General features: G+C 73.1%; 106 protein-coding genes and 1 pseudogene (1 of these 107 only partly in view). 60 read left to right on the top strand and 47 right to left on the bottom strand.

Features of this window, described 5'->3' with window-relative positions; translation table 11 throughout:
• The 4 genes from pth to cysN all read left to right on the top strand — a co-directional run.
• Window positions 1–429, top strand: partial view of an aminoacyl-tRNA hydrolase gene (gene pth, locus GA0070214_RS07310; protein ID WP_091260628.1) — the 3' portion only. The gene continues 162 nt to the left of window position 1, outside the view; the window shows 429 of its 591 coding nt (coding positions 163–591); its start codon lies beyond the left edge, outside the window; its stop codon occupies window positions 427–429.
• Between the two features lie 94 nt (window positions 430–523).
• Complete coding sequence (locus GA0070214_RS07305) at window positions 524–1354, top strand: inositol monophosphatase family protein (RefSeq protein WP_091260626.1); 831 nt, start codon at window positions 524–526, stop codon at window positions 1352–1354.
• An 80-nt stretch (window positions 1355–1434) separates the two neighbouring features.
• Window positions 1435–2346 carry a sulfate adenylyltransferase subunit CysD gene (gene cysD, locus GA0070214_RS07300; protein WP_091260623.1) on the top strand — a complete coding sequence of 304 codons (912 nt, stop codon included), beginning with the start codon at window positions 1435–1437 and terminating at the stop codon, window positions 2344–2346.
• Window positions 2346–3650 (top strand): sulfate adenylyltransferase subunit CysN, encoded by a 1305-nt coding sequence (cysN, locus tag GA0070214_RS07295; RefSeq protein WP_091260621.1) that lies wholly within the window; start codon window positions 2346–2348, stop codon window positions 3648–3650. The genes cysD and cysN overlap by 1 nt, the downstream gene beginning before the upstream one ends.
• 58 nt (window positions 3651–3708) lie before the next feature.
• On the opposite strand, the gene galK is transcribed toward cysN, so the two are convergent.
• Window positions 3709–4866: a galactokinase gene (galK, locus tag GA0070214_RS07290; RefSeq protein WP_091260620.1), complete on the bottom strand. Its 1158-nt coding sequence runs from the start codon at window positions 4864–4866 to the stop codon at window positions 3709–3711.
• Window positions 4863–5792, bottom strand: coding sequence for a UDP-glucose 4-epimerase GalE (gene galE / locus GA0070214_RS07285; protein WP_244167614.1), 930 nt, complete (start codon window positions 5790–5792; stop codon window positions 4863–4865). The genes galK and galE overlap by 4 nt, the downstream gene beginning before the upstream one ends.
• 229 nt (window positions 5793–6021) lie before the next feature.
• Between galE and GA0070214_RS07280 the strand changes: the two genes are divergently transcribed.
• The 5 genes from GA0070214_RS07280 to GA0070214_RS07260 are packed head-to-tail and all read left to right on the top strand — an operon-like array spanning window position 6022 to window position 10075.
• Window positions 6022–7047 carry a hemolysin family protein gene (locus GA0070214_RS07280; protein ID WP_091260618.1) on the top strand — a complete coding sequence of 342 codons (1026 nt, stop codon included), beginning with the start codon at window positions 6022–6024 and terminating at the stop codon, window positions 7045–7047.
• Window positions 7048–7080: 33 nt separating this feature from the next.
• Window positions 7081–8106, top strand: a complete 1026-nt coding sequence (gene trpS / locus GA0070214_RS07275; protein ID WP_091260616.1) for a tryptophan--tRNA ligase — start codon at window positions 7081–7083, stop codon at window positions 8104–8106.
• A gap of 47 nt (window positions 8107–8153) precedes the next feature.
• Window positions 8154–8711: a 2'-5' RNA ligase family protein gene (locus GA0070214_RS07270; RefSeq protein ID WP_091260613.1), complete on the top strand. Its 558-nt coding sequence runs from the start codon at window positions 8154–8156 to the stop codon at window positions 8709–8711.
• A gap of 57 nt (window positions 8712–8768) precedes the next feature.
• Entirely contained in the window at window positions 8769–9704 is a 936-nt protein-coding gene (locus GA0070214_RS07265; protein WP_091260611.1) for a YihY/virulence factor BrkB family protein, read from the top strand.
• On the top strand, window positions 9701–10075 hold the full coding sequence (locus GA0070214_RS07260; RefSeq protein WP_091260609.1) for a GntR family transcriptional regulator: 375 nt from the start codon (window positions 9701–9703) through the stop codon (window positions 10073–10075). The genes GA0070214_RS07265 and GA0070214_RS07260 overlap by 4 nt, the downstream gene beginning before the upstream one ends.
• Window positions 10076–10155: 80 nt before the next feature.
• Here the strand turns inward: GA0070214_RS07260 and GA0070214_RS07255 are convergent, their stop codons facing one another.
• Together GA0070214_RS07255 and GA0070214_RS07250 are read right to left on the bottom strand one after the other, a co-directional pair.
• Window positions 10156–13077: a hypothetical protein gene (locus GA0070214_RS07255; RefSeq protein ID WP_091260607.1), complete on the bottom strand. Its 2922-nt coding sequence runs from the start codon at window positions 13075–13077 to the stop codon at window positions 10156–10158.
• Between the two features lie 84 nt (window positions 13078–13161).
• A complete protein-coding gene (locus tag GA0070214_RS07250; RefSeq protein WP_091260605.1) occupies window positions 13162–13605 on the bottom strand; it encodes a hypothetical protein in 444 nt (147 codons plus the stop codon).
• 193 nt (window positions 13606–13798) lie between these two features.
• On the opposite strand from GA0070214_RS07250, the gene GA0070214_RS07245 reads away from it, so the two are divergent.
• Together GA0070214_RS07245 and GA0070214_RS07240 are read left to right on the top strand one after the other, a co-directional pair.
• Window positions 13799–14452 carry a hypothetical protein gene (locus GA0070214_RS07245; RefSeq protein ID WP_139141767.1) on the top strand — a complete coding sequence of 218 codons (654 nt, stop codon included), beginning with the start codon at window positions 13799–13801 and terminating at the stop codon, window positions 14450–14452.
• Window positions 14453–14510: 58 nt separating this feature from the next.
• Window positions 14511–14948 carry a hypothetical protein gene (locus tag GA0070214_RS07240; protein WP_091260600.1) on the top strand — a complete coding sequence of 146 codons (438 nt, stop codon included), beginning with the start codon at window positions 14511–14513 and terminating at the stop codon, window positions 14946–14948.
• 4 nt (window positions 14949–14952) lie between these two features.
• Here GA0070214_RS07240 and GA0070214_RS07235 read toward each other — a convergent pair whose 3' ends face one another.
• The 3 genes from GA0070214_RS07235 to GA0070214_RS07225 form a co-directional block, all read right to left on the bottom strand.
• Window positions 14953–15315 (bottom strand): VOC family protein, encoded by a 363-nt coding sequence (locus GA0070214_RS07235; protein WP_091261435.1) that lies wholly within the window; start codon window positions 15313–15315, stop codon window positions 14953–14955.
• Between the two features lie 165 nt (window positions 15316–15480).
• A complete protein-coding gene (locus GA0070214_RS07230; protein ID WP_091260597.1) occupies window positions 15481–17115 on the bottom strand; it encodes a glycoside hydrolase family 13 protein in 1635 nt (544 codons plus the stop codon).
• Between the two features lie 138 nt (window positions 17116–17253).
• Complete coding sequence (locus tag GA0070214_RS07225; RefSeq protein WP_208602673.1) at window positions 17254–18330, bottom strand: LacI family DNA-binding transcriptional regulator; 1077 nt, start codon at window positions 18328–18330, stop codon at window positions 17254–17256.
• Between the two features lie 198 nt (window positions 18331–18528).
• On the opposite strand from GA0070214_RS07225, the gene GA0070214_RS07220 reads away from it, so the two are divergent.
• The 4 genes from GA0070214_RS07220 to GA0070214_RS07205 all read left to right on the top strand — a co-directional run bounded on the left by GA0070214_RS07220 (window position 18529) and on the right by GA0070214_RS07205 (window position 24271).
• Window positions 18529–19779 carry a sugar ABC transporter substrate-binding protein gene (locus GA0070214_RS07220; protein WP_091260529.1) on the top strand — a complete coding sequence of 417 codons (1251 nt, stop codon included), beginning with the start codon at window positions 18529–18531 and terminating at the stop codon, window positions 19777–19779.
• The gene (locus GA0070214_RS07215) at window positions 19779–21422 is read left to right on the top strand and encodes an ABC transporter permease subunit (RefSeq protein ID WP_091260528.1); all 1644 of its coding nucleotides are present in this window, start codon (window positions 19779–19781) and stop codon (window positions 21420–21422) included. The genes GA0070214_RS07220 and GA0070214_RS07215 overlap by 1 nt, the downstream gene beginning before the upstream one ends.
• Complete coding sequence (locus GA0070214_RS07210) at window positions 21419–22318, top strand: sugar ABC transporter permease (RefSeq protein WP_091260526.1); 900 nt, start codon at window positions 21419–21421, stop codon at window positions 22316–22318. Before GA0070214_RS07215 ends, GA0070214_RS07210 begins: the two co-directional genes overlap by 4 nt.
• A 141-nt stretch (window positions 22319–22459) precedes the next feature.
• On the top strand, window positions 22460–24271 hold the full coding sequence (locus GA0070214_RS07205; RefSeq protein WP_091260524.1) for a glycoside hydrolase family 13 protein: 1812 nt from the start codon (window positions 22460–22462) through the stop codon (window positions 24269–24271).
• A gap of 93 nt (window positions 24272–24364) precedes the next feature.
• Here GA0070214_RS07205 and GA0070214_RS07200 read toward each other — a convergent pair whose 3' ends face one another.
• Entirely contained in the window at window positions 24365–24967 is a 603-nt protein-coding gene (locus GA0070214_RS07200; protein ID WP_208602672.1) for a TetR/AcrR family transcriptional regulator, read from the bottom strand.
• Window positions 24968–25065: 98 nt separating this feature from the next.
• On the opposite strand from GA0070214_RS07200, the gene GA0070214_RS07195 reads away from it, so the two are divergent.
• The 9 genes from GA0070214_RS07195 to GA0070214_RS07155 all read left to right on the top strand — a co-directional run bounded on the left by GA0070214_RS07195 (window position 25066) and on the right by GA0070214_RS07155 (window position 35142).
• Window positions 25066–26073: a hypothetical protein gene (locus tag GA0070214_RS07195; RefSeq protein WP_091260520.1), complete on the top strand. Its 1008-nt coding sequence runs from the start codon at window positions 25066–25068 to the stop codon at window positions 26071–26073.
• A 57-nt stretch (window positions 26074–26130) separates the two neighbouring features.
• Entirely contained in the window at window positions 26131–26472 is a 342-nt protein-coding gene (locus GA0070214_RS07190) for a hypothetical protein (protein ID WP_091261434.1), read from the top strand.
• A 277-nt stretch (window positions 26473–26749) separates the two neighbouring features.
• Window positions 26750–27820 carry a BMP family lipoprotein gene (locus GA0070214_RS07185; RefSeq protein WP_091260518.1) on the top strand — a complete coding sequence of 357 codons (1071 nt, stop codon included), beginning with the start codon at window positions 26750–26752 and terminating at the stop codon, window positions 27818–27820.
• Between the two features lie 123 nt (window positions 27821–27943).
• The gene (locus GA0070214_RS07180; protein WP_341845059.1) at window positions 27944–29584 is read left to right on the top strand and encodes an ABC transporter ATP-binding protein; all 1641 of its coding nucleotides are present in this window, start codon (window positions 27944–27946) and stop codon (window positions 29582–29584) included.
• Window positions 29581–30933: an ABC transporter permease gene (locus GA0070214_RS07175; protein WP_091260516.1), complete on the top strand. Its 1353-nt coding sequence runs from the start codon at window positions 29581–29583 to the stop codon at window positions 30931–30933. The genes GA0070214_RS07180 and GA0070214_RS07175 overlap by 4 nt, the downstream gene beginning before the upstream one ends.
• Before the next feature lie 2 nt (window positions 30934–30935).
• Window positions 30936–32216: an ABC transporter permease gene (locus GA0070214_RS07170; RefSeq protein WP_091260514.1), complete on the top strand. Its 1281-nt coding sequence runs from the start codon at window positions 30936–30938 to the stop codon at window positions 32214–32216.
• A gap of 92 nt (window positions 32217–32308) precedes the next feature.
• Window positions 32309–33028 carry a cytidine deaminase gene (locus GA0070214_RS07165; protein ID WP_208602671.1) on the top strand — a complete coding sequence of 240 codons (720 nt, stop codon included), beginning with the start codon at window positions 32309–32311 and terminating at the stop codon, window positions 33026–33028.
• Between the two features lie 51 nt (window positions 33029–33079).
• On the top strand, window positions 33080–34360 hold the full coding sequence (locus tag GA0070214_RS07160) for a thymidine phosphorylase (RefSeq protein ID WP_091260510.1): 1281 nt from the start codon (window positions 33080–33082) through the stop codon (window positions 34358–34360).
• Between the two features lie 101 nt (window positions 34361–34461).
• Entirely contained in the window at window positions 34462–35142 is a 681-nt protein-coding gene (locus tag GA0070214_RS07155) for a DUF4272 domain-containing protein (RefSeq protein ID WP_091260508.1), read from the top strand.
• A gap of 10 nt (window positions 35143–35152) precedes the next feature.
• Here GA0070214_RS07155 and GA0070214_RS07150 read toward each other — a convergent pair whose 3' ends face one another.
• Both GA0070214_RS07150 and GA0070214_RS07145 read right to left on the bottom strand, forming a co-directional pair.
• Window positions 35153–36010, bottom strand: a complete 858-nt coding sequence (locus GA0070214_RS07150) for a putative RNA methyltransferase (RefSeq protein WP_091260506.1) — start codon at window positions 36008–36010, stop codon at window positions 35153–35155.
• A 1-nt stretch (window position 36011) separates the two neighbouring features.
• Window positions 36012–36488: a MarR family winged helix-turn-helix transcriptional regulator gene (locus GA0070214_RS07145; RefSeq protein ID WP_091260504.1), complete on the bottom strand. Its 477-nt coding sequence runs from the start codon at window positions 36486–36488 to the stop codon at window positions 36012–36014.
• Window positions 36489–36545: 57 nt separating this feature from the next.
• Between GA0070214_RS07145 and yczE the strand changes: the two genes are divergently transcribed.
• Genes yczE through GA0070214_RS07125 form a run of 4 tightly spaced genes read left to right on the top strand, consistent with a single transcriptional unit; the run spans window position 36546 to window position 39270 of the window.
• On the top strand, window positions 36546–37175 hold the full coding sequence (gene yczE, locus GA0070214_RS07140; RefSeq protein WP_091260502.1) for a membrane protein YczE: 630 nt from the start codon (window positions 36546–36548) through the stop codon (window positions 37173–37175).
• Window positions 37163–37735 (top strand): NADPH-dependent FMN reductase, encoded by a 573-nt coding sequence (locus tag GA0070214_RS07135; protein ID WP_091260500.1) that lies wholly within the window; start codon window positions 37163–37165, stop codon window positions 37733–37735. Before yczE ends, GA0070214_RS07135 begins: the two co-directional genes overlap by 13 nt.
• A complete protein-coding gene (locus tag GA0070214_RS07130; RefSeq protein WP_091260498.1) occupies window positions 37732–38145 on the top strand; it encodes a PPOX class F420-dependent oxidoreductase in 414 nt (137 codons plus the stop codon). Before GA0070214_RS07135 ends, GA0070214_RS07130 begins: the two co-directional genes overlap by 4 nt.
• A gap of 51 nt (window positions 38146–38196) precedes the next feature.
• On the top strand, window positions 38197–39270 hold the full coding sequence (locus GA0070214_RS07125; protein ID WP_091260496.1) for an adenosine deaminase: 1074 nt from the start codon (window positions 38197–38199) through the stop codon (window positions 39268–39270).
• On the opposite strand, the gene GA0070214_RS07120 is transcribed toward GA0070214_RS07125, so the two are convergent.
• Complete coding sequence (locus GA0070214_RS07120) at window positions 39271–39726, bottom strand: ATP-binding protein (RefSeq protein ID WP_244167588.1); 456 nt, start codon at window positions 39724–39726, stop codon at window positions 39271–39273.
• Between the two features lie 342 nt (window positions 39727–40068).
• On the opposite strand from GA0070214_RS07120, the gene GA0070214_RS07115 reads away from it, so the two are divergent.
• The 4 genes from GA0070214_RS07115 (at window position 40069) to GA0070214_RS07100 (ending at window position 45151) form a co-directional block, all read left to right on the top strand.
• The gene (locus GA0070214_RS07115; RefSeq protein WP_091260492.1) at window positions 40069–43677 is read left to right on the top strand and encodes a sensor histidine kinase; all 3609 of its coding nucleotides are present in this window, start codon (window positions 40069–40071) and stop codon (window positions 43675–43677) included.
• Window positions 43674–44078, top strand: a complete 405-nt coding sequence (locus GA0070214_RS07110; RefSeq protein ID WP_013283992.1) for a roadblock/LC7 domain-containing protein — start codon at window positions 43674–43676, stop codon at window positions 44076–44078. Before GA0070214_RS07115 ends, GA0070214_RS07110 begins: the two co-directional genes overlap by 4 nt.
• A 100-nt stretch (window positions 44079–44178) precedes the next feature.
• Window positions 44179–44556 carry a DUF742 domain-containing protein gene (locus GA0070214_RS07105; RefSeq protein WP_091261430.1) on the top strand — a complete coding sequence of 126 codons (378 nt, stop codon included), beginning with the start codon at window positions 44179–44181 and terminating at the stop codon, window positions 44554–44556.
• Window position 44557: 1 nt separating this feature from the next.
• Entirely contained in the window at window positions 44558–45151 is a 594-nt protein-coding gene (locus GA0070214_RS07100; RefSeq protein WP_091260490.1) for a GTP-binding protein, read from the top strand.
• Window positions 45152–45270: 119 nt separating this feature from the next.
• Here the strand turns inward: GA0070214_RS07100 and GA0070214_RS07095 are convergent, their stop codons facing one another.
• From GA0070214_RS07095 to GA0070214_RS07085, 3 genes are all read right to left on the bottom strand, one after another.
• A complete protein-coding gene (locus GA0070214_RS07095; protein WP_091260488.1) occupies window positions 45271–46494 on the bottom strand; it encodes an ABC transporter substrate-binding protein in 1224 nt (407 codons plus the stop codon).
• 135 nt (window positions 46495–46629) lie between these two features.
• Window positions 46630–49014: a transposase gene (locus GA0070214_RS07090; protein ID WP_091260486.1), complete on the bottom strand. Its 2385-nt coding sequence runs from the start codon at window positions 49012–49014 to the stop codon at window positions 46630–46632.
• Window positions 49015–49056: 42 nt separating this feature from the next.
• Window positions 49057–50007, bottom strand: coding sequence for a DNA primase (locus GA0070214_RS07085; RefSeq protein ID WP_091260483.1), 951 nt, complete (start codon window positions 50005–50007; stop codon window positions 49057–49059).
• Window positions 50008–50154: 147 nt separating this feature from the next.
• Here GA0070214_RS07085 and GA0070214_RS07080 point away from each other — a divergent pair, with 147 nt between their 5' ends.
• Complete coding sequence (locus GA0070214_RS07080; protein WP_091260478.1) at window positions 50155–50496, top strand: PadR family transcriptional regulator; 342 nt, start codon at window positions 50155–50157, stop codon at window positions 50494–50496.
• A 7-nt stretch (window positions 50497–50503) separates the two neighbouring features.
• Here the strand turns inward: GA0070214_RS07080 and GA0070214_RS07075 are convergent, their stop codons facing one another.
• The 10 genes and pseudogenes from GA0070214_RS07075 to deoC all read right to left on the bottom strand — a co-directional run bounded on the left by GA0070214_RS07075 (window position 50504) and on the right by deoC (window position 61687).
• On the bottom strand, window positions 50504–51193 hold the full coding sequence (locus tag GA0070214_RS07075) for a permease prefix domain 1-containing protein (protein WP_091260477.1): 690 nt from the start codon (window positions 51191–51193) through the stop codon (window positions 50504–50506).
• 56 nt (window positions 51194–51249) lie between these two features.
• Window positions 51250–53064, bottom strand: a pseudogene (gene cydC, locus GA0070214_RS07070) (thiol reductant ABC exporter subunit CydC); the annotation flags it as partial.
• The gene (cydD, locus tag GA0070214_RS07065) at window positions 52989–54665 is read right to left on the bottom strand and encodes a thiol reductant ABC exporter subunit CydD (protein WP_091260473.1); all 1677 of its coding nucleotides are present in this window, start codon (window positions 54663–54665) and stop codon (window positions 52989–52991) included. The pseudogene cydC and the gene cydD, both read right to left, overlap by 76 nt.
• On the bottom strand, window positions 54662–55669 hold the full coding sequence (locus GA0070214_RS07060) for a cytochrome d ubiquinol oxidase subunit II (RefSeq protein WP_091260470.1): 1008 nt from the start codon (window positions 55667–55669) through the stop codon (window positions 54662–54664). Before GA0070214_RS07060 ends, cydD begins: the two co-directional genes overlap by 4 nt.
• Window positions 55670–55680: 11 nt before the next feature.
• Window positions 55681–56928, bottom strand: a complete 1248-nt coding sequence (locus tag GA0070214_RS07055) for a cytochrome ubiquinol oxidase subunit I (protein ID WP_091260467.1) — start codon at window positions 56926–56928, stop codon at window positions 55681–55683.
• A gap of 100 nt (window positions 56929–57028) precedes the next feature.
• The gene (locus GA0070214_RS07050) at window positions 57029–57934 is read right to left on the bottom strand and encodes a M56 family metallopeptidase (protein WP_091260465.1); all 906 of its coding nucleotides are present in this window, start codon (window positions 57932–57934) and stop codon (window positions 57029–57031) included.
• A gap of 10 nt (window positions 57935–57944) precedes the next feature.
• Complete coding sequence (locus GA0070214_RS07045; RefSeq protein WP_091260462.1) at window positions 57945–58373, bottom strand: BlaI/MecI/CopY family transcriptional regulator; 429 nt, start codon at window positions 58371–58373, stop codon at window positions 57945–57947.
• A gap of 101 nt (window positions 58374–58474) precedes the next feature.
• A complete protein-coding gene (locus GA0070214_RS07040) occupies window positions 58475–59299 on the bottom strand; it encodes an aldehyde dehydrogenase family protein (protein ID WP_091260459.1) in 825 nt (274 codons plus the stop codon).
• Window positions 59292–60722 carry an aldehyde dehydrogenase family protein gene (locus GA0070214_RS07035; RefSeq protein ID WP_091260456.1) on the bottom strand — a complete coding sequence of 477 codons (1431 nt, stop codon included), beginning with the start codon at window positions 60720–60722 and terminating at the stop codon, window positions 59292–59294. Before GA0070214_RS07035 ends, GA0070214_RS07040 begins: the two co-directional genes overlap by 8 nt.
• Before the next feature lie 5 nt (window positions 60723–60727).
• A complete protein-coding gene (gene deoC, locus GA0070214_RS07030; protein ID WP_091260454.1) occupies window positions 60728–61687 on the bottom strand; it encodes a deoxyribose-phosphate aldolase in 960 nt (319 codons plus the stop codon).
• Window positions 61688–61814: 127 nt separating this feature from the next.
• Between deoC and upp the strand changes: the two genes are divergently transcribed.
• Window positions 61815–62447, top strand: a complete 633-nt coding sequence (gene upp, locus GA0070214_RS07025) for a uracil phosphoribosyltransferase (RefSeq protein WP_091260452.1) — start codon at window positions 61815–61817, stop codon at window positions 62445–62447.
• Between the two features lie 96 nt (window positions 62448–62543).
• Window positions 62544–63221 carry a GOLPH3/VPS74 family protein gene (locus GA0070214_RS07020; protein ID WP_091260450.1) on the top strand — a complete coding sequence of 226 codons (678 nt, stop codon included), beginning with the start codon at window positions 62544–62546 and terminating at the stop codon, window positions 63219–63221.
• Between the two features lie 100 nt (window positions 63222–63321).
• On the opposite strand, the gene GA0070214_RS07015 is transcribed toward GA0070214_RS07020, so the two are convergent.
• Both GA0070214_RS07015 and GA0070214_RS07010 read right to left on the bottom strand, forming a co-directional pair.
• Window positions 63322–64986, bottom strand: coding sequence for a phospho-sugar mutase (locus GA0070214_RS07015; RefSeq protein ID WP_091260446.1), 1665 nt, complete (start codon window positions 64984–64986; stop codon window positions 63322–63324).
• 49 nt (window positions 64987–65035) lie between these two features.
• Complete coding sequence (locus GA0070214_RS07010) at window positions 65036–67081, bottom strand: serine/threonine-protein kinase (RefSeq protein WP_091260443.1); 2046 nt, start codon at window positions 67079–67081, stop codon at window positions 65036–65038.
• Between the two features lie 204 nt (window positions 67082–67285).
• Between GA0070214_RS07010 and GA0070214_RS07005 the strand changes: the two genes are divergently transcribed.
• Both GA0070214_RS07005 and GA0070214_RS07000 read left to right on the top strand, forming a co-directional pair.
• Window positions 67286–68869 (top strand): acyl-CoA mutase large subunit family protein, encoded by a 1584-nt coding sequence (locus tag GA0070214_RS07005; RefSeq protein WP_091260441.1) that lies wholly within the window; start codon window positions 67286–67288, stop codon window positions 68867–68869.
• Between the two features lie 638 nt (window positions 68870–69507).
• Window positions 69508–70767, top strand: a complete 1260-nt coding sequence (locus tag GA0070214_RS07000; RefSeq protein WP_091260439.1) for an amidohydrolase — start codon at window positions 69508–69510, stop codon at window positions 70765–70767.
• Here GA0070214_RS07000 and GA0070214_RS06995 read toward each other — a convergent pair.
• Window positions 70724–71698, bottom strand: a complete 975-nt coding sequence (locus GA0070214_RS06995) for a DUF4349 domain-containing protein (protein ID WP_208602670.1) — start codon at window positions 71696–71698, stop codon at window positions 70724–70726. The two genes, GA0070214_RS07000 and GA0070214_RS06995, sit on opposite strands and share 44 nt — an antisense overlap.
• A 122-nt stretch (window positions 71699–71820) precedes the next feature.
• Here GA0070214_RS06995 and GA0070214_RS06990 point away from each other — a divergent pair, with 122 nt between their 5' ends.
• Genes GA0070214_RS06990 through GA0070214_RS06975 form a run of 4 tightly spaced genes read left to right on the top strand, consistent with a single transcriptional unit; the run spans window position 71821 to window position 75190 of the window.
• Window positions 71821–72450, top strand: a complete 630-nt coding sequence (locus GA0070214_RS06990) for an MBL fold metallo-hydrolase (RefSeq protein ID WP_091260436.1) — start codon at window positions 71821–71823, stop codon at window positions 72448–72450.
• Between the two features lie 6 nt (window positions 72451–72456).
• Window positions 72457–73398: a hypothetical protein gene (locus GA0070214_RS06985; RefSeq protein ID WP_091260433.1), complete on the top strand. Its 942-nt coding sequence runs from the start codon at window positions 72457–72459 to the stop codon at window positions 73396–73398.
• Window positions 73399–73441: 43 nt separating this feature from the next.
• Window positions 73442–74185, top strand: a complete 744-nt coding sequence (locus GA0070214_RS06980) for an SCO6745 family protein (RefSeq protein ID WP_091260431.1) — start codon at window positions 73442–73444, stop codon at window positions 74183–74185.
• Between the two features lie 42 nt (window positions 74186–74227).
• Entirely contained in the window at window positions 74228–75190 is a 963-nt protein-coding gene (locus GA0070214_RS06975) for a GNAT family N-acetyltransferase (protein ID WP_091260429.1), read from the top strand.
• Between the two features lie 72 nt (window positions 75191–75262).
• Here GA0070214_RS06975 and GA0070214_RS06970 read toward each other — a convergent pair whose 3' ends face one another.
• Window positions 75263–75718, bottom strand: a complete 456-nt coding sequence (locus GA0070214_RS06970) for a gamma-glutamylcyclotransferase (RefSeq protein ID WP_091260426.1) — start codon at window positions 75716–75718, stop codon at window positions 75263–75265.
• 106 nt (window positions 75719–75824) lie between these two features.
• Between GA0070214_RS06970 and GA0070214_RS06965 the strand changes: the two genes are divergently transcribed.
• Window positions 75825–77228, top strand: a complete 1404-nt coding sequence (locus tag GA0070214_RS06965) for an NAD(P)H-quinone dehydrogenase (protein ID WP_091260425.1) — start codon at window positions 75825–75827, stop codon at window positions 77226–77228.
• Here GA0070214_RS06965 and GA0070214_RS06960 read toward each other — a convergent pair.
• A complete protein-coding gene (locus GA0070214_RS06960; protein ID WP_091260423.1) occupies window positions 77206–77889 on the bottom strand; it encodes a DUF998 domain-containing protein in 684 nt (227 codons plus the stop codon). The two genes, GA0070214_RS06965 and GA0070214_RS06960, sit on opposite strands and share 23 nt — an antisense overlap.
• 104 nt (window positions 77890–77993) lie before the next feature.
• A complete protein-coding gene (locus tag GA0070214_RS06955) occupies window positions 77994–79253 on the bottom strand; it encodes an MFS transporter (RefSeq protein WP_091260422.1) in 1260 nt (419 codons plus the stop codon).
• A gap of 107 nt (window positions 79254–79360) precedes the next feature.
• Between GA0070214_RS06955 and GA0070214_RS06950 the strand changes: the two genes are divergently transcribed.
• The gene (locus tag GA0070214_RS06950) at window positions 79361–79951 is read left to right on the top strand and encodes a CGNR zinc finger domain-containing protein (RefSeq protein WP_244167587.1); all 591 of its coding nucleotides are present in this window, start codon (window positions 79361–79363) and stop codon (window positions 79949–79951) included.
• Window positions 79952–79960: 9 nt separating this feature from the next.
• Here GA0070214_RS06950 and GA0070214_RS06945 read toward each other — a convergent pair whose 3' ends face one another.
• Window positions 79961–80593, bottom strand: a complete 633-nt coding sequence (locus GA0070214_RS06945; RefSeq protein WP_091261425.1) for a DedA family protein — start codon at window positions 80591–80593, stop codon at window positions 79961–79963.
• 508 nt (window positions 80594–81101) lie between these two features.
• Here GA0070214_RS06945 and thrS point away from each other — a divergent pair.
• Window positions 81102–82334 (top strand): threonine--tRNA ligase, encoded by a 1233-nt coding sequence (thrS, locus tag GA0070214_RS06940; RefSeq protein ID WP_341845066.1) that lies wholly within the window; start codon window positions 81102–81104, stop codon window positions 82332–82334.
• A gap of 46 nt (window positions 82335–82380) precedes the next feature.
• Here thrS and GA0070214_RS06935 read toward each other — a convergent pair whose 3' ends face one another.
• From GA0070214_RS06935 to GA0070214_RS06920, 4 genes are all read right to left on the bottom strand, one after another.
• Window positions 82381–84498: an ABC transporter ATP-binding protein gene (locus GA0070214_RS06935; protein WP_091260415.1), complete on the bottom strand. Its 2118-nt coding sequence runs from the start codon at window positions 84496–84498 to the stop codon at window positions 82381–82383.
• Window positions 84499–84574: 76 nt separating this feature from the next.
• Window positions 84575–86308 carry an ABC transporter ATP-binding protein gene (locus tag GA0070214_RS06930; protein WP_091260413.1) on the bottom strand — a complete coding sequence of 578 codons (1734 nt, stop codon included), beginning with the start codon at window positions 86306–86308 and terminating at the stop codon, window positions 84575–84577.
• Complete coding sequence (locus GA0070214_RS06925; RefSeq protein WP_091261423.1) at window positions 86302–86823, bottom strand: MarR family winged helix-turn-helix transcriptional regulator; 522 nt, start codon at window positions 86821–86823, stop codon at window positions 86302–86304. The genes GA0070214_RS06930 and GA0070214_RS06925 overlap by 7 nt, the downstream gene beginning before the upstream one ends.
• Window positions 86824–86878: 55 nt before the next feature.
• Window positions 86879–87319: a DoxX family protein gene (locus tag GA0070214_RS06920; RefSeq protein ID WP_091260411.1), complete on the bottom strand. Its 441-nt coding sequence runs from the start codon at window positions 87317–87319 to the stop codon at window positions 86879–86881.
• Between the two features lie 85 nt (window positions 87320–87404).
• Here GA0070214_RS06920 and GA0070214_RS06915 point away from each other — a divergent pair, with 85 nt between their 5' ends.
• Window positions 87405–87953 carry a TetR/AcrR family transcriptional regulator gene (locus GA0070214_RS06915; protein WP_091261421.1) on the top strand — a complete coding sequence of 183 codons (549 nt, stop codon included), beginning with the start codon at window positions 87405–87407 and terminating at the stop codon, window positions 87951–87953.
• A 45-nt stretch (window positions 87954–87998) separates the two neighbouring features.
• On the opposite strand, the gene GA0070214_RS06910 is transcribed toward GA0070214_RS06915, so the two are convergent.
• Together GA0070214_RS06910 and GA0070214_RS06905 are read right to left on the bottom strand one after the other, a co-directional pair.
• Window positions 87999–89438: a GuaB1 family IMP dehydrogenase-related protein gene (locus GA0070214_RS06910; protein ID WP_091260409.1), complete on the bottom strand. Its 1440-nt coding sequence runs from the start codon at window positions 89436–89438 to the stop codon at window positions 87999–88001.
• 61 nt (window positions 89439–89499) lie between these two features.
• Entirely contained in the window at window positions 89500–90108 is a 609-nt protein-coding gene (locus GA0070214_RS06905) for a LysE/ArgO family amino acid transporter (RefSeq protein ID WP_091260407.1), read from the bottom strand.
• 68 nt (window positions 90109–90176) lie between these two features.
• Between GA0070214_RS06905 and GA0070214_RS06900 the strand changes: the two genes are divergently transcribed.
• Window positions 90177–91067, top strand: a complete 891-nt coding sequence (locus GA0070214_RS06900; protein ID WP_091260405.1) for a LysR family transcriptional regulator ArgP — start codon at window positions 90177–90179, stop codon at window positions 91065–91067.
• A 25-nt stretch (window positions 91068–91092) separates the two neighbouring features.
• On the opposite strand, the gene GA0070214_RS06895 is transcribed toward GA0070214_RS06900, so the two are convergent.
• Window positions 91093–92844: an acetyl/propionyl/methylcrotonyl-CoA carboxylase subunit alpha gene (locus tag GA0070214_RS06895; protein ID WP_091260403.1), complete on the bottom strand. Its 1752-nt coding sequence runs from the start codon at window positions 92842–92844 to the stop codon at window positions 91093–91095.
• Window positions 92845–92975: 131 nt separating this feature from the next.
• Between GA0070214_RS06895 and GA0070214_RS06890 the strand changes: the two genes are divergently transcribed.
• The 5 genes from GA0070214_RS06890 to GA0070214_RS32290 all read left to right on the top strand — a co-directional run bounded on the left by GA0070214_RS06890 (window position 92976) and on the right by GA0070214_RS32290 (window position 96731).
• Complete coding sequence (locus tag GA0070214_RS06890) at window positions 92976–93575, top strand: PadR family transcriptional regulator (RefSeq protein WP_091260400.1); 600 nt, start codon at window positions 92976–92978, stop codon at window positions 93573–93575.
• Between the two features lie 121 nt (window positions 93576–93696).
• Window positions 93697–94656, top strand: a complete 960-nt coding sequence (locus GA0070214_RS06885) for an ATP-binding cassette domain-containing protein (RefSeq protein WP_091260399.1) — start codon at window positions 93697–93699, stop codon at window positions 94654–94656.
• 17 nt (window positions 94657–94673) lie between these two features.
• A complete protein-coding gene (locus tag GA0070214_RS06880) occupies window positions 94674–95429 on the top strand; it encodes an ABC transporter permease (RefSeq protein WP_091260395.1) in 756 nt (251 codons plus the stop codon).
• A gap of 63 nt (window positions 95430–95492) precedes the next feature.
• Window positions 95493–95975: an MFS transporter gene (locus tag GA0070214_RS32295; RefSeq protein WP_244167585.1), complete on the top strand. Its 483-nt coding sequence runs from the start codon at window positions 95493–95495 to the stop codon at window positions 95973–95975.
• A 201-nt stretch (window positions 95976–96176) separates the two neighbouring features.
• On the top strand, window positions 96177–96731 hold the full coding sequence (locus tag GA0070214_RS32290) for an MFS transporter (RefSeq protein ID WP_341845065.1): 555 nt from the start codon (window positions 96177–96179) through the stop codon (window positions 96729–96731).
• Between the two features lie 107 nt (window positions 96732–96838).
• On the opposite strand, the gene GA0070214_RS06870 is transcribed toward GA0070214_RS32290, so the two are convergent.
• The 3 genes from GA0070214_RS06870 to GA0070214_RS06860 are packed head-to-tail and all read right to left on the bottom strand — an operon-like array spanning window position 96839 to window position 99257.
• The gene (locus tag GA0070214_RS06870; protein ID WP_091260393.1) at window positions 96839–97492 is read right to left on the bottom strand and encodes an O-methyltransferase; all 654 of its coding nucleotides are present in this window, start codon (window positions 97490–97492) and stop codon (window positions 96839–96841) included.
• A gap of 9 nt (window positions 97493–97501) precedes the next feature.
• Window positions 97502–98152 carry a Maf family protein gene (locus tag GA0070214_RS06865; protein WP_091260391.1) on the bottom strand — a complete coding sequence of 217 codons (651 nt, stop codon included), beginning with the start codon at window positions 98150–98152 and terminating at the stop codon, window positions 97502–97504.
• A 10-nt stretch (window positions 98153–98162) separates the two neighbouring features.
• The gene (locus tag GA0070214_RS06860) at window positions 98163–99257 is read right to left on the bottom strand and encodes a S8 family serine peptidase (protein WP_377462976.1); all 1095 of its coding nucleotides are present in this window, start codon (window positions 99255–99257) and stop codon (window positions 98163–98165) included.
• 951 nt (window positions 99258–100208) lie between these two features.
• Between GA0070214_RS06860 and GA0070214_RS32895 the strand changes: the two genes are divergently transcribed.
• A complete protein-coding gene (locus tag GA0070214_RS32895; protein WP_167364207.1) occupies window positions 100209–100385 on the top strand; it encodes a hypothetical protein in 177 nt (58 codons plus the stop codon).
• A gap of 292 nt (window positions 100386–100677) precedes the next feature.
• Here GA0070214_RS32895 and GA0070214_RS06850 read toward each other — a convergent pair whose 3' ends face one another.
• Together GA0070214_RS06850 and GA0070214_RS06845 are read right to left on the bottom strand one after the other, a co-directional pair.
• Window positions 100678–101130, bottom strand: a complete 453-nt coding sequence (locus GA0070214_RS06850) for a hypothetical protein (protein ID WP_091260385.1) — start codon at window positions 101128–101130, stop codon at window positions 100678–100680.
• Window positions 101131–101231: 101 nt separating this feature from the next.
• On the bottom strand, window positions 101232–101444 hold the full coding sequence (locus GA0070214_RS06845; RefSeq protein ID WP_091260383.1) for an acyl-CoA carboxylase subunit epsilon: 213 nt from the start codon (window positions 101442–101444) through the stop codon (window positions 101232–101234).
• A 91-nt stretch (window positions 101445–101535) separates the two neighbouring features.
• On the opposite strand from GA0070214_RS06845, the gene GA0070214_RS06840 reads away from it, so the two are divergent.
• The gene (locus GA0070214_RS06840; protein WP_091260380.1) at window positions 101536–103515 is read left to right on the top strand and encodes a serine/threonine-protein kinase; all 1980 of its coding nucleotides are present in this window, start codon (window positions 101536–101538) and stop codon (window positions 103513–103515) included.
• 89 nt (window positions 103516–103604) lie between these two features.
• Window positions 103605–103835, top strand: a complete 231-nt coding sequence (locus tag GA0070214_RS06835; protein ID WP_091260378.1) for a hypothetical protein — start codon at window positions 103605–103607, stop codon at window positions 103833–103835.
• Between the two features lie 93 nt (window positions 103836–103928).
• Here the strand turns inward: GA0070214_RS06835 and GA0070214_RS06830 are convergent, their stop codons facing one another.
• The 3 genes from GA0070214_RS06830 to GA0070214_RS32275 form a co-directional block, all read right to left on the bottom strand.
• Entirely contained in the window at window positions 103929–104681 is a 753-nt protein-coding gene (locus GA0070214_RS06830; protein WP_091260376.1) for a GH25 family lysozyme, read from the bottom strand.
• A gap of 126 nt (window positions 104682–104807) precedes the next feature.
• Window positions 104808–105062, bottom strand: coding sequence for a Uma2 family endonuclease (locus GA0070214_RS32280; RefSeq protein WP_377462974.1), 255 nt, complete (start codon window positions 105060–105062; stop codon window positions 104808–104810).
• A gap of 3 nt (window positions 105063–105065) precedes the next feature.
• Window positions 105066–105224 carry a hypothetical protein gene (locus GA0070214_RS32275; RefSeq protein ID WP_244167582.1) on the bottom strand — a complete coding sequence of 53 codons (159 nt, stop codon included), beginning with the start codon at window positions 105222–105224 and terminating at the stop codon, window positions 105066–105068.
• Window positions 105225–105324: 100 nt separating this feature from the next.
• Here GA0070214_RS32275 and GA0070214_RS06820 point away from each other — a divergent pair, with 100 nt between their 5' ends.
• From GA0070214_RS06820 to GA0070214_RS06805, 4 genes are all read left to right on the top strand, one after another.
• Window positions 105325–106068, top strand: coding sequence for a M50 family metallopeptidase (locus GA0070214_RS06820; protein ID WP_091260374.1), 744 nt, complete (start codon window positions 105325–105327; stop codon window positions 106066–106068).
• A gap of 101 nt (window positions 106069–106169) precedes the next feature.
• Window positions 106170–107153 carry a ketopantoate reductase family protein gene (locus GA0070214_RS06815; RefSeq protein ID WP_091261420.1) on the top strand — a complete coding sequence of 328 codons (984 nt, stop codon included), beginning with the start codon at window positions 106170–106172 and terminating at the stop codon, window positions 107151–107153.
• Between the two features lie 63 nt (window positions 107154–107216).
• Window positions 107217–107717: a SigE family RNA polymerase sigma factor gene (locus GA0070214_RS06810; RefSeq protein WP_091260371.1), complete on the top strand. Its 501-nt coding sequence runs from the start codon at window positions 107217–107219 to the stop codon at window positions 107715–107717.
• Window positions 107710–108594: a hypothetical protein gene (locus tag GA0070214_RS06805; RefSeq protein ID WP_091260369.1), complete on the top strand. Its 885-nt coding sequence runs from the start codon at window positions 107710–107712 to the stop codon at window positions 108592–108594. Before GA0070214_RS06810 ends, GA0070214_RS06805 begins: the two co-directional genes overlap by 8 nt.
• A gap of 49 nt (window positions 108595–108643) precedes the next feature.
• Here GA0070214_RS06805 and GA0070214_RS06800 read toward each other — a convergent pair whose 3' ends face one another.
• On the bottom strand, window positions 108644–110227 hold the full coding sequence (locus tag GA0070214_RS06800) for an acyl-CoA carboxylase subunit beta (RefSeq protein WP_091260364.1): 1584 nt from the start codon (window positions 110225–110227) through the stop codon (window positions 108644–108646).
• 96 nt (window positions 110228–110323) lie between these two features.
• On the opposite strand from GA0070214_RS06800, the gene GA0070214_RS06795 reads away from it, so the two are divergent.
• A complete protein-coding gene (locus tag GA0070214_RS06795; RefSeq protein ID WP_091260362.1) occupies window positions 110324–111199 on the top strand; it encodes a biotin--[acetyl-CoA-carboxylase] ligase in 876 nt (291 codons plus the stop codon).
• Window positions 111200–111277: 78 nt separating this feature from the next.
• Complete coding sequence (locus tag GA0070214_RS06790; protein ID WP_091260360.1) at window positions 111278–111850, top strand: PH domain-containing protein; 573 nt, start codon at window positions 111278–111280, stop codon at window positions 111848–111850.
• The last annotated feature ends 41 nt before the right edge of the window (window positions 111851–111891 follow it).

Below are 111891 nucleotides of genomic sequence, written 5' to 3'. Positions count from 1 at the left end.
GAGGGGCGGCTGGGTTTCGGTGGCCCGAAGCTGGTGCTGTTGAAGCCGCTGACCTACATGAACCTCTCGGGCGGCCCGGTGGTCGCGCTGGCCCAGTTCCACAAGATCCCGCCGGAGCGGGTGATCGCGGTGCACGACGAGCTGGACATCCCGTACGGCCAGCTGCGGGTGAAGTGCGGTGGTGGCGAGGGCGGCCACAACGGCCTGCGCTCGATGTCGAAGTCGCTGGGCACCAAGGACTACGTGCGGGTGCGGTTCGGCATCGGCCGGCCGCCGGGCCGGCAGGACCCGGCCGACTACGTGCTGTCGGACTTCTCCTCGACCGAGCGCAAGGAGCTGGAATTCCTGGTGGACCGGGCCGCGGACGTGGTGGAGTCGGTGGTCACCAAGGGTGTGGAGCCGACGCAGAACCTCTACCACGGGGCCTGAGGCGCCGGGCGGGGCATCCCGGGCGGGTCGGGCGGTGCCGGTAGTCTGCGCCTTCTGACGTGTGCGAAGGCGGGCGACGGGAGCGGGAAACACCATGGGCAGTCCTCCGATGATCGACGGCGCGTTCGCCCGGTGGCTGGCGGCGCGGGCCGGGCAGGCGCTGATGGGCCTGCGCGCGGAGCTGGGCTTCGCCGACGTGGGGGCGCTGAAGTCGGCCGGGGACAAGGTCTCGCACGATCTGATCCGCACCGAGCTGGCGAAGTGGCGGCCGGCGGACGCGGTGCTGTCGGAGGAGGACGAGGGTTCCCGGCTGGCCTGGACGGCCGAGGTGAGCAGCGACGCGGTGTCCCGGCTCAACGCGGACCGGGTGTGGATCATCGACCCGCTGGACGGCACCCGGGAGTTCGCCGAGGAGGGCCGCTCGGACTGGGCGGTGCACGTGGCGCTCTGGTCGCGCAGCGCGCCGTCGCCGCACGGTCTGGTCGCGGGCGCGGTGGGGCTGCCGGCGCAGCACCGGGTCCTGGGCACGGACTACCCGCCGGCGTATCCGCCGATGACCCTGGAGGCGGCCACGGCGGGCGGCAGGACCATCCGGTTGGCGGCCAGCCGTAGCCGTCCGCCGGTTTTCCTGACCGATCTGGCAGAGGACATCGGCGCCCATCTGGTTCCGATGGGCTCGGCGGGCGCGAAGATCGCCGCTGTGGTCACCGGCGAGGTCGACGCGTACATCCACGCGGGCGGTCAGTACGAGTGGGACTCGGCCGCTCCGGTCGCTGTGGCGACGGCCACCGGACTGCACGCTTCCCGGATCGACGGATCTGCGCTGAAATACAACGAGGCCGACCCACGCCTGCCCGACCTGCTGGTCTGCCGCAAGGATCTCGCCAGCCGGTTGCTTGCAGCGCTGCAGAGGCATTCCGGGTAGCCTGAGCGTTCTTCTTCACGAGTCCGACCGGAAAGGTCTGGAATCCCGATGTGCGGATCCGAGCGAATCGAGTTCGTGTCATGACGGCCCCCGCCGCGTACCAGGTGTCGCATCTGGACGCGCTCGAGGCGGAGAGCATCTTCGTGATGCGCGAGGTCGTCGCCGAGATGGAGCGGCCCGTGCTGCTGTTCTCCGGCGGCAAGGACTCGATCGTGATGCTCCGGTTGGCCCAGAAGGCGTTCGCCCCGGCCAACATTCCCTTCCCGGTGATGCACGTCGACACCGGGCACAACTTCCCCGAGGTTCTCGAATACCGGGACCAGCGCGTCGCCGAGCTGGGTCTCCAGCTCATCGTGGCCAGCGTGCCGGAGGCCCTCAGCAAGGGGCTGGTGCGCGAGTCGGCCGACGGCATGCGCAACCGGATCCAGACCCCGGTGCTGCTCGACGCGGTGGAGAAGCACCGCTTCGACGCGCTGTTCGGCGGCGCCCGCCGGGACGAGGAGAAGGCCCGGGCCAAGGAGCGGGTGTTCAGTTTCCGCGACGAGTTCGGCCAGTGGGACCCGAAGAACCAGCGCCCGGAGCTGTGGGCGCTCTACAACGGGCGGCACCACCCGGGCGAGTCGATCCGGGTGTTCCCGCTGTCCAACTGGACCGAGCTGGACGTCTGGCACTACATCGCCCGGGAGCGGATCCCGCTGCCGTCGATCTACTACGCGCACCAGCGCGAGGTGATCGAGCGCGACGGCATGCTCTACGCGGTCAACGAGTTCTTCCGCGCCCGCGCCGGTGAGCAGCCGTTCAAGGCCCAGGTGCGGTACCGGACCGTGGGTGACGCCTCCTGCACCGCGGCGGTCCGTTCGGACGCCGACACGGTGGAGAAGGTGATCGAGGAGGTGGCCGCCACCCGGATCACCGAGCGCGGCGCGACCCGCGGCGACGACCGGGTCAGCGAGGCCGCCATGGAGGACCGCAAGCGGGAGGGCTACTTCTGATGAGCGTCGAGACTGTTGCGCCGGCCGAGGCCGACGCGTCGGCCCGGCCGATGGACCTGCTGCGGTTCGCCACCGCGGGCAGCGTGGACGACGGCAAGTCGACCCTGATCGGCCGGCTGCTGTACGACACGAAGTCGCTCTTCACCGACCAGCTGGCCGCCGTCGAGGCGGTCAGCGCGGCCCGGGGCGACGAGTACACCAACCTGGCGCTGCTCACCGACGGCCTGCGCGCCGAGCGGGAGCAGGGCATCACCATCGACGTGGCGTACCGCTACTTCGCCACGCCGCGGCGGAAGTTCATCATCGCCGACACCCCGGGGCACATCCAGTACACCCGGAACATGGTCACCGGCGCCTCCACGGCTGACCTGGCGCTGATCCTGGTGGACGCGCGCAAGGGCCTGGTGGAGCAGTCCCGCCGGCACGCGTTCCTGTGCTCGCTGCTGCGGGTGCCGCACCTGGTCCTCTGCGTCAACAAGATGGACCTGGTCGACTGGTCGCAGGAGGTGTTCGAGCAGATCGCCGACGAGTTCACCGCGTTCGCCGCGAAGCTCGACGTGCCGGACCTGACCGTGGTGCCGATCTCCGCGCTGCAGGGCGACAACATCGTCACCCGCTCGGAGAACATGCCCTGGTACGAGGGCCCGTCGCTGCTGCACCACCTGGAGCGGGTGCACATCGCCTCGGACCGCAACCTGGTCGACGTCCGCTTCCCGGTGCAGTACGTGATCCGGCCGCAGTCCACCACCGTCACCGACTACCGCGGGTACGCGGGCCAGGTGGCCTCGGGTGTGCTCAAGGCCGGCGACGAGGTGATGGTGCTGCCCTCGGGCTTCACCAGCCGGATCGCCGCCGTGGAGACCGCCGACGGCCCGGTGGAGGAGGCGTTCCCGCCCATGTCGGTGACGGTCCGGCTGACCGACGAGATCGACATCTCGCGCGGCGACCTGATCTGCCGGCCGAACAACGCCCCGACCGTCGCGCAGGACATCGAGGCGATGATCTGCTGGATGGACGAGACCCGCCCGCTGCAGGTCGGCGGCAAGTACGCCATCAAGCACACCACCCGTTCGGCGCGGGCGATCGTGCGCGGCCTGCACTACCGGCTGGACATCAACTCGCTGCACCGCGACGAGACGGCCGGCGAGCTGAAGCTCAACGAGATCGGCCGGGTGCGGCTGCGGACGACCGTGCCGCTGCTGGCCGACGAGTACCGGCGCAACCGCACCACGGGCGGGTTCGTCATCATCGACGAGGCCACCAACCGCACCGTGGGCGCCGGCATGATCGTCGAGGCCGGCTGACGCGGATCGCACGTGGGAAGGCCCCCGGTCGGTGGACCGGGGGCCTTGCCGTTTCTCGTCAGTCGAGGCGGGTCGCGCCGGGGGACGGGAGGACCGTGAGGGTGCCGGGCGCGGCGAAGCCACGGTCGGCGTACGCGGCCGTCACGGCGGCCGCCACGGCGTCGGCGGCGTCCGCGTCGACCAGCGCGAGCACGCAGCCGCCGAAGCCGCCGCCGGTCATCCGCGCCCCGTACGCCCCGGCGGCCAGGGCCGCCTCGACCGCGGTGTCGATCTCCGGCACGGTGATCTCGAAGTCGTCCCGCATCGAGACGTGCGAGGCGGTCAGCAGCGGGCCGATGTCGCGGATCCGGCCGGCGCGCAGCAGCCCGACCGTGTCGAGCACCCGCTGGTCCTCGGTGACCACGTGCCGGACCCGGCGGCGGGTCTCGTCGTCGTCGAGGCGGGCCAGCGCGGCGTCCAGGTCGGCGGCGGCGACGTCGCGCAGCGCGGCCACCCCGAGCGTCTTGGCGGCCCGCTCGCAGGACTTGCGGCGGGCGGCGTACTCGCCGTCGGCGTGCCGGTGCGGCGCCCGGCTGTCGACCACCAGCACGGCCAGCCCGGCGGCGTCCAGGTCGAACGGGATCTGCTCGACCTCCTCGGTGCGGCAGTCGAGGAAGAGGGCGTGCCCGGACCGGCCGCGGATCACCGCGGACTGGTCCATGATGCCGGTGGGCGCGCCCACGTAGTCGTTCTCGGCGCGCTGGGCCAGCCGCGGCCAGCGGTCGGCGGGCAGGTCCAGCCCGCCCAGCTCGACCAGGGCGGCGAGCACCGCCGCCTCGATGGCCGCCGACGAGGAGAGCCCGGAGCCGACCGGCACGTCGGAGGCGATGGCCAGCCGGGCGCCCGGGACGTCGTGGCCGGCGGCCCGGAGCGCCCAGACCACCCCGGCCACGTAGGCGGCCCAGCCGTCGACGCCGCCGGGCTCGTCGGCCTCGGCCGGCCCGAACTCCACGGGCTCGTCGTCCAGCTCCGACCAGACGGACCAGCGCCCGTCGCCGGCGGCCGCCGCGGCGACCACGGTACGCAGCGGCAGGGCGAAGGGCAGCACGAAGCCGTCGTTGTAGTCGGTGTGCTCGCCGATCAGGTTGACCCGGCCGGGAGCCGCCCAGCGGCCGGCCGGCTCGGTGCCGTACCGCTGCCGGAAGCCGGCGGTGGCGCGGGCCGCGACGTCGCTCATCGCTGTTCCAGGATGTGCGTGCGGTAGAACTCCCAGGCGTCGCCCACCATGTCGTGGAGGGTGGGCTTCTGCGGCACCCAGCCCAGCTCGGCGCGGGCCAGGGCGGAGGAGGCGACCAGCTCGGCCGGGTCGCCCTCGCGGCGCGGGGCCATCTCGACCGGCACCGGGTGCCCGGTGACCTCGCGGACCACCTCGATGACCTGGCGGTTGGTGAAGCCGTTGCCGTTGCCCAGGTTGTAGATGCGGTGCCGGCCCGCGGTTGCGGCCTCGAGGGCCAGCAGGTGCGCACGGGCCAGGTCCTCGACGTGGATGTAGTCGCGGACGCAGGTGCCGTCGACGGTGGGGTAGTCGTCGCCGAAGAGCTGGAACTTGTCGCGCCGGCCGGCGGCCACCTCCAGGGCGAGCGGGATGAGGTGGGTCTCGGGGTCGTGCCGTTCGCCGATGCTCCGCCCGTCGCGCCGGTAGGCCCCGGCCACGTTGAAGTAGCGCAGCGAGACGGCGGCCAGGTCGTGCGCGACCGCCTCGGAGGTGAGCGCCATGTCGACGGCGAGCTTGGTCGCGCCGTAGGTGTTGGTGGGGGCCTTGACGGCGGTCTCCGGGATGGGCAGCTCGGTGGGGTTGCCGTAGACGGCGGCGGTGGAGGAGAAGACCAGCCGGGGCACCCGGGCGGCGCGGACCGCGTCGATGAGGGCGAGCGAGCCGACGGTGTTGGTCTGCCAGTAGAGCTCCGGCTTGACCATCGACTCGCCGGCGGCGATCAGGGCGGCGAAGTGGAGCACGCCGTCGAAGCCGGCGTCGGGGGTGAGCACCCGGGCAGCCTCGTGGATCGGCAGGTCGACGTGGGTCGCCTCGGGGGCGAGCGCTTCCCGGTGGCCGGTGCGCAGGTCGTCCAGGACGGTCACCTCGTGACCGTGGTCGAGCAGCATCCGGGTCACCACGCTGCCGATGTAACCGGCGCCGCCGGTGACGAGCAGTTTCACGTCGCTCCTCCTGCCTGGGCCGCGTGCGGCGGCGGCCGTCCGTGATCACCCTACGGCCGCGGGCTGTGTCGCGGCTGCGAGTGGGGCCGCCTCCTATTCCACCACAATCCTTCATGATTGAACAGATCCGAACATCGCCCGGAGCGTCCGGCGCCTGCTGTCTACCATCCTTGTCATGCGGGAGGGAGGTGGTCCCGGGCCCCGGCGACGTCCGCCGGGGCGGCCCAGACGCGAACCGGGACCCGTGGCCCGGACCGTGGCCCGGCTCGTGGTGCGGGCCGCCGACGGCGCCACCCGCCTGGTCACCGACCTGCTCGGGGCCAGCCCGACCGCCGGCCGGGCGCAGATCAGCGAGGCCGAGCTGCGCGACCTGGTCGCCGCCAGCACGGTGCTCGACCCGGACGAGCGGCGGATCATCGACGAGGTGCTGGTGGCCGGCGCGCGGCTGATCCGCGAGGTCATGATGCCGCGCACCGAGGTGGTCTTCCTCGCCACCGGGCTCACCCTGCCCGAGGCCGAGCGGCTGGTCCGGGCCGAGCCGCACACCCGCTACCCGGTGGTCGACGGCACCCACGACGACGTGGTCGGCTTCGTCCACCTGCGGGACGTGCTGCTGCGTCCCGAGCGGGACCCGCGCGCCACGGTCGGCGAGCTGGCCCGCGAGGTGAAACGGCTGCCCGGCAGCAAACGGGTGCTGGCCGCGCTCACCGAGATGCGCCGCGAGGGCCACCACCTGGCCGTGGTGGTCGACGAGTACGGCGGCACCGCCGGCATCGTCACCTGCGAGGACCTGGTGGAGGAGCTGGTCGGGGAGATCCACGACGAGGACGCCGCCCCGGCCGACCCGGCCCTCGTCGGGCTGCCCGCCGTGGTCGACGGCCGGCTCAACCTGGCCGACTTCGCCGAGCGCACCGGGGTGCCGCTGCCCGCCGGGCCGTACGAGACGGTCGGCGGGTTCGTGATGGCCGCCCTCGGCCGGCTGCCGGTCACCGGCGACGAGGTGCCGGTGGCCGTCGACCCCGACGACGCCGGCGGGCCCGCCCCGGACGACCCGCCGGGCGGCTGGCTGCTGCGGGTGGTGGCCCTCGACGGGCGGCGGGTGTCCCGCCTCGCCGTGTCCACAGCCCGCCTGCCCGAGCCGCGGCGCGAGGTCACGGCCCCGCTCCCGCCCGTGCCCACCCGACCCACCGGCCCGTCATGACGGCCGCCGGGGCTTGCTGACAGAATTGCCGGCATGTCCGACGTACCCGCCCGCCCGCGCGTCTTCTCCGGCATCCAGCCGACGGCCGACTCGTTCCACCTCGGCAACTACCTGGGCGCGGTACGGCACTGGGTGGCCCTTCAGGACAGCCACGACGCGTTCTACTGCGTGGTCGACCTGCACGCCATCACCGCCGGGCACGACCCGAAGGTGCTCAAGCAGCGCAGCCGGATCGCCGCCGCGCAGCTCTTCGCGGTCGGTCTCGACCCGGAGCGCAGCACCCTCTTCGTCCAGTCGCAGGTGCCCGAGCACCCGCAGCTCGCCTGGGTGCTCGGCTGCATCACCGGCTTCGGCGAGGCCAGCCGGATGACCCAGTTCAAGGACAAGTCGCAGAAGCAGGGCAGCGAGCGGGCCAGCGTCGGCCTGTTCACCTACCCGATCCTCCAGGCCGCCGACATCCTGCTCTACCAGGCCCACGCCGTGCCGGTCGGCGAGGACCAGCGGCAGCACCTGGAGCTCTCCCGCGACCTGGCCCAGCGGTTCAACTCGCTGTTCGGCCCGACCTTCACGGTGCCCGCCCCGCACATCGTCAAGGACACCGCGAAGATCACCGACCTGCAGGACCCGACGGCCAAGATGTCGAAGTCGTCCTCCTCGCCGGCCGGCATCATCGACCTGCTGGAGGAGCCGGCCCGCTCGGCCAAGAAGATCCGCTCGGCGGTCACCGACACCGGCCGGGAGATCGTCTTCGACGCCGAGGGCAAGCCCGGCATCTCCAACCTGCTGACCATCTACTCGGCGCTCTCCGGCCGCGGCATCGACGACCTGGTCGCCGCGTACGACGGCAAGGGCTACGGCGACCTGAAGAAGGACCTCGCCGAGGTGGTCCGGGAGTTCGTCACCCCGATCCAGGAGCGCACCCGCGCCTACCTGGACGACCCGGCGCAGCTCGACAAGCTGCTCGCGCAGGGCGCGGAGAAGGCCCGTGCGGTCGCCGCCCCGACGCTGCGCACCGTGTACGAGCGGATCGGCTTCTTCCCGCCGGTCCGGTTCGAGTAGCGGCCCGGGCACGGCGGGAACGGGTGTCGCAGTCGGTGGCCGGAGGGATGGCGCGCAGCGTGGATGGCAGGGACGGGGCGCCGGACGCCGGTGACACGATCCAGATCGGGATCGCGGTCGACATCCCGGAGCCGTGGGGCGGCATGCTCACCCGCCGGCGGATCGAGGCCGGTGACCCGCTGGCCGTCCCGGCGCACGTGACCCTGCTCGGGCCCACCGAGATCCCGGTGCGCGCGCTGCCGGCCGTCGAGGAGCACCTGGCCCGGGTGGCCGCCACCCACCTGCCGTTCACGCTGCACCTGCGGGGCACCGGCACGTTCCGGCCGGTCACCCAGGTGGTCTTCGTGGCGGTGGCCGCCGGGATCAGCGAGTGCGAACTGCTCGCGGCCGCCATCAACGCGGCCCCCGAGCTGCACCGCGAGGCGCGCTTCCCGTACCACCCGCACGTCACGGTGGCCCAGGACGTGCCGCCCGAGGTGCTCGACAAGGCGTACGAGGACCTGGCCGACTTCTCCGCCCTCTTCGAGGTGGAGGCGTTCACGCTCTTCTCGCACAGCGGGGCCACCCGGTGGCAGCCCCGCCGCGACTTCCGCCTCGGCGGCTGACCTGGGCGCGCGGCCGGCCTGCCGACACCGGGCCGGGAGATCGGCGAGGATGGCGCTGTGAACGTCATCGGCCGGATCGAGACGGCGCTCGGTCGCCGCATCGACGCGGCCCGGGCCCGCTCGTCGGCCTTCGACCACGTGTGGCGGGCCGGGACGCTCTACGCCGACCTGCTCGGCGGCCGGCTGGCCGCCGCCATCGCCTACTACGGCTTCTTCGCCGTGTTCGCGCTGGCCCTGGTGGCGTACTGGATCTTCGGCACGATCCTGCAGGACAACCGCGAGGTGAGCCGGGCGGCGGCCGACTTCCTGGAGGGGAACCTGCCGTTCCTCGACCCCCAGCAGATCGCCGAGAGTAGCAACACCGTCGGCGTGATCGGCCTGGTCATCCTGGTCTTCACGGGGATCGGCTGGGTCGAGGCGATCCGCTCCTCGCAGCGGCTCATGTACGGCTTCAACCAGCAGCCCGGCAACCTGGTGGTGCGCCGCCTGGTCGACCTGGGGGTGCTGGTCGCGGTCTTCGTGCTGCTCGGTGTCTCGGTGGCCGCCGTCGACGCGCTGGAGTCGCTGCTGCGGTTCCTGCTGCGCAGCACCGGCTCGGTCGGGCTGACCACGGTCAGCGCGGTGCTCAGCGTGCTGGTCAACGCGGTGCTGGCCACCGCGCTGCTGGTGGCGGTGCCCAGGTTGCGGATGAGCCGCCGCCGGCTGCGCCCCGCCGTGCTGGCGGTGGCCGTCGGCATCACGCTGCTCAACACCGTGGGGCGCTACTACGTGGTGCGCACCGAGCGGAACCCGGCGTACACGGTGGTCGCCACGGCGGTGGGGCTGCTGCTCTACCTCTACCTGCTCAACCAGATGGTGCTCTTCGGCGCCGCGCTGGCCGCCACCAGCCGCTACGGGCGGGTGGTGGACCTGGCCGAGGGCGGCGCCGCGCGGGAGGTGGACGTGGAGATCGACGAGGAGACCGACCCGGGTACGCCGGGAGGGGCGGGATGAGCACCCGGATCCGGATCGAGCCGGACTCGGCGGTGCCTCCCTACGAGCAGGTACGCGGGCAGCTCGCCGCGATGATCGGTGACGGCCGGCTGCCGGTCGGCACCCGGCTGCCCGCGGTCCGGCAGCTCGCCGCCGACCTGGGCCTGGCCGTGAACACGGTGGCGCGGGCGTACCGGGAACTGGAGTCCGCCGGGCTGGTGGAGACCCGCGGCCGGCACGGCACCCTGGTGGCCCCCGGGCGCGACGACGCCACCGACCGCCTGCACCGGGCCGCCACGGCGTACGCCGCCGAGGCGCTCCGGCTGGGCGTCCCGCCGGACCGCGCCCTCGCCCTGGTCCGTGCGGCTCTGGACGCCACCCGGCGTGACTGACCGGGTGCTGTCGCGAACGGGCCCCTCGCCAACCCTTCCGGGGTGACGAGGGGCCCGTCGCCCGGCGCTAAGGCCTCGGCCTAGTAGGGATCTTTGCAGTTGTGTCCGTTGCGGTCGTAGATCGGCACGAACGCCATGGCGTCCCAGGCGATGTCGACCGTCCCGTCGGATTCCGAGTTGCCCATGTTGTTCAGCAGCACCTGCGAGCCGCGGCCGAGGTTGTACGCCCCCAGGTAGACCCACTTGTCGTGGCCGTTGATCCCCGGCAGGCCCGTGCCCTGGTCCAGCGTGCAGGTGTACTCGCTGCCGTCATTGCCGCCGCGGATCACGTACTCGGCGTCCTCGTGCTCGCCGCCGTGGCTCGGCAGGTGGACGACGACGTCGAACCGCATCCGTTCCCCGGGTTGCAGGTCCAGGTTGGGCGTCCAGGCGCCGACCAGGTGGTGCTTCGGGTTCGGATCCCCGTTGACCGGCGGATAGACGTGACTGAACCACATGTGCCCCTGGTAGCCCGCGCCCAGCTGGTGCAGATCGATGTCGGCGTAGAGGGCGTTCGTGCTGCCCGCCGGGAAGCCGGCCCGGAGGACGAACTTGCCGTCGTTCGGATCGCTGGCGCAGCCCATCGCGTACTGCGACGAGTCGATCGTGGTGTAGACGACGCTGGTCCTGCGGGTGGCGTCCTTGTCCGGGTCGGAGTTTCCGGTGAAGACCGAGCAGTCCCGGTCGTAGACCCGTTGCACCCCCGGCTCGGCCGACGACGAGCCGTAGGTCACCTTCTCCTTGGCGCACTCACCGCCGGGGCAGTTGGCGAAGGTCACGTTGCCGTGCCACCAGCAGGCCTCGCTGTCGGCCGGGCACGGGTTCCCGGTGTTCGGGGTGCAGCTGTTGATGCTCGGCGAGCAGAAGGTGTAGACGCCCGGCAGTGACAGCACCTTGGTGAAGCGGCTCTCGTAGTCCGGAGAGTTGGGGCCGTACGTCGGCTGGGCGTACGCCTCGGTGGCGATCGGAAAGCCTCTCAGCTGCGGCGTCTCGATCCACCCCATGATCCGCTCCGGGTAGGGCCATTCGTTCGGCGTCTCCGCGTCCGCGTACGTGTCCCGGAGGAACCCGGGCCGAGCGGGATCGTACGAGGGGTTGGCCGGGTTGTTCAGCCAGCCGATGCCCCACCGACCGTTGTTGCTTCCGGCCTCGCTGCTCGGGTGGTAGCCGCTGTTGTACGCCCAGACGGCCAGGAACCAGTTCTCGATCCAGGCCGGGTCGTTGTTGTTGAGGGTGCTCCGACCCTGCGGCTCGTTGTAGATCTGGTTCCACTTCTCGATCAGGATGTTGAGCCCCGCGGCGACGTTCGCCGCGTAGTCGACCGCGATCGCGACCTGCTGGTTGCGGGTGTAGACCGTCTCGCCGACGCTCATCCCCGTGGTCACCTGGCCGACGCCGTAGCCGCAGTCCGCGCTCGGGTAGTTGATGACGTCGATGCTGCCCCGCGCGTTGCCGTAGTAGTCGGCGATCAGCGGGTTGCCCAGGTCGCCGGGGACCGCGTGCCAGGAGGCCTGCGAGAGGTTGGTCTCCTGGGCCAGGATGCCCAGCATGATCTGGGCCGGCACCTCGCCGCCGCCGGCCACCGCCCGGCGCGGGAAGAGCCCCTGCGGGCTGTACGAGGGCAGGCCGGACTTCAGGTAGTTGGCGGGCCGGGACGTGGTCAGGGTGCCGTGCACCGCGCGGTCCACCGCCCACTCCACCATGTCGGCGCTCGGCTGTTGCGCCTGCACCTTCGGGTCGTTCCGGCGTACGGCGCACTTCGGGTTCGCGATGTTCGGGTCGACCGCCAATGTGCCCACCGTCGGTGCGGGCGCGGCCCGGGTCGGCAGCGCGTCCAGCCGGGGAGCCTTCCGCTCCGTGTCGAAGGTGGCGGTGGACCGGCGGCCGCTGGCGGTCGCCTGCACCGACACCCGGACCCGGCCGGCGTCGGCCCGGTCCGCGGGTGACAGCGGTTCGCGTACCGCCTTCTCGCCCTGCGCGGTGCTGATCTGCTGGGCGAGAAGATGGCCCTGCGCGGAGACGGCCCGGATCCGGTGGTCCGAGCGGATGACGGACAGTTCCGGCCAGGCCCGGGCGAGGGTCGGTGCGGTGCCGACCAGCGCGTTGTGCCCGCCCACCTGGCCCATCAGCTGGAGGTGACCCTTCTGGCCGACGGCCACGGTGCGCAGCCGCCCGGCCTGGTATCGCTGTGCCACCGCCCCCTCGCCGGCGATGGCGACGAGGTCCACCCCGCTGCGTGCGGTGCCGCGGAGGGCGGAGACCGGGCCGGCCGGCCGGGCCACCTCGGTCAGCGCCCCGGTGGACCCGACCTTCACGAGCCGGCCCCGGGCGATGCCGTAGTCACCGTCGGCCGCCGGCGCCGGCGTGGTGAACTGGGCCGCGATCCGGCGGGTCCGGGTGACCCGGTGGGCGGCCGCGTCCACGGTGAGCAGGTCCGTGCGCTGCATGTCCTCGCCGACCGCCCGGGTGAGAAGCGCCCGGTCATCCGGTCCGCAGGCGGGATTGAAGTACGCCAGTTGCAGGCCGGTCGCCACCGTGGTCGCCTTGCCGGTGTCGATGTCCACCACCGCGGCGAGGCCGCCGGCCCGGACCAGCGTGGGCTTGTTGGCCGCCATCTTCGGGGCGAAGACCGCCACCGCGTACCGTCCGGAGCCGGTGACGCAGACCTCACCCATCCACGGACCCATGTCGAGCGCCGAGGCGGACAGGGTGGCCAGCGTGGACCAGGCGAAGGCGTTCCGTTCCCGGGCCACGTAGAGATGGAACCCGTTGCTGTCGCCCGCCCCGGTGACCAGCACGTCCGAGGAGGCGCGCCAGCCCTTGCCCAGACCACCGTCCGGATCCCGGATCGCGGAGGGGTCCGTGGGCGCGGGCGCCGCCGGTCGACCGCTCGGCGCCGCGGTCGCCGGTGCCGTGCTGACGGCTCCGGCGAATGCGACCAGTGCGGCTGCCGCCGCGCACACTCTTCTACTGACTCGTTTCAATGTTCCCCCGTTCGAATGAGGCGCCGATCGACGCCGAAAGGATCTGCACGACGAGATGGGCGCTCAACGCCAGGAGGTGCAGGTGTCGGGGTCGAGGCCGTCCGACCGCACCGACGCGCACAATTGCAGGGAATACTCCCAGCTGAACATTGTGGTGACGTAATGTCCTGGGCCACTTGCCGTCACCGACGCGGCCGTCTGGAGGAGACCGCCGTAGGTGGGCTGCCAGTCCAGCCGGACGGTGGCGGTGTCCGCGGCCCATTCGCTGGTGTAGTCGCCCCACATCGCTCCGCAGGCCGGCGAGTAGAAGAGGTCGCCGTGCTTCATCTTGCCGTCCGGGTCGTTGCCGTCCACCCGGTCGAAGCTGGAGATCGCGTACGCGCCGGTCATGCAGCCGTTGGCGGACGCCAGTTTCCCGTTGCACCCGGTCCGCGTGCATCCTGCGGCCGACGCCGGCCCCGCGGGTGACAGCGCCGCGACAAGGCTCGCGCAGATCAGCGCGGCCATTGCGGCTGCTCTCCAATTCTTCAATTGTGCCTCCCCGTGTTCGTTGCGCTTGTTGCTGCGGGCAACAGCCTCCCAGAGGTGGCCATCGATATTCAATATTGACCACCGTTGTGTTTCTGGGTAGCCTCCGAGGCGGTCTGCGGCGGTTTTGCGACGCCGTTGCCGTTTGAGCTGTGACACGGGGGAGCACGATGTGAAGGCGAACGACAGCGGCGCGGATCCGGTGTCCCCGACCGGCGGGACGGTGTCGAGACGACCTCTCGTGCTCACCGTGACCGCCGTGGTGGTGCTGGTGGCGGCCGCGATCGTGGCCCTCGTTGCGCTGCGCGACAGGGGCGCCGCCCCGGCCCGCCCCACGGCGCCGCGGGGCGCCGCCGGTGAGCCGGGGGAGCGCGGCGGCGTCGCCACCACCGTCAGCCCGTCCGGGCCGGTGAAGGTGCTCGCCGGAACCACGCCCGGCCAGGTCACCGACGCCTGGGTCAAGCGGTGGCCGGGCCCGGTGGACGTGGACGGCTCGCTGCACACGGTCCGGGCGACGCTGCCCGGCACGCGGGACCAGCTGTCGGCGTCCGTGGGCCAGCCCGCGAAGGACCGTCGGGACGAGGTGACCCGCGTCTTCTGCCTCGTCAAGCATCGTGGCACCGTCCAGCCACCGCTGGTGCGCACGCTGGTCGACGGCTGCCTCGGCCCGGTCCTCCGGGCTGAGGAGCGCACGGCGGTGCTGGCGTGGCTGAACAGCGCCGATCTCTCCGTCCCGCATCAGCAGGTCCGGCGGTTCCCCCGCTTCGAGCTGCTCGCCGACCACACCGCCGACACGTCGTTCTCGTTCATCCTCAACGCTCGTTAGCGGCGTGGCTCAGGCGATTTCCGCCCACGTCGTCGCCGCGACCGACCATGATGGGCCGGTGGGCGCACTCGTGACACTGGACCTGCCGGACGACTCGCCGATGCTCGGCCTGCCGTGGATCATCACGTTCGGCCCGCTCGGCGACGACGACGAGTGGGAGCCGGTGGTCTGTGGCCCGTACGAGCGGCCGCACGCGCTCGCCCTGGCCGAGGCGGTGGTGGCCGAGGAGCAGCTCATGGCGGTGGTGGAGCCGCTGCTGCCGGCGCTGACGCCCGAGGAGATCCGCAGCGAGATCGCCGCCGCGCAGATCGCCGCCGAGGACGAGGCGGCCCAGGTCGACCAGGCGGACCTCTACGGCGACTTCGAGGACGTCATCGACGAGGAGCTGGAGCTGGCCGCCGAGCGGGAGCCCGAGCCGGCGAATCCGCCCAGCCGCGACGAGGTCCGCGCCGGTCTCGCCCGGATCGCCCAGCTGCTCACCAGCCGGGGGGCCTGAGGGGTCAGCTCGGCGGGCCGTCGAGCACGCAGAACTCGTTGTCCTCCGGGTCGGCGAGCACCACGAAGCCCTCCGTGCCGGTCTGCCCGACGTCGACGCGCCGGGCGCCCAGCCCGATGAGCCGGTCGACCTCGGCCGCGGGATCCCCGTCCGAGACCAGGTCCGGGTGGAGCCGGTTCTTGCCCCGCTTCGGGGTGCCGCTGGCCTGCAACCAGACGGTGGGACCGGGGCGGCCCGGCGGTGGATAGAGCTTCGCGTTGCCGTCACCGCCCTGCCGGACCGTGTAGCCGAGGGCGGCCGACCAGAAGGCGGCCATCCGGTCGACGTCGCTGACATCGAGCGTGTACTGCGCCAGGTGAGTGGTCATCACCCGGTGGTACCCCACGGTCCCGGATGGACACCGACCCCTCGGGAACGGATGAGTCCCCGAGGGGCCGGTGCCACCTCACCCCCCACCACAAGGGGTCGGTAGCCCAGCCGCCCGTCGGCGCGGGGCACAACGGACGACCAGGTCAATGGCGGGTTACCCGGCTCAGCGCCGTTCGAACCACGCAGCCGCGTCGACCGGCAGGACGTGCCCGTCGCCCCGCTCGGTGAGGCCGGCGCTGGCGACGACCGCCCGGCCGTACCCGGCGATCGTCACCTCCGCGCCACTGAGGTTGACCACGCAGGTCAGCTCGGCGTCCCCGGCGGAGCGGCGGAACGCCAGCACCCCGGGCTCGGTCTCCAGCCAGGTGACGCCGCCGGTGCCGGCCAGCGCCGGGTGCCCGTGCCGGATCCGCAGCGCGGACCGGTAGAGCTCCAGCGTCGAGCCGGTCACCCCGGCCTGGGCGGCCACCGAGAGGGCGCGCCAGGTCGCGGGGGCCGGCAGCCAGCTCAGCTCGCTGCCCTCCGGGCCGAAGCCGTACGGGGCCAGCTCGCCGCTCCACGGGATCGGCACCCGGCAGCCGTCCCGGCTCTCGCCGGTGCGCAGGAACGCGGGGTCCTGCCGCAGCTCGTCGGGGAGGTCCAGCACCTCGGGCAGGCCCAGCTCCTCGCCCTGGTAGACGTAGGCGCAGCCGGGCAGGGCGAACATCAGGAGGGCGGCGGCCCGGGCGCGGCGCAGGCCGGCCTCGCCGTCGCCGTACCGGGTGACGTGCCGCTGCCGGTCGTGGTTGGAGAGCACCCAGGTGGTCGGCGCGCCCACGATGGTCGACTCGGCGAGGGCCGTGTCGATCACCTTGCGGAACGAGTCGGCCGACCAGGTGGCGTCGAGGAAGTCGAAGCTGAACGCCTGGTGCAGCTCGTCCGGGCCGATGTAGCGGGCCAGCCGCTGCGGGGTCTCCGCCCACGCCTCGGCAACCGCCATCCGGCCGCCCGGGTAGCTGTCCAGGATCGGCCGCCAGGCGCGGTAGATGTCGTGCACCTCGTCCTGGTCGAAGTAGGGCAGCCGGCCCTTGCCCAGCAGTTCGGACTGGCGCCGGCCGGTGGTCATCGAGTTGAAGCCGACGTCCGGCAGTCCCTCGGCCTTGATCATCCCGTGCGCCACGTCGATGCGGAAGCCGTCCACGCCGCGGTCGAGCCAGAACCGCAGGATGTCCTCGAACTCGGCGCGCACCTCCGGGTGGCGCCAGTTGAGGTCGGGCTGGGCCGGGTCGAACAGGTGCAGGTACCACTGCCCGTCGGCGACGCGGGTCCACGCGGGGCCGCCGAAGATGCTCTCCCAGTCGTTCGGCGGCTGCTCGCCCCGCTCGCCCCGGCCCTCGGCGAAGAGGTAGCGCTCCCGCTCGGGGGAGCCGGGGCCGGCCGCCAGCGCCGCGGTGAACCACGGGTGAGCGCTGGAGGTGTGGTTGGGCACCAGGTCCACGATGATCCGCAGGCCCAGGTCGTGCGCGTCGGTGATCATCGCGTCGAAGTCGGTCAGGTTGCCGAAGAGCGGGTCCACGTCCCGGTAGTCGGCCACGTCGTAGCCGGCGTCAACCTGCGGCGAGGTGTAGAAGGGGGTCAGCCAGAGGGCGTCCACCCCGAGGTCGCGCAGGTACGGCAGGCGCTGCCGGATGCCCTGGAGGTCCCCGACACCGTCACCGTTGGCGTCCGCGAAGCTGCGGACGTAGACCTGGTAGACGACCGCTGACCGCCACCAGTCGTCGTCGGCGGTCAGCGGCGTGGGGTGGGGGGCGGAGGTCATCGGTGTGGATCCCCGTTCTCTGGCGCGGGACGGCGGCGCCCCGCGCGGTATGGGTGGTGGCGCAGGGCGTCCCAGCAGAATGCCGCCCCTGCGCTGCAAGAGTCAAGCATTCCTTGCGCAAGAACTGACGGCAAGGGGTCAGGCGGGGACCGCCACGGTGGGGTCGACGGAGGAGGGGCGCTGCCGCGTCGAGCCGCCGGCCGGGCGGGCCACCGCGGTCGAGCCCCGCACCACCAGCTCCGGGCGGAACAGGTACTCGGAGTTCGGCGCGGCGTGCCCGTTGATCTCGTCGACCAGGGCGCGGACGGCGGCCACCGCCATGGCGGCGACCGGCTGGCGCATCGTGGTCAGCGGCGGGTCGGTGAAGGCCATCAGCGGGGAGTCGTCGTAGCCGACCACCGAGACGTCGCCGGGGACGGAGCGACCGCGCTGCCGGGCGGCCCGGATCGCGCCCAGTGCCATGAGGTCGGAGCCGCAGACCAGGCCGGTGACGCCGCGCTCGATGAGCCGGCCCGCGGCGGCCTCGCCGCCCTCGACGCCGAACAGGGAGAGCTCGGCCAGCTCGCCGACCTCGGCCTCGGTGGCGCCGACCAGCTTGGACATCGCGGCGCGGAAGCCGGCAACCCGGCGCTGCACGGGCACGAACCGGTCCGGGCCGGTGATCAGGCCGATCCGCCGGTGGCCGAGCGCGACCAGGTGCGCGATCGCCAGCTCGGTGGCCTCCCGGTCGTCGCACGACACGAAGGGTGCCGCGATCCCGGGCGCGTACCCGTTGATCATGACGATGGGCAGCGGGCGGGCGATCAGCGCGCGGTACCGGTCGTGGTTGGCGGCCGTGTCGGCGTGCAGGCCGGAGACGAAGACGATCCCGGAGACCTGCCGGTCGAGCAGCATCTCCACGTACTCGTCCTCGGTGACGCCGCCGGGGGTCTGCGTGCAGAGCACCGGGGTGAACCCGCTCTGCGCCAGCGTCGACTCGATGACCTGGGCGAAGGCCGGGAAGATGGGATTGTCCAGCTCGGGCACGACGAGGCCGACCAGCCCGGCGCTGCGCTTGCGCAGCCGGGCGGGGCGCTCGTAGCCGAGCACGTCGAGGGCGGTGAGGACGGCCTGCCGGGTCTCCGGGGCCACTCCGGGGCGGTCGTTGAGCACCCGCGACACCGTGGCCTCGCTGACTTCGGCCTGTTGGGCGATGTCGGACAGTCGAGCGCGCATGGCGGCACTGTAGCTCACGGGCAAGTTCTTGCGTACGCTCCTGCAAGCCCTTCCATTCTCTGCAACCTCTTGCTAACGTCCCCGCAACATGCGAGAGCAGCGGCGCAGCATCCGCGCGCCGGTCAGCAAGAAATTTCCGAGCTTCCCACTGGCGAGCCGCCCTTCCCCCGGCGGACCGCCATGACGACAGGAGTACCGATGCGCATCCGTACCGCGGGTGTGGTCGCTGTCCTCGGCCTGGCGCTCGCCGCGTCCGGCTGCGGCGGCAGTGACAGCGACAAGCCGGCCGCCAAGGAGTCCGCCAAGGCCGCCGGCGGCAAGCTGGTCATCTGGGCCGACGACAAGCGGACCGCGGCCCTGAAGCCGTTCGCCGAGGAGTTCGGCAAGGAGAACGGTGTGACCGTCGAGGTCCAGGCCGTCTCCAAGGACCTGCAGACCAACTTCGTCACCGCCTCGCAGCAGGGCAGCGGCCCGGACGTCGTGGTCGGCGCGCACGACTGGATCGGCAACATGGTCCAGAACGGCGCCATCGACCCGGTGCAGCTGGGCGCTGAGCAGAAGAGCGGGTTCAACGAGACCGCTATCAAGGCCGTCACGTTCAACGGCCAGCTCTACGGCGTCCCCTACGCCACCGAGAACATCGCGCTGATCCGCAACACCGAGCTGGCCCCCGAGGCGCCGAAGACCATCGAGGACCTGGTCGCCGCCGGCAAGAAGCTCAAGGCCGAGAAGAAGGCCAGCGAGATCCTGTGCCTCCAGTCCGGCCAGAACGGCGACGCCTACCACGTCTACCCGCTGTACACCTCCGGCGGCGGCTACCTGTTCGGCACCACGGCCAACGGCGACTACGACCCGAAGGACCTGGGCGTGGGCAAGCCGGAGTCGATCGCGGCCTTCCAGAAGATCGCGAAGCTCGGTGAGAAGGGCGACGGCGCGCTGAAGCGCTCGATCACCGGCGAGAACTCCATCGCCACCTTCACCGGCAAGAAGTGCGCCTTCCTGGTCTCCGGCCCGTGGGCCATCGCGGACGCCAAGAAGGCCAACATCAAGTACGACATCTCCCCGGTCCCCGGCTTCGCCGGTGGCAAGGAGGCCCAGCCGTTCGTGGGCGTCCAGGCGTTCTACGTCGCCGCCAAGGGCAAGAACAAGGCCCTGGCCCAGGAGTTCGTCACCAACTACGTGACCAAGCCCGAGCTGGCCGTCGCGCTCTACAAGGCCGAGCCGCGCCCGCCGGCGCTGACCGCCGCCTTCGACCAGGTCAAGGGCGAGGACCCGGACCTGGCCAAGTTCTCCGAGGCCGGCAAGAACGGCCAGGTGCTCCCGGCGATCCCGGCCATGGCCGCGATCTGGGACCCGTTCGGCAAGGCGGAGGCCGCCATCATCGGCGGCGCCGACCCGGCCAAGACGATCACCGCCGCGGGCAAGACCATCGCGGGTCAGATCAAGTAATGAGCACGTCGCTGTCCGGCCCGGGGTCTGCTGAGCAGGCCCCGGGCCGGGAGCCCGTTCGCCGCGGGCTCCCGCGCACGTCCCGTACCGCGCGGAACCACGCGCCGATCACCGCGACCGGCCTCGTCGGCAAGGTGGTCCTGCTCGGCCTGGTGGCCGGGATCGCGATCTGGGCGGCGTTCCCGCTCGTCGAGGCCGAGCACTGGATCGGGCTGGGCATCCTCGCCGCCACCACGGCCGGCCTGTTCTACCTCTACCTGAGCCGCCGGCACATCCCGGCCAAGTACCTGGTCCCCGGCACGCTCTTCCTGATCGCCTTCCAGATCTTCCCGGTGCTCTACACGGCGAGCACCGCGTTCACGAACTTCGGCGACGGCCACCGCGGCAGCAAGGACGACGCGATCGTCGCCATCCAGACCTCCTCGGTGAAGCAGGTCCCCGGCTCCACCGAGTACTCCCTCTCCATCGCCACGAAGGGCGACCCGGCCACCGGTGCGCTGGTGTTCCTACTCAGCGACCCGAAGACCAGGGAGGTCTTCGCGGGTGACGCGGGCGGGCTGCGCAAACTCGACGCCGGTCAGGTGGAGGCCAGCAGCCTCACCGGCAAGATCACGGCCGCCGAGGGCTACACCATCCTGAACATCGGCCAGGCCAGTGGCCGGAGCAAGGAGATCACCGACCTTGTCGTGCCGACCTCCGGCGGCGCGATCCGCTCCAACGGTCTCACCCGCGCCTACGAGGGAACGGCGGTCCGGGCGTACGACGCGGGCTGCGACTGCGTCAAGGACAGCGAGACCGGCAAGACCTGGACCGCGGACCCGGGGGTCGGCTCCTTCGTCGCCGCCGACGGCGACCGGCTCGCCCAGGGCTGGAAGGTCAACGTCGGGTTCGAGAACTTCAGCCGGGTGCTGACCGACCCCAACATCTCCCGCCCGTTCTTCGGCACGCTGCTGTGGAACTTCGCGTTCGCGATCGGCTCGACCGGGCTCACCTTCCTGCTCGGCATGGGCATCGCGCTCGCCCTGCACTCGCCCCGGATGCGCGGCACCAACCTCTACCGGGTGCTGCTGATCCTGCCGTACGCCATGCCGTCGTTCGCCATGCTGCTGGTCTGGCGGGACATGTTCAACACCGACTTCGGCCTGCTCAACAACCTGTTCGGCCTCGACGTCGACTGGTTCGGCGGTAGCTGGAGTGCCCGGGCCGCGGTGCTGCTGGTGCAGCTCTGGCTGGGCTACCCGTACATGTTCCTGGTGACCACCGGTGCGCTCCAGGCGATTCCGCGCGAGCTGACCGAGGCCACCTCCGTCGACGGCGCGTCGCCCTGGCAGTCGTTCCGGGCGGTCACCCTGCCGCTGCTGCTGGTCGCGCTGTCGCCGCTGCTCATCGCGTCGTTCGCGTACAACTTCAACAACGTCAACGCGATCCTGTTCACCACCGAGGGTGGGCCGTTCCCGGCGGACAACCCGACCAACGGCGCCACCGACCTGCTCATCACCTACACCTACCGGCTGGCCTTCGGTGCCCAGGGTGCCGAGTACGGTCTGGCCACCACGGTGTCGATCTTCATTTTCGCGATCGTGGCCGTCGTCGCGGCGATCAGCTTCTCGCGTACCCGGAAGCAGGAGGAGGTCTACTCGTGACCACCTATGCGGACGCTCCGGTCACCAACCGCAACGCGACGGGGAGGTCCAGGGGCCGCTGGTTCGCCCAGGTGGGCTGGCGGCACCTCGTCGGGGTGCTGGCGGTGGCGTTCAGCCTCTTCCCCATCCTGTTCGTGATCTCCGCGGCGCTCAACCCGCTCGGCACGCTCTCGTCGACCGAACTGCTGCCCACCGGCGCGTCCTTCGAGAACTTCACCAACCTGTTCCAGGACACGCCGTTCGCGCACTGGTTCCTCAACTCGCTGCTGCTCGCCGGCGTGGCCAGCTTCGCGTCGATCTTCCTGTCCGCGCTGGCGGCGTACGCGTTCTCCCGGATGCGGTTCACCGGCCGGCGGGTCGGCCTGCTCGCCCTGCTGCTGATCCAGATGTTCCCGCAGTTCCTGGCCATCGTGGCGATCTTCCTGATCTTCACGACGGTCACCGACCTGTGGCCGGCGATCGGCTTCAACACCCCGTGGGGCCTGTTCCTGCTCTACATGGGCGCCGCGCTCGGTGCGAACACCTGGCTGATGAAGGGCTTCTTCGACACCCTGCCGAAGGAGCTGGACGAGTCGGCGACCATGGACGGCGCCTCGCACGCCCAGGTGTTCTTCCGGATCATGCTGCCCCTGGTGGCGCCGATCCTGGCGGTGACCGGGCTGCTCGCCTTCATCGGAACGATCAACGAGTTCATCATCGCGAACGTGTTCCTCACCGAGCCGAACTCGAAGACCCTCGCGGTCGGCATGTTCGGCCTGGTGGCGGGGGAGCGCAACAACAACTTCGGGATGTTCGCGGCGGGCACCCTCCTCACCGCCATCCCGACGGTGCTGGTGTTCCAACTGCTCCAGCGCTACATCGTCTCCGGCCTCACGGCCGGGGCCGTCAAAGGCTGAGCCTCCTCGGCTCACGCTGCGGCAAGGGCGTCGTGTCGGCGTACACCGGAGCGGTTTCCGGGCGGACCGCCGCGGTCGGGTGACCGGCCGCGGCGGGTGCCCGCCCCACTCCCCGTCCTCGACGACGCGAAAGGCATGCCCATGTCGCTCCAGCCGCACCACGACGGATCCGCCACCTACGTGCCCGAGCAGGAGCCCGCGCTCGGCCAGACCGTCCCGGTCCTCGTCCGGGTGCCGGCCGGCGCCGGCGTCGATCAGGTGCACGTCCGGACCACCGGCGACGGTGAGCCCCACTTCGCCGAGGCGGTCGTCGACCGCACCGAGGGCGGTGACGTGTGGTGGCGGGCGGACGTCGAGGTCCGTAACCCGGTCAGCAACTACCGCTTCCTGCTCGACGGCGCGGCGGGCGCCCGCTGGCTGAACGCGGCCGGCCTGGTCGACCACGACGTGCCGGACCACGGCGACTTCAGGCTGGTCAGCTACGCGCCGCCGCCGGCCTGGGCCCGGGACGCGGTGATCTACCAGATCTTCCCGGACCGCTTCGCGCGCTCGGCCGCGGCGGCCGGCCGGACGGCGCCGGACTGGGCGATCCCGTGCGACTGGGACACCCCGGTGATCGGGCGCGGCCCGGAGACGCCCCGCCAGTTCTACGGCGGCGACCTGGACGGTGTCACCGAGCGGCTGGACCACCTGGACCGGCTCGGGGTGAACACCGTGTACCTCACGCCGATCTTCCCGGCCCGCTCCAACCACCGGTACGACGCGGCCAGCTTCGACACCGTCGACCCGCTGCTCGGCGGGAACGCCGCGCTGGCCCGGCTGGCGGACGCGGTGCACGCCCGGGGCTGGCGGCTGCTCGGCGACATCACGAGCAACCACACCGGCGACGCCCACCACTGGTTCACGGCCGCCGTCTCCGACGTGCACGCGCCCGAGCGGGAGCTGTACTACTTCGACCTGGCGGGGTCGGACTACGAGTCGTGGAACGGGGTCAAGTCGCTGCCGAAGCTCAACTGGGGCAGCGCCGAGCTGCGCCGCCGCTTCGCCACCGCCGAGGACTCGCTGCTGCGCCGCTGGCTGCGCCCGCCGTACGCGCTCGACGGCTGGCGGGTGGACGTGGCGAACATGACCGGCCGGCGGGGCGCGGACGCGTACACCCACGAGGTGGCCCGGCTGCTGCGCGAGGTGGTCGCCGACACCCGGGCCGACGCGCTGCTGCTCGCCGAACACGGCCACGACCACACCGGTGACCTGGACCGGGACGGCTGGCACGGCACCATGAACTACGTCGGCTTCACCGACCCGGTCTGGTCCTGGCTGCGCCGGGGCGAGGGCACCGTGCCGAACTTCCTCGGCACCCCCGGCGGGGTGCGGCGGCGGGACGCGGGCGCGGTGCTGGCCACCATGAACACCTACCGGTCGCTGATCTCCTGGCGGTCGTACGCGCACTCGTGGCAGCTGCTCGGCTCGCACGACTCGGCCCGGATCCGGACCGTGGTCGGCGACGCGGACCGGCAGGAGGTGGCCGCCGGCCTGCTCGCCACCATGCCGGGCACCCCGGTGGTCTTCGCGGGCGACGAGCTGGGCCTGACCGGCGACAACGGGGAGGGCTCGCGTACCCCGATGCCGTGGCACCGGCCGGAGCGCTGGGACGCGCGCACGTTCGCGGCGTACCGGTCGCTGCTGGCGCTGCGCCGTGGCGAGCCGGCACTGCGGCACGGCGGCCTGCGCTGGGTGCACGCCGACGCGGACACGCTGGTCTTCCTCCGCGAGGCGCCGACCGGCGCGGTGCTGGTGCTGGCCCGTCGCGCGCCCGGCGCCCCGGTCCGCCTGACCGGCCTGCCGGCCGGGGAAAATGTCTACGGCAACGCCCCAGCCCTCCGCCCGGACGCGGACGGCGCGGTCACCCTCCCCGGAGACGGCCCGACCTTCCAGGTCTGGCGCCTCACCTGACTTGAACCCCCACCCCTGCGATCGGGCAGTTAGGGCCCGTGTTCTGGGGCTTTTCGCCCTCTTGTCAGGGCGGGAACTGCAAGATCGCGGGGGTCAGGGGCGGGGGGTGGCCCGGACCAGGGCGCGGACGCCCGCGAGGTAGGTGGCGCGGTCCGGGGAGCCGGTCAGGAGGCGCTGGGTGAAGTAGCCGGGGATCAGGCCGAACAGCGCGGCGCCGACGGCCTCCGGGTCGGCGTCCGCGGGCAGTTCGCCGGCGTCGCGGGCGCGTCCGGCGGCGGCCACGAAGTGGCCCCGCAGCCGGGTGTACGTGGCCGCGACGAACTCGGCGAGTACCGGGTCCCGCTGCGCCTCGCTCCACACCTGAAGGGCCAGCGGCAGCACGCCGTCCGGGCCGAGCTGGGTGTCGACGAAGGTCAGCGCCCGCTCCAGCACCCCGGTCAGGGGCAGCGGCGGGTCGGCCGTGGACAGGTCGGCGAAGGTCGCGTCGGCCGTGCCGATCACCGCCTGGGCGATGGCGGTGATCAGGTCGTTCTTGCTCGGGAAGTAGCGGTAGACCGCGCCGACCGAGAGCCCGGCTTCCTTGATCACGTCCTGCATCGAGGTGTTGTGGAAGCCGTCGCGCACGAAGCAGCGCCGGGCCGCGTCGAGGATCTGCTGGCGGCGGGCCGCGAGGTGTTCGTCCGATACGCGTGGCACGACCCACAGTGTAAAGCGAACGTTCGTTCTTGACGCCGGACCGTGCGGCAGCGCACCCTCATCTCAAGAGAACGAACGTTCGTTTTAAGGAGGCGGCGATGTCCGCTCACCCGTCCCGGATCCGCTCGCCCTGGCTGCTCGCCGCGCTCGTCGCCAGCCTGGCCGTGGTGGTGCAGGCGTTGCTCGTACCCCTCTTCGTGGCACCGGCCACCCACCTGGCGCCGCGCGACCTGCCTGTCGCCGTCGCCGGTCCGGCGCCCGCCACCGCCGAGCTGGCGGCCCGGCTCGCCGCCGCCCGCCCGGGCGGCTTCACCGTGACCACGCTGCCGGACGCGGCGGCGGCCGACCGGGCGCTGCGCGACCGGGAGGCGTACGCCGCCTTCGTGGTCGGCCCGGACGGCATCGCCCTGCACACCGCCCCGGCCGCGAGCCCGACCGTGGCCGCACTGCTCACCGAGGCCGCCGCGCAGCTCTCCGCCGGCCACCCGGTGCCGGTGGTGCAGGTCGTGCCGACCGACCCGGACGACCCGCGCGGGGCCGGCTTCGCCGCCGGGTTCCTGCCGTTGGCGCTCACCGGCATGCTGGCCGGGGCGCTGCTCACCGTGCTGGTGGCCCGGCGCGGGGCACGGCTGCTCGGCCTGCTCGGCTTCGCCGTCCTGGCCGGCCTCGTCGGTGCCGCGGTGCTGCACGGCTGGCTCGGGGTCCTCGACGGTGACCTGTGGCGCGAGGCGGCCGCGATCGGGCTGTTCGCGCTGGCCGCGGCCGGGACCGTGGCCGGCCTCGGCGCGCTGCTCGGCGCTCCCGGGATCGGGCTCGGCGCGCTGCTCGTCTTCCTGGTCGGCAACCCGCTCTCCGCGGTGGCCGCCGCACCCGAGCTGCTGCCGCAGCCCTGGGGCACGGTCGGTCAGTACCTGCCGGTCGGGGCGGGCGGCACGCTGCTGCGGTCGGCCGCGTTCTTCGACGGGGCGGGCGCCGGGCGGTCGGTTGCCGTGCTGGCCGGCTACGCCCTCGTCGGTCTCGCCCTGGTCCTCGTCGGCCGCCGTTCCGTGCGGGCCGGCGCGGGCGACGCGGCGCCGGAGCGGCGGCCCGCCGAGGTCACGGTATGACGGCACCTCGGCGGGCCGGCTACTACAAGTCGTCGTTGATGGGGGAGGATGGCCGGCGTGGAAGCTCTTCGACTGATCCTTCTCTACGTCCATCTGATCGGCTTCGCGATGCTGCTCGGCGGTGCGATCGCCCAGTACGTCAGCGGCCGGCTGCGGATCAACGCGGCCATGCTCTGGGGCTCGGTGATCGGGCTGCTGACCGGAATCGGTCTGTCCGCCCCACTGCGGGACGGCGACGAGCCGGCACCGGCCAAGCTTGTTACCAAGTTGGTGCTCGCGCTGCTGATCTTTGTCATGGTCTTCTTCTCCCGTAAGCGGGAGTCCGTGAACCGCGGGCACTTCCTGGCGATCATCGGGTTGACGCTGGTCAACGCGGCGGTGGCGGTCTTCTGGCGTTAGCTCTCCGGCGCAACGGGAAGACCTCGGGAAACGGACGTTCGCGACACCTCTCCGGAGGGCCGTCGGCACGAAAGGTGATGTGCCCCACGCGCGGGTTACGTAGGGGTAACGACCGTTCAACAGTCGTGCACGATTGTCGGCCGGTGGGTGGGCGCGGGCGTACGCTCCCGTCCGTAACGTGGGACGCCGGCGGCACACCGCAGGCCGGCGCAAGGGCTGCCACCGCGCACGACGCGGTGTGCAATGGGAAGGAGACGTCTTGCGCTCTGTGCGTGGGATGCGGATCGCCTCCGCCATCGTGGCGGGTGGCCTCGTGCTGGGCGCCGCCGCGTGTGGTGAGGCTCCCGAGGACGACAACAACGCCGGCGGCAACGGCGGCAAGAAGTTCAGCGCCTGCATGGTGACCGACGTCGGCGGCATCGATGACAAGTCCTTCAACACCTCGGCCTGGAAGGGCCTTCAGGAGGCGAAGAAGGAGAACGACAACATCGACATCAAGAACGTCCAGTCGAAGGCCGAGGCGGACTACGAGGTCAACCTGACCGGGTTCGTCAACCAGAAGTGCGACTTCATCCTGGCCGTCGGTGGCCTGATGTCGGACGCCACCAAGAAGATCGCCACCGCGAACCCGAACCAGCAGTTCGGCATCGTGGACGCGAACCCGGGCGTCGACAACATCTACCCGATGCAGTTCGACACCGCGCAGGCCGCCTTCCAGGCCGGTTACCTGGCCGCCGGGATGAGCAAGTCCGGCAAGGTCGGCACCTACGGTGGTCTGCCGATCCCGCCGGTCACCATCTTCATGGACGGCTTCGCCGACGGCGTGGCCCAGTACAACAAGGCCAAGGGCAAGAACGTCCAGGTCATCGGCTGGGACAAGGCCACCCAGAAGGGCTCCTTCACCAACGACTTCGTCAAGCAGGACGAGGGCAAGAAGGTCTCCGACGCGCTGGTCGCCCAGGGCGCGGACATCATCATGCCGGTCGCCGGTGGCGCCGGCCTCGGCACCACCGCCGCGGCCCAGGCCTCGAACGGCAAGTACTCGGTCGTCTGGGTGGACGTCGACGGCTGCGAGAGCACCCCGAACTGCCCGGCGCTGGTCACCACGGTCGTCAAGAACATCCCGGACGCCGTCAAGGACGCCGTGCTGAAGGCCGCCAACGGCGAGAAGCTCCAGGCCAAGCCCGGCTTCGTCGGCACCCTGGCCAACAACGGCGTCTCGATCGCCCCGTACCACGACTTCGACAGCAAGGTCCCGGCGGACCTGAAGGCCGAGGTCGACAAGATCAAGGCGGACATCGCCGCCGGCACCATCACGGTCACCTCGAAGGCCCAGCCGACCAAGTGACCGCTCCGCCGGCCGCCGCGATGAGATCATCGGCAGCGGGGGCCGGCGGGCACCAGGTTTGACGATCCGGCCGCCTCGGCGTACGTGGGGAAGACCCGCGCGACGCCGGGGCGGCCGATCACCTTGCCCCCCCCACTGACCCCCACCCTGCGCGGTGGGCGGCGCGGCAGCCGCTACGCTGCACCATCGCTCGCACTCCAGGAGGTTGCGCTGAGACTCGAACTGCGCGGCATCACCAAGCGGTTCGGTGATCTGGTCGCCAACGACCACATCGACCTGACGGTGGAGCCTGGAGAGATCCACGCCCTGCTCGGCGAGAACGGCGCCGGCAAGTCGACCCTCATGAACGTCCTCTACGGGCTCTACCAGCCCGACGAGGGCGAGATCCTGGTCGACGGCAAGCCGCTGAAGCTGAAGGGCCCGTCGGACGCGATCGGTGCCGGGATCGGCATGGTCCACCAGCACTTCATGCTGGTGCCGGTCTTCACCGTGGCCGAGAACGTGATGCTCGGCGCGGAACAGACCAGGGGCAGCTTCACCGGCTTCCTCGACCGCCGGCGGGCCCGCCGCGAGGTCGCCGAGGTCTCCGAGCGGTACAACCTCCGGGTCGACCCGGACGCGGTGGTCGAGGACCTGCCGGTCGGCATCCAGCAGCGGGTGGAGATCGTCAAGGCCCTCACCCGCGACGTCGACCTGCTCATCCTCGACGAGCCGACCGCCGTGCTGACCCCGCAGGAGACCGAGGAACTGCTCACGGTCATGCGGTCGCTCAAGGAGGCCGGCAAGTCGATCGTTTTCATCACCCACAAGCTGGGTGAGGTCAAGGCCATCGCCGACCGGATCACGGTGATCCGGCGCGGGAAGACGGTCGGCACGGCCGAGCCGAGCGCGAGCCGCGACGAGCTGGCCGCGCTCATGGTGGGCCGCAGCGTCCGGCTGACCGTGGACAAGAAGCCGGCCCAGCCGGGCAAGCCGATCCTCGAGGTCGCCGGCCTGGTCGTCGACGACGACCGGCAGGTACGCGCGGTCGACGGCGTGGACCTGACCGTGCGCGCCGGTGAGGTGCTGGGCATCGCGGGCGTGCAGGGGAACGGGCAGACCGAACTGATCGAGGCGATCATGGGCCTGCGCCCGGTGCTCGCCGGTTCGATCACCCTGGACGGCCAGGCCGTGCACGGCTGGTCGACCAAGAAGGTGCTCCGCGCCGGCGTCGGGTACGTCCCCGAGGACCGCAGCGTCGACGGCCTGGTCAAGGAGTTCTCCGTCGCGGAGAACCTGGTGCTGGACATCTACGACCAGCCGCCCTTCGGCAAGGGCCTCTCGCTGAAGCCGGACGCCATCGCGAAGTCGGCGAAGGAGCGGATCGAGCAGTTCGACGTCCGCACCTCCTCGGCCGACGCGGCGGTCGGCACCCTCTCCGGCGGCAACCAGCAGAAGGTGATCGTGGCACGGGAGCTGTCCCGGCCGCTGAAGCTCTTCATCGCCGCCCAGCCCACCCGCGGCGTGGACGTCGGCTCGATCGAGTTCATCCACAGCCGGGTGATCCGCGAGCGGGACATCGGCACCGCCGTCATGGTGGTCTCCAGCGAACTGGACGAGGTGATCGGCCTGGCCGACCGGGTCGCGGTGATGTACCGCGGCCGGATCATCGGCATCGTCGGCCCGGACACCCCGCGCGAGGAGATCGGCCTGCTGATGGCCGGCATCACGCCGGACACCGCCACCACGACCGCTGACGGCCCTGGCAACGAGGACGAGGCATGACCAACCCGAACCCGGTGTCGGGCTCCCCGGACAAGGAGCCGGCGACCGAGGCGCAGGAGGCGCGGAGCGAGGCTCGGGCGACACCGCCCGCGCCCGCCGGCGACACCGAGCGCGCGGTGCCGGCCACCGCGCCGAAGCAGCCCGAGGAGCCCCGCCCCACGCTGGGCCGGCTCTTCCTGCACAACCTCTGGGCGGCCAACACCGTCACCGTGACCGTGCTCGCGGTGCTGCTCGCCATGCTGGTCGGCGCGGTGCTGATCATCGTCTCGGACCCGGAGGTGCTGGCCACCTACGGCTACATCACCGCCCGCCCGGCGGACGCGCTCAACGCCAGCTGGTCGGTGGTCAGCGAGGCGTACGCGAACCTGTTCAAGGGCGCCGTCTTCGACCCGGACGCGGTCGGCTTCACCGCCGCGATGGGCCCGATCTCGGAGACGCTCACCTACACCGCGCCGCTGGTCTTCACCGGTCTGGCGGTCGCGCTCGCCTTCCGCGGCGGCCTGTTCAACATCGGCGCCCAGGGCCAGGCGACCATCGGCGTCGTCCTGGCCGCCGTCGCCGGCTTCGCGCTGCCGCTGCCGCCCGGGGTGCACCTGCTCGTCGCGCTGATCGCCGGCGCGCTCGGCGGTGCGCTCTGGGGCTTCATCCCGGGCATCCTCAAGGCTCGTACCGGCGCCCACGAGGTGATCAACACGATCATGCTCAACTACGTGGCGGTCTACTTCCTGTCCTGGATCATCATCCAGAGCGGGGTGCAGAACCCGAACCGGTCGGACGCGATCAGCAAGCCGGTCGAGTCCTCCGCCCAGCTGCCCCGGCTGCTCGGCGCCGACCTGCGGGTGCACGCCGGCATCCTGGTCGCGGTGCTGGCCACCTGGTTCATCGCCTGGCTGCTGAACCGCTCGACGCTCGGCTTCGAGCTGCGGGCGGTCGGCGAGAACCCGGACGCCGCCCGGACCGCCGGCATCAGCGTGACCAAGACGTACGTGCTGGTCATGGTGATCTCGGGCCTGCTGGCCGGCCTCGGCGGGTCGAACATGGTGCTCGGCTCGACCGCGAACGCGCTGACCCCGCTGGTGATCGCGCAGATCGGCTTCGACGGCATCCTGGTCGCCCTGCTCGGCCGGGTGAAGCCGTGGGGCGTGCTGCTGGCCGCGCTGCTGTTCGGCGCGCTGCAGGCCGGCGGCAACCGGATGCAGTCCTACTCCGGGATCTCGCTCGAGCTGGTCACCGTGCTCCAGGCGCTCATCGTCATCTTCATCGCCGCGCCGGCCCTGGTGAAGGCGATCTTCCAGCTCCGGGCGGCCCGCGCGGCCCGGCTCCAGACGAGCCTCGCGAAGGGCTGGTGAGCATGTCCACCACCGCTGTCCCCGAGGTCGCCGTGACCGCGGTCGACGAGGGCTTCTGGACGCGCGTCCGCAAGACCGGAGCCGTCCTGCTGGGCCTGGGCGTGCTCGCCACGGTGCTGTTCGGGGCGCTCGCCACCGGTCAGCAGGCCCGCTTCACGCTCAGCGAGACCGAGGGCGGAGCCGCCCTGGAGATCAACGGCACGGTCGGCGCGATCCTCTTCGGGATCATCGCCGCCGCGGCCGGTGCCGCCCTGCTCGCCGGGGTGCCGAAGCGCTGGTTCACGCTGGTGCTCGGCGTCGGGCTGGTCGCCTTCGTGCTCAGCTTCCTGTGCTGGCAGGTCTCCGCGGCCCCCGAGGGCCGCAACTTCATGCCGCTGGTCAACGTGGTCCGGGGCACGTTCATCCTGGCCCTGCCGCTGATCTTCGGCGCGCTGGCCGGCGTGCTCTGCGAGCGCTCCGGCGTGGTGAACGTGGCGATCGAGGGCCAGTTGCTGATGGGCGCCTTCTCCGGGGCGCTGTTCGGCAGCATCTCCGGCAGCGTCTGGGTGGGCCTGGTCGCCGCGGCGATCGGCGGCGCGCTGATCTCGCTGCTGCTGGCCGTCTTCGCCATCCGCTACCTGGTCGACCAGGTCGTCATGGGCATCGTGCTCAACCTGCTGGCGGTCGGCGTCACCGGCTTCCTCTACGAGCGGCTCATGCAGACCGACGCGACGAAGTACAACAGCGCGCCGCGGTTCAGCAACTGGGAGATCCCGCTGCTCAAGGACATCCCGCTGCTCGGTCCGGCGCTGTTCCGGGGCAACATCTTCCTCTACGTCGGCCTGCTGCTGGTGCTGGTCATCCACATCGCGCTGTTCCGGACCCGGTGGGGCCTGCGGACCCGGTCGGTGGGCGAGCACCCGACGGCCGCCGACACCCTCGGCGTGAAGGTGCTGCGGCTGCGCTACCGCAACGTGATCATGGCTGGGCTGGTGGCCGGCGTCGGTGGCGCCTCGTACACCCTGGCGCTCTACTCGTTCACCAAGAACATGATCGGCGGCAAGGGCTTCATCGCCCTGGCCGCGCTGATCTTCGGCCGGTGGAGCCCGACGGGCGCCCTGCTCGCCGCGCTCTTCTTCGGGTTCGCCGACCAGCTCGCCACCTACCTGGGCGCGATCGGCAGCAGCATCCCGAGCCAGTTCCTGGCCATGCTGCCCTACCTGGCGACGATCCTGGCGGTGGCGGGGCTGGTCGGCAAGGTCCGGGCGCCGGCCGCCGACGGCAAGCCGTACATCAAGGGCTGACCGCCCGCGACGCAGCGTGCCCGGCGGGGGAGACCCGCCGGGCACCGTCGTCTCCGGCCGCCACCGCGACCGATCAGCGTGAATTGGGCAGAATGGGAGTCGTGATGGAGATCGACTGGGAGCGGCTGCGGGCCGCCGCCACCGAGGTCATGCGGCACGCGTACGTGCCCTACTCGAAGTTTCCCGTCGGGGCGGCCGCGCTGGTCGACGACGGCCGGGTGGTGGTCGGCTGCAACGTGGAGAACGCCGCGTACGGCGTGGTGCTCTGCGCCGAGTGCGGCGTGGTCTCCTCGCTGCACGCCACCGGCGGCGGCCGGATCGTGGCGCTGTCCTGCGTCGACGCCACCGGCGAGCCGCTGATGCCGTGTGGCCGATGCCGGCAGCTGCTGTGGGAGAACGGCGGCCCGGAGTGCCTCATCGAGGCGAAGGGTGGCACCCTGCGGATGGCCGAGCTGCTGCCGCACGCGTTCGGCGTGGAGGACCTGGAGGCGGTGACCGGCGAGACGCCGGTGCCGGTGGTCCCGGAGCGGCTGGCCGCCTGGCGGGGGCGCGGCACGGTCTTCGTGCACCCCGACCTCTCGGCCGGGCAGCAGGTCTGGACGGCCTACTGGGAGCGGTCGGCCGGGGACAGCGAGGGCGCCGAGACCGGCGTGCTGGAGGAGGGTCCGACCTGGGAGGACCCGGCGGAGGCGATCACCTGGGGGCTGGCCCGGACGCCGCGCGTCGTCGTGGTCGACGCGTCGGGCACCATCTTCTGGGCCGGCGAGGGCGAGCCGCCTCTGGAGATTCCGATCCGCTGGTCCGGTGCCTGAGTCCCGCGACGCCCGCGGCCCGGTTTCCCGAGAACGAGGAAAGATCATCTGATGAGTGCATTCACGGCGGTTGACGTCATCCGGGCCAAGCGGGACGGGGGCGTGCTGAGCGACGGCCAGATCGACTGGGTGGTCGACGCGTACACCAAGGGGCTGGTGGCCGACGAGCAGATGTCGGCGCTGGCCATGGCGATCCTGCTGCGCGGCATGACCGCGCCGGAGATCGCCCGGTGGACCGCCGCGATGATCGCCAGCGGCGAGCGGCTGGACCTGTCGCCGGTGGACCGGCCGACCGTGGACAAGCACTCCACCGGCGGCGTCGGCGACAAGATCACTCTGCCGCTGACCCCGCTGGTCGCGGCGTGCGGCGCGGCCGTGCCGCAGCTCAGCGGCCGGGGCCTCGGCCACACCGGCGGCACCCTGGACAAGCTGGAGTCGATCCCCGGCTGGCGGGCCGCGCTGAGCAACGACGAGTTCATCGCCCAGCTGCGCGACGTGGGCGCGGTGATCTGCGCGGCCGGCGAGGGGCTGGCCCCGGCCGACCGCAAGCTGTACGCGCTGCGCGACGTCACCGGCACCGTCGAGGCCATCCCGCTGATCGCCAGCTCGATCATGAGCAAGAAGATCGCCGAGGGGACCGGCGCCCTGGTGCTCGACGTGAAGGTCGGCTCCGGCGCCTTCATGAAGAACGTCGACGACGCCCGCGAGCTGGCCCGGACCATGGTGGAGCTGGGCGGGGCGCACGGGGTACACACGGTCGCCCTGCTCACCGACATGTCCACCCCGCTCGGCCTGGCCATCGGCAACGCGGTCGAGGTGACCGAGTCGGTCGAGGTGCTGGCCGGTGGCGGCCCGGCCGACGTGGTCGAGCTGACCCTGGCGCTGGCCCGGGAGATGCTGGCCGCGGCCGGCCTGCCCGACGCCGACCCCGAGGCGGCGCTGCGCGACGGGCGGGCCATGGACGCCTGGCGCGCGATGATCCGGGCGCAGGGCGGCGACCCGGACGCCCCGATGGCGGAGGCCCCCGAGGTCGAGGTGGTCACGGCGACCGAGGACGGCTACGTGGCCGGCGTCGACGCGTACGCGATGGGCGTGGCCGCCTGGCGGCTCGGCGCGGGCCGGGCCCGCAAGGAGGACCCGGTGAGCATCCCGGCCGGCGTGGTGCTGCACAAGCGCCCCGGCGACCCGGTACGCGCCGGCGAACCCCTGTACGAGCTGCGCGCCGAGCACGCCGAGCGGATCCCCGCCGCGCTGGCCGAGGCGGAGCGCGCGGTCCGGATCGCGCCGGAGGCCCCCGCCGCGACGCCGCTGGTGATCGAGCGGGTCGGCTGATCTTTTCCGGTCATGGTGCGCTGCCGGCCGAGCCGCTATTCTCGCAGGCCAGGGGGGACCGACCGGCGATGAGCCGTTGTGAGCAGACAGGGACCTGAGCCGTGCGCGTATCCGCCCCCGATCCCCGGGCCGTTCGTGAGGCGAGCCTCGACGAGCTGTCCCGGCTGGGCCTCCCGCTGCCGCCCCCGCAGTTCCCGCTCGTGTGGGAGCCGGGAGACGAGATCGAGCTGCGGCCCACCCCGGAGATCGAGGCCCGCATCGCGGTGCTGCACCTGATCCTGGCCCGCTGCTTCGGGATGCCGGCGCAGGCGGCGATGAGCTGGCTGCTGGAGTCGCATCTGGTCGAGATGGTGACCCCGCCGGAGTGGCAGTTCGTGATGGGCGGCAAGGGCGACCACCGGTCGTTCGTGCTGCACCACGACGCGCTCTTCTCCCTGGCCTGGGTGCTGGGGCTGGCCAAGGAGCTGGACCCGACGGTGCCGGTGGACGAGCGGCTGGTCGAGCGGATGCCGAACCTGGTGGCCGGGGAGACCTTCGGCCAGTGGCGGGCCCGGATCCTGGCCGCCCCGCAACACCCGGCCGACGCGGCCGCCCTGCTCGACCTGCACTACTGCCTGGACTGGGCGTACCTGGAGGCGGAGGAGGCCGGCCTGGCACTGCCGGGGCTGGTGGACGCGAACGCCATCGGGCAGCGCCGGTGGGCGCTGGAGTGGGCGGTGGTGCTGCGCGGGCCGTACCACGACGAGCCGCCGGGCTGGGAAGAGGTCGACCTGTCCACCTGACCGACGGTGGTCAGCGGGGCCGGTGCACGGTGAGCCGGACGGCGAGCGTCACGGGCACGGGTTCGGGCAGCGCGGTGATCCGCTCGGCGAGCCGGGCCGGGTCGGCGTGCCAGGCGCTCGGACCCATCCCGACCAGGGTGGCCACCTCGGTGCGGCTGAGCTCCAGCCGGGCCCGGTGCTCGGTGGTCGACTCCTCGGTGAAGTGCGCGCTCAGGCTGCCGGCGACCCGGTCGGCCTTGGCCGGGTCCACCCGGAGCAGGTCGAGCGTGTCGACCAGCTCGGCGAGGTGGTCCGCGGCCGGGGTGACCACCAGCAGCGCGCCCGCCGGGTCGAGCACCCGGTGGAACTCGGCGCCGTTGCGCGGCGCGAAGACGTTCAGCAGCACCGTGGCGGAGCGGTCGGCCAGGGGCAGCCGCTGCCAGGTGTCGGCCAGCGCCGCGGCCGCGCGGGGATGGATCCGGGCCGCCCGGCGCAGGGCCGGCTTGGCGACGTCGAGGGCCAGGCCGACCGCGTCCGGCAGCGCCGCCAGCACCGCCGCGAGGTACCAGCCGGTCCCGGCGCCGGCGTCCACCACCAGGGGGTACGCCTCGTCGGCGCCGTCCGCGATCTCCCGGGCCGTCGCGCCCAGTGCGGCCGCCACGGTGGCGTAGTGGCCGGCGGCCAGGAAGTCGGCCCGGGCCGCGACCATCTCGGCGGTGTCCCCGGTGTGCGGGGCGCGGCCGGCGAGCAGGTTGACGTACCCCTGGCGGGCGACGTCGAAGCTGTGCCGGCGCGGGCAGCGCAGCGCCCGGGCGGTGCCGGCGGTGGTCTCGGCCAGCGCCTCGCCGCAGACCGGGCAGCGCAGCCGGGCCAGGATGCGGTCGTCCACGTCAGCCCTCCGTCGCGGTCGGGCGGCCGGACAGGCGGTCGACCACCCGCTGGGTCAGGGCGGCAAGCGCGTCGATCTCCTCCGGAGTCAGCAGGTCGATGAGGTGCCGGCGGACCGCGGCGACGTGGCCCGGGGCGGCGGCCTCGATGGCCGCCCGGCCGGCCGGGGTCAGCACCACGATGGAGCCCCGGCCGTCCGAGGGGTGCTCCTCCCGGGTGACCAGGCCGCGCTGCTGCATCCGCGCCAGGTGGTGGGACAGCCGGCTGCGCGACCAGAGCATCCGGTCGGCCAGCTCGCTGAGCCGCAGCCGCTGGTCGGGTGTCTCGGAGAGGTCGGAGAGCACGTCGTAGTCCGGCTCGGAGAGGCCGGCGTCCTGCATCAGCTCCCGGGCCAGCTCCAGGTCGAGCAGGCGGCGCATCCGGCGGTAGCCGCGCCAGGCCCGGGCCTCGCGCGCGTCCAGCCAGCGTGGTGCGTCCATGCGCCGAGCCTAACCGATTGGTTGACATGTCATCAAACTCGGCCTACGGTTGATGACATGTCAACCACATTGCCGGGGCGGCTGGTGCGGCTCCTCGCCGGCCTGTCCCTCTTCGGCGCCAGCGTGGCGCTGATGGTCCGGGCCGATCTCGGCCTGTCCTCCTGGGACGTGCTGCACCAGGGCCTCGCCGCCCGGACCGGCCTGCCGCTCGGGTGGATCGTCAACGGCGTGGCGCTGCTGGTCCTGCTGCTCTGGTTCCCGCTGCGCCAGCGACCGGGCGTGGGGACGGTGGCCAACGTCGCGCTGGTCGGCCTGGCGCTCGACGCGGTGCTGGCGGTGCTGCCCCCGCTGTCCGCGCTTCCCGCCCGGATCGGCCTGCTGCTCCTCGGCGTGCTGCTCAACGGGGTGGCCACCGGCCTCTATCTCGGTGCCCGCCTCGGGCCCGGGCCCCGGGACGGCCTGATGACCGGCCTCGCCGCACGCGGCCTGCCCGTCGGCCGCGTGCGCACCCTCATCGAGCTGGCGGTGCTCGCCCTCGGCTGGCTGCTCGGCGGCACGGTCGGTCCCGGCACCCTGCTGTACGCGCTGGCCATCGGGCCGCTCGCCCAGTTCCTCATCCCCCGACTCGCCGTGCCGGTCCCCGGCCGGCCCGCCCCGACAGGAGTGACCCCGCCATGCCCCGCCTGAACGTGATCGTCGCCAGCACCCGACCCGGCCGGGTGGGCCGGCGCATCGGCGACTGGTTCGCCGAGGCGGCCGTCCGCCACGGCGCCTTCGACGAGGTGCACCTCGTGGACCTCGCCGAGGTCGGGCTGCCGTTCCACGACGAGCCGCACCACCCCGCCGACGGGGTCTACCTGCACGAGCACACCCGGACCTGGAGCGCGACCACCGCCGCGGCGGACGCCTTCGTCCTGGTCATGCCGGAGTACAACTACGGCTTCAGCGCCCCGCTGAAGAACGCGATCGACTACCTCTACCACGAGTGGCAGCACAAGCCTGTGGGCTTCGTCAGCTACGGCATGACGTCCGGCGGTCTGCGGGCGGTTCAGATGCTCAAGCAGGTGGTGACCACGTTGAACATGGTGCCGGTCAACGACGCGGTGGCGATCTTCCTGCGGCAGGCGCTGGACGACGCCGGCGAACTGCGGCCCGATCCCGGGCGGGAGGAGGCGGCGGACCGGATGCTCGACCAGGTCGCCCGGCTGGCCGTGGCGCTCGCTCCCCTGCGGGCGGTGGCGGCGTGACCGCCCGGCTCTGGGAGCTGTTCGGCGAGCGGGGGCGCGGGGTGCTGGTCACGCTGCGCCGCGACGGCCGGCCGCAGCTCTCCAACCTCGACTACCTGGCCGAGCCGGGGCTGATCCGCTGCTCCACCACCGGCGACCGGGCGAAGGTGCGCAACCTCCGGCGCGACCCGCGCGCCAGCTTCCACGTCACCACGGCCGACGGCGGGGCGTACGCGGTGGCCGAGGGGCACGTGACCCTCACCCCGCCGGCCGCCGCGGCCGACGACGCGACGGTCGAGGAGCTAATCGAGGTCTACCGTCGGATCCGGGGCGAGCACCCGGACTGGGCGGACTACCGGGCCGCCATGGTGGCTGACGGCCGGGTCGTGCTCCGCCTCACGGTCGAGCGGGTGTACGGCTGGCGGCCGTGAGCCGGCCCGGTCCGGTGCCGCACCCCGGCGACCGGTGACTAGGGTCGGTGCATGGCAATCTCGTACGAGGACATCGTCAAGGTCCCGAAGGCGCTGCTGCACGACCACCTCGACGGCGGTCTGCGGCCCGCGACGATCGTCGAGCTGGCCGCCGAGGCCGGCCACGAGCTGCCCGCCACCGACCCGGAGGCGCTCGGCCGCTGGTTCGCCGAGGCGGCGAACTCCGGTTCGCTGGAGCGCTACCTGGAGACCTTCGCGCACACCGTGGCGGTCATGCAGACCGCGCCCGCGCTGCGCCGGGTGGCCCGCGAGTGCGCGCTCGACCTCGCCGCCGACGGCGTGGTCTACGCCGAGGTCCGGTTCGCCCCCGAGCAGCACCTGGAGCAGAACCTGACCCTGGACGAGGTGGTCGACGCGGTGGTCACCGGCTTCCGGGAGGGCAGCGCCCTGGCCGCCGAGGCGGGAAACCCGATCCGGGTCGGCACGCTGCTCACCGCCATGCGGCACGCGGCCCGCTCCCAGGAGATCGCCGAACTGGCCGTGCGGCACCGGGACACCGGGGTGGTCGGCTTCGACATCGCCGGCGCGGAGGCCGGTTTCCCGCCGACCCGGCACCTGGACGCCTTCGAGTACCTCCAGCGGGAGAACTTCCACTTCACCATCCACGCCGGCGAGGCGTTCGGGCTGCCGTCGATCTGGCAGGCGATCCAGTGGTGCGGCGCTGACCGGCTCGGGCACGGCGTCCGGATCGTGGACGACATCACCCCCGGCAACCCGCCGGTGCTGGGCCGGCTGGCCGCGTACGTGCGGGACAAGCGCATCCCGCTGGAGCTGTGCCCCTCGTCCAACGTCCAGACCGGGGCAGCCGCGTCGATCGCCGACCACCCGATCGGGCTGCTGCGGGACCTGCGCTTCCGGGTGACGGTCAACACCGACAACCGGCTCATGAGCGGCACCTCGATGTCGCGGGAGATGGCCCTGCTGGTGGACGCCTTCGGCTACGGCTGGAAGGAACTCCAGTGGTTCACCATCAACGCGATGAAGAGCGCCTTCATCCCGTTCGACGAGCGCCTGAAGATCATCGACGAAGTGATCAAGCCGGCGTACGCCAAGCTGATCGGCTGATCACGGCCGGTGCGGGTGGCCGGCGAGCAGGGCGGCCACCCGGCGCAGCACCTGCCCGGCCCGGGCCGCCTCGGCGCCCAGCCCGGTCTGGCGGCGCAGCACCGCCGGCTCCGCCCGCAGCAGCGCCACCCCGCGCCGGATCAGCACCCGGGGCGCCTTGCGCTGCTCGGCCAGGTCGCGTGCGAGCCGGCGGACGAAGGTCGCGCCGCGGGGGCGGCGCAGCGCGTACGCCCCGGCGAGCAGGCCCCGGCGCCGGCACTCCGCGACGATCTCGGCGGCGAAGATCCCTTCGGCGACGAAAAGTGGCGATCCGTCGACATCGAATGGCCGGGTGGCCACCCGACGGTCCGCGCCGATCGCATAAACCGGCACTTCGGCCTTGCCGTCCCGGGCCAGTCGGGCGATGGTTTCCACCGCTGTGTCCGCGTCCCAGGACAGCGGGGACTCCCAGTCCACCGCTCCGTTCCGGCGCGGCAACGTAGGGTCATCGCCGTCCTTGTAGAAGTCGTCGAGGCAGAGGACAGGAAGTCCGGTTCGATGGGCTATATACGACTTTCCGGAGCCGGAGGGCCCGGCAAGCAGGACGACGCGGTGCGGGTGTTCCATTACCTTGAGTGACTCCGGCCAGACGGATTGCTATCAAATTGCATCAACATCTCATCACACCTCCGGCGAGGGACAACCTGGGCTTTCTCTTTGCGGGACGGCGTGATGGAATCTCGGAGGTCCGACCCGCCGGGTCGGTCGCTCGGCGTTGCCCACAGGTGACGCCGGACGCGGTAATGCGAGGGCGGTGACGTGAGCAAACGGCCAACGACGGCGGGCTCCTTCCTGTCGCGTCTGAGCCGGCCGGCCAGCCGGCTCCGCGACATGCCGATCTGGTCCAAGCTCGGCCTGATCATGATCGTGCCGACCATCGCGACAGTCGTGGTCGGCACCAGCGGTCTGGTCGACCACCTGGAGACGCTCAACAATGCCAACCGGGCCGGTGACCTGTCGAACCTGATCTCCTACTCGGGCGACCTGGCCGACACGCTCCAGGACGAGCGGGTCAACTCGGTGCTCTTCCTCGGTGCGAAGGGAGTGCAGACACGGGCGCAGTACCAGGAGGCCTACAACCGGGCCAACCAGCGGGTCGACCAGGCGAAGGCGCCCTACTCCCGGCAGCGCCTGGCGATCGACGACCTGCCGCGCACGTTCGAGGCCCGGCTGAAGGTCGTCGACCAGGGGCTGGCCGACCTGCCGGGCACCCGGAGCCAGGTCTACAACGGCAAGCTGACCAGTGCCGACGCCCAGCGGTCCTACGAGGCACTGATCAGTGACCTGCTGGCCATCCGCGACTCGGCCATCCAGCTCGCCGGCGACAACGACCTGAGCGACCGGATGCGCGCCGCGGCCGCGGTCGCCCGGCAGAAGGAATTCCTGGCCCAGCGCCGGGTGATCGTCCACGAGGCGCTGAACGCGGCGCAGCTCACCCCGAACCTGCGTGAGCAGTTCATCGCCAGCCGCACGGGCCAGACGCAGGCGTTCCAGAACTTCAAGGCGGTCGCCAACCAGGCCGACTCCGAGTTCTTCGACCAGACCGTCAGCGGCTCGGACCTGCGCAAGGCCGAGCGTTACACCACCGCTGTCCAGGCGAACACCTCCGGCGACCTGTCGAAACCGCCGTTCACGACGGACGACTGGGACGCCACCATGGTGAACTACGCCAAGCTGATCCGGACGGTCGAGGACCGGCTGGACGCCAACGTGGTGCGTCAGGCCGACGAGCTGCGGTCGGACACCCAGCGCCAGGTGTTCCTGGAGACCGGCCTGCTGCTGAGCATGCTGCTGCTGGCCATCCTCTTCGCCTACCTGGTCGCCCGATCCATGGCCCGCTCGCTGCGCGACCTGCGCCAGGGCGCCCTCTCGGTGGCCCAGTACGGCCTGCCGCAGGCGGTCGCCCGGCTGCGCGACCCGCAGGTCACCGGGCAGCTCTCCCCGGTGCAGCTGGCCAACCAGATCGCCGAGCCGCTGCCGGTCCGCAGCAAGGACGAGTTCGGTCAGGTGACCGAGGCGTTCAACGCCGTCCACCTGGAGGCGGTCCGGACCGCGGCCGAGCAGGCCGCCCTGCGGGCCTCCGTCGCGACCATGTTCGTCAACCTGGCCCGCCGGTCGCAGATCCTGGTCGACCGGCTGATCGGCCACCTCGACCGGCTGGAGCGCGGCGAGGAGGACCCGGACCGGCTGGCCGAGCTGTTCCAGCTCGACCACCTGGCCACCCGGATGCGCCGCAACGACGAGAACCTCCTGGTTCTCGCCGGCGCGGACTCCACCCGCGTGCAGCGCGAGCCGGCCGCCCTGATCGACGTGCTCCGCGCCGCGCAGTCCGAGGTCGAGCACTACACGCGGATCGAGTTCGGCGTGATCGACCGGGACATCGAGGTCGCCGCGCACGCGGTCAACGACCTCGTGCACCTGGTCGCCGAGCTGTTCGACAACGCCACCGCCTTCTCCCCGCCGGACTCGCACGTCATGGTGGAGGCCCGGCGGGTGGGCGACCGCGCCTCGCTCTACGTCGAGGACCGGGGCATCGGTATCAGCCACGAGCAGCTCCGCGAGCTGAACGAGCGGCTGGCCACGCCGCCGCAGGTGGACGTGGCGGTCTCCCGGATGATGGGTCTGGTCGTGGTCGCCCGGCTGGCCTCCCGGCACGGCGTCAAGGTCGAGCTGCGGCCCGGCGCCGACCGGGGCACGGTCGCGGACGTCACGCTGCCCACCTCGGTCCTGGTGCCGCGTGCCCTCGCCGGCCGCGGCCAGCCTGCACCGGCCCTCCCGGCCGCCGGTGGCCCGCTGCAGGGCGGTCTCGCCCCGACCTTCGGTGGCCCGCAGCAGGGCGGTCCCGCCCCGGCCTTCGGTGCCCTGGCCGCCCTCGGCAACGGCCCGCACACCCCGCCGCCGGCTCCGCACCCCGGTGCCTCCGGCAACCAGGTCACCCTGGGCGGGCGGTCCTTCGACCCGGCGTCGCGCAACGGCTCCGGCACCCCGGCCAACGCGGGCGGGGGCCGCTCCATGCCGGCCTGGTCCGACCTGACCGGCGCCGGGGCCCTGGCTGGCGGCGACGGCTTCACCCCGCGCAGCTCGAACGGCCAGCCGATCGACCCGCTGCCCCAGCGGCGCAACCCCGCCGAGGCCGACCCGGCCTCCACGGGCCAGCAGCCGGCCATCCCGCGGCAGCTGCCGAGCAGCCCGGAGGTCGGGCCGTACAACCCGCCGCCGGTCTCCGCCCCGCCGGTCCCGCCGGTCTCGGGTGTCCCGGTCTCCGGTCACCCGGTCTCGGGCTACCCGGTCTCCGGCTCGCCGGCCCAGGGCTACCCGGTCTCCGGCGCTCCGGCCCAGGGCTACCCGGTCTCCGGCGCCCCGGCGTCCGGTTACCCCGTGTCGGGGGTGCCCGCCTCCGGTCAGCCCGTGTCGGCGTCGCCGGCCGCGGGTTACCCGGTCTCGGTGCCTCCGGTGAACCAGGTGCCGCCGCGTCCCGCCCCGCCGGCTCCCGCGCCGCAGGTCGGTGCCCCGCCGGCCTGGCCGCCGGTGGCCACGCCCGACCAGGCCGCGGCCCCGGCGGTGCCCGAGCGGCTCGCCGCCGGCCTGGACATGACCACCGAGCTGCCCCGGGTGACCCGCCCGGAGACGCCGGCGGTCAACCCGCCCGCGCCGGTCCCCGCGCCACGGGCGGCCACCCCGCAGCAGCCGGGCAACCGCCAGCGGTACGCGGACGAGACGATGGAGCTGCCGATCTTCCGGGAGCTCGAGTCGGCCTGGTTCCGCACCAGCCGGCCGGCGCCCAAGGAGGAGGCGGCCGCTGCGGAGCCCACGGCGGCCAACGGCGCCGCGACCCAGCAGTTCGCCAAGGTCGACACCGCCGGTCGGGCCGTCCAGCAGACACCACCCGGGACGACAGGTAACACACCGATGGCACACCCTCCGACGGCCGGCGGAGCGCCGCGCGACAACGGCTCGGCGAACGGGAGTGCCCGTTCCGGTTACGCCGGTGCGCTGCCGACCCGGCAGCCCGCCGCGCCGCCGCAGCCTGGTTGGCAGACCGCGGCCGACGACGGTTGGCGGGCCGCCTCCGCGGCCACCGAGGTCCCGGTCGAGGAGACCACCCAGAAGGGCCTGCCGAAGCGGACGCCGATGGCGCAGCTCGTGCCCGGTGGCATCGAGAAGCCGTCCACGTCGGTGCAGCGCCGCACGCCGGAGGGCGTACGGGGTCTGCTCTCGGCCTACCATCGGGGCGTGCAGCGGGGGCGCAGCAACCCGACCGACAGCAACTCCACCGGCCCGGAGGGGACTCCGGGCGGGCAGCAGCAGTCCTCGCAGTCTGGCTCAGGCCCAGTGGCCGGGAGCGGGCAGAAGGAGCAACAAGGATGACAACTACGCAGGATCTCGGATGGCTGTTGGCCAACTTCGCCGACCGGGTGCCCGGTGTGGCGCACGCGGTCGCCGTCTCCGCCGACGGCCTGCTCCTCGCTTCGTCCCGTGATCTCCCTCGGGACCGCGCGGACCAGTTGGCGGCGATCGCGTCCGGCCTGGTCAGCCTGACCCAGGGCGCGGCCCGCTGCTTCGAGGGCGGGGCGGTGCTGCAGACCGTCGTCGAGATGGACAACGGCTTCCTGTTCCTGATGTCCATCTCGGACGGCTCGTCCTTCGCCGTGCTCGCCGCGCGCAGCTGCGACGTCGGGCAGGTCGGTTACGAGATGGCCCTGCTCGTCGACCGGGTGGGCGACGCTCTGACCCCGCAGCCACGCACGGCTGTCGGGATGATGGGCTGAACGACGCGCTGACCGGTGGGTCAGGAGCGGCAACAACTACGACAAGGACGAATGCCACCGGGGCGAGCCGGTGCCGGGTACGAAGGAGGTGAGCGGCGACATGGTTGATCGTGACGAACCGACCGGAGCGTTGGTCCGTCCGTACGCCGTGACCCGCGGTCGTACCCGCCCCCGGCTCGAGATCGCCCTGGAGGCGCTCGTCGAGACGACGGTGCGCGGCCGGTCGGTTGCCACTGGCAACGGTGGCCAGGGCCGTGAGCACCAGTACATCGCCGCGCTGTGTGACGGACGTGTGCAGTCGCTCGCCGAGATCGCGGCGCGGATGCAGCTTCCGCTCGGCGTGGCCCGGGTGCTCATCGCCGACATGGCGACGGACGGCCTGGTCGCGGTCCACGAGCCGACCATTTTGGACGACTCCGACGACGCGGTGGGCACTGAACTGCTGGAGAGGGTGCTGAGTGGACTTCGCAGGCTCTGACATGTCGCACCGGCCGCCGGCCCCGAGCGGGCGCGTGACGTCGGCGAAGATCGTTATTGCCGGTGGATTCGGCGTCGGCAAGACGACGCTGGTCGGCTCGGTCTCGGAGATCACGCCGCTGACCACCGAGGCGATCATGACCTCCGCCGGCGTGGGCGTCGACGACACCCGGCAGGTGCCGGGCAAGACGACGACCACGGTGGCGATGGACTTCGGTCGTATCTCGATCGACCGCGATCTGATCCTGTACCTGTTCGGTACGCCGGGTCAGACCCGGTTCTGGTTCATGTGGGACGAACTGGTCCGGGGCGCGATCGGCGCCGTCGTGCTTGTCGACACCCGTCGACTGGCCGACTGCTTCGCGGCCATCGACTTCTTCGAGCACCGGCGGCTGCCGTACCTGGTGGCCATCAACTGCTTCGACGGGATGCAGTACCACGACCCGCAGGACGTCCGGGACGCGCTCGCGATCTCCTCGGACGTGCCGGTGGTGGCCTGCGACGCCCGTAACCGGGAGTCGACGAAGCACGTGCTGATCTCGCTGGTCGAGTACGTGCTCACCATGCGGCGCTCGCGGGCCGTCGCCCCCGCCTGACCCGGTGACGAAGCGCCCGGCGGCCATCGGCCACCGGGCGCTTCTCGCTGTCCCCCGCTCGGTACGCTGCGCGCCAGGCCGGTGACCGTCCCATCGGGACGGTCACCGGCCTGGCGCGGTCAGCCGTACAGCTGCCAGCTGCCCTGTGCGACCACGTAGGCGGCGAGCGAATCGGGCTCCATGCCGCCGTGCCGGGTCTCGGTGAAGGCGTACCCGCCGGCGATGCCCTCGGCCACCTGCGTCTGCAGGAAGGCTCGCAACCGTCCACGGTCGAGGCTGGTGGCGAGCCGGACCGACTCCGCCACGAGCTGGAGCGCGTCCGAGGCGTACGGGGCGAAGGTGTCGGAGCGGCCGTACCGCTGGGCGTAACGGTCGTTGAAGTTCCGCCGCTCCAGATCCGCGGTGCTCGTGGCCGTCAGCGCGGAGGCGCCCAGGCCGGCCGGATGCACGGCGTACGCCCCCTCGACCGCGGCGGCGTTGGCGGCGCTGAGGGTGTCCGCGGTGACCGCGCCGGCGTCGAAGAAGATCGGCCCGTCGTAGTCGGCCCGGCGCAGTTCCCGGGCCGCCACACCGGAGTCCGGTGCGGCGCCCCAGACGATGACCCCGTCCGGCTCGACGGCGGCGATCCGCCGAGCGGCGCCGGCGAAGCTCCGACCGGTGGCGGGCAGCCGGACCGTGCGGACCAGGTCCACGTCGGTGCCGTGCAGCGCCGTACGCACCGCGCGCACCCCGGAGTCGCCGTGCAGCCCGTCGGCGGCCAGCAGGGCGACCTGCCGTACCCGCTGGGCCCCGATCAGGTCCGCCAGCCGGCGGGCCACGTCGATGGCGTCCGGGGTGACCTGGAAGCTGAAGGTGCGCTCGGCGAGCGGCAGCACGACGCCGTCCCCGAGACCCAGCGAGAGGAAGGGGGTCTTGACCTTCTGGGCCGCCTTCGCGAGGGCCACCGACGTCTCGGCCAGGGTGCCACCGATCAGGGCCTGCGCGCCCGCCCGGGTCAGCTCGGCGGCCTGACGGGCCGCCTCCCCGGGGTTGCTGCGGTTGTCCCGGATCTCCAGGCGGACCGACCGCCGGAGGTTGCCCACCGGAATGCCGACCCCGTTCAGCGCCTCCGCGGTGATTTCGAGGGCGCGCTGCTGCGGCACGCCGAGCGCGGCGCCCCGGCCGGTCAGTTCCAGGCTGGCGCCGACGACGAGGTCCTGGTTGCCGGGGGCGCTACTGGCCGAGGAGTCGTCGTCCGGTCGCTCGCCCGGCTGCCCGCAGCCGGCGAGCAGCAGGCTGGCGGCCGCCGCGGCGAGGACCCCCCGCCGGGTGAGCACAGAGGAGTCGATTGCCGGTGTCGCCATTGGAGCCGCCTTCCCACCCCCGGCGAACACCCGCCGCCGGCCGGTCCGCCGGGTATGCTCCCGGCCGGCCGCTCCCGGCGTCAAATTCTCCGGGTGTGGGCAGGAACACGCAGGTGAGGTGGGCGGAGGCTCCGATCAGGACCGGTAGCCCGCGGACCGGTACTCGTACTCCCGCTCGTCGTCGCGGTCGCCGGTGTCCCGGCTGAAGTCCCAGCCGCCGGCCGCCTCCCGGCCGGGGCGGCCGCCGACGGCGAAACCGCCGATCTCCTGGCCGCGCCGCCAACCCCGGAAGTAGCCGGTCGTGTTCTCGGCGAGGCTGGCCGCATTGCGGACGATCCGGAGTGGACGCTCCTCGCGCAGCGGCGAACCCGGCACCAGGTTGGCCTGCGGGACCCGCTTGGGCAGGCCGGCCTTCGTCTCGTCGCCCACCGACGGGCGGGCCGCCTGCTCGGCCGCCTGCCAGCCGGTGTCCGCGGTGGTCGACCAGTCCAGGTCGGCCTCGTCGCCGTGCCCGACGAACCAGGCCGACTTGGCCTGCGCGAAGATCAGCAGGTCGCCGTCGCCCTCGTCGGAGACCGGCGGTGGCCGGTGCTCCTTGGGCGCGGGGCGTCGCTCCAGCGGGGGAGTGGGCGCCTCGGCACGGGGAGCCGGGCGATTCGGCCGGTTGTCCTCCGGGCGGTCGACCAGCCGGAGTGATCGCGTGTCCAGCCCGGGGTCGGTCGGCGGGTCCAGCTCGTTGCGCAGCGCCCGGTCGGCCAGCGGCGGCGGCTCCACCAGCCGCAGCATCGGCGGCTCCTGCGGCAGGTCGTCGGCGAGCCAGGGCGGGGTGACCCGGCCCGGGTCGCTCGGCGCGTCCACGCCCCGCCCGTACGGGTAGGCCGGCGCCTCCTTGGCCCGGTCGTCCTGCTCGTCGCCGTTGTTGACGAGCGGCCAGTTGGCCCGGGAGCCCGGGGGAGCGGTCTCCTGGCCCGGGCGGGGCGTCGGCACCGGGATCGTCAGGTCGGTGGCGCTGAAGCCACCGGTCGGCGGCTCCTGGTTGGTCTTGGGCCGCGGCGGGATGACTGTGCGCTGCCGCTCGGCCCGGGCCTTGTTGATCGCGGCGGTGGTCAGCGTGGGACGGAACGGCTCCCCGGCCTCGGCTGGCGGCACCGCGCCGCGCTGCGCCGGGGCGATCGGGGTGATCCCGGGCGGCGGCGGTGGCGGGGCGGAGATGGGCCGGTTGGTCGGCCCGTCCACCCGCGACGGCAGCGGTGCACCGGTCGGCTCGGGGCGGGCGGGCGGCGCGGAGGCCGGCCGGCCGAGGGACGCGGCCGGGGCGACCGGGGCCGGTGCGACGGGCGGCGGTGCGACCGGTGCGGGCGCCACCGGCGGCGGGCCGAGCGGTCGGGGTGCGGCCGTGGGGGCCGGCCCGGAGACCGGCTCTGGGCGGCTGCGCCGACCCGCCAGCCCGGAGACCGGCTCGGGACGGCTGCGCCGCCCGGCCTGCTCCGCGACCGGCTCGGGCTCTGCCGGGCGCACCGGGCGCAGCCCGGCGGGGGTCGACGGGGCCAGGTCCTCGACCTGCTCGCCGCGACGCGCGGCGGCCCGGCGACCCGGCGCCGGAGCGGGCGTGGTGACCCGGGCGCTGAGCGCGCCGACCAGCGCGTCGCAGCCCGCGTCGCAGGCCCGGACGGAGGCGACGGCCTGCCGCACGGTCTCGGCGACGGCCGCGGTGAGTGCCCGGTTGACGGTGGCCCGCCGGGGCGTCTCGGAGATGGCGACCCGCAGCGCGGTCACCGCGTCGTCGATGGTGTCGGGGTCGGCAACGCCCTCGGCGGCCAGGTGCGCGGCGACGGCGTCCGCCGCCACGGCGACCTCGCGCCCCCGGGCCACCGTGCCGGCGAGCATGCCCGGCTCGGGCAGCGCGTCGAGGACGGCCAGGGAGACCGGCTCGGCCGGGTCGGGGTAGGCGCGCAGCGCGGCCGGGTAGAGCTCGCGGAGCACCTCGCGCAGCGCCACCGCGGCGGAGTGCCGGCCGCTGGCCAGTGCCGCGTGCGCGGCGAGGACCTGCTTGTAGTTGGCGAGGTCGCGCGGGGCCGGGAGGGTCACCGCGGAGAGCGCGCCGGCCTGGAGGGCCCGGGCCAGCCCGACCGCCCGGCGCTCGGCCGGCGGGGACTGCATCTCCTCCAGCGAGTCGTCGTCGGCGAACCGCTCGGCGAAGTCGTCGACCGAGTCGTCGTCCGCGATCGCCAGCGGCCGACCCGCCGCGCTCAGCAGCGAGGTGACCGTGTGGTCGTCGCTGTCGGCCGCGATCGCCGCACCGCTCGGCCCGCCCGACCGCTCCACGAGCAGCGCGACCAGCTGGGCGTAGCCAGCCGGGTCGTCACCGATCTCGCAGACATGCAGCAGACGGCCTGCGTCGTCGACCACAGCGGACGTCAGCGTCGATCCGGCCGAAGCCGACCGGTCGGCCGAATCCGCCGAGGCCAGACCGCAGTACACGCGCACGAGCGCCACGGCGTCGTCCTCCTCCCGGGACACACAGGTCTAGTTCTGCCAGAGACTGATGCTCCCCGCTCCGGGTCAGTCGCGCCAGTCCACAACAGCAGAGATCTTGCCGACAATGGTGCGCCAACCCAAACTTGCGGTTTGTGCCCCGATTTTCTTCAGTCGGCGCCGGCCCAGGAATCCACCGATTCCGCCATTGACAGAAGCGCGCAGCGCCTCGTCCAGGTCGTCCAGGCTGGAACCGGCGGAGAGCATGTCGAGCACAGCCGGTAGCCGGAGCGCGTACGACAGGTCACGGGCGATCTCACCGGCTTCGATCAACAGCGTCGGGTCCCACGCGTCGTGGCCGCCGCGGAGGTTCTCCACTACCAGGTCGAGCTCGTAGGTGTCCTCGTCCAGCGGGGCGATGTCGGCCGGTTCAACCCGTTCGGACAGTTCATTCCAGCTGTCCAGTTGAGACAGGTCGTTGGGCGCACCGGAACGGATGAAACTGACCAGCGACTCCGGGGTCTTGAACAGCAGCAGCTTGCCCCGGTGGGTGAGGAAGACGGGCACCTCCTCGTCGCCCGCGGCGTCCGCCTCGTCCTCGTCCTCCTCGTCGGCGGCCTCGGTTTCCTCGGCGGCGTCCTCGTCCGCGGCCGCCTCGGCCCTGCCACGCCGGCGGCGCCGGGCCGGCTCCTCGTCGTCCTCCTCCTCGGCCGCGAGGGCGGCGAACTCCTCGTCGAGGATCACCACCTCCTCGTCGTCCTCGGTCTCGACGACCTGGCGGCGGGCCAGGAAGGGGTCGTCCAGGTCGCGCTCGGCGACGTCGGTCGGGGTCAGCTCACGCGCCGGCCGGTAGGCCCGCAGCGTGAAGCCGGTGCCGGCGGGCAGGGCGATCTCCACCGGGTCGATCCGCAGCTCGTCCCAGAGCGCGCGGTCCGCCGCCGGGCGGTCGACCTCGACCTCGTCTGCTTCGGCCGACGCGGTGGTGTCGTCGAGCTCGGGCTCGTCGGCGTCGGGCCGTTGGGGCGACTGGCGGGCCACGCTGACCTCCGTGTGCTTTCGGGTTGCCCACCCGGTGGCGCTCGGCCGCCGAGTGACTCTGCGCACATACCCTAGTGGGCGTCCCACCGTCGCCGGGAGCCGCACCCCGGTGGCGTCCCGACCTGCGGACAAGTAGGCTTGCTACGTATGAAGGCCCATGCGCTGCACGGACACCTGGATGCGCTGCTGCTCGCGGTGCTGGAGCAGGGCGCCCTGCACGGCTACGCGATCATCGAGGCGCTGCGGGCCCGCAGCGGCGGCACCCTGGACCTGCCCACCGGCACGATCTATCCGGCGCTGCGCCGCCTCGAACGGGCCGGCTACGTGGCCAGCGACTGGAGCACCGTCAACGGCCGGGAGCGGCGCACCTACCAGCTCACCGACGCCGGCGGCCGGGCGCTCGCCGGGGAACGCGCCGGATGGCGCGAGTTCAGCGCCACCGTGGGCCGCTTCCTCGGCACCGACGCGCCGCCCGCCGGCCCGGCCTGAGCCGCGGTCAGCCCGCGACGCGGGGGCCGCGGGCGCTCAGCAGCCAGTAGCGGGCGGCCCGGGCCAGCGCGAACCAGGCGGCGCCGACGACCACCGCGCCGATGATCATCGGAGGCCAGGTCAGCGCCGCGTCCCAGAGCTGCACCGACCAGCCGAACAGCGCCACGCCGGCCGCCGCGCCGACGACCAGCCCGCCGGTCAGCCCGAAGCCCACCGCGCGGGCCAGCCGAGGCAGCCGGGGCGAGCCGTAGCGAGCGGCGAGCAGGCCGAGCAGTAGCCCGGCCAGCGCCAGCCCGGCGGTCACGGCCCAGATGCCGTCGACCGTGGCGGAGAGGAGTAGATAGCCCTCCGGCGGCCGCGGGCCCTCGCTCCAGCTCGCCCCGCGCCAGGTCAGGTCGCCGCCGACCATCAGCGCCGTCGCCACCGCCAGCGCCCGCAGCGCCAGCCGCCGCAGCGCCCCGGCGGCCAGCTCGGCCTGGTAGCCGGGCGCGAGCTGGGCCGGGGTGCCGAACTCGGCCACCGCCCGCCGCTCCGCCTCCGCGACCGGCAGGCCACCCTCGCGGTACGCCTCGACGGCGTCCTCCAGCGCGTGCCGCGCCTCGGTCAGCAGGTCCGCCTTGAGCCGGGCCGGCCCGTGCAGCTGCCCGGCCAGCTCGCGCAGCCGCTCGTCGACGCGGATCTCCTCGTACCCCCGCATGGGACCACCCTGCCACCGCTCGGGGCCGGCCGCGTCGGGGAAAACCCCGGAAACGCTCAGGGGGCGAGGGCCAGGTAGCCGCGCTCGGCCGCCTCCTGGAGCAGCCACTGCTCCCGGTACCAGCCCGGCCGGGCCACCAGGTCCTCGTGCCGGCCGCGCTGCACCACCCGGCCCGCGTCGAGGACCACGATCTCGTCCAGCCCGGCGAGGCCGCTGAGCCGGTGGCTGATCAGCAGCACCGAGTGCCCGGCCGGGGTGGCGGCCAGCGCCGACGCGAGCACCGCGTCCGCGGCCGCGGGATCGAGCCCCTCGGTCGGCTCGTCCAGCACCAGCACCGGCGGGGCGGCCAGCAGCGCCCGGGCCAGCGCGAGCCGCTGCCGCTGCCCACCCGAGAGCTGTCCACCCTGCTCGCCGACCACGGTCTCCCAGCCGTCGGGCTGGGCGCGGACCCAGTCCAGCAGGCCGGCGGCCCGGGTGGCGGCGGTCAGCTCCGCCTCGTCGGCGCGGGGCCGCCCGAGCAGCAGGTTCTCCCGGACCGTGGCGTGGAAGACGTACGCCTCGGCGAGCAGCCCGCCGACCGTCCGGGGCAGCTCGTCGGCCGGCAGGCCGGACACGTCCACGCCGCCCACGGTGACCCGGCCGGTGTCGGGGCGGACCGCCCCGGTGAGCACGGCGGCCAGGGTGCTCTTGCCGGCGCCGCTCGGCCCGACCACGGCCACCCGCCGGCCGGCCGGCAGGTCCAGGTCGACCCCGGCCAGGGCGGGCGCCGCTCCCTCCCGGTAGCGGACGGTCACGCCCGTGAACCGGACGTCGTGCCCGCCCGGCGCCGGGCCGGCAGGTGCGGTGGGCGCCGGCTCCCCGGACTCGGTGAGCAGGTCGGCCACCCGGGCCAGGCCGGCGCGGAGCTGGGTGCGCTGCCGGGCCGCCCCGACCAGGGCGAGGGACACCTCGACGGCGGCCAGCGTGCCCACCGCCAGGACACCGACCAGCACTCCGCCGACGCCCGCGCGCAGCGCGACGACCACCACGGCGGCGGCGGTGAGCCCGCCGGCCAGCACCCCGGCCGCGTCCACCGCGAAGCCGGTCGCGGCGAGCCGGCGTTCCAGCCGGGCCAGGCGGCCGGCCCGGCTCTCGGCGGCGGCCAGCGCCGTGCCGGTGGCCCCGAAGGCGGCCAGGTCGGCGGCGCCGTGGGTCAGGTCGACGGCGTCCACCGCGAGCGCGCCGCGCAGCGGGGCCACCTCGTCGGCGGCCCGCCGGGTCAGCCCGGCGGCCAGCGCGGGCAGCGCCACCCCGGCCACCAGCAGCCCGACAGCGAGCACACCCGCGGCCGGCGGCGAGATCAGCGCGGCGCTCCCCACGGCCAGCACGCTCACCAGGGCGGCCGCCGCCCCCGGCACGAGCACCCGTAGCAGCAGGTCCTGCACGGCCTCCACGTCGGAGACCAGGCGGCTCAGCGCGTCTCCCGTGCGCTGGGCGGCGGCGTCGCGTCGGGCGACCAGGGTGGCGAACACCCGGGCCCGGACGTCGGTGATCATGCGGAGCACCGCGTCGTGCCCGGCCAGCCGTTCGGTGTACCGGAGGACGCCCCGGCTGACCGCGAGCGCGCGCACCGCGACGATCGCCACGGTGAGCCGGTCCAGCGGAGGCCGGCCGGCGGCGCTCATGAGCAGCCAGGTGGCGGTGGCCATCAGGGCCAGGCCGGCGAACTCGGTGGCCGCGGCGAGCAGCCCGGCGCCCAGCAGTCGGCCCAGGTAGGGCCGGGCGAGCCGCAGCACCGCCCGCTCGGGTCCGTGGGTCATGGCGCGGCCTTCCCGGCCGGCACCCGGCTCAGCTCGGTGATCCGGCCGTCCTCGACGCGGAGGATCCGGTCGGCGTCCTCCAGCAGCGCGGGCCGGTGCGCGACCAGCAGCGCGGTCCGACCGGCGACGAGCCGCCGGGTGGCCGCGAGCACGACCGCCTCGCTGGCGCTGTCCAGCCGGGCGGTCGGTTCGTCGAGGAGCACCAGCGGGGCGTCCCGCAGGAACGCCCGGGCCAGCGCGACCCGCTGCCGCTGCCCGCTGGACAGGCCGTGCCCGCGCTCGCCCAGCGTGGTGCCGAGCCCGTCGGGCAGCGCGGCGACCACCTCGTCCAGCGCGGCGTCGGTGACCGCGCCGGCCAGCGCGGCGTCCGGGGTGTCGGGGGCGCCGAGGCGGATGTTGTCGGCCAGCGAGCCGGCGAAGAGGTGGGCCCGCTGCGGCACCCAGGCCAGCTCCCGCCGCCAGGCGTCCAGGTCGACGCCGGCGAGGTCCACCCCGTCGACGGTGACCCGGCCGGCGGTCGGGGTGACGAAGCCGAGCAGCAGGCCGAGCAGCGTGCTCTTGCCCGCCCCGCTCGGCCCGATGACCGCGATCCGCTCGCCGGGGCGGATGGTGAGCGTGACGTCCCGCAGCGCAGTGGTCCGCTCGTACGCGACGGTCACGCCCTCGAAGCGGATCTCGCCGCGGCCGGACGGCGCCGGCCGTGCGGTCCCCGGGGCGGCCGCCTCGGGTGTCGCCGAGAGGGTGAGCGCCTCGTCCAGCGCGGTCAGACCCTCCATGCTGGCGTGGAACCGGCTGCCCGCCGCCCGCAGTGGCAGGTACGCCTCCGGGGTGAGCAGCAGCACCAGCAGCGCCGTGGAGAGGGTGATCCCGCCGCCGAGCAGCCGGATGCCGACCGGCACGGCGACCAGCGCCACCGAGAGGGTCGCGACCAGTTCGAGGACCAGCGCCGACAGGAAGGCGATGCGCAGCGTCCGCATGGTGGCCTGCCGGTGCCCGTCGGCCATCCGGCGCACCACGTCGACCTGGGCCCGGGCCCGGCCGAACGCGCGCAGCGTGGGCAGCCCGGCCACCATGTCGAGGAAGTGCCCGCCGAGCAGCGACAGCCGCCGCCACTGCCGCTCGGTGGCGGCCTGCGCCTGCCAGCCGAGCAGCGCCCCGAAGACCGGGATGAGCGGGATGGTCAGCGCGATGATCAGCGCCGAGCTCCAGTCGGCGAGCACGATCCGGGCCAGCACGGCCAGCGGCACGGTCACGCTCAGCACGAGCTGTGGCAGGTAGCCGGTGAAGTACGGGTCGAGCGCGTCCAGGCCGCGCCCGGCCAGGGTGGCGAGCTGCCCGGCGCGCCGGCCGGCCACCCAGGTGGGGCCGTGCCGGCCGACCGCACGCAGCAGGTCGGCCCGGAGCGCCGCCTTGACCGTCGCCGCCGCCCGGGCCGCCACGGTGCCCTGCGCCCAGCTCACCAGCGCCCGGACCGCGACCGCCGCCACGAAACCGGCCAGCGCGGGCCGGTGCAGCCGCCCGTCGATCGCGGTGGCCAGCAGGGTCGCCAAGGCGGTGGCCTGGGCGACCACGAGCAGCGCGGTCAGCCCGCCCAGCACCGCGAGCACGGCGAGGTCGCGCCGGGCCGCGGGGACCCGGCGCAGCAGCCGCGGGTCGAACGGGCGGCGGTTCACCAGTACACCGGTGCCCTGCCGTCGGTCCGTCCCCGGAACACCCACCAGCACATCGCCTGAAAGCCTAGTAGGGCCGGCACGAGCGGCAGCGCCAGCCAGCCCAGCAGCGCCAGGGTGGGCCCGCTCGCGGCCGCGTCCGCCACCGTGAGCGAGGCCCCCGGGTCGGCCGTGGCGACCAGCACCCGGGGCCAGAGAGCCGCGCCGACCAGCGGCACCGGCAGGGCCAGCGCCACGCTGGTCGCCGCGAAGGCCACCCCGGCCCGGCCCCGGCGCAGCGCCGCGCGGGCCACCAGCAGGGCCGCCACCAGCGCCAACGGCAGGAGCACGGCCACCGCCGGGCGGGCCACGGCGGCGCGTACCCGATCGGAGAGCAGGCCCAGGACGGCGACGGTGGCGACCGCGGTGAGCGCCGCGGGCACGAGGCCCCGGGCCAGCCGGGCGACCGACGGGACGTCGGCGGCCGGCAGCCGCAGCGTGAGGAAGGTCGCACCGTGCACGGCGACCAGCGCCAGCAGTGCCAGCGCGGCCGCGGCCACGAACGGCGTGAACAGGTGGCCGGCCCCGGCCCCGTGCCCGTCGCCGGAGGGCGGCACGCCCTGGAGCAGCGCGCCGAGCAACGCGCCCCAGCCCAGTGCGGCGAGCACGCTGCCGGCCACCACCACCCGGTCCCAGCCGGCGCGAGCGGCGGCGGACCGCGGCCGGCCGCGCAGTTGCACCCCGGCCGTCACCAGCACCACCCCGAAGAGCGCGCCGAGCACGGCCGGGTAGCTGCCGGAGAGCAGCTCGCCCTCCAGGGCGGGGAAGGCGCCGAACAGGATGCCGACCGCGGCCACCAGCCAGACCTCGTTGCCGAGGAAGAACGGACCGACCGCGTTCAGCGCGGCCCGGCGGGCCTGCGGTGTCGCGCCCCGGGCCAGCAGCAGCCCGACGCCGTAGTCGTAGCCGCCGAGCACCAGGTAGGTGGCGAAGAAGAGGCCGAGCAGGGCGTACCAGGCGAGTTCCACGACGGGCTCCCTCAGGCGAACACGGGATGGGGGTGGTGGTCGGTGTCCGGCGCGGGCGGCCGGCCGAGCGCGGGGTCGTGCGCGCCCCGGGCGGCGTGCCGGGCCAGCAGCACCCAGTTGGTGACGGCGAGGGTGCCGAGCAGCAGGCTGAACCCGATCAACGAGGTGAGCATCAGCCCGGGGCTGACCGGCGAGACGGCCTGCCCGGTGGGCAGCAGCCCGTAGGCGACCCAGGGCTGGCGCCCCACCTCGCGGGCGATCCAGCCGAGGATCACCGCGACGAAGGGCAGCGGCACGGCGAGCAGCACCAGCCAGAGCGGGAACTTCAGCCGGATGAGCCAGTCCCGCCAGAGCAGCGGCAGCAGGAACCAGACACAGCCCAGGGTGAAGCCGATCATGATCATGAAGCCCAGGCCGACGTTGGACAGCACCGGCGGCGTGTAGTCGCCCGGGCCGAACCGCGCCGTCCAGTCGGCGACCAGCGCGTCGCGGTCGGCCCCGCCGCCGAACTTGGTCGGCTGGAGTTCCCCGACCGGCGCGAACTGCGCGAAGCCGAAGCCCTGGAGCGTGGTCACCGCGAGCGCCGCGGTGATCAGCCCGAGCCGCAGCGACTTCCGGAAGAGCGCGAAGTCCGGGGTACGCCGGATCAGGTGCCAGGCGCTGACCGCGGCCATCAGCATCCCGCCGGTGACCAGGGCGGCCGAGACCACGTGGCCGAAGGCGAAGCCGAGAGTGGGGTTGGTGAGCAGCGCGCCGAAGTCGGTGAGGTGGGCGACCCCGTCGCGCACCTCGTAGCCGACCGGGTGCTGGAGCCACGCGTTGGCCACCATGATCCAGAATGCCGAGGCGTACGCGGTGAGCGCGACGCCCCAGAGCAGCGCCAGGTGGACGCCGCGCCGCAGCCGGTGCCAGCCGAAGATCCACATGCCCAGGAACGTGGACTCCAGGAAGAACGCGACGAGCGTCTCGATGGCCAGCGGCGCCCCGAACACGTTGCCCACGTAGCGCGAGAGGCCGCTCCAGTTCAGCCCGAACTGGAACTCCATGACGATTCCCGTGGCGATCCCGAGCACGTAGTTGATCACGTAGAGCTGGCCCCAGAAGCGGGTCAGCCGCTCGTAGACCGGCTTGCCCGTGACGAAACCGGCGGTCTGGAGGCCGACCAGCAGGGTGACCAGGCCGAGCGTGACCACCACGAAGAGGAAATGGATCGAGGTGGTCGTGGCGAACTGCAGGCGGGCGAGGAGCAGGGGATCCATGGCCGTCCTCCCACGGGTTGACTCGCTTCTGATAGCGAGCCTACACGTAGACTCACTACCTATGCGGCCCGGTGGCGGCACCGGGTCGGGTTCCGGTCGGTCAGCTCAGGAAGAGGGAGATCGGCAGGGCGACCAGCAGGGTCGCGACGGACAGCGCGGTGGCGCCGAGCACCCGCGGCGGCTGGTCCGCCACCATGAGCCGCTGCACCCGGACGTCCAGGTCGCGGTCGCCCAGGCCCAGCGTGCCGGCCGGGGTGACCCGGTGGCCGGCGGCGGCGAACCGGCGCAGCGCCCCCGCCAGGGGCGCCCCGGCGTGCAGCTCGCGGGCCTTGTCGTCGGCGCGCATCTCGACCAGCAGCGCCACCCGCTCGTGCGCGTCCCGCACCCAGCGGAACCAGGGCAGCGCCCGGCAGAGCGCGGTGAACGGGAGCAGCACCAGATCGTGCCGTTCCTGGGCGTGCGCCCGCTCGTGGGTGAGCACCGCCGCCAGCTCGGCCCGGTCGAGCAGGCTCAGCGTGCCGGCGCTGACCACCACCCGCGGCTTCACCCCTGGCAGGCAGTACGCCGCCGCGCTCGGGTGGTCGAGCACCAGCGCGCCGGGCACGGTCGGGTCACGCCGGGCGACCAGGCTGAGCAGCTCCCGGTGCCGGCGCTGGGCGCGGACGGTGCCGTGGATGCTGCGCACGGTCGTGGTGAGCAGCACCGCGCCGATGCCGAAGCCGACACCCACCAGGCCCAGGTGCAGCGCGCCGAGCCCGGCCGGCAGGGTGCCGTGGGCCAGGTCGTCGACGAGGGTCAGCAGGGCGCTCCCGGTCGGCAGCTCGTACGCGCTCAGCCCGAGCGCCATGGGCAGCCCCATGGCGGACAGGCCGAGCGCCAGCCCGACCGCCTGCCAGCAGACGATCGCCACCCGCGGGGCCTGCCAGGTCCACCGCGCGGCGGCCAGGACCTGCGCGGTCAGCCAGCAGGCCAGGATGGTCGCGGCGAAGTGCAGGGCGTACGCCACGGCGGCCGCCCTACCGGTCCGTCGCCTCGTCGAGCGCCGGGCCGCCCGCCCGCGGGTCCTCGACCCGGTCGGTCAGGCCCGCCTCGGCGCTGAGCGCCGCGCGCAGCACCTCCGCCTCGGTGCCGGTCACCGAGCGGGCGAAGCGCACCAGCGCGGCGTCCCGGCTGCCGCCGAGGTCGAGGGCGTCGAGCATGAGCTGCGCGATGTGCGCCTCGCGGGTGGCGGCGGGCCGGTAACGCCAGGCCCGTCCCTCCCGCTCGCGCTGCACCATGCCCTTGCCGGCGAGCCGGTCGAGCACGGTCATCACCGTCGTGTAGGCCAGCTCCCGCCCGTCCAGGGCGTCGGCGACCTCGCGCACGGTCACGCCGTCCGACGTGGCGGGGACCGAGTCCCACAGCACGTCCATCACCGCACGTTCCAGATCACCGAGCCGAGTCACGCCGTAATCCTACCCCCCGTAGTAGAACACTTCCCACGGCGGCCGCGCCCGAGCCGAACACCCACGCGGCCCCCGACCGGAACCCCGGCGGTGACCCGCGATCACACCCCCTTGGGGTGCCAGACGGTCTTGGTCTCCAGGAGCGTGGTCATCCGGGTGACGCCCGGGTCGGCGTACCAGTCGTTGTCGGCCGGGGCCGGCCGGAGCACCCGCTTGAGGTTCTCCGCGGCCTTGACCTCCAGCTCCGCCGCCAGCTCGGCGTCGGCGACCCCGGTCAGGTCGATGGCGTTGACGTCCATGTGCGCGGCCAGCGTGGGCACGGTCTCGGACAGCCGGCCGGTGAGGATGTTCACCACTCCGCCCGGCAGGTCGGAGGTGGCCAGCACCTCGGCCAGGGTCACGGCCGCCAGCGGCGCCGACGGGGAGGCCGCCACCACCACGGTGTTCCCGGTCACGATCGCCGGGGCGATCACGCTGACCAGGCCGAGCAGCGCCGGCGACTCCGGGGCCACCACGGCCACCACGCCGGTCGGCTCGGGCGCCGAGAGGTTGAAGTACGGCCCGGCCACCGGGTTCGCCCCGCCGTAGACCTGGGGGAGCTTGTCGGACCAGCCCGCGTACCAGACCCAGCGGTCGATGGCCGCGTCGACCTCAGCGGCCGAGGCGCCCAGCGCGACGAACTGGTCCCGCCGGCCCTCCAGCATCTCGGCGACCCGGTAGAGGATCTGACCGCGGTTGTACGCGGTCGCGCCGGCCCAGCCCTTCACGGCGGCCCGGGCGGCGACGACGGCGTCCCGCGCGTCCTTGCGGGAGGCCAGCGACACGTTGGAGTCCTGCACGAGATACGACCGTCCCGACTCACTGCGCGGGAACTTCCCGCCGATGAAGAGCTTGTACGTCTTGCGTACCGCGACCCGCTCAGACATTGAGGTACGCCTCCAGCCCGTGCCGGCCGCCCTCGCGACCGTAGCCCGACTCCTTGTAGCCGCCGAACGGCGAGGTGGGGTCGAACTTGTTGAACGTGTTGGCCCACACCACACCGGCGCGCAGCCGGTCGGCCATCCACAGGATCCGAGAGCCCTTGTCGGTCCAGATCCCGGCCGACAGCCCGTACGGCGTGTTGTTGGCCTTCTCCACGGCCTCGGCCGGGGTGCGGAAGGTCAGCACGGACAGCACCGGGCCGAAGATCTCCTCGCGGGCGATCCGGTGCGCCTGGGTGACCCCGGTGAAGATGGTCGGCGCGAACCAGAAGCCGCGGTCCGGCAGCTCGCACGGCGGCGACCAGCGCTCGGCACCCTCGGCCGACCCGGCCTCGGACAGCTCCCGGATCCGGGCGAGCTGCGCGGCCGAGTTGATCGCGCCGATGTCGGTGTTCTTGTCCAGCGGGTCGCCGACCCGGAGCTGCGCCATCCGCCGCTTGAGCGACTCCAGCACCCGGTCGGCGACCGACTCCTGGATAAGCAGCCGGGAGCCGGCGCAGCAGACGTGCCCCTGGTTGAAGAAGATGCCGTTGACGATGCCCTCGACGGCCTGGTCGACGGGGGCGTCGTCGAAGACGATGTTGGCGGCCTTGCCGCCCAGCTCCAGGGTCAGCTTCTTGCGGGTGCCGGCGACCGCCCGGGCGATGGCCTTGCCGACCTCGGTCGAGCCGGTGAAGGCGACCTTGTCCACGCCCGGGTGCTCGACCAGGGCCCGGCCGGTCTCGCCGGCGCCGGTGACGATGTTGACGACGCCGGCCGGCAGGTCGGCCTGCTGGCAGATCTCGGCGAAGAGCAGCGCGGTCAGCGGGGTCGTCTCGGCCGGCTTGAGCACCACCGTGTTGCCGGCCGCGAGCGCCGGGGCGATCTTCCAGGCCAGCATGAGCAGCGGGAAGTTCCACGGGATGACCTGCGCGGCCACGCCGAGCGACCGGGGGTTCGGACCGAAGCCGGCGTGCTCCAGCTTGTCCGCCCAGCCCGCGTAGTAGAAGAAGTGCGCGGCGACGAGCGGCACGTCGACGTCGCGGGACTCCTTGATCGGCTTGCCGTTGTCCAGCGACTCCAGCACGGCCAGCTCGCGGGAGCGCTCCTGAATGATCCGCGCGATCCGGTACAGGTACTTCGCCCGGTCCCGGCCCGGCATCGGACCCCAGACCTTCTCGTACGCCTGGCGGGCGGCGCGGACCGCGCGGTCCACGTCCTGGCTGCCGGCCTCGGCGATCTCGGCCAGCACCTCCTCGGAGGCCGGGTTGATCGACTTGAAGCTGCCGCCGTCGGTCGGGTCGACGAACTTCCCGTCGACGAAGAGCCCGTACGAGGGCTTGATGTCCACCACCGAGCGCGACTCGGGGGCGGGTGCGTATTCGAACATCGCGCTCAGTCCAGGGTGAAGTAGTCGGGGCCGGCGTAGACGCCGGTCGTCAGCTTGGTGCGCTGCATGAGCAGGTCGTTGAGGAGGCTCGACGCGCCGAACCGGAACCAGTCCGGGTCCAGCCAGTCGGGGCCGACGGTCTCGTTGACCATGACCAGGTACTTGATCGCGTCCTTGGTGGTCTTGATGCCGCCGGCCGGCTTCACGCCGACCTGCCGCCCGGTGGCGGCGCGGAAGTCACGGACCGCCTCCAGCATCACCAGGGTCACCGGCGGGGTGGCCGCGACCGGGACCTTGCCGGTGGAGGTCTTGATGAAGTCGCCGCCGGCCAGCATGGCGAGCCAGGACGCCCGGCGCACGTTGTCGTAGGTGGCCAGCTCGCCGGTCTCCAGGATCACCTTGAGGTGGGCGTCACCGCAGGCCTCCTTGGTGGCCACGATCTCGTCGTAGACCTCCTTGTAGCGGCCGGCCAGGAACGCGCCCCGGTTGATCACCATGTCGATCTCGTCCGCGCCGGCCGCGACGGCCGCCCGGGTGTCGGCCAGCTTGATCTCCAGCGGCGCCTGGCCGGACGGGAAGGCGGTCGCCACGCTGGCCAGGTGCACGCCGGAACCGCGCAGCACCTCGGCCACGTGGGGGACCATCGCGGGGTAGACGCAGACCGCCCCGACGTGCGGGCAGGACGGGTCGGCCGGGTCGGGGCGCAGCGCCTTGGCGGCGAGCGCCCGCACCTTGCCGGGGGTGTCGGCCCCTTCGAGGGTGGTCAGGTCGACCATCCGGATCGCCAGGTCGATGGCCTGGGCCTTCGCGGTGGTCTTGATGGAGCGGGTGCCGAGCTGTGCCGCCCGCTGCTCCGCGCCGACCTGGTCCACGCCGGGCAGGCCGTGCAGGAAGGTCCGCAGAGCGGTCTCGGATCGTCCCAGCTCGGAGAGGTCCGACCGGGCCGACGTCGCTGTCGCCGTCATGCCTCGAATACTACGCACCCGCGCGTCGAGTGATCTTGGTCACGGCGGGCCGGCGGCACGTGAGCCGGGTCGCTGGTCGGACCGCACCCGCCCTGCGCCCGCCCCGGGACCGGTAGGTTGAGCGATCGTGGACGTACACGTCATTGACCACCCGCTCGCCCAGGCGCGGCTGACCGCCATGCGGGACGCCCGGACCGACTCGGCGTCGTTCCGGGCCGCGCTGCACGAACTCACCACCATGCTGGTGTACGAGGCCGCGCGCTCGTTCCCCGTCGAGAAGTACTCGATCCAGACCCCGGTCACCGCCACCGAGGGCACCCGGCTGGCGAACCCGCCGCTGCTGGTGCCCGTGCTGCGGGCCGGTCTCGGCATGGCCGACGCCGCGCTCGGCCTGCTGCCCGAGTCGTCGATGGGCTTCGTCGGCCTGGCCCGCGACGAGCAGACGTACGAGCCGCGCGCGTACATGGAGTCGCTGCCCCGGGACCTCGCCGGCCTGCCGGTGCTGGTGCTCGACCCGATGCTGGCCACCGGTGGTTCGCTGGAGCACTGCTGCCGGCTGCTCGCCGACCGCGGCTGCACCGACATCACCGTGCTGTGCGTGCTGGCCGCGCCGGTCGGCATCGAGCGGCTGGAGCGGTCCGGGCTGCCGTTGCGCCTGGTCACCGCGTCGATCGACGAGGGCCTCAACGACCGCATGTTCATCGTCCCGGGCCTCGGCGACGCCGGGGACCGCCAGTTCGGCGGCATGCCCCGCTTCTGACCCGGACCGGCCCGCCGGCAGCGCCGGCGGGCCGCCCCGACACCGGACCCGGCGAGTCCGTGCGCGGTGTGCGCCCAGCCGCTACCGTCTCGGGCCATGACTGGTGTTGCGCTCGCCGAAGAGCTGCTGCTGCTCGCCTACGACGACGAAACCGGCAAGGCGACCATGCCGCGGATCAGCCTGGACCTGGGCATGGCCGCCGCGGTGCTGGTCGAGCTGGCCCTGGCCGGCCGGATCGCGTACGCCGACGGGAACCTGGCGGTCCTCGACCCGGCCCCGACGGGCGAGCCGATCGCCGACGAGGTCCTCGCCCGGATCGCCGCCGACACCCCGCACACCCCGTCGTCGTGGGTGCAGCGGCTGCGGCACGGCCTGCGTGACCGGATCCTCGGCGACCTCTGCGGCCGGGGCGTGGTCCGCGACGTCGACGAGACCGAGCTGGGCTTCATCCACGTGCACCGCTACCCGGTGGCGGACGCCTCGGTGGAGGCCGACATCCGGCAGCGGCTGGCCGACGCGCTGACCGGCGGGCAGCTCCCCGACGAGCGGACCGCCGCGCTCGCCACCCTTGTCGCGGTGTTGCGGATGGAGCCGGCGCTCGGCCTGACCGGCGCCGCGGCCGGCGACGCCGGCAAGCGCCTGGACGAGATCGCCGCCGGCGCCGGCTTCTCCGGCACGGTGAGCCTCGACGACAGCGTCGTCCGCCCGTCGGTGAGCCTGGTCATCGCCGCCCTGGCCGAAGCGGTGGACGCCGCCCTGGGCAAGCGCCCCTGACCGCCCGACCTCATCGGTCGATCATGAAGTTGGCGGCGTCGGGAATCGCTTTCCCCGCCGCCAACTTCATGATCACCGTGGGCGCGGCCGGGGGCGCGGGTCAGATGCCGAGGGCTGCGGCGATCTCGCCGCGGAGTTCCGTCACCGCCGCCTGGGCACGGTGGCGGGCCGCCGGGACGTCGCCGTCCCGCACCGGCTCCACGACCTCCAGGTACGCCTTGAGCTTCGGCTCGGTGCCGGAGGGGCGGATCACCACCCGGGCGGCGTCGGTGCGCAGGATCACCACGTCCGATTCGGGGAGCAGGTCGGACACCTCGGTGACCGGGTGCCCGAGCAGCGCGGCCGGGGTGGCCCCCCGGATCCGGGTCATCATCTCGGCGATCAGGCGCAGGTCGTCCACCCGGACCGAGAGCTGGTCGGTGTGGTGCACGCCGAACTCGGCGGCCAGCTCGTCCAGCCGGTCGGTCAGCGTCCGGCCCTCCGCCTTCAGGCCGGCGGCCAGCTCGGCCACGGTCAGCGCGGCGGTGATGCCGTCCTTGTCCCGGACGTGCTCCGGTGCGACGCAGTAGCCGAGCGCCTCCTCGTAGCCGAAGACCAGCGGCTCCCGGCCGCCACCCGCCCGGACGATCCACTTGAACCCGGTCAGCGTCTCGTCGTAGGGCAGGCCGCGGGCCGCGGCCATGGCCCGCAGCAGGGTCGAGGAGACGATCGTGGTGGCGTAGAGGCCGGTCACCCCGCGCCGCATCAGGTGGTCGGCGAGCAGCGCGCCCACCTCGTCGCCGCGCAGCATCCGCCAGCTTCCGTCCGCCGGCACGGCCACGGCGCACCGGTCCGCGTCGGGATCGTTGGCGATGGCGATGTCCGCGCCGGTGGTGCCGGCCAGCGCCACCAGCTTGTCGACCGCGCCGGGCTCCTCCGGGTTGGGGAAGTTGACCGTCGGGAAGGCCGGGTCCGGCTCGGCCTGCTCGGGCACCACGCCGGGCGTCGCGAAGCCGGCGCGCGCGAACGCGGCGGTCAGCACCGCGGCGCCCACCCCGTGCAACGGCGTGTACGCCACCTTCAGGTCCCGCGGGCCGGCCGGGTCGACCACCGCGGCGGCCCGCTCCACGTATCCGGTGACCAGGTCGTCGCCGAGCACCTGGCCGGGCGGGCCGAGCGGCACCTCGGCCAGCGGGCCGACCGCCCGGATGGCCGCCTCGATGCCGGCGTCGGCCGGCGGCACGATCTGCGCGCCGGCGCCCAGCCCACCACCGAGCTGTGCGCCCAGGTAGACCTTGTAGCCGTTGTCCTGCGGCGGGTTGTGGCTGGCCGTCACCATCACGCCGGCCACCGCCCCGAGGTGCCGCACCGCGAAGGCCAGCACCGGGGTGGGCAGCGGGCGGGGCAGCAGCAGGGCCTGGCGACCCGCGCCGGTGGCCACCTGGGCGGTGCGCTCGGCGAAGGCGCGCGAGCCGCGCCGGGCGTCGTACCCGATCACCAGCGGGCCCTCGCCGCCCTGGGCCGCGAGCCAGCCGACCAGCCCGGCGGCGGCCTGGGTGACCACGGCGAGGTTCATGCCGTTCGGGCCGGCGCGCAGCGGGCCGCGCAGCCCGGCGGTGCCGAAGGTCAGCGGACCGGCGAACCGGTCGGCCAGCTCGGGCGCGCTGCCCGGCAGCCCGGCGAGGACGGCACGCAACTCCTCCCGGTCGGCCGGGTCGGGGTCGTCGTCGAGCCAGCGCTCGGCCCGGGCGCGAAGGTCGTCAAGGTCAGTGGTGTCCGCCGCCATTGCCTCATGAAAGCATGGCGGCGGATCACCACCGGCCGTCGGCCTCGACTCAGTTGGCTCCGGTGAGCTGGAACGAGCGCGCCATCGCCTCGAAGATGGGCTTGCTCTCGGCGAACTTGGCGTCGGTCGAGGACAGGTAGAACGAGTAGACCTTCCCGTCCTTCACCAGGCCACGCCAGACACCGTGCCGCATGGTGTCGCCCTCGCCGCAGGTGTATTCGAGCTGTGCCGCCGCCTGGCCGGCCAGCTGCGGTTCCGAGATCGCCAGCTCGGTGTACGGCGCGGGGCAGTTCTTGCTCTTGGCGCTGTTCTTCTTCAGGTTCCGCGAGGCGAACTCCGCCCAGCTGACCGAGGTGCCGCTCCACTCCTCGGCGATGACCCGGACCTTGCGGCCGCTGTCCTCCGGGTCGACGAAGTCGACGTAGAGGCCGCCCGTCTGCCGCTGCCAGCCCTTCGGCACCTGGATGTTGACGCCCTTGACCGACTGCGCCTGCATCTCCACCGGCGGGGCCTCGGCCGACGACGAGGGCAGCGCGCCCACGATCGGCGGCGGCGCGTCGTCGCCGCCGCTGGTCAGCGCGATCACGGTGACCAGGAGCAGCACGGCCACGCCACCGGCGGCGGCGAGCTGGACCTTGCGCGGCCACCCCTTCACCCGGCTGACGAGCTGGCCACCGGCACCCTTGGCCCGGCCGAGCGTGCCGCCGCCGGCCGGCGCGGCGCCCGGGGGTGTCGTCCACGGCTGGCCGGTGCCCGGCACCGACCACTGGTTGCCGCCGTACACCGGCTGGGTGGCCTCGGCGCCCCGGCCGTAGACCGGCTGGGTGGCGTCGGGGTGGCCGGGCACCCGCTGGGTGGCGTCCGGCGCCGCGGTGTGGCCGAGCCGCTGGGTGGCGTCGGGTGAGATGCGCTGGGTGGCCTCCGGGGCCACGCCGGAAGCGGACATCGCCCCGGTCGGGGTGTGCAGCGGGCCGGCCAGCGCGTCGGCGCTGGTCTCGTCGAGCGCGGCGCCACCGGCCGCCGCGGACTCCGGCCGCTCCCCGCGGCGCAGCGCGGCGAGCCGGTCGGTCAGCGACTCGCCGGGCGCGATCATGGCCCGGCCGCCGATCTGGCCGCTCGGCTTCGGCTCGGGGGTGATGATCGCCGGCGGCGTCGCCGGTCGCTGCACGGGCACCACGGCGTACGGGTCGGTGACCGAGTTGACCGCCGTGGCGGTGCTGGTCAGCGGGCCGGCGAGCAGCTCGCGCAGCATGCCCCGGGAGGTGTGCACGTCCAGCCGGCGGGCCGGGTCCTTCTCCAGCAGGCCCATCAGCACGCGGGTCAGCGGGCCGCTGCGCTGCGGGGTGGCCGGCGGGTCCTCGACCACCGCGTGCATGGTCTCGATCGGGTCGCCCTTGTCGAACGGGGGGCGCCCCTCCACGGCGGTGTAGAGCGTCACGCCGAGCGAGAAGAGGTCGCTGGGCGGGCCGAAATCCTGGCCCATGGCCCGCTCGGGGGAGATGAAGTGCGGCGAGCCGAGCACCATGCCGGGCGTGGTGAGCTGCACGTCGGTGGGCATCCGGGCCACGCCGAAGTCGGTCAGCACGCACCGGCCGTCGGTGCAGATCAGCACGTTGGCCGGCTTGACGTCGCGGTGGAGCACGCCGATGGCGTGGGCGACCTCCAGCGCGCCGAGCAGGGCGATGCCGATCTTGGCGACCGCGCGGGGTGCGACCGGCCCGTCCTCGATCACCATGTCGGCCAGGCTGCGCGCGTCCAGCAGTTCCATCACGATCCACGGGCGGCCACCCTCGGTGACCACGTCGTAGACCTGGACCACGGCGGGGTGCTGGATCGCGGCGGCGGCGCGGGCCTCGCGGAGGGTCCGCTCGTACAGCGCGTCGCGGTCGCTGGGGGCGAGCCCCGGCGGGAGGACGACCTCCTTCACCGCCACGTCGCGACGCAGCAGGGTGTCTGTCGCACGCCAGACCGTGCCCATGCCGCCGTTGCCCACCGGCGACCGCAGCGAGTAGCGACCACCGATGGTGGTGCCGGGTGCTGCGCGTCCAGTGGGGGGACTTGCGGGTCCGCCGCTCCACGTCGGGATCTGAGTCACAGAAAAGCCACCGGGGGATATCGAGGGGGCTGGGACACAACCCCTCTATCTTGCTGGTTCCGACGCCCGATGCGAAACCCGACGCGGCGGACGTTTACCTACTCGACCGTATGTGGCCAGGTACTCACCTCCGGTCGATGCCCGCCGTCGCGGTGTGCGGTATCCCTCACCCAACGATCGGCGACCGCGTCCTACCATCCGGTAATGAGCGAAGCGCGGTCAAGCGAGTCGGGTTTCCCGATCAAGGGCGTCTACACGGCGGCCGACCTTCCGGAGGACCTGGACTCCCGGCTGGGCGGCCCGGGCGAGTTCCCGTACACCCGCGGGGTCTACCCGACGATGTACACCTCCCGGCCGTGGACGATGCGGCAGTACGCCGGCTTCGGCACCGCCACGGAGAGCAACGCCCGCTACCACCAGCTGCTGCGCGCCGGCACCATGGGCCTCTCCGTCGCCTTCGACCTGCCCACCCAGATGGGGTACGACTCCGACGACCCGATCGCGCACGGCGAGGTGGGCAAGGTCGGTGTGGCCATCGACTCCATCGAGGACATGCGGACGCTCTTCGACGGCATCCCGCTGGACAAGGTCTCCACCTCGATGACCATCAACGCGCCCGGCTCGGTGCTGCTCCTGCTCTACCAGCTCGTGGCGGAGGAGTCCGGGGTGCCGGGCTCGGCGCTCAACGGCACCATCCAGAACGACATCCTGAAGGAGTACATCGCCCGGGGCACGTACATCTTCCCGCCGAAGCCGTCCCTGCGGCTGGTCGCCGACACCTTCGCGTACTGCCGCGCCGAGGTGCCGAAGTGGAACACGATCTCCATCTCCGGCTACCACATGGCCGAGGCCGGGGCGTCGCCCGCGCAGGAGATCGCGTTCACGCTGGCCAACGGTGTGGAGTACGTCCGGGCGGCGCTCGCCGCCGGGCTGGCCGTCGACGACTTCGCGCCCCGGCTGTCGTTCTTCTTCGTGGCCCGCACGACGCTGCTGGAGGAGGTCGCGAAGTTCCGGGCGGCCCGGCGCATCTGGGCCCGGCTCATGCGGGACGAGTTCGGGGCGAAGAACCCGAAGTCGATGATGCTGCGGTTCCACACCCAGACCGCGGGCGTGCAGCTCACCGCCCAGCAGCCGGAGGTGAACCTGGTGCGGGTGGCGGTGCAGGGCCTCGGCGCGGTGCTCGGCGGCACCCAGTCGCTGCACACCAACAGCTTCGACGAGGCGATCGCGCTGCCCACCGAGAAGGCGGCCCGGCTGGCCCTGCGCACGCAGCAGGTGCTGGCGTACGAGACGGACCTGACCGCCACCGTCGACCCGTTCGCCGGGTCGTACGTGGTGGAGGCGATGACCGCCGAGCTGGAGACGGCCGCCGACGAGCTGATGCAGCGGGTCTTCGACCACGGTTCGGCGGTCGACGCCATCGAGGCCGGCTTCCAGAAGCGGGAGATCGAGCAGTCCGCGTACCGGATCGCCCAGGAGATCGACTCGGGTGAGCGGGTGGTGGTCGGGCTCAACCGGTTCCAGATCGACGAGGAGGAGCCGTACGAGCCGCTGCGGGTGGACCCGGCCATCGAGGTCGGCCAGGCGGAGCGGCTGGCCAAGCTGCGGGCCCAGCGGGACTCCGGGACGGTCGAGCGCGCGCTGGCCGAGCTGCGGGCCGCGGCCGAGGGCGACGCCAACGTGCTCTACCCGATGCGGGAGGCCCTGCGTGTCCGGGCCACCGTCGGAGAGGTGTGCGGGACGCTGCGCGACGTGTGGGGGATCTACCGGCCGAGCGACCGGTTCTGACCTGCTGACGGCGGCCCCGCCAGCACCCCGCAGGGTGTCCGGCGCGGGCCGCCGTCGCGTTCCCGACGGCCTCTGACCTGGGCGTACGCCCCACAGACGGCGTACAGTCGAGGGTCTCCCCACACGCGGTGGGGGCGGTGACGGCTCGGCGCGGATCCTCCCCGGGCGACGCCGCCCGGGCGCCGCTCCGCCGACCGTCGGGCAGCGTGGCCGGAGCCGTCCCGCGTGTGCGGATCGGGATTGCGGGTAACCGGGTCGGGGAACCGGACGGACAGCGTGTGCGGTCGCACTCGGGGGCGGCATGTCACCGTCAGGAGTCGTCCGACCTCCGTCCGTGTCGCGCAATCGCCCGAGCGGCAGTTAATTGTCGCGACTAATGCGACAATTCGGAACGACGGCCCGGTATTTGGTGACCGTTGAATCGGTTACGCGTTGTAGGAGGTGTGGGGCAGATGACGGCGTTCGACCGCGATCTACCTGCTGTCCCGCAGATATTCGGGCCCTCTCACCAGGGCATTCGTGACGCTGCGCGGTCCGACCGCTACGCGAAAGATGTTGCGCAGCGTCACCGCCGGAGGTCTAGGCTGTCTGCTGTTCTCCCCGATGATCCATCCATCTCTAGTGATCGAGAATTCGACGTGACGAGTGCGTTGACGCTGCCGTCCGGCAGCCAGCTGGCGTCGTCCTGGCCGGAGGCGCCGACCGGGTCCCAGCCCCTGCCCCTCGAGCTCGACCATCTGCTCGCGCTGCGCGTACCCGGCCTCATCGCCACCCGCCGTCACATCCACTCCCACCCGGAGCTGTCGGGCGAGGAGTTCGAGACGGCCGCCCTGGTGCACCGCGAGCTTTCCCTTGCCGGGCTGAAGCCGCGCCTGCTGCCCAAGGGCAACGGCGTCATCTGCGACATCGACGGGCGCCCGGACGGCCCGGTGATCGCGCTCCGCGCCGACATCGACGCGCTGCCGCTGAGCGACCCGAAGGACGTGCCGTACCGGTCGACCGTCGACGGCGTCTGCCACGCCTGCGGGCACGACGTGCACACCACCGTGATGCTCGGCGTGGGCATGCTGCTCGCCCAGCTCGCCGACCTCGGCCAGCTCGACGGCCGCGTGCGGCTCATCTTCCAGCCCGCCGAGGAGATCCTGCCCTGCGGCTCGCTGGAGGTCATCGAGGCCGGCGGCCTGGACGACGTGGTGCAGATCTTCGCGGTGCACTGCGACCCGAACCTGCCGGTCGGCAAGGTCGGCCTCCGGGTCGGCCCGATCACCGCGGCCGCCGACAACGTCACCGTCCGGCTCACCGGCCCCGGCGGGCACACCGCCCGCCCGCACCTGACCGTCGACCTGGTCGACGCGCTCGGCCGGCTGGTCACCGAGGTGCCGACCCTGGTCAGCCGCCGGGTGCCGGCCAACAGCGGGCTGCTGCTGGTGTTCGGCCACGCCTCGGCCGGCACCCGCTACAACGTCATCCCCTCCGAGGCCTGCGCCGCCGGCACCCTGCGGGTGATGGACCGGGACACCTGGGACCAAGCCCCGAAGATCGTGGCCCAGGTGGTGCGGGACGTCCTCGCGCCCACCGGCGCCACCGTCGACCTGGAGTACCTGCGCGGCCGGCCGCCGGTCACCAACGACGCCCGGGCCATCGGCGTGCTCACCGCCGCCACCGCCGCAGCGCTCGGGCCGGAGGGCATCGCGGAGACCCCGCAGAGCATGGGCGGCGAGGACTTCTCCTGGTATCTGGAGCACGTGCCCGGCGCGCTCGCCCGCCTCGGCGTCGGCCGGAACGGGCCCAACGTGGACCTGCACCGGGCCTCGTTCGACGTGGACGAGCGCGCCATCCCGGTGGGCGTACGCCTCATGGTCCAGACCGCGCTGCGGGCACTGGCGGCGGCCCGCTAGGCACCGGGCCGTCCGGCGCCGCCGGCGCACCCGGGGGCGTACGGCGACCGCGCCGGCGGGCCAGGGCCAGCGCGAGCGCCACCGGCACGCCGATCGCCACCACGAACGGCAGCACCGCACCCAGCACGGTGAGCGCCACCCGCAACGTGCCCAGGAACGCCGACCAGCCGCCGCGCAACCCGGCCAGGAAGCCGAGCTCCTCGTCCTCCTCGACGGCCGCGGCCTGCGGGCCGAGGAAGGTCACCGTGATGGTGGAGAGCGCGGTCAGGTCGTCGAGCCGCCGCTTCTTCGCCTCCAGCGAGGCGAGGTCCGCCTCCCGGCGGCCCACCTCGTTCTCCAGCGTGACCAGGTCGTTGATCGAGGTGGCCCGCGCCAGCAGCCGCCGGGCGCTGTCCACCCGCGCCCGCTGGGTGGCGATCCGGGCGTCCAGGTCGACGGTCTCCTCGGTGACGTCCTCGGTCCGCACCTCGCGCCGTTCCTGCTCGCCCAGCCGGGTCAGCGCCTCCAGCACGGTCGTGAACCGCTCGGCCGGCACCCGCAGGGTCAGCTCGGCCCGGGCGTCCGCCGAGTCGCTGTTGCGCTGGTCGCCGCCGATGAAGCCACCGGCCGCCGTCACCGCCGTGCTCGCCTCACGGGCCGCCCGCTCCACGTCGTCCACCCGCACCTGGAGCGTTCCGGTGTAGATGATCGCCCGCTGGTCGACCCGCAGGTCCGCGCCACCCGCACCGGGTTGCGCCTTCTCCGGCGCGGCCTGGTCCCGGTCCGCCGCCCCACCCGCCACGTCCCCGCCCGCCACCGCCGGCGGCTGCGCGGCCGAGCCCGTGTTGTCGGTGCCCCCACCGTCCGAGCTGCACGCCCCGGCGGCCAGCACCACCAGCAGCCCGGCCGCCGCGAGCGCCCGGCCCCGGCGGCGGCTGTCCCGTATCCTCATGTCCGCGCTCCGATCCTTCGACGGCCCCGCTGCGGGACCGATACGTCGGACGCGACGCGACACCGCGCCGGTTCCGGCAGACTGCGCTGAGGACGTCACGATTCGATAATCGAGGAGTCACGATGCAGCTCACCAAGTACGCCCACTCCTGCGTACGGCTGGAGCACGACGGGGGAGTGCTGGTCGTGGACCCCGGAGTCTTCAGCGATCCGGCGGCGCTGGACGGGGCGGACGCGGTGCTCATCACCCACGAGCACCCGGACCATGTGGACGCCGAGAAGCTGAACCGGGCGCTGTCCCGGCGACCGGCCCGGGTGTACGGGCCGGGTTCACTCGCCGGGGTCCTCGGTGACGCCGCCGAGGCGCTGACCGTGGTCACGCCCGGCGAGTCGTTCACCGCGGCCGGGGTGGCGGTCCGCGCCTACGGCGGTCAGCACGCGGTCATCCACCCGGACATCCCCGTCGTCCCGAACCTGGGCTACCTCATCAACGACGTCGTCTACCACCCGGGCGACGCGCTCGTCGTCCCCGACGAGGTCCAGGTCGACACCCTCTTCGCGCCGATCCACGCGCCCTGGTCGAAGTTCTCCGAGGTGGTCGACTTCATCCGGGCGGTCGCCCCGCGGCGGGCGTTCGCTCTGCACGACGCGCTGCTCAACGACAACGGCTTCGGTGTCCTCGACCGGCAGTACACCGCGCTGTCGAAGACCGAGTACCGGCGCCTGGAACCGGGCACCCGGATCGACGCCTGAGCGCGGATGGCCGGTCCACCCCCCGACCTGGTCCAGCGGCTCTACGCGACGCCGCCGGACCGGTTCGTCGCGGCCCGGGACGCCGCGGTCGCCGAGGCGCGCCAGGCCGGTGACCCGAAGGGCGCCCGGGAGATCGGCAAGCTCCGCCGGCCGACTGTCGCGGCCTGGCTGGTCAACCTGCTCGCGATCCGCCGGCCCGAGCTGGTCGCCGACCTGGCCCAGCTCGCCGAGTCGCTCCGCTCGGCGCAGCGGGACCTGCGCGGCGGCAAGCTCCGTGAGCTCTCCGCGCAGCGCCGGGCCGTCGTGGGCGCGCTGGTCGCCGAGGTACGCAGGCTGGCCGCCGCCGAGCCGGCCGCCCCGCCGGTCGGGAAGCTGCCGCTCGGTGAGGTCGAGGCGACGTTGAACGCCGCGCTCTCCGACACCGAGGTGGCCGAGCAGGTCCGCGCCGGCCGGCTGCTGCGGGCCACCCACTACGCCGGCTTCGGGGAGGTGCCCCGGCCGCAGCTGCGGCTGGTCACCGGTGGTGGCGAGGAGGAGCCCGCCGTACCCGACCGGGCGGCCGAGCGGGCCGAGGACCGGCGGACGCGCGACCAGCGGGCCGCCGAACGGGCGGCCCGGGCCGAGCGGGCGAAACGCCGCCGGGCCGTGGAACGCGAGCTGGCGAAGGCCCGGGAGGACCAGGACCGGGCCGAGGCGGAGCTGACCGGGGCCACCGAGGCGGAACGGGACGGCGTGGCGACGCTGGACCGCATCGAGACCGAACTGGCCGAGCTGGAACGCCGGCGGGCCGTGGCCGAGCAGGAGCTGAGCCGGGCCAAGCTGGCCCGCCGCGGCGCGGAGCGGTCGCTCACCGCGGCCCGCCGGCGCACGGGTGAGGTGGAGGCCGCCTTGGAGGCGCTGGACGCCGAAGAGGAGGATGCCGCCGAGGGTGGTCACGAGGCAGACTGACCGTGATGAATGCGCACGGTGGACGGACGGTGGGGGGCCGCCGATGACCCCCGAGCAGGTCGCCGCGGCCAGCAAGCCGCTGGTGCTGGAGCTCGGGGAGGCGTTCTCCCGCTGCCCGTCGACGCTGCGCCGGGCCCGCCTGCTCGGCATCTCCGGCTGGGCCTTCTACATCACCGGCCGGGCCGGCGCGCTGGGCGACGTCCGCGCCGAGACCGTCGCCGCCGCGCTCGGCTTCATCGCCCCGGAGGCCGTCGCCGACGGCTGGGACGCCGCCGTGCGCACCGTCCCGCCGCTGGAGGTGGCCGGCGCGAACCTGGCCGAGTGCTGCCGGTGGGGCGCGACCAACCTGGGCGACGCCCCGGAGACGTCCCGCCTCGCCGGGCTGCTGCGCCGGGTGGTCGACGCGGCCGAGGGCAGTGGCATGCCGCTCTTCGCCGCCTGGCGGGCCATGCCGGTCGACGATCCCACGCCCGGCGCCGAGGCGGCCGTCGCGCTGCTGCTGCTCCGCGAGCACTTCGCGGGGGCCTACCTGCTGGCCGTGCGGGCCGCCGGCATGACACCGCTGGAGGCGGTGCTGGCCGGGCCGGAGGGGGACGCCGGGGCGGCCGCGTGCGGCTGGCCGCCGCCGTACCCGCCGGTGGGTCCCCTCGTGCGGCGGCGGTTGTGGGCCGAGGCGGTGACCGACCGGCTGGTGTCCCCGGCGTTCCGGGCGCTCGCCCCCGGCGAGGGCGCGGAACTGCTCAACCTGCTCACCGCCGCGCGGCTGCACGTCCGCGGCGGCGGATAAATGGGGAGCGCGGTCGCCGGGGCGGCTGCCAGGATCTGCCGCGTGACGATTCCCGCCGGCTGGACGGCCCGCCGCCCCACCCTCGACGACGTGCCCGCGATCCTGGCGGTGGTGCACGCCGCCGACACGTTCGCCGTCGGCTATCCCGACTTCGACGCGGAGGACGTCCGGGACGCCCTGACCGCGCCCTTCGTCGACATGGCCCGCGACTCGTGGCTGGTCACCGACCCGGACGGCACCGCGGTGGCCTGGACGATCCTGAGCAACCCCACCGGAGTAGGCCGAGAGTGGGTGGACGTCCTGGTGGATCCGGACCGCGCCGCCGACCTGCGCGCCCCGCTGCTGGCCCGGCTTCTCGACCGGGTCGCCGAGCGGGCCGCCGAGCGCGGCCTGCCCGCGCTCACCGCCCGGACCGGCGTCTACGCCCCGGAGACCCGCTGGGCGGAGGAACTGGTCGAGGCCGGGTTCACCCGGCTCAAGCGCTACATCCGGATGACCCGCTCGCTGGCCGACCTGCCCGCCGAGCCGGCGCTCCCGGCCGGGGTGACGATCCGGCCGCTGCGCGCCGACGACGAGGCCGACCTGCGGCTGTTCCAGCGGATCTTCGACACCGCGTTCCGGGACACGCCGGACTACGAGCCGGTCGGCTTCGACGCGTGGCGCGAGCAGCTCCCGTCGTACGGCAAGGTGTGGGACGAGTGGTTCCTGGCCGAGGTCGACGGGGAGCCGGCCGGCGCCCTCCAGTCCTCCGACCAGGGGCTCGACCAGGACATGGGCTGGGTGCGGACGCTGTCCGTGCTGCCCGCGTACCGGCGGCGCGGGGTCGGGGCCGCGCTGCTGCGGCGGGCCTTCGCCGTCTACGCGGCCAAGGGCCGGGCCGAGGCCGGTCTCGGCGTCGATCTCGCCAACCCGACCACCCCGGTCACCCTCTACCGCTCCGTCGGGCTGGTCGAGGCGCGCTGGACCGACATGTACGAGCGGAGCGTCCCCGCCGCGGGTGTGTGATACGCGACCCGGCGTGGGGCCGCCGCCCGCCCGGGCCGCCGGCCGGAGCAGACTGGACGGGTGGGAGACGCGCTACGCGGACGCGGTGCCGGTGGGGCGGGACCGCAGCTCGGTGACGTAGTCGTCCGGCGCGCCCGCCTTCTCGGCCGCGTTCGCGATCTCCGACAGGTACCACGATGTCGGCAGGCCGCCCTCGTAACCGTCGAAGACGTAGACCCACGCGGTCACGTCGCCGTCCAGCGTCGAGACGCGGACGGTCAGCTTCCGGTATGTCCCGGAGGTCACACCCTCGATCTCGTCGAGCTGGGCCGCGTCGTAGGGGTGGATGTCGTAGAGCGCCACGAAGACCCGGTCACCCGGCGACTCGACGACCGTGCTGACCGAGCCCTCCCAGCCGATGACGTCCTCGCCCGCGAAGGTGAGCCGCCACCCCTCCAGCCAACCGGTGCCCACCATCGGCGAATGCGGACAGTAGGCACGCATGCGGGCGGGGTCCAGGTTTGAGCCGTAGGCGGCGTAAAGACGCACGGCGATGACGATAGCCCGGCCGACGGGTGGGGGAGAATACGACGGTGCGTGTCGAGCGCGACGGGGAGAAGAAAGTCACTGTGAGCACAGACGAGGGGCGAACGCTGTGAGCCAGATCGTGATCATCGGCGGAGGGCCGGCCGGGTACGAGGCGGCGCTGGTCGCCGCCCAGCTGGACGCTGATGTCACCGTGGTCGAGGCGGAGGGGGCCGGCGGCGCCTGCGTCCTCTCCGACTGCGTGCCGTCCAAGACCTTCATCGCCAGCTCCGAGGTGGTCACCGGCTACCGGGACACCGAGGAGTTCGGGGTGCACTCCGACGGGCTGGAGGCCGTCACGGTCGACGCCCGGGCGGTGCACGAGCGGGTCAAGCGGCTCGCCCTGGCCCAGTCCGCCGACATCCACGCCAAGCTCGTCAAGGCCGGCGTCGAGTTCGTCGCCGGCACCGCCCGGCTCGGCGAGGACACCCTCGGTCACACCCACCGCGTGATCGTCACCCCGGCCGACGGCGGCGCGGAATACTCGATCGCGGCCACGACCGTGCTGATCGCCACCGGCTCCACCCCGCGCCAGCTCCCGACCGCCGTGCCCGACGGCGAGCGCATCCTGACCTGGCGCCAGGTGTACGACCTTCCGGAGCTGCCCGAGCACCTGATCGTGGTCGGCTCCGGCGTCACCGGCGCCGAGTTCGCCAGCGCCTACCTGGCCATGGGGGTCGAGGTCACCCTGGTCTCCAGCCGGGACCGGGTCATGCCGCACGAGGACGCCGACGCCGCGTCCGCGATCGAGCGGGTGTTCCGGAACCGGGGCATGACCATCCTCAACAACTCGCGGGCCGAGGCGGTCCGCCGGATCGGCGACGGCGTCGAGGTGACGCTCGCCGACGGCCGGGTGGTGGCCGGCTCGCACGCGCTGATCGCGGTCGGCTCGATCCCCAACACCGCCGACCTGGGCCTCGCCGAGTACGGCGTCGAGCTGGCCCGGGGCGGCTACGTCACGGTCGACCGGGTCTCCCGCACCAACGTCCCCGGCATCTACGCGGCCGGCGACTGCACCGGAGTGCTGCTGCTGGCCAGTGTCGCCGCCATGCAGGGCCGGATCGCCATGTGGCACGCGCTCGGCGAGGCGGTCCGGCCGCTGCGGCTGCGTACCGTCGCGGCGAACGTCTTCACCGACCCCGAGCTGGCCACCGTCGGGGTCTCGCAGAACGAGGTCGACGCCGGCAAGGTCCCGGCCCGCCAGGTGATGCTGCCGCTCTCCGGCAACGCGCGGGCGAAGATGGACGACCTGGCCGACGGCTTCGTCAAGCTCTTCTGCCGGCCGGCCAGCGGCCAGGTGATCGGCGGCGTGGTGGTCGCGCCGAAGGCCAGTGAGCTGATCCTGCCGATCACCATGGCGGTGGAGAACAACCTCACCGTCAACGAGCTGGCCCAGACCATCACCATCTACCCGAGCCTGTCCGGCTCGATCACCGAGGCCGCCCGCCAGCTCATGCTCCACGAGCTGGAGTGAGCTCGCGGTCCCGCACCGGCACCGCCAGCTCGGCGCGGTGGGGGTGTTCCCGGAGTCGGGGCACCGCCACCTCGCTGATCCCGCGGCGGAGCAGGGTGCCGGCGACCACCGCGAGCAGGGCGACCTCGGCGAGGATGAGCAGGCGCTCGACGAGGCCGATCAGCACCCGGTCGCCCGGGTAGGCGGACCAGATCATGGCCCCGGCCAGCACGAGGCTGGTCAGGGCCAGCCCGCGCACCCACCCGGCGGCCCGCCCGCCGAGCCGCCGGGCGAGCAGCCAGCCGGCGACGGGCAGGGCCAGGAAGGCCACCACCGAGGCGTACCGGTGCACGTAGGCGGCGGTGTCCATGGGCAGCCCGGGCTCGTTGGTGGGCACCAGCGCGGCGGCCGTCAGGCCGGCCGACCACGCCACCAGCAGCGCCCCCGCGCGCCGGCCCGCGCCGGCCCGGTGCAGCGCCGGCAGGAGTACGACGGTGGCCGCGGCCAGCGCCGCCATGGCCGTGTCGATGACGCCGCCCCGGTCGGAGACGGCGAAGTCGCTGACGGTCAGCGACCAGGGATCCAGGTTGTCGTTCACTTCGAGGTGACCGAGGACGGCGAGCACCGCCGCCAGAGCGATCCCGCCAAGGGCCAGCAGGCCGCTGCTCCGGGTTCCAGGCATGCCTCAGCCTGTCGCCGGAACCGCCCGAAACGGATCGGGGACCACCACCCACTTCGATCCCGGGGTCGCCCCCTAGATGTACGCGACCGTTGCGGGTGGTGGAGTCAGGGCGCGGGCTGGAACTCCTTCCGGTGCCGGGTCGTCTCGGCGTCACGGAGGGCTCGGGTGGTGACCCGGGAGGCGAGCGGGAGCGCGGCGAGCACGAGGCCGAGGGCCGCCGCGACGAAGGTGGCGCGGATCCCCAGGCCGCGTCCGAGAAGGCCGCCGGCGAGCGCACCGACGGGGACCACACCCAGGACGATCAGGCGATAGGCGGCGGTGACGCGGCCGAGGAGTTCGTCGGGGACCGCTGCCTGGCGCAGGGTGCTCACGACGATCTGGTTCAGCGAGCTGGCCACGGCGGCGCAGAACATGCCGGCGAGGGCGAGGGGTGTGTGGTGGCCCAGGCCGAGGATGGCGTAGCTGGCGGCCGGGGTGAGTGCGGCGAGCCAGGTGGTGGGGCCGCCGCCGATGCGGGGCACGACGTGTTCGGCGAGCAGTGAGCCGACGATCGCACCGGCGGCGGGAACGGCGACGAACAGGCCGTAGCGCGACATGGGCAGCTGGTACGGGCCGGTGATCAGCAGGACGAGCAGTCCGCCGGTGGCCGAGCCGAAGAAGTTGATCGCCGCCGAGATGAACGCGACCCGGCGCAGCAGGTCGTGGCGCCAGAAGTGGGTCCATCCGGTGCGGATGTCCTGGGTGATGCTGGTCGGGGTCGAGCGGCGACGCTCCTGTTCCTCACCGGTGGGGCGCAGCGCGGGCAGCAGCAGAGCCGCCAGGCCGGCCAGGGCGAACGCGGCCGCGCCGGTGTAGAAGGCCGCTGCCGCCGCCAGCGCGAACAACGCCGCGCCGGCCGGCGGGCCGATGAAGGTGTTGATCACGGACTGGGTCGCGAACAACCGGCCGTTGGCGCGCTCGAGCTGCTCGCGGGGCAGGAGACGGGGCGGGATGGTCAGGGCGGCGTTGTCGACCATCGTCTCGGCGCAACCGGCCAGGAACACCGCGGCGTAGAGCAGCGCGACGTGGTGCCACCCGTTCGCCAGGGTCACGGCGAGCAGCGCGAAGCCGGCCGCGCGCAGCCAGTTGCCGGCGGTGAGGATCCGACGGCGGTCCACCCGGTCTGCCAGCGCGCCGGCGGGGAGGGTGGCGATCAGCCAGGGCAGGAACTGCACCACCGTCATGCCCGCCACCACGAGCGGGTCCCGGGTCAGCGTGGCGACGAGCAGCGGTGCCGCGGCCTGCAGCAGCCCGTCGGCGAGGTTCGAGAACGCTTGGGACGCCCACAGTGCGGCGAACGGTCCGCGTGGGGCGGCGGCAGGCATGATCGGTCTCCCGGTGGTTCTCATGGGTGATTGGCTGACTGGGAATGAGCATGCCAGTGGAGCGGTCTCACATGCAATACTGGGTTCAGCCATGAGAGGAGCCGCCGGTGAGGTTCGGCCACATCGCGGGCGACCGCATGCTCGACCTGGTGAACACGGTCGGCTGGCGGCTCGGCGGGCGCGAACGCATCGAGCACCTGAGGACCTTCTCCGACGTCGTCGACTGGTGCGTCGAATCCGATCTGGTCAGCGAGGAGGAGGCCGTGGCCCTGCGCGATCTCGCCGGCCGGGACGACGCGCGGGCCGAGCGGGAGCGGCGACAGGTCGTCGAGGCCCGCGAGAGGGCCTACGCGGCTCTCTTCGAGGATGACCCCGCGGCCGCCGCGGGCCTCGCCGACATGTACCGGGCGGCGATAGCCGCGGCCGACCTGGTCCGGGTGGGCGACCGCTGGCAGTGGCGAGACCGGGAAACCGACCTCCGCCTGCCCCGCGATCGCATCGTCCGCGGGCTCGTGGCGCTCAGCCAGCGCGCCGACCTCGACCGTCTCCACCAGTGCGAAGACGTCAAGTGCGGCTGGGTCTATCTCGACACGTCACCGCGGCGGAACCGCCGCTGGTGCAACACGAAGGACTGCGGCGACCGCAACCGCGCCCGCGCCTACTACGCCCGGCAGAAGGCGAAGAGCCCGCGGCCCTGACTCATCCGATCAGGAAGCGGCCGTCGGTTCCTCGAGGGTCGCCTCGGCCTCGGTGCGGGCGTGGCGGGCACTGATGACCGTCATCGCCCAGCCCGCCGCCGCGAACCCGGCCGCCGCCGCCCCGCCGATCAGCAGCAGCCGCCACACCGACTCGGTCAGCGCGGTGCCGCCGAGGTGGCCGACCAGCGTGCCGTACGCGGCCCAGCAGGTTGCCGCCGCGGCCTCGTAGAGGATGAAGAGGCGGTACGGGTAGCGGCTGCGCCCGGCCGAGAAGCAGGCCGCCATCCGGCCCCCGGGCACGAAGCGGCAGAGCAGGATCACCAGTGGCCCCGGTTCACGCAGCCCCCGGGTGACGCGGGCGGCGGCCCGGCGGGCCCGGCCCGGCGTCGTGTGCCGCGGCTCGCGGCGGGTCGGTGCGGTGCGCCCCAGCAGGTAGCAGGCGAGGTCGCCGGCGAAGACGCCGAGCGCCCCCACGGCGATGGTCAGCGGCAGGCTGAGCCCGCCGTAGACGGTCAGCGCCCCGCTGGTGATCATGACGACCTGCGTGGGCACCACCGGCACGAAGGCGTCGGCGACCAGCAGGGTGAGCAGCACCGCGTACGCCCAGGTGGGCGACGCGACGTCAGAGATGAGTTCGGCCACGACCGCCACCTCGCCGGAGTTCCCCGTTCGACCGCACCGAGCCTGACGGCGTGTCCCCGGTCACCGCGGACGGCCCTGCCCGACGGTGACGGCCGACACCAGCAGGCCACTCGTGTTCAACGATGCGGCGCCACCGAATGTGACGACCCGTCGCGGCCGCCTCGACCGCCGGGGCGGGCGGCGGATCGCCGATCCGCGGCGTACCGTTGTCGGGGCGCGGCTCCGGAGACGTCGGGTCCCCCGTTCCCGACGTCCGGGCCGCCGCGGGTCGCCGGCAGGTCCCGTGCCGGCGACCCGCCCCCACCGCACCACCGCCGGGTGCGTCGCGAAATCCACGTGCGTCCGCCGCGCCGCCGCGCGTACCGTCGCCGCATGCGCAGCGCGGTGAACACCACGACGCCGGGTGTTCCCGGCGCGCCGCACTGACGTTTCCGTCGACGAGGCCCCGGGGCGATCCGCTCCGGGGCCTCGCGGCGTTCCGGCTCAGCTCGCCTCCGGGTCGTACCCGATCAAGGAGAGCGACATGATCGACCACCGCAGGCTCGGCCGGGACCTGGAGCTGTTCGTCTCCGACCCGCTGGCCGGCGCCGGGCTGCCCATCTGGCTGCCGGCCGGCGCCGCCGCCCGGCACGCCGTCGAGGAGTACGTGCGGGAGCTGGAGCGCCGGGCCGGCTACCGGCACGTCTACTCGCCGCCGCTGGGCAAACGGGAGCTGTTCGAGCTCTCCGGCCACCTGGGCTACTTCGCCGACGACATGTTCCCGCCCATGCGGCTGAGCGCCGACGACGAGTTCGTGCTGCGCCCCGCGCTCTGCCCGCACCACGCGCTGGTGTTCCGCGCCCGGGGCCGCTCCTACCGGGAGCTGCCGCTGCGGGTCGCCGAGATCGGCGGGATGTACCGGGCCGAGCGCTCGGGGGTGCTGGGCGGGCTGTCCCGGGTGCGCGCCATCTCGCTCAACGACGCGCACAACTTCTGCGCGCTGGAGCAGGTCGGCGACGAGGTGCGCGAGATCCTCCGGCTGATCCGCGAGGCGCACGCCGCGCTCGGCGTACGGCCGGCCGGCTTCCGGCTGTCGCTGCGCGGGCCGGGGGAGAAGTACGTCGGCGACGACGCCGACTGGGCGCGGGCCGAGGAACTGCTGCGCGCCGCGCTCGACGGGGTGGACTACGACGAGGGCCCGGGCGAGGCCGCCTTCTACGGCCCGAAGATCGACATCCAGATCGTGGACGCGGCCGGCCGGGAGTCGACCATCTCCACCGTCCAGCTCGACTTCGACAAGCCGGAGCGGTTCGACCTGTCGTACACCGACGCGGACGGGCGCCGGAAGCGGCCCGTCATGGTGCACCGGAGCCTCGTCGGCAGCATGGAGCGGCTCTTCGCGTACCTCATCGAGGTGCACGCGGGCGCCTTCCCGGCCTGGTACGCCCCGGTGCAGCTGGTGCTGCTGCCGGTCGACGACGGGCAGGCCGACGCGGCCGTCGAGCTGGCCCGCCGGGCGGAGGCGGCCGGGCTGCGGGCCGAGGTGGACCTGGCCGGCTCGCTGGGCGCCCGGATCCGCGACGCGGCCCGCCGCAAGGTGCCGTACGTGGGGGTGGTCGGCCGCCGGGAGGCCGCCCACGGAGCGGTCGCCCTGCGCCTGCGGGACGGGCGCGGCCTCGACCCGCTGCCGGCGGCCGACGCGCTCGCCCTGATCGGCGCCGTCGTGACCACCCGCTCGGCCGACCTGCTCCCGCCCGGCTGACGGCCGGCGGGCCGGCCCGGCCGGGTCGCCGCTCGTGGCGTTCACGTCAGCGCCCGGCCGGCGCGGCCGCCGGCTTCCCGGGCGGCCCGCCACCGGGTCGTCCGGGTGGCCCGCCACCCGGCCGTCCGGGCGGTCCGCCGGGCGGCAGCGGCGCGGCGGCCTCCTCGTCGATCGCCGCTCCGGTGAACTGCGACCGGTAGAGCTCGGCGTACGCGCCGTTCGCGGCGACCAGTTCGTCGTGCGTGCCCTGCTCGACGATCCGGCCCTGATCCATCATGAGGATCAGGTCGGCATCCCGGATGGTGGAGAGCCGGTGCGCGATGACGAAGCTGGTCCGCTCGGTGCGCAGCGCCGCCATGGCCCGCTGGAGCAGCACCTCGGTGCGGGTGTCGACCGAGCTGGTCGCCTCGTCGAGGATGAGCAGCGACGGCTCGGCCAGGAACGCCCGGGCGATGGTGATGAGCTGCTTCTCGCCGGCGCTGACGTTGCTGCCCTCCTCGTCGATCACGGTGTCGTAGCCGTCGGGCAGGCTGCGCACGAACCGGTCCACGAAGGTCGCCCGGGCCGCCGCCAAGATCTCCTCCTCGGTGGCGGTCGGCCGCCCGTACGCGATGTTGTCCCGGATGGTGCCGCCGAAGAGCCAGGTGTCCTGGAGCACCATGCCGATCTTGCTGCGCAGCTCGTCCCGGCGCATGGAGCGGATGTCCACCCCGTCGAGGGTGATCCGGCCGGCGTCCAACTCGTAGAACCGCATGACCAGGTTGACCAGGGTGGTCTTGCCGGCGCCCGTCGGGCCGACGATGGCCACCGTGTGCCCGGGCTCCGCCACCAGCGAGAGGTCGTCGATCAGCGGCTTGTCCGGCTCGTACCGGAAGGAGACGTGCTCGAACTCGACCCGGCCGGTGACCCGCGGCGGGGCGGGCCGGTCGGGGGCCTGCTCCTCGGCGTCGAGCACCTCGAAGACCCGCTCGGCCGAGGCCACCCCGGACTGGAGCAGGTTGGCCATCGAGGCGATCTGGGTCAGCGGCTGGGTGAACTGCCGGGAGTACTGGATGAACGCCTGCACGTCGCCGAGGCTCATCGACCCCGAGGCCACCCGCAGGCCGCCGACCACGGCGATCGCGACGTAGCTGAGGTTCCCCACGAACATCATCGCCGGCATGATGATCCCGGAGATGAACTGGGCCCCGAAGCTGGCCCGGAACAGCTCGTCGTTCTTGGCCGCGAAGGCCGCCTGCGCCTCGCGCTGCCGCCCGAAGACCTTGACCAGCTCGTGGCCGGTGTAGGTCTCCTCGATGATGCCGTTCAGCTCACCGGTGTGCCGCCACTGCGCGATGAACCGGCGCTGCGACCGCTTGGCGATCTGCTGGGTGACGAGCACCGACAGCGGCACGGCCACCAGCGCGACCAGGGCCAGCAGCGGCGAGATCCAGACCATCATGGCCAGCACGCCGACCACCGTGAGCAGCGCGCTGAGCAGCTGGCTGAGCGTCTGCGACAGGGTCTGCGAGATGTTGTCGATGTCGTTGGTGACCCGGCTCAGCAACTCGCCCCGGGGCTGCTTGTCGAAGTAGGGCAGCGGCAGCCGGTTGAGCTTCTCCTCCACCTCGGCGCGCAACCGCAGCACGGTGCGCTGCACCACCCCGTTGAGCAGCCAGCCCTGCCACCACATCAGCAGGCTGGCGCCCAGGTAGAGGGCGAGCGCCAGGGTGAGCGTGCGGCCCAGCGCCGTGAAGTCGATGCCCGCCCCGGGCACCACGTCCATCCGGGCCAGCATGTCGGCGAAGTTCTCGTTGCCGGCGGCCCGGGCCGCGGCCACCGCCTGCTCCTGGGTGGTGCCGGCAGGGATCTGGCGGCCCACCACCCCGGCGAAGATGAGGTCGGTGGCGTGCCCGAGGATCTTCGGCCCGATCACGCTCGCCCCGACGCTGGCCACCGCCAGGGTGATGATCGCGGTCAGCGAGAACCGGTGCGGCCGCAGGCGGCCCAGCAGCCGGCGGGCCGACGGTCCGAAGTTCATCGACTTCTCCGCCGGCATGGCGGCGCCCATCCACGGCGGCCCACCGCCGCCGCGCCGTGCGGCCGCCGCGGGCAGCCGCTGCGGCGCGCCGTCGGCGCCGGCCTTCGGCCCCGGCGCCGGCTTCTGCCCCGGCACGGCGGTCATGCCGGCACCTCGCTACGCTCGGCGCCGCCATGACCCCCGCGGCCACTGAGCTGCCTGGTCCGCTCGCTGCGCTCGCTCATGCCGGCACCTCCGCCGTCTGCTGGGACGCCACGATCTCGGCGTACGTCGGGCAGGTCACCAGCAGGTCCTCGTGTCGTCCCATTCCGACGACGCCCCCGTCCTCGAGCACGATGATCTGGTCGGCGTCGACGATCGTGGAGACCCGCTGGGCCACGATCACCACCACCGCGTCCGCGGTGACCGGCTTCAGCGCGGCCCGCAGGCGGGCGTCCGTGCCGAGGTCGAGCGCGGAGAAGGAGTCGTCGAACAGGTAGATCTCCGGTTTGCGCACCAGCGCGCGGGCGATGGCGAGCCGTTGCCGCTGGCCGCCGGAGACGTTCGTGCCGCCCTGGGCGATCGGGGCGTCCAGCCCGCCCGGCATCTCCGCGACGAAGTCCCGGGCCTGGGCGATCTCCAGCGCGGCCCACAGTTCGGCGTCGGTCGCGTCCGGGTTGCCGTAGCGCAGGTTGCTGGCCACGGTGCCGCTGAACAGGTACGGCCGCTGCGGCACCAGCCCGATCCGGCGCCACACCTCGTCGGGTTCGAGCAGCCGCACGTCCACCCCGTCGACCAGCACGGCGCCCGCGGTCGGGTCGACCAGCCGGGGGATCAGGGTGAGCAGGGTCGTCTTGCCCGCGCCGGTGGCGCCGATGATGGCCGTGGTCCGGCCGGGGCTGGCCCGGAACGAGATGTCGTGCAGCACCGGCGCGCTCGCCCCGGGGTACTGGAAGGAGACCCGCCGGAGTTCCAGCTCCGCGCGGCGGGTCATCGCGATCATCGGTTCGACCGGGGGCACCACCGACGACTCGGTGTCGAGCACCTCGACGATCCGCTCGGAGCACACCGCGGCGCGGGGCACCATCATCAGCATGAAGGTGGCCATCATGACCGCCATCAGGATCTGCATCAGGTACTGCAGGAAGGCGGTGAGCGCGCCGACCTGGATCTGGCCGGAGTCCACCCGTTCGGCGCCGAACCAGAGCACCGCGACGCTGGAGACGTTGAGCACCAGCATCACCACCGGGAAGATCAGCGCCTGGAGCCGGCCGATCCGCAGGGCGGTCGCCGTCAGGTCGGTGTTCGCCACCCGGAAGCGCTCCGTCTCGTACGGCTCGCGGACGAAGGCCCGGACCACGCGGATGCCGGTGATCTGCTCCCGCAGCACCCGGTTGACCGTGTCGATCCGGGTCTGCATGAGCCGGAAGCCCGGGACCATCCGCCGGGTGATGAGGCCCAGCGCGACCGCCAGCACCGGCACGCAGACCAGCATCAGCCAGGAGAGCCCCACGTCCTCCTGGAGCGCCATCACCACGCCGCCGACGCTCATGATCGGCGCGGCGACCAGCATGGTGCAGCTCATCAGCACGAGCATCTGCACCTGCTGCACGTCGTTGGTGTTCCGGGTGATCAGCGAGGGCGCCCCGAACCGGGCCACCTCGCGGGCGGAGAAGCTGTTGACGTGCGCGAAGATGCCGGCCCGGACGTCCCGGCCGAAGCCCATGGCGGTCTTCGCGCCGAGGTAGACCGCGATGATCGAGCAGGCGATCTGGAGCAGGCTGACGAGCAGCATCATGCCGCCCGTACGCATGATCTGGTCGGTGTCGCCGAGGGCCACGCCCCGGTCGATGATGTCGGCGTTCAGGCTCGGCAGGTAGAGCGACGCCATCGTGCCGACGAACTGGAAGGCCACCACCGCGGCCAGCAACCGCCGGTACGGGCGCAGGTGGGTACGGAGCAGGCGGATCAGCACGGACGGCTCCCCGATGGGTCTTCGGTGTCGGACTCGCTGTTCCGGTTCAACCGGCGAAGGTCCCCATCGGACATGCTCGTGATGATTTCCGTGAGGAACTCCCGGATCACCGCCTGCTTCGCCGGGTCCGCGTCGACCGAGGTCAGCGGCCGGTTGCTGTGGATCAGGTCGATGATGGCGACGGCGTGTTCCCGGCCCTTGTCGGTCAGGCTGAGCTGGACGCTGCGCCGGTCGTCGGGGTCGCGGCGCCGGGCCACGAAGCCGTCGCGTTCCAGGGTGTCGACGATGCCGGTGAGGGTGGCCGGCCGGACGAAGCACCGCTCCGCCATCTCCCGGTGGGTGCTGTCGCCGGCGCGCAGGAGGACGAGCAGCACCCGCATGCCGGCGGAGGTGAGCCCGTGGTGCTCGGCGAGGTAGCGGCCCCAGTGCTGCTCGACGATGTGCCCGGCGATCGAGACGAGCCGGCCGAGCGGCGCGTGCTGGAGCGCGTCGGGGAAGCGGACGAGCGGTCCCATGTTCACGGGCGTTAGGTTAGCCCCCGAACCGTAAGGCCCCAAACTATTTACGCCGTCAGCCGAACACCACCGCCAGGGCGGCGGCCACGAACACGACCTGGAGCACCGTCCGGGTGCCGAGCGGGGTCACGGGCCGGCCGGCCAGGGTGAGGCCGCGGCGCGCGGCCGAGACGTTGGCCGGGAACATGGCCAGCATCAGCAGCGCCAGGCCGACGGCGGCCGGCCGCGCGGTCGCCGGGAGGAGCAGCCCGAGCGCGCCGAGCAGTTCGAGCACCCCGGTCAGGGTCACCAGCAGGCCGGGCCGGGGCAGCCGCGGCGGCACCATGGCGACGAGGTCGGCGCGGCGGGACCGGAAGTGGGCCGCGCCGGTCAGCAGGAACATGAGTGCCAGGCCGACCCGCAGGGCGGGGTGCCAGCCGTCCAGGGCGGCGACGCCGAGCAGGCCGGCGAGCCGGGCCGCCGTGGTGCCGGCGAGCAGGGCGATCAGGGGTGCCATGGGTACGCCTCCCGCAGAGAACTTGTCGCCGACAAGATTGCGTCACGAGGGGCCATCTTGTCAATGGCAAGTTAGAGTGGTGCGCATGACCCAGTCCCGCGCCTACCACCACGGCGACCTGCGCCGCGCCCTGCTCGACGCGGCGGTGGAGGTGATGGCGGAGTCCGGTCCGGCCGCGCTGAGCCTCCGCGACCTGGCCCGCCGGGCCGGCGTCTCGCACGCCGCCCCCGCCCACCACTTCGGCGACAAGGCCGGGTTGCTCACGGCGCTGGCCGCCCAGGGCTTCGAGCTGCTGGCCGAGGCGCTGCGCGGCGCCGGCGACGACCTGATCGACACGGGAGTGGCGTACGTGGGGTTCGCGGTCCGGCACCGGGCGCACTTCGAGGTGATGTTCCGCCCCGACCTCTACCGGGCCGACGACCCCGAGGTGGCGGCCGCCCGCACCCGGGCCGGCGAGCTGCTGCGCACCGGGGTGGCCCGGCGCACCGGCCGGGGGCCGGACGTGGACGCGCTCGCGGCCTGGTCGATCGTGCACGGCTTCGCCACGCTCTGGAACTCCGGTGCCCTGCCGCCCCGGGTCGGCCCCGACCCGGAGGCCGCCGCCCGCACCGTGATCAGCCGGCTCTTCCCCTGACGGCCGGGCCCCCGTCCCGCTGCGGCGGGGGCCCCGGCCGGCGGGTCACCAGCTCGTCGGCAGCGGCATGCCCTCGGTGTAGCCGGCCGTGCTCTGCACGCCGACCAGGGCCCGCTCGTGGAACTGCTCCAGGTTGCGCGCGCCCGCGTAGGTGAACGCGCTGCGCACCCCCGAGATGATCTCGTCGATCAGGTCCTCGACGCCCGGCCGGGCCGGATCCAGGTACATCCGGGCCGAGGAGATGCCCTCCTCGAAGATCGCCTTCCGGGCCCGGTCGAACGCGCTGTCCTCGGCGGTCCGGGCGCTCACGGCGCGGGCCGAGGCCATGCCGAAGCTCTCCTTGTAGCGCCGCCCGTCGGCGTCGGTGTAGAGGTCGCCGGGGGACTCGTAGGTGCCGGCGAACCAGGAGCCGATCATCACGTTCGAGGCGCCCGCCGCGAGCGCCAGCGCCACGTCCCGCGGGTGGCGTACGCCGCCGTCGGCCCAGACGTGCCGGCCGAGCGAGCGGGCCGCCGCGGCGCAGTCGAGCACCGCGGAGAACTGCGGGCGGCCCACGCCGGTCATCATCCGGGTCGTGCACATGGCGCCCGGCCCGACGCCGACCTTGATGATGTCGGCGCCCGCCTCGACCAGGTCGCGCACGCCGTCGGCGGTGACCACGTTGCCCGCCGCCACCGGAACCCCGGGGTCGAGCTTGCGGACCGCCCGCAGCGCCGAGATCATCCGCTCCTGGTGCCCGTGCGCCGTGTCCACCACGAGGGTGTCGACCCCGGCCTCCAGCAGCGCCGCCGCCTTGCCGGTCACGTCGCCGTTGATGCCCACCGCGGCGGCGACGCGCAGCCGGCCCCGGTCGTCCACGGCCGGCTTGTAGAGCGTGGCGCGCAGCGCGCCCGACCGGGTCAGCACCCCGATCAGGCGACCCTCGGCGTCCACCACGGGGGCGAGCCGCCGCCGGCCCGCCGAGAGCCGGTCGAAGCCGGTACGCGGGTCCGCGTCCGCCGGCACGGTGTGCAGCTCGGTCGACATCACGTGCCGGAGCTGGGCGAAGCGGTCCACCCCGACGGTGTCCGCCTCGGTGACCACGCCGAGCGGCCGGCCGGCCTCGTCCACCACGATCACCGCACCGTGCGACCGCTTCGGCAGCAGGTGGATGGCATCGCCGACGGTGTCCGTCGGGCCGAGCGTGATCGCGGTGTCGTGCACCAGGTGCCGCTGCTTGACCCAGGCGACGACGTTGGCCACCACCTCGATGGGGATGTCCTGCGGGATCACCGCGATCGCCCCGCGCCGGGCCACCGTCTCGGCCATCCGCCGGCCGGCGACCGCCGTCATGTTCGACACCACGAGCGGGATCGTGGTGCCGGTGCCGTCGGCCGTGGCCAGGTCGACGTCGAGCCGGGAGCCCACCTCGGAGCGGTTGGGCGCCATGAAGACGTCGTTGTAGGTCAGGTCGTGCGCGGGAGTCGCGCCATGTAGGAACCGCACCCGGCCATCATTCCTGGCCGGGGACGCCACCGCCGCTGATGGTCACGGAAAACACCCCGGCTCAGCCGCCGAGCAGCAGGCTCACCGCCACGGCCGCCATCACGGCCGCGATCGCGCCGTCGAGCACCCGCCAGGCGAGGGTACGGGCGAGCAGCGGCGCCAGCCGGCGGGCGCCCACGCCCAGCGCCGCGAACCAGAGCAGGCTGGCGGAGGCGGCGCCCACGCCGAAGGCCCACCGGTGCTCCTGCTGCTGGGCGACGCCGCCGAGGAGCAGCACCGTGTCCAGGTAGACGTGCGGGTTGAGCCAGGTGAAGGCGAGGCAGGCCAGCACTGTCGCCCCGAGGGTGGCCGGCGGGCGGTCGCTCGGGCGGAGCGCGTCGGGGCGTACCGCCCGGCGGGCCGCCAGCAGCGCGTAGCCGAGCAGGAAGGCGGCCCCGGCCCAGCGGACCGCCGCCAGCAGGCCGGGCCGGTCGGCGACCAGCGACCCCATCCCGGCCACCCCGGCGGTGATCAGCACCGCGTCCGACGTGGCGCAGATGGCGACGACGGGAACGACGTGCTCGCGGCGCAGGCCCTGCCGGAGCACGAAGGCGTTCTGCGCCCCGATGGCGACGATCAGGGCGGCGGAGACGGTGAGCCCGGCGAGGGCGGAGGCGAGGACCTGCGGCACGCGACGACGCTACGAGCGCCGCCCCGGCCAGTCCAACTGAAGTTTCTGACGTTGCATAAGCTCAGCTGATGGAAGGCGTCGACTCCACCCAGCTCCGTACGCTCGCCGCGGTAATCGGGGAGGGCAGCTTCGAGGGGGCGGCCCGGCTGCTCCACGTCACCCAGTCGGCGGTGAGCCAGCGGATCAAGGCACTGGAGGGTGCGGTCGGGCAGGTCCTGGTCCGCCGGAGCCGCCCGTGCCGGGTCACCGAGGCGGGGCGGCCGCTGCTCCGGCTGGCCAGCCAGCTCGTCCTGCTGGAGGGCGAGGCCCTCGCCGAAGCTCGCGGGCCGCTGTCCGGCACCGGCACCCGGGTGGCCGTGGCGGTCAACGCGGACTCCCTGGCGACCTGGTTCGTCGGCGCGCTGGCCCGGCTCCCGGTCGAGCCGGCGCTGCATTTCGACGTCCGGCAGGACGACCAGGACCACAGCGCCGAGCTGCTGCGCGACGGCTCGGTGATGGCGGCCGTCACCGCCCAGCGTGAGCCGGTCCAGGGCTGCCGGGTGCGCCGGCTCGGCGCGATGCGTTATCGGGCGCTGGCCACCCCGGCGCTGGCCGGCCGCTGGTTCGCCGACGGGCTGACCACCGCGGCGCTCGCCGCCGCGCCGGTGCTCGTCTTCGACCGCAAGGACCGGGTGCAGCACCGGTTCATCCGGGCCGTGACCGGCCAGGACCTCGACCCGCCGGCGCATTACCTGCCGTCGGTGCCGGCGTTCAGCGAGGCGGTCCGGCGGGGGCTGGGCTGGGCGCTGATCCCCGAGCAGCTCGCCGGGCCGGACCTGGCCGCCGGCACCTGCGTCGACCTGGACCCGACGCGCCACGTCGACGTGCCGCTGTACTGGCAGCACTGGCGCCTCGACTCGACGGTGCTGGCGGCCCTCACGGCGGCCGTACACGCCACGGCCGCCGAAACCCTCCACTGAGAGCCCGCCGTTGGCGGGCAGCCCCTCAGGAGATGGTGCAGATGGCCGCGCCGGCGGTGATCACCGCGCCGACCTCGGCGGCCAGGCCGCTGACCGTGCCCGCCTTGTGGGCGTGCAGCGGCTGCTCCATCTTCATGGCCTCCAGGACCACCACGAGGTCGCCCTCGGCCACGGTGTCCCCGTCGGCCACGGCGATCTTGACGATGGTGCCCTGCATCGGCGAGGTGAGCGCGTCGCCACTGGCCGCCGCGCCGGCCTTGGCGCCGCCGCCCCGGCGGGCCGGCTTCTTCGCGGCGGGCGCGGCGGCCGCCGTACCCCCGCCGAGGCCGGCCGGGAGGCTCACCTCCAGCCGCTTGCCGCCCACCTCGACCACGACGGTCTCGCGCTCGGCCGGGCCCTCGACGGCGCCGGCCGGGGCGGTGAAGGCCGGGACGGTGTTGTTCCATCCGGTCTCGATCCACCGGGTGTGCACGGTGAACGGCTCGGCGGTGAACGCCTCGTCGCGCACCACCAGGCGGTGGAAGGGCAGCGCCGTGGCCATGCCCTCGACGACCATCTCGTCGAGCGCGCGGCGGGCCCGCTCCAGCGCCTCGGTACGCGTCTCGCCGCTGATGATCACCTTGGCCAGCAGCGAGTCGAAGTTGCCGCCGATGACGTCGCCGGCCGAGACGCCGGTGTCCACCCGCACGCCGGGGCCGCTGGGCAGCCGCAGCGCCGTGATGGTGCCCGGGGCGGGCAGGAAGTTGCGGCCCGGGTCCTCGCCGTTGATCCGGAACTCGATCGAGTGGCCGCGCGGGGTCGGGTCCTCGGTGAACCGCAGCTTCTCGCCGTCGGCGATGCGGAACTGCTCGCGGACCAGGTCGATGCCGGAGGTCTCCTCGGTCACCGGGTGCTCCACCTGGAGCCGGGTGTTGACCTCCAGGAAGGAGATCGTGCCGTCGGCGCCGACCAGGTATTCCACCGTGCCGGCGCCGTGGTAGCCGGCCTCGCGGCAGATCGCCTTGGCGCTGTCGTGGATCTGCCGTCGCTGGGCCTCGGTGAGGAACGGCGCCGGGGCCTCCTCGACCAGCTTCTGGTGGCGGCGCTGGAGCGAGCAGTCGCGGGTGCCCACCACGATGACGTTGCCGTGCTGGTCGGCCAGCACCTGCGCCTCGACGTGGCGGGGCTGGTCGAGGTAGCGCTCGACGAAGCACTCGCCCCGGCCGAACGCGGCGACCGCCTCGCGGGTGGCCGACTCGAACAGGTGCGGGATCTCCTCCATGGTGCGGGCCACCTTGAGGCCGCGCCCGCCGCCGCCGAAGGCCGCCTTGATGGCGACCGGCAGGCCGTGGTCGACGGCGAAGGCCATCACCTCGTCGGCGTTGCCGACCGGGTCCGGGGTGCCGGGGACCAGGGGCGCGCCGGCCCGCTGGGCGATGTGCCGGGCGGTCACCTTGTCGCCGAGGTCGCGGATCGCCTGCGGGGTGGGGCCGATCCAGGTGAGCCCGGCGTCGAGGACGGCCTGGGCGAAATCGGCGTTCTCGGAGAGGAAGCCGTAGCCGGGGTGCACCGCGTCGGCGCCGGCCCTCGCGGCCACGTCGATGAGCTTGTCGATCCGCAGGTAGCTGTCGGCCGCGGTGTCGCCGCCCAGGGCGTACGCCTCGTCGGCGAGGGTGGCGTGCAGGGCGTCCCGGTCGGAGTCCGCGTAGACGGCGACGCTCGCCAGGCCGGCGTCGCGGCAGGCGCGGATGACGCGGACGGCGATCTCGCCGCGGTTGGCGATGAGTACCTTGCGCACCTTGGTGGCTCCTCCCGAGGTCGTTGCCGGGAGTGTATCGGCCGGGGATTCGGCCCTAACGATCGCTCAGTGTGGGATGCCGCACTGTAGTCAAATTTGGCTATTACGCTTGTCCGGTGTCGGCAACGCGGATGATGATTCTGGGCCTGGTGCGGTGGATGCAGCCGGTGCACGGCTACGACGTACGCCGTGAGCTGCTGAGCTGGAGCGCGGACAAGTGGGCCAACGTGCAGCCCGGTTCGATCTACCACGCCCTGCGGAAGCTCACCGACGAGGGGCTGCTCCGGACGGTCTCCGTCGAGCAGGTCGGCGCCCGCCCCGCCCGCACCACGTACGAGGTGACGGCGAAGGGCGACGAGGAGTTCGAGACCCTGCTGCGGGCCCAGTGGTGGCAGCTCAACGAGCCGCCGGACCCGTTCGTCGCGGCCTTCTCGTTCCTGCCGGCCATGCCGCGCGACGAGGCGGCGGCGGCGCTGCGCAACCGGGCGAACCTGATCCGTGCCGGCGTCGAGTCGATGCGCGCCTCGCTGGACTCGGACTGGGTGCGCAACCGCAAGCCGGTCCACGTCGGCTGGATGTTCGAGCTCTGGCTGGCCCGGGCCGAGGCGGAGATGGGCTGGTGCGAGCGGATCGCCGAGCGGATCGAGTCGGGAGTGTCGTACCTGCCTGCTGGGCTGGAGCAGGCCGAGGGGTGGTCCGGTTGGAAGGACGGCGCTCCCGACGCGGAATAATCAACGTTGACCACAAGAGTTATATCGCGTTAGTCTCTGCGCGAGCCGTGGGGAAGCCGTGCGTCCTCCTCGCGGACCATCGGCGGCCGGTCGCGTCCGGCCCGGAGGACCAGGAGCAGACATGATCGAGACCAGGGGGCTGCGGAAGTCGTTCCGCTCCCGCGCGGGTCGCGAGACGAAGACCGTGGACGCGGTCCGTGGCGTCAACCTGGAGGTGGCCGAGGGGGAGATCTTCGGCTTCCTCGGCCCCAACGGCGCCGGCAAGACCACGACCCTGCGGATGCTCGCCACCCTCATCGAGCCGGACGGCGGCGAGGCCACCATCGCCGGTGCCGACCTGCGCAAGGACCCGGCCGAGGTGCGCCGGCGGATCGGCTACGTGGCCCAGGGCGGCAGCACGTGGGACGAGTCCACCGCCCGCGAGGAGCTGGTGCTCCACGCCCGGCTCTACGGCATCGGCAAGGCCGAGGCGCACCGCCGCGCCGTCCGCGCCCTCGACGCCTTCCAGCTCAGCGAGTACGCCGACCGCAAGTGCAAGACCTACTCGGGCGGCCAGCGCCGGCGGGTCGAGATCGCGCTCGGCATCATCCACGAGCCGAAGATCGTCTTCCTGGACGAGCCGACCACCGGCCTCGACCCGCAGAGCCGGGCGCACATGTGGGACGAGATCCGCCGGCTGCGCACCGAGGGCATGACCGTCTTCATCACCACGCACTACCTCGACGAGGCCGACGCGCTCTGCGACCGGATCGCGATCATGGATCACGGCGAGGTGGTCGCGGAGGGCACCCCGGCCGAGCTGAAGCGCGAGATCTCCGGCGAGGTGGTGCTGGTCGGCCTCGACGCCGCCACCACGCCCAAGGCCGCCGAACTGCTCGACACCGAGGCGTACGTCAGCAAGTTGGAGACCGTCGACGAGGGCGGCCTGCGCCTCTACGTCGACGAGGGCGCCACCGCCATCCCGCAGGTGCTGCGCCGCCTCGACCACGCGGGGCTGGACCTGCGCTCGATCGAGCTGCACCGCCCCAGCCTCGACGACGTCTTCCTCACCAAGACCGGCCGCTCGCTGCGCGAGTCCTGAGCATCGGGAGCACTGTCATGAAACTCGCCCGCGACACCTGGCTGATCTTCCAGCGGCAGATCCAGCTGCTGCTGCGCAACCCCGTGTGGGTCTTCGTCGGCGTCTTCCAGCCGGTGATGTATCTGCTCCTCTTCGCCCCGCTGCTCAAGCCCGCGCTCAACGCGCCGACCCAGGCCGCCGCCTACAAGATCTTCGTGCCCGGCCTGCTCGTGCTGCTGGCCATCTTCGGTGGCCTGTTCCAGGGCTTCGGCCTCATCGCCGAGCTGCGCGCCGGGGTCATCGAGCGGTCCCGGGTCACCCCGGTCAGCCGGCTCGCCCTGCTGCTCGGCCGCTCCCTGCGGGACGTGGTCTCGCTGATCGTGCAGGCGGTGATCATCACGCTGCTGGCGCTCCTGTTCGACCTGCGCGTCTTCATCGGTGACCTGCTGCTGGCGTATCTGATGCTGGCCCTCATCGCGCTCATGACCTCGGCCGTCTCCTACGGCGTGGCGCTCAAGGTCAAGAGCGAGGACGCGCTGGCCCCGCTCATGAACACCGTGGCCCAGCCGGTGCTGCTGCTTTCCGGCATCCTGCTGCCGCTGACCTTCGCCCCCGGCTGGCTCCAGGGCATCGCCGACTGGAATCCGTTCTCCTGGGCGGTCGACGGCACCCGAGCGCTCTTCGCCGGCGACCTGGGCAACGACAAGGTCTGGCAGGGGCTGACCATCGTCGCGGTGCTCGCCGTCGCCGGGGTGGTCTGGGCCGCCCGGCAGTTCGCCCGCAGCGTCCGCTGACCCGACGAGAGCTGCCTCTCATCAGGGGCGGGGTGCCGGCCATGCGCAAGTACCGTAAGGCCGGTGCCCCGCCTCACCCGTGACCGGACGACCTGGCTGATCTACGCCCAGCTGGGGTTGTGGGGCTTCTTCCTCTACGGGTTCGGTCCCGTCGTGCCGCTGCTCCGCGACGAGCAGGGCACCAGCGCCGCCGTCGCCGGCCTGCACAGCACCGGCATCGCGGTCGGCGCGCTGGCCGGCGGCGCGCTCTTCGCGCCGGCCGCCCGCCGACTCGGCCGCGGCCCGGCCATCTGGCTCGGCCTCGCCGGCGTGGCCACCGGCGTCGCCGCGCTCGGCCTGCTCCAGCCGCTGCCCGCCACCATCGCCGCCGTCGCGGTGATCGCCACCTTCGGCATGATGGTGATCAGCGGAATCAACGTCGTGCTCACCGCCCACCACGGGCCCGGCGCGCCCGCCGCGCTCAGCGAGGCCAACGCGGCCTGCGCCGGCATGGGCATCCTCGCGCCGCTGGTCATCGGCGCGAGCGTGGACGCCGGCCACGGCTGACGCCCGGTGATGGCCGTCGAGGTCGGGCTGATCACCCTGGTCGCCCTGGCCGCCGTGACCTTCCGCGTACGCATCCCGAAGGGTTCTCCGGCTCCGATCTTGGACACTTACCGTTCGTCTCGAACGGAAACTGTCCAAGATCTCGGACCGCGCGCGGTCTCGGGGCGGCTGCCGCGGGCGTACTGGATCGCCTGGGTGCTCATGTCGGTCACCGGCTCGATCGAGGTCTGCCTGTCGCTCTGGACCGCCGACGTGCTCCGTACCCACGCCGGCCTCAGCGCCGGTGGCGCGTCGGCGGCCGTCGCGGCGATCGTCTGCGGCATGTTCGCCGGCCGGCTGGCCGGCGGCCGGCTCGCGCTGCGCTGGCCGCCGGTGCCGCTGCTGCTCGCCGCGCTGACCGTCTCCCTGGCCGGGTTCGCGCTGTTCTGGTCCGCGCCGGTGGGCTGGCTGGCCGTGACCGGCCTGGTCGTGCTCGGGCTGGGCAACGCTCTGCACTACCCCCTGGCGATCTCCATCGCCCTCGCCGCCGCGGGACCGGCCGCGGACAAGGCGGCCGGCTGGGCGTCGTATTCGATGGGCGTGGGTTTCGGCATCGCGCCCGTCGTGCTCGGCTGGGTGGCCGACGGCGTCGGCCCGCACCTGGCGTTCCTGCTCCTGCCCGGCTTCATCGCCGCGGCCATGCTGCTCACCGTGCGCCTTGGCCGGGCCCTGCGCGTGGCCGCGCCCGACCGCACGCCGGTCTCGGCGGCCGCCTGACGTGTCGCCGCCCGGCCGCCCGGCCGCTCGGCCGCTTTGATCGACTCCAGCTCGCCGAGGTGGCGGGGTCCGGCAGGTGCGGACACCGCCACCTCGGCGTACTGGTTTCAGAGCACTCGGGCCAGGGTCACGCCGTCGGCGATGGGGAGCATGACGACCTCGACGCGGACGTCGGCGAGAATCTCGTCGTTGAAGGCGGCGATCGCGCGGTCGTCGGCGTTCTGCGGGGCGAGCACGCGCCCGTTGCGCAGCGTGTTGTCCACCGCGATCACGGCGCCCGGGCGCATCCGGGGCACCAGCTCGTCCCAGTAGACCGGGTAACCGACCTTGTCGGCGTCGATGAAGGCGAAGTCCAGGTAGCGCTCCCGCGGCAGCTCGCGGAGGGTGTCCGCGGCCGGGCCGATGCGCAGCTCGATGCGGTCCTGCACGCCCGCGCGGGTCCAGTACCGCCGGGCGACGCCGGTGTATTCCTCGGAGATGTCGAAGCAGGTCAGGCGACCGCCCTCGGCGAGGCCCCGCGCGATGGCCAGCGAGGAGAGCCCGGTGAAGGTGCCCACCTCCACCGCCTGCCGAACGCCGAGCAGCCGGGTCAGGAAGGTGAGGAACGCGGCCTGCTCGGGCGCGACCTGCATGTCCGCCTGCGCGGGAAGGGCGGCGCGGGTCTCCTCGGCCAGCTCCCGGACGATCTCGTCCGGGGCGGACCCGTGCGCCACGAGGTACGCGTGCAGTTCCGGGGTCAGCGGCAACGGCTTCGTGCTCATGATCGGACGTTAGCCGAGATGTTCGATCTCCTGGCCCCCTGGCGCGACCTTCGTCCACAGGTCGGTGATGTTCAGCGCCAACTCGGCGAGAAGATTGCGCAGCAGCGGCAGGGAGAGCCCCACCACCGTGCCCGGGTCGCCCTCGATGCCGGTCAGGAACGCCCCGCCCAGCCCGTCGATGGTGAACGCCCCGGCGACGGCCAGCGGCTCACCCGTCGCCACGTACGCGGCGATCTCCGCGTCGCTGATGTCGGCGAAGTGCACGGTGGTCGAGGCCACCGCCTCCGCGCGGGACTCGTGCCCGACGTCAAGCAGACAGTGGCCGGTGTGCAGCACCCCGCTCCGACCGCGCATCCGCTGCCAGCGGCGCGTGGCGTCCGCCGCGTCCGCCGGCTTGCCCAGAATCTCCCCGTCGAACGCCAGTACCGAATCACAGCCGAGCACCAACGTCCGCTCGTCCGGGTTGGGGCGCAGCCGGCCCAGCACCGCCTGCGCCTTCAGCCGGGCCAGCTCCAGGCACAGATCCTCGGCACGGTCGCTGACCACCTGAGACTCGTCGACGCCGCTGACCAGCACGTCGGGTTCGATGCCGGCAGCCTGGAGCAGCTTGCGGCGGGCGGGACTCTGCGAGGCGAGGACGAGGCGCAGCGGAGTAGACACCCGACCGACGCTACCGGCTGATCCGCGGTGGCGGGTCGCCGCCACGGCGACGCCGGCGCCAGACCAGGTAACCGCCGCCCGCCGCCAGCAGCACGCCCAGAGTCGCCAGGCCGCGCGCGGTGGAGTTGTCGTTGGTTCTGTTGCCGGCCGCCGTCGAAGCGGGTGCGGTTACCGACGGTGTCTCGAAGCCGAGTGGGGGGACGTCGGCGGTGAGGGCGGCGACCAGGTCGATGACGCCGTAGCCGTACTGGTCGTCGCGGCCGGGTGGGCCCTTGTCGATCGCGGTGGCGGTCAGGCGGTGGGCGACCTCCTGGGCGGGGAGGTTGGGATACTTCGAACGAATCAAAGCCGCGGCACCAGCCACGATGGCAGTGGCGCTTGACGTACCGGTTCCCTTCGAGTACTTCCCTCGGTAGCTGGTGCTGTAGATGTCTACGGCAGGAGCCACCACGTCGACCTCTGGACCTAAGACCGAAATCGAGGCGTGCTCACCCAGGCGGTCAATGCCCCCCACTGCGATCACTCCCTGCTCCCGACCGGGATAGCCGACATAGGAATCTTCGGGTGTATTCCCTGCAGCTGCGACTACCACAACATTCGCCAAAATGGCAGCCTTGACCGCCTTGATCAAATCCGGACTCGCCCCGCCACTGCTCGAGACGCATATGACATCTGCGCCATTGGCAATTGCAAACTCAATGCCGGCCGCCAGATCATCCGCAGTTCCAACATTATTCGCCCCGGAGGACTGAATCGGCAAGATCTTGGATCGTGGTGCAATGCCCAGAGCGCCCGTGCCGTCGCTCTGACCGTGTGCGGCGATCAGGCCAGCCATGCTTGTGCCGTGGCTGTTCATGTCTTTGCGGCCGTCGCCAGACGTGCCAGAGATCGTCGTAGTTCCTACCAGTAGGTTTGCGCGGAGGTCTTGGTGAGGATCAACGCCTGTGTCCGTGACCGCTACGACCACTCCCTCTCCCTGACTGATCTGGTTAGCCTTGCCCACCTTCAAGTAACCCAGGTGCCACTGATCAGCGCGGATGCGTGCAGCGGCGTCAGGGCTGGCTTGGGCACTCGTGTGAAGGTTAGCTGGAGCTGTGCCAGAAATTGTCAGAGCTGCGATTGCAAGCGGGAGGCCGAGCTTCACCGATCGAAGCCAATTGCTGGGCCGGGGTCGATAGGGCCATCTTCTTCGGGTGGCAGCATGACAGGGGTGACGCCCTGCGCCGTCTCCCACGGATTATCCGGATCCCAGGGTCGAGGGCTCTGTGCCTCTCGTTCGGGTCGACGGTGCGGGCTGTGGCCGCTTATTGCAGAAGGGGAACCACCAATCGGGAAAGAGTTGTGAACTCCATTGAATTGCGCGTTCCGTCCTCCACCTGGCCTGGAGCCGGCGGCGCCGCTTGGCGCGGTGCCGGCACTACCCCCACCGATGACTCCGCCGACTGGGTTGATGCGGCGTGGAGGGTTGGGGTTGACTGGCTGGCCGCCCCCTCCACCTGGCAGTCCAATCAAGCCGTTAGACGGCAGTGGCCGCGAGGTGCTCGGCGGCGTCGAGCGAGAAGTTCCATTCTTCGGTTCATTCGTTCGAAGATCGGGCGGAACCGCTGGCCCGTCGCGGCGGACCGATGGAGTTCTTCCAATTCCGGTGATTGGAGGGACTGCGGGATGTGCAGCCACGCCGGTCGGCGGGGATGGGGGCGCAGTGTTCGGAAGGGTTGGCTGAGTGGGGGCTGGTGTTAGTCCTGAGCCGACACCGCCTAGTACCGGCCCAACTCCTAGTGACGGGAGGTTGGCGGGTGACATGGAGGGTGATCCTGCCTGCGTCGCAGCCGTTGGCGACCGCGTGGGTGAAGAGGTGCCTCCCGACGTTGCGACGGGCATGGGGATGATGGGAGGGATCAGGGGTGCTGCGTTCCCGTATACGTCTGGGTCGTTCGTCTGACGACCTGGCCGAATCGGTGTTGGCGGGCGTTGGAGCATGACTTGGGCTTGTTGGAGTTCGCCGCTCAACCCCGTCATCAACCCGCGCGCCCGCACGTTCAACTCTTCAAGATCCGTGTCCGTCACCGGCGGCTTCTCCGGCAGCCGGCTTCCCGCCACCGCCTTCGGGTCGGTGAGCACCGCCTCGTACGCCCGCTTCTGGCGCACCTTCTCCGCGTACTCGTCGAAGAGCGGTTTGAGTTCTGCGCGGGTGCTGCCGATGGCGCGGGTGGCGGCGGCGAGCGCGTCGTAGTTCGCGGCGGCGGCGTCGTGGGTGCGTTGCACCTGGTCGATGAGCTGGTCGAGTTCGCCGAGGTAGGCGCGGGCGGCGGCGTTGGTTTCCGGCGGCCACGCCTCGGCGAGCCCGCGCCGGTATTCGCGCAGGCGGCTCACGTGGGCGAGGGCCAGGTCGCAGACCTTGCGCCAGCCGGCGACCTGCTTCCACTGGCCGGTGGTGTCCTGGTCCTGGAGGCACGCCCACATGCTGAGCACGTCCATGAGGTGCCAGTCGGTGAGCCCGGAGGTGCGCCCGCTGCCCCGTTCGATCACGGCAGGACCACCCGCCCCGGCTCGGTGGCGGTGGGGTCGGCCAGCGGCGGCGCCGGGCGGGCGGTCGCCACCGGCGGCGCGGCGAGGGCCTGTTCGACGTCGCCGATCCGGGCCGAGGAGAAGGCGTCGGAGTCGCCGTAGGCGGCCGCGATGTGGCCGGCCGCGCCGGCCAGCCGGCCGGTGGCGGGGGCCAGGTCCCAGACCATGGTGACCGTGGCCTTCTGGGTCTCGTGGTGGGCCTGGAGGAACTGGACCAGCTCGACGAACGCGTCGGCCGGGTTGGGGATGGGCGCCCGCATGTCGTCGGCGATGTACGACAGGTGGGGGGCGTAGTTGCGGCTGACCTCGTCCTGGAGCCGGTCGGCGAACTCCCGCATCCGTCGGATGTCGGCCTCGATGCCGCCGTAGTCACGCAGCCAGCCGGCCGGCTGGTTGTCCTCCGGGATCATCGACCCTCCCTGCCCGTCACCGCACGGTTTCCCTGAGTGAGGTTAATGGCTCCGCGCGGATCCCGGCAGTCCTGATGCGCGGCTGCGTACCCCGGGAAGGGTCAGCGGGGGAGGCCGGAGGCGCGCCACGCGCCGGGGCCGGTGACGGGCGCCGCGCCCGCCGGACGGGCGCTGCGCGCCCAGTGCGACACGGCGGCCGGCGCGGGGGCCGCGGCCGGCCGGGTCCGCACCACGATGGCGCCGACCAGGGCGGCCAGTTCCTCGGCGGTGGGCACGCCGCGGACGATCCGGCACAGCGGCTCTTCGGCAGACATGCCGACAGGGTACGCGTCCAGAACTTGACCTTCACCGGACAGTGGCGTGCCGCCGGTGTAGGCGTCGGGGCTGCCGGGTACGGTTTCCGGGATGTCTAACGCGCTCCCCCAACTCGTCGCCGACCGGTACCGGCTCATCTCGCCGCTCGGCCAGGGCGGCATGGGTCGGGTGTGGAAGGCGCGCGACGAGGTGCTGCACCGCGACGTGGCGATCAAGGAGCTCGTCCCGCCGCCCAGCCTCACCCCGGAGGAGCGCCGCGAGATGCGGGAACGCTCGTTGCGGGAGGCCCGGGCCATCGCCCGGCTCAACAACGTCAACGTGGTCCGCATCTTCGACGTGCTGCGCACCGACGGCGATCCGTGGATCGTCATGGAATACGTGCCGTCGAAGTCCTTGCAGGACACCATCGCCGAGGACGGTCCGGTCTCGCCGGCCAAGGCCGTCGAGATCGGTCTGGGCGTGCTGGGCGCGCTGAAGGCCGCGCACAAGGCCGGCATCATGCACCGCGACGTGAAGCCCGGCAACGTGCTGCTCGGCAACGACGGGCGCGTGGTGCTCACCGACTTCGGCCTGGCCACCATCCCGGGCGACCCCAACGTCACCCGCACCGGCATGGTGCTCGGCTCGCCCGCGTACATCGCGCCGGAGCGCGCGAAGGACGGCACGGCGGGGCCGGAGGCCGACCTCTGGTCGCTGGGCGCCACCCTCTACGCAGCCGTGGAGGGCAAGTCGCCCTACGCGCGGCCGTCGGCGATCGCCACCCTGGCCGCGCTGGCCACCGAGCCGCTGCCGCCGCCCAAGAACGCGGGCCCGCTGAAGCCGGTGCTCCAGGGCCTGCTGCGCAAGGACCCCGAGGAGCGGATCACCGCCGAGGTCGCGGAGCGCATGCTGCGCAAGGCCGCGGGGCGGCGGGCCAAGGGCATCTCGCTGCTGGACGGCGTACGCCGGCCGGGGCCGAACGGTCCCCGCGGGCCGCGCCCGCCGCTGGTGCCGGCCCCGCGTCCGGCCGACGGCCAGGCCGAGCGGCCGGTGAGCCCGGCCCCGCGCAAGTTCGACACGGGTACGGCTGCGGCGGCCGGTGCCGCGGCGGTCGCCGATGCCGCCGCGATGGCGCCGGCCGGCTCGGACGCCGCGCCCACCGCCAAGGTGGCCCCGCCGGTCGCCGAGCCGACCACGAAGCTCGACGCCGCGCCCGCCGTCGACGAGACCCGGGTGGACGGTCCCGATCCGGCGCTCGACGAGACCCGGCTGGACGGCGAGCCCGTCGTGGAGCCGCCGGCTCCGCCGAAGAACCCGACCTCGGTGCTGGCCGAGCCGGTCAGCCCGGCGCCGTCGACGGGCCGGGCCGCGGTGATCCCGGGTACGAAGCCGGAGCGCAACAGGCGCAACCTGCTGATCGGCGCGCTGGTGCTGGTGCTGCTGGTCGGCCTCGCGGTGGCCGTGCCGCTGCTGAACCGCGGTGACGACCGCAAGGAGGGCGGGCAGGCCGCCGCCACCTCGGCCGCTCCGGCCCCGCCCGGCCCGGCGACGAGCGACGCACCGACCTCGGCCGCGCCGACCAGTGCCGCTCCCAGCCCGACCCCGTCGGCATCGGCGACGCCCTCGGCCGCCGCCGGTACCCTGCCCGCAGGCTGGCGCTACTACAAGGGCCCGAACGGCTTCCAGGTGCCGATCCCCGACGGCTGGCAGGCCCGGGTCCGGTCCGACAACGTCGTGCTGTACGAGACCGGCGGGGCGCGGCGGGTGCTGTTCATCCAGTGGACCTCCACCCCCAAGAAGGACGCGTACGCCGACTGGCAGGCGCAGGAGTCGAGCCGCCGGAACTACGTCGACAACTACAAGCTGGTCGGGATCACCCGCTGCGACGGCTACTACCGCACCTGCGCCGACTGGGACTGGCTGGAGACGCGCAACGGCGGCACCCGCTTCCACGTGCGCAACCGGGGCGTGGCCACGGCCAGCAACCGGGGCTACGCCCTGCGCTGGGAGGTCCCGGCGAACGCCTGGGACGCCAACCTGGCCAACTGGGAGATCATCACCAAGGGCTTCAAGCCCGACCGGGTGAACTGATCCGGCGAATCCCGCCGTTGCGAAACTGACTCGCATGGCCTTCCGTCCTCGGGGGTATTGAGACCCGCGACGACGGAAGGAGGAACGACATGGGTTACCGACACAGGGACACCGGCCCCCGCCTGGCACTGTGGATGCTGGTCGCGCTCGGGGACGTGATCCTGCTGCTGGTCAGCGCCGGCCTCTCCGCGCCGGTCGCGGTGCTCGGTGTCGTCGCCCTCACGGTCGCGGGGGTGACGGCGTGGCGGCTGGCCCGCCGGACCACCCTGGCCGGGCGGGGCGCGGTCCCCGTGCCGGTCGGCTCGCGACGCAGGGCGTGACCTCGGCCAGGACGACAGTGGCGGCAGCCGGACCAGCTATCGACCTCGGTCGTAGCCGATCCCGCTGCCGCCGACTGGCGACCGTGGGGCTGATCAGGTGTTGTTGGCCAGGGCGATCAGCCGGGTCCGGTCACCGTTCCAGTAGTTGCGGTCGACGTTGCCGCTGATCCCGGAGACGCTGCCGGTGCTGGTGTACTGCCAGAAGCTCCAGAACGGGGCGCCGGCCGGCAGGGCGCCCACCGTGCTGGACCACCGGGCGACCCACAGCGGGTGGTTGGCCCACGGGGCGGTCCAGCTTCCGGTGCACTGGTTCCACCAGCTGGTGGTGGTGTAGATGACGGCGTACCGGCCGGTGCGGGACCGGTAGGTGTTCAGGAAGTCCTGGACCCAGTTGCGCATGCCGGTGGTGGTCAGGCCGTAGCAGTAGCCGCCCGCGTAGGGGTTGGCTTCCAGGTCGAGCGCGGCGGGCAGCGTACGGCTGTCGGCGGACCAGGCGCCACCGTTGCTGGCCAGGTAGTTCGCCTGGGTCGAGCCGGCGCTGATGTTCGGCCGGGCGAAGTGGTAGGCCCCGCGGATCACGCCGGCGTTGTAGGCGTTGACGTAGTTCGCGTTGAAGTTCGGGTCCTTGTAGCTGGTGCCCTCGGTGGCCTTGATGAAGGCGAACTGGATGCCGGCGTTCCGCACGCTGGTCCAGTTGATGCTGCCCTGGTAGCGGGAGACGTCGATGCCGGGAGTGGTGGCCGCGGCGGCCGGTCCGGCGGTCGCGAAGAGGGCCGCCGCCGCGGTGGCGGCGACGGTCAGGCCGGCGGCGAGCAACCGGCGCACGGAGAGTCTGGTACGAGCCATCGATGCCTCCCAGGGACGTCCAATGATTGACGCCAATCTTTGGAGGTAAGTGCCCTAGATCGCAAGAGGGCTTAAAGAATTTTTCATAGACGGCCGTCGTCGTCCTGATGGCCTCGAAGGGGCGGTTCAGCGAAGGGCGGCCGGGATCCGGGCGATCGCGTACAGCTGCATCTTGAGCAGGCGGTCGGCGGCGGCGTTGCCGAGCGACACGATCTCTCCGACGAGAAACACCTGGTCCGCGGCGAGGAACGTTCCGTCGTCGTCGGCGTCCGTGACGACGAGGTCCGGGATGACGACCCGGTCGACCCCGAGCCGGACATTGATCGCGTCGTAGACCGAGAGCCCTTCCGGCTCCGCTGCTGCCTCGATGCTGTTCGCCAGTCGTCACGCCACCAGCTGGTGCCGTCGGCTCGGTGCAGGGCTCACGATCAGGCTCCCGTCGAGCAGTTCGATCCGGTCCGGCGTCTCGCCCAAGGCGAGGTAGTCGGCCTCGGTCCAGAGGCCGACGTGCTGCGCGAAGGGCTCCAGCGGAGCGGCATTCACCGGCGTTCACCTCCCGATCCGATCGCCACCCGATCAGTCTCACAGCTTGCGAGGCTGCGCCGGTCGAACGACACAGCTCAGGCCGGTAGGCTCCCCGCCCATGCCCCTGATCGACGGCCTCACCACCCTCTGGGACAAGCTGCTCGGCGCCCAGCCGGACCCGCCGCCGCTGCTGGTGCTGCTCACCGCCGTCGTCGCGGTGGCCGTGGTCGCCACCCGGCTGCCCTGGCGGATCGCCCGCAACGCGGTGACCATCGCGCACGAGGGCGGCCACGCGCTCATGGCGCTGCTGACCGGCCGGCGGCTGCGCGGCATCCGGCTGCACTCGGACACCTCCGGCCTCACCCTCTCCGCCGGCCGCCCCAGCGGCCCGGGAATGATCCTCACCCTGCTGGCCGGGTACGTGGCCCCGTCCCTGATCGGTCTGGCCGGGGCGTGGCTGCTCGCGGGCAACCGGATCACCCTGCTGCTCTGGGTCGCGGTGGTGCTGCTGCTGGCCATGCTGGTCATGATCCGCAACGTCTTCGGCGTGCTGTCGCTGCTGGTCACCGGCGGCGTGGTGCTGGCCGTCTCCTGGTACGCCTCGCCGCAGGTGCAGGCCGCGTTCGCCTGGACGTCGGTCTGGTTCCTGCTGTTCGGCGGCGTCCGCCCGGTGTTCGAGCTGCAACGGCTGCGCAGCCGGGGGCGGATGCCCGAGTCCGACGCGGACCAGCTCGCCCGGCTCACCCCTTTCCCGCCGCTGTTCTGGGTGACGGTGTTCCTGCTGGTCAGCCTGGCCGCCCTGGGCGCCGGCGCGCTGCTGCTCGCCGGCCCGATCCTCACCGACGCCGGCCTCACGATCTGAGCGGCACCTCGCCCGACTGCCAGCGGGCCACGGACACGGCCCGCGCCGCTGTGGAGTGGATCACCCGGCGGGACGGGTCGGGGCGGGGCAGAATCGGACGGGTGCGATACGTGATCATCGGGGCCGGCGCGGTCGGCGGCACCATCGGCGTTCGGCTGGGGGAGGCCGGCCGCGACGTGACGCTGGTGGCCCGCGGCGCGCACCTGGACGCGCTCCGGGAGCGGGGCCTGACCCTGCGGACGCCGGACGGCACGGTGACCAGCCGGCTTCCCGCGGTGGCCGGGCCGGACGGCCGCCCGCTGCCGGCGGACACCGTGCTGGTCCTCACGGTCAAGTCCCAGGACACCGAGGCGGCCCTGGCGACCTGGGTGGACACCCCGGTCGAGGGCGGCGGCACGGCGGGCGAGCGGCTGCCGATCGTGCTGGCCCAGAACGGCGTCGCCAAAGAGCCGGCCGCGCTGCGACTGTTCGCCCGGGTGCACCCGGTCTGCGTCTGGCTGCCCGCCACGCACCTGGAACCCGGCGTCGTGGTGGCCAACGGGCACCCGCATCCGGGGATGCTGCACCTCGGCCGCTATCCGTCCGGCGCGGACGACACCAGCCGCGCGGTCGCCGCCGACCTGACCGCCGCCGGGTTCGTCGCCCCGGTCCGCGACGACGTGATGCGGTGGAAGTACGGCAAGCTCCTCGGCAACCTCGGCAACGGCCTCCAGGCGCTGCTCGGCCCGGAGACGCCCGAGGCGCTGGCCGCCCGGGTACGCGCCGAGGGGGAGGCCGCGCTGGCCGCCGCCGGGATCGCGCACACCACTCGCGAGGAGGAGGCCGCCGAGCGGGGCGACCGCGTGCGGCACCGGCCGGTCGACGGCGCGGAGCGGGCCGGCGGCTCCACCTGGCAGAGCCTGGCCCGGGGCGCCGGCTCCGCCGAGGCCGACCACCTCAACGGCGAGATCGTGCTGCTCGGCCGGCTGCACGGGGTGCCCACCCCGGCCAACGCGGCGGTGCAGTCCGCCGTGCGCCGGGCGGTCCGGGAGCGCATCCCGGCCGGCGGCTTCCCCCTCGCCGAGCTGGAGAAAATGGTCGGCTGACCGGGCAACCGCGGCCCGGGCGCCAGGCGTCTCTCCTGCGACCGCCACGGGGGAGGTAGCAGGGTGCCGGACGTCGACGGGTTCGACGATTTCTACCGGGGCAGCCGGCAACGGCTGCTCGGTTTCGTCTACGTGCTCACCGGCAACCTCGCCGAGGCCCAGGACGCCGTGCAGGAGGCGTACATCCGGGCCTGGCAGCGCTGGTCGACGGTGCGCGGGTACGACGACCCGGAGGCGTGGGTGCGCGTGGTGGCCAGCCGGATCGCGGTGAGCCGCTGGCGCAGCCTGCGCAGCCGGGCCCGGGCCTACCTGCGGCACGGGGCCGAGGAGAGCATCCCCGCACCGACCACCGACACGGTCGAGGTGGTGGCCGCGCTGCGCCGGCTCCCCGAGGAGCAGCGCACCGCCATCGCGCTCTACTACCTGTGCGGCATGCCGGTCGCGGAGGTGGCCCGGGAGACCGAGGCGCCGGTCGGCACGGTCAAGGCGCGGCTCTCCCGGGGGCGCGCCGCGCTCGCCGGGCTGCTCGCCGTGGTGGATCTGGAGGAGGCCGCCGATGCGTGACGATGATCTGACCTTCGTCGAGCTGCTGCAGCGGGAACTGCACACCGTCCGCTGGCCGGAGCCGGCCGAGCTGCGGTCCCGCGCCCGGCGGCGCAGCCGGCGCACGGTGGTGGCGGCTGCGCTCGCCGTGCTGGCGGTCGCCTCGGGCACCGCGCTGGTGGAGGCCGGGCGGGCCGCTCCGCACGCGGCGCCGCCGGCCGGCGCGCCGGCCTCGGCGCTGCCCACCGCGACCGCCTGGACCGCCACCGAGGTGCCCACTGAGGTGCTGCTGAAGCCGACGGACCTGCGGACGAAGACGGGGGTCCCGTTGACCGAGGCCGGCCTCGGCGAGGCCGTCCGGCTCGACGACCTGCTGCTGTACTGCCGGAAGCACCAGAGCCTGCCGGCGGAGTGGGAGGCGTCCCGGTACTCCCGTTCGGTGACGATCCTGCGCGAGCGTCCGGCGGCCGACGAGCAGCGGCCGGACCAGGTGCTGGCCATGCAGGACGTCTACCGGGTCACGCCGGAGGTGGCCGACCGGGTCTTCGCCGGCATGGGCGAGCTGCTCGCGCCGTGCCGCGACTGGCGGTCCAGCGGCCCGACCCAGTGGCAGGGAAAGACGATCAACGCGCAGGTCGTCCACTCCTGGCAGGAGGTCGACATCGACTTCGCCGGGGACGACTCGGTGCTGCTGCGGCACACGGTGGGCCAGGCTCGGAACCTGGACACCGGCAAGCCGTTGGGTGCCGTGAGCAAGCCGATCAGCCGGGTGGTCGTCCGGGTCGGCGACCTCGTCAGCGTGATCCAGGTCGGGCGCGACGGCACCGAGGCCGACCTGCGGAGGCTGGCTGTGGTGGCGGCCGGTCGGATGTGTCCGGCCGCCCACCCGCGCTGCTGACGCGACGGCCCCCGACCGCGCAGGGGGTGGGGGCCGCCACGCGTCCGCGTCAGAGTGGGATGTTGCCGTGCTTCTTCGGGGGCAGGGTCTCGCGCTTGGTGCGCAGCACCCGCAGCGCCCGCACGATCTGGGTGCGCGTCTCGTGGGGCGGGATCACCCCGTCGACGTACCCGCGCTCGGCGGCGATGTACGGGTTGGCCAGGGTGTCCTCGTACTCGGCGATCTTCTCGGCCCGGACGGCGGCCGGGTCCTCGGCGTTGGCCAGCTCCGAGCGGTAGAGGATGTTCACGGCGCCCTGCGCACCCATCACCGCGATCTGCGCGGTCGGCCAGGCGAAGTTCAGGTCCGCGCCGAGGTGCTTGGAGCCCATGACGTCGTACGCCCCGCCGTAGGCCTTGCGGGTGATGACGGTGACCTTCGGGACGGTGGCCTCGGCGTAGGCGTAGATGAGCTTCGCGCCGCGGCGGATGATGCCGTCCCACTCCTGCCCGGTGCCGGGGAGGAAGCCGGGGACGTCCACGAAGGTCAGCACCGGGATGTTGAACGCGTCGCAGGTGCGCACGAACCGGGCCGCCTTCTCCGAGGCGGCGATGTCCAGCGTGCCGGCGAACTGCATCGGCTGGTTGGCGACCACGCCGACCGGGCGCCCCTCGACCCGGCCGAAACCGACCACGATGTTCTGCGCGTAGAGCGGCTGGACCTCGAGGAACTCGCCGTCGTCGAGGACGTGCTCGATGACCCGGTGCATGTCGTACGGCTGGTTGGCCGAGTCGGGGATCAGCGTGTCCAGCTCCCGGTCCTCGTCGGTGATGTCGAGGTCCACATCGGCGGCGAAGACCACCGGCTCGTCGAGGTTGTTCGACGGCAGGTACGACAGCAGCGCCTTGACGTACTCGATCGCGTCCTCCTCGTCGGTGCCGAGGTAGTGCGCGTTGCCGCTGCGGGCGTTGTGGGTGCGGGCACCGCCCAGCTCCTCCATGCCCACGTCCTCGCCGGTGACCGTCTTGATGACGTCGGGACCGGTGATGAACATGTGCGAGGTCTGGTCGACCATCACGGTGAAGTCGGTGACCGCCGGGGAGTAGACCGCGCCACCCGCGCACGGGCCCATGATCAGCGAGATCTGCGGGATGACGCCGCTGGCCCGCACGTTGCGGAAGAAGATCTCGCCGTAGAGGCCGAGCGAGGCGACGCCCTCCTGGATCCGCGCGCCGCCCGAGTCGTTGATGCCGACGACCGGGCAGCCGATCTTCATGGCCAGGTCCATCAGCTTGACGATCTTCTCGCCGAAGACCTCGCCGAGGGAACCGCCGAAGACGGTGAAGTCCTGCGCGAAGACGCAGACCTGCCGGCCGTCCACCGTGCCGTAGCCGGTCACCACGCCGTCCCCGTACGGGCGGGTCTTCTCCAGCCCGAAGTTGGTCGAGCGGTGCCGGGCGAATTCGTCCAGCTCGACGAAGGAGCCCTCGTCGAGGAGCATCTCGATCCGCTCCCGAGCGGTCTTCTTGCCCCGCGCGTGCTGCTTCTCGACCGCGCGCGCCGACCCGGCGTGCACCGCCTCGTCGAGCCGTCGCTCCAGGTCCGCCAGCTTGCCGGCGGTCGTGTGGATGTTGATCCCGGTCTCGGTAGTCACCCAGGGAATATAACGATGGTTCAGGTGTGTGCCGCTGTGCAGTGCGCCTCACCGCTTCCCGGCGACCGGCCGGCGTGCGAGCCGTAGGCTGGCGGAATGCCCGGCTCGCCGTACACCGATCTGGACCGCCCGCCACTGTCCGCGGCCCGGCTGCAGCGTGCCCTGGTGGCGCCGCACGGGCCCTGGCGCCGGCTGGAGCTGCGCGCCGAGACCGGCTCGACCAACGCCGACGTGGCCGAGGCCGCCCGGGCCGGCGAACCCGAGGGCCTCGTGGTGGTCGCCGAGCGGCAGACCGCCGGCCGGGGCCGCCGGGGTCGGGTCTGGCAGTCGCCGCCGCGGGCCGGCCTCGCCACCAGCGTCCTGCTCCGGCCGGGCGAGGCCGTCGCGGAGCGCCGCTGGTCGCCCGTGCCACCGCAGGGGTACGGCTGGCTGCCGCTCCTGGCCGGCGTCGCGCTGGTCGAGGCGGTGGCCCTGCTGGCCGAGCTGGACGCCCGGCTCAAGTGGCCGAACGACCTGCTGCTGGACGGCGCGAAGTGCGCCGGGGTGCTCGCCGAGGCGGTGCCCGGCACCGCGCCCGACCAGCCACCCGCCATCGTGGTCGGCATCGGCCTGAACGTGACCCTGCGCGCCGACGAGCTGCCGGAGAACCCCACCGGGCTGCCGGCCACCTCGCTCCAGCTCGCCGGTGCCGCCGCCACCGACCGGGACCCGCTGCTGCGCGCCCTGCTCCGCTCGCTCGCCGACTGGTACGAGCGCTGGCGGGACGCGGGCGGCGACGCGGTCGCCAGCGGCCTGCGGGACGCCTACCTGGCGGCTTGCGCCACGGTCGGCCGGCAGGTCCGCGTGCTGCTTCCGGACGGCCGGGAGGTGCGCGGCACCGCCACCGGCGTGGACCCGGACGGGCAGCTGCTCGTCGACGGCCCGGAGGGCGAGCTGCGTCTCGCCGCGGGCGACGTGCTGCACCTGCGCTGAGCACCCTCCGCGCGGCCGATCCCGGAGGATGCGCCGACCGGTTACGGTCACCCCGTCCTGTTCTGCGAGGAGGTTCCCGTGGCGTTCCCCGAAGACGTGCTCACCGAGGACGAGCACGTCGTGCTGCATCTCCACCCGCACTGGAAGGCCCTGATCCGGCCGATCCTGGTGCTGGTGCTCGCCGTCGCGGCGGTGGTCGCCGGCTGGGTCCTGCTGCCCGAGGGCGACGGCGGCACGATCGCGCTCTACGTGATCGCCGCGCTCGGCCTGGTGCTGGTGTTCTGGCTGGGGCTGTGGCCGTTCCTGGTCTGGCGCACCACCCACTACCTCTTCACCAACGAGCGGGTGCTGCTCCAGGAGGGGGTGTTCTCCCGCAACCGGCGGGACCTGCCGCTGACCCGGATCAACGACCACGCCATGCACCAGAAGTTCCTGGAGCGGCTGCTCGGCTGCGGCACGCTCACCATCGAGTCCGCCGGTGAGCGCGGCCAGTCGGTGCTCAGCGACGTGCCGCACGTCGACAAGGTCCAGACGAGGCTCTACGAGCTGGTCGAGGCCCACCACGACCGGCACAGCCTGGGCGACGGCGAGATGCGCGAGATCCTGGCCGACATGGCCGAGGGCAAGCCGCTGCGCGACCCCTCCGCCTGAGCCCCGGGTCCTCCGGCGCCCGGTGAACGGGCGCCGGAGCG

The organism is Micromonospora chaiyaphumensis (assembly GCF_900091435.1).
Lineage (GTDB): Bacteria > Actinomycetota > Actinomycetes > Mycobacteriales > Micromonosporaceae > Micromonospora > Micromonospora chaiyaphumensis.
This window is presented reverse-complemented; position numbering and strand designations above follow the sequence as displayed.

Excerpts from the sequence above, each read along its gene's own strand:
- GA0070214_RS06795 (WP_091260362.1), top strand. The coding sequence starts at position 110,324 with ATGCCCGGCTCGCCGTACACCGATCTGGACCGCCCGCCACTGTCCGCG.
- GA0070214_RS07055 (WP_091260467.1), bottom strand. The coding sequence starts at position 56,928 with ATGGATCCCCTGCTCCTCGCCCGCCTGCAGTTCGCCACGACCACCTCG.
- GA0070214_RS07145 (WP_091260504.1), bottom strand. The coding sequence starts at position 36,488 with ATGGACGCACCACGCTGGCTGGACGCGCGCGAGGCCCGGGCCTGGCGC.
- GA0070214_RS07020 (WP_091260450.1), top strand. The coding sequence starts at position 62,544 with ATGACTGGTGTTGCGCTCGCCGAAGAGCTGCTGCTGCTCGCCTACGAC.
- GA0070214_RS07205 (WP_091260524.1), top strand. The coding sequence starts at position 22,460 with ATGTCGCTCCAGCCGCACCACGACGGATCCGCCACCTACGTGCCCGAG.
- GA0070214_RS06925 (WP_091261423.1), bottom strand. The coding sequence starts at position 86,823 with ATGGGACCGCTCGTCCGCTTCCCCGACGCGCTCCAGCACGCGCCGCTC.
- GA0070214_RS07080 (WP_091260478.1), top strand. The coding sequence starts at position 50,155 with ATGAAGGCCCATGCGCTGCACGGACACCTGGATGCGCTGCTGCTCGCG.
- GA0070214_RS07175 (WP_091260516.1), top strand. The coding sequence starts at position 29,581 with ATGACCAACCCGAACCCGGTGTCGGGCTCCCCGGACAAGGAGCCGGCG.
- GA0070214_RS07105 (WP_091261430.1), top strand. The coding sequence starts at position 44,179 with ATGGTTGATCGTGACGAACCGACCGGAGCGTTGGTCCGTCCGTACGCC.
- GA0070214_RS07160 (WP_091260510.1), top strand. The coding sequence starts at position 33,080 with ATGAGTGCATTCACGGCGGTTGACGTCATCCGGGCCAAGCGGGACGGG.
- GA0070214_RS06900 (WP_091260405.1), top strand. The coding sequence starts at position 90,177 with ATGGAAGGCGTCGACTCCACCCAGCTCCGTACGCTCGCCGCGGTAATC.
- GA0070214_RS06850 (WP_091260385.1), bottom strand. The coding sequence starts at position 101,130 with ATGATCCCGGAGGACAACCAGCCGGCCGGCTGGCTGCGTGACTACGGC.
- GA0070214_RS07075 (WP_091260477.1), bottom strand. The coding sequence starts at position 51,193 with ATGCGGGGGTACGAGGAGATCCGCGTCGACGAGCGGCTGCGCGAGCTG.
- GA0070214_RS07305 (WP_091260626.1), top strand. The coding sequence starts at position 524 with ATGGGCAGTCCTCCGATGATCGACGGCGCGTTCGCCCGGTGGCTGGCG.
- GA0070214_RS07100 (WP_091260490.1), top strand. The coding sequence starts at position 44,558 with ATGTCGCACCGGCCGCCGGCCCCGAGCGGGCGCGTGACGTCGGCGAAG.
- GA0070214_RS07015 (WP_091260446.1), bottom strand. The coding sequence starts at position 64,986 with ATGGCGGCGGACACCACTGACCTTGACGACCTTCGCGCCCGGGCCGAG.
- GA0070214_RS06835 (WP_091260378.1), top strand. The coding sequence starts at position 103,605 with ATGGGTTACCGACACAGGGACACCGGCCCCCGCCTGGCACTGTGGATG.
- GA0070214_RS06805 (WP_091260369.1), top strand. The coding sequence starts at position 107,710 with ATGCGTGACGATGATCTGACCTTCGTCGAGCTGCTGCAGCGGGAACTG.
- trpS (WP_091260616.1), top strand. The coding sequence starts at position 7,081 with ATGTCCGACGTACCCGCCCGCCCGCGCGTCTTCTCCGGCATCCAGCCG.
- GA0070214_RS07185 (WP_091260518.1), top strand. The coding sequence starts at position 26,750 with ATGCGGATCGCCTCCGCCATCGTGGCGGGTGGCCTCGTGCTGGGCGCC.
- GA0070214_RS06935 (WP_091260415.1), bottom strand. The coding sequence starts at position 84,498 with ATGACCGCCGTGCCGGGGCAGAAGCCGGCGCCGGGGCCGAAGGCCGGC.
- GA0070214_RS07230 (WP_091260597.1), bottom strand. The coding sequence starts at position 17,115 with ATGACCTCCGCCCCCCACCCCACGCCGCTGACCGCCGACGACGACTGG.
- GA0070214_RS06980 (WP_091260431.1), top strand. The coding sequence starts at position 73,442 with ATGACCCCCGAGCAGGTCGCCGCGGCCAGCAAGCCGCTGGTGCTGGAG.
- GA0070214_RS06820 (WP_091260374.1), top strand. The coding sequence starts at position 105,325 with ATGCCCCTGATCGACGGCCTCACCACCCTCTGGGACAAGCTGCTCGGC.
- GA0070214_RS07280 (WP_091260618.1), top strand. The coding sequence starts at position 6,022 with ATGCGGGAGGGAGGTGGTCCCGGGCCCCGGCGACGTCCGCCGGGGCGG.
- GA0070214_RS06985 (WP_091260433.1), top strand. The coding sequence starts at position 72,457 with ATGGCCGGTCCACCCCCCGACCTGGTCCAGCGGCTCTACGCGACGCCG.
- galK (WP_091260620.1), bottom strand. The coding sequence starts at position 4,866 with ATGAGCGACGTCGCGGCCCGCGCCACCGCCGGCTTCCGGCAGCGGTAC.
- GA0070214_RS07110 (WP_013283992.1), top strand. The coding sequence starts at position 43,674 with ATGACAACTACGCAGGATCTCGGATGGCTGTTGGCCAACTTCGCCGAC.
- GA0070214_RS07005 (WP_091260441.1), top strand. The coding sequence starts at position 67,286 with ATGAGCGAAGCGCGGTCAAGCGAGTCGGGTTTCCCGATCAAGGGCGTC.
- GA0070214_RS07260 (WP_091260609.1), top strand. The coding sequence starts at position 9,701 with ATGAGCACCCGGATCCGGATCGAGCCGGACTCGGCGGTGCCTCCCTAC.
- deoC (WP_091260454.1), bottom strand. The coding sequence starts at position 61,687 with ATGACGGCGACAGCGACGTCGGCCCGGTCGGACCTCTCCGAGCTGGGA.
- GA0070214_RS06960 (WP_091260423.1), bottom strand. The coding sequence starts at position 77,889 with ATGCCTGGAACCCGGAGCAGCGGCCTGCTGGCCCTTGGCGGGATCGCT.
- GA0070214_RS06870 (WP_091260393.1), bottom strand. The coding sequence starts at position 97,492 with ATGAGCACGAAGCCGTTGCCGCTGACCCCGGAACTGCACGCGTACCTC.
- GA0070214_RS06830 (WP_091260376.1), bottom strand. The coding sequence starts at position 104,681 with ATGGCTCGTACCAGACTCTCCGTGCGCCGGTTGCTCGCCGCCGGCCTG.
- GA0070214_RS07040 (WP_091260459.1), bottom strand. The coding sequence starts at position 59,299 with ATGTCTGAGCGGGTCGCGGTACGCAAGACGTACAAGCTCTTCATCGGC.
- GA0070214_RS07250 (WP_091260605.1), bottom strand. The coding sequence starts at position 13,605 with ATGGCCGCGCTGATCTGCGCGAGCCTTGTCGCGGCGCTGTCACCCGCG.
- GA0070214_RS07170 (WP_091260514.1), top strand. The coding sequence starts at position 30,936 with ATGTCCACCACCGCTGTCCCCGAGGTCGCCGTGACCGCGGTCGACGAG.
- GA0070214_RS07215 (WP_091260528.1), top strand. The coding sequence starts at position 19,779 with ATGAGCACGTCGCTGTCCGGCCCGGGGTCTGCTGAGCAGGCCCCGGGC.
- cysD (WP_091260623.1), top strand. The coding sequence starts at position 1,435 with ATGACGGCCCCCGCCGCGTACCAGGTGTCGCATCTGGACGCGCTCGAG.
- GA0070214_RS06915 (WP_091261421.1), top strand. The coding sequence starts at position 87,405 with ATGACCCAGTCCCGCGCCTACCACCACGGCGACCTGCGCCGCGCCCTG.
- GA0070214_RS06990 (WP_091260436.1), top strand. The coding sequence starts at position 71,821 with ATGCAGCTCACCAAGTACGCCCACTCCTGCGTACGGCTGGAGCACGAC.
- galE (WP_244167614.1), bottom strand. The coding sequence starts at position 5,792 with ATGCTGCTCGACCACGGTCACGAGGTGACCGTCCTGGACGACCTGCGC.
- GA0070214_RS07165 (WP_208602671.1), top strand. The coding sequence starts at position 32,309 with ATGGGAGTCGTGATGGAGATCGACTGGGAGCGGCTGCGGGCCGCCGCC.
- GA0070214_RS07035 (WP_091260456.1), bottom strand. The coding sequence starts at position 60,722 with ATGTTCGAATACGCACCCGCCCCCGAGTCGCGCTCGGTGGTGGACATC.
- GA0070214_RS06840 (WP_091260380.1), top strand. The coding sequence starts at position 101,536 with ATGTCTAACGCGCTCCCCCAACTCGTCGCCGACCGGTACCGGCTCATC.
- GA0070214_RS06995 (WP_208602670.1), bottom strand. The coding sequence starts at position 71,698 with ATGAGGATACGGGACAGCCGCCGCCGGGGCCGGGCGCTCGCGGCGGCC.
- GA0070214_RS06845 (WP_091260383.1), bottom strand. The coding sequence starts at position 101,444 with ATGTCTGCCGAAGAGCCGCTGTGCCGGATCGTCCGCGGCGTGCCCACC.
- GA0070214_RS06880 (WP_091260395.1), top strand. The coding sequence starts at position 94,674 with ATGAAACTCGCCCGCGACACCTGGCTGATCTTCCAGCGGCAGATCCAG.
- cysN (WP_091260621.1), top strand. The coding sequence starts at position 2,346 with ATGAGCGTCGAGACTGTTGCGCCGGCCGAGGCCGACGCGTCGGCCCGG.
- GA0070214_RS06890 (WP_091260400.1), top strand. The coding sequence starts at position 92,976 with ATGATGATTCTGGGCCTGGTGCGGTGGATGCAGCCGGTGCACGGCTAC.
- GA0070214_RS32290 (WP_341845065.1), top strand. The coding sequence starts at position 96,177 with ATGTCGGTCACCGGCTCGATCGAGGTCTGCCTGTCGCTCTGGACCGCC.
- GA0070214_RS07195 (WP_091260520.1), top strand. The coding sequence starts at position 25,066 with ATGTCCGCTCACCCGTCCCGGATCCGCTCGCCCTGGCTGCTCGCCGCG.
- GA0070214_RS07220 (WP_091260529.1), top strand. The coding sequence starts at position 18,529 with ATGCGCATCCGTACCGCGGGTGTGGTCGCTGTCCTCGGCCTGGCGCTC.
- GA0070214_RS07235 (WP_091261435.1), bottom strand. The coding sequence starts at position 15,315 with ATGACCACTCACCTGGCGCAGTACACGCTCGATGTCAGCGACGTCGAC.
- GA0070214_RS06955 (WP_091260422.1), bottom strand. The coding sequence starts at position 79,253 with ATGCCTGCCGCCGCCCCACGCGGACCGTTCGCCGCACTGTGGGCGTCC.
- GA0070214_RS07135 (WP_091260500.1), top strand. The coding sequence starts at position 37,163 with ATGCCCCGCCTGAACGTGATCGTCGCCAGCACCCGACCCGGCCGGGTG.
- GA0070214_RS06885 (WP_091260399.1), top strand. The coding sequence starts at position 93,697 with ATGATCGAGACCAGGGGGCTGCGGAAGTCGTTCCGCTCCCGCGCGGGT.
- GA0070214_RS07270 (WP_091260613.1), top strand. The coding sequence starts at position 8,154 with ATGGCGCGCAGCGTGGATGGCAGGGACGGGGCGCCGGACGCCGGTGAC.
- GA0070214_RS07095 (WP_091260488.1), bottom strand. The coding sequence starts at position 46,494 with ATGGCGACACCGGCAATCGACTCCTCTGTGCTCACCCGGCGGGGGGTC.
- yczE (WP_091260502.1), top strand. The coding sequence starts at position 36,546 with ATGTCAACCACATTGCCGGGGCGGCTGGTGCGGCTCCTCGCCGGCCTG.
- GA0070214_RS07225 (WP_208602673.1), bottom strand. The coding sequence starts at position 18,330 with ATGCGCGCTCGACTGTCCGACATCGCCCAACAGGCCGAAGTCAGCGAG.
- GA0070214_RS06920 (WP_091260411.1), bottom strand. The coding sequence starts at position 87,319 with ATGGCACCCCTGATCGCCCTGCTCGCCGGCACCACGGCGGCCCGGCTC.
- GA0070214_RS07125 (WP_091260496.1), top strand. The coding sequence starts at position 38,197 with ATGGCAATCTCGTACGAGGACATCGTCAAGGTCCCGAAGGCGCTGCTG.